Raw genomic sequence first — 114620 nt, forward strand, 5'->3', positions numbered from 1 at the left:
CCAGGCTCAGGGTCACCCCCGTGGGGTACTGGTGGGACGGCGTGACATAGGCCAGGCGACAGTCGCTCAGACTCGCCAGGGCTGCGCAGTCGAAGCCCTCGTTATCCACCGCTACCCCGTGCAGGCGCGCGCCGGCAATCGCGAAGGCATGCCCCGCCGCCCGATAGCCGGGGTTTTCCACAGCCACGCCGTCGCCAGGGTTCACCAGCAACTGTGCACAAAGGCTTATGCCCTGTTGTGCACCACTGGTGATCACAATTTGTTCAGCGCTGCACTGCATGCCGCGCGAACTGCGCAGGTAGGCCGCGATCAATCCGCGCAGACGCTCTTCGCCGGCCGAATCGCCATAACACAGCTGACCCAGATCCGGCTTGCGCCAGAAAGCCGCATTCAGCTTGGCCCAGACCTCGAACGGGAACAGGTCGAAGGCCGGAATCCCCACCCGGAAAGCCCGTGGCGGACCGCTTTGCGGAGTCGACAGATGATGCTGCTCGACCCGCTCCAACGCCTCGCTGTGGATAACTTTACTGGATGTAATCCCAGGTAAATTCGCGCTTTTTGTGGATAACCCTGTGGGTAAGCCTGGTGATAACCCTGTGGATATTTTTGTGGATAAATTTTTTACCGCCTTTTTGATCGGCAATCGGCTCTCGGGCAATTGCGCCACATAGGTGCCATCGCCGACCCGACCTTCGATAAAACCTTCGGCGTACAGCTGGTCGTAGGCGCGCACCACGCTGTTGCGGGAAATCTCCAGGGCCGCCGCCAGGTCGCGGCTGGCCGGCAGGCGCGTACCGCTGGCCAGTCGGCCGTCCAGCACCCGCTGGCGCAACGCCTGGTACAGCTGGCGGCTAAGGCCCTGGCTGCGGTCCAGCTCGATACCGGCGGGGTTGAAGGAAAGCGGCAATGTCAGGCTGTTCATGGGCTTGCCCCTCTGAGCGACGGGATAGGGCGATCAAATGGATCTATGAAAATGACCAAAGATGGCTCTTACAACAGACCAATAGCCTGCCTAGGATGCAGCCATTCGCCAAGGATATTTTTCCATGTACCTACCCCGCGCTTTCGCCGAAGAAGACCTGCCCACCCTGCACCAGCTGATCGGGGAAACTCGCCTGGCCACCCTGGTGAGCTACGGGGAACGCGGCCTGCAGGCCAATCACCTGCCGCTATTGTTCGCCCCGGACCAAGGCCCGTACGGCACCCTCTACGGCCACCTGGCCAGGGCCAACCCGCAATGGCAGGAACTGGCCAGCGGCGCCGAGGCGCTGCTGATCTTCCAGGGCGCCGAGGCCTACGTCAGCCCGTCGCTGTACCCGAGCAAGGCCGAACACGGCAAGGTGGTGCCGACCTGGAACTACGTGACCGTGCATGCCTATGGCGTGGCCGAGGTGTTCCATGAGCCGCAGCGCATCCGCGAAGTGGTCAGCGCCCTGACCAATCAGCATGAAGCCGACCGCGCCAGCCCCTGGAAATTCGAGGACGCCCCCGCCGAGTTCATGGACAGCATGCTGCGCGCCATCGTCGGCTTCGCCCTGCCGATCCAGCGCCTGGAGGGCAAACGCAAACTCAGCCAGAACCGCACCGCCGCCGACATCGACGGCGTGCGCGACGGATTGGCCGCCAGCGCCGATCCCCATGACCAGAGCATTTCCCAACTGATGCGCCAGGAGCAGCCATGAGCCAGATCCAGATTCGTCCCGTCACCGCCGCTGACCACGCAGCCTGGCTGCCGCTGTGGCAGGCCTACCTGCGTTTCTACGACACCGAGCTGGCCGAGGCGGTCACCCGCAGCACCTGGCAACGCTTCCTCGATCCCGCCGAGCCGACCCACGCCGCCCTGGCCTGGGACGGCGAGCAGGCGGTGGGCATGGTGCATTTCATCTACCACCGCTCCAACTGGAGCATCGAGAACTCCTGCTACCTGCAGGACCTGCTGGTCATCCCGGAACAACGCGGCACCGGCGTCGGTCGCCATCTGATCGAGTTCGTCTACGCCACCGCCAAGGTCGACGGCTGCTGCAAGGTCCACTGGCTGACCCACGAAACCAACGCCACCGCCATCCAGCTCTACGAGCGGATCGCCGAGCGCCCCGGTTTCATTCAATTTCGCAAAGCCCTTTAAGCGCTCAAGGAGACTCCCATGCCGACCTCACTCGCCGACTGGCAAGGCGTGCCGCCGCCGTCCACCACCCTGCTCGAAGGGCGCTTCATCCGCCTGGAAAAACTCGACCCGGCGCGCCACGCCGGCGACCTGTGGCAAGCCTTCCAGGGCCCGGGCGCCGACCCCAAGCTGTGGGACTACCTGCCCTACGGTCCCTTTACCGAACGCAGCGCCTTCAATGACTGGCTGAACAACCACGCGGCCAGCAGCGACCCGTATTTCTTCAGCGTGATCGACCGGGCCAGCGGCCAGGTGCAGGGCATCCTCAGCCTGATGTCGATCGTCCCGGCCCACGGCCGCATCGAGATCGGCCACGTCACCTTCGGCGCGCCCATGCAGCGTTCGCCGAAGAGCACCGAAGCGGTGTACCTGCTGGCCAAGGAAGCCTTCGCCCTGGGCTATCGCCGCCTGGAATGGAAGTGCAACAACGCCAACGCCCGCTCGCGTTATGCGGCCGAACGCCTGGGCTTCAGCTTCGAGGGGGTGTTCCGCCAGCACATGGTGGTCAAGGGCCAGAACCGCGATACCGCCTGGTATTCGATCCTCGATTCCGAGTGGCCGAAGGTCGACGCGGGGTTCGAGCGCTGGTTGAGCGAGGAGAACCAGAGTGGCTCGGGGCAGTTGAAAGGGTTGGTGGATTGCCGGGGGTAACGCTCTTGGGCAGGGTTTGGCCTAAAGTCATCGCGGGCAAGCCTCGCTCCTACAGGTTCGCGTTAAACGACACGCATCTGTAGGAGCGGCCAGTCGGCGTTCGATTGCCCGCGCTGCTTTTTCAGGCCAGCTTCTGCGCCAGCACGGCGATGTGCTCCGGCCCGATACCGCAGCAACCGCCCAGGTGGCTGGCGCCGCGTTGCCGCCAGTCGGCCGCCCACTGCAGGTAGCCCGGCGGGTCGAGGTCTTCGCGCAACGGGTCGAGGCCATCGTTGGCCGTGGCTTCTTTCGGTTGCGGCGGGAAGGCGTTGGCGTAGGCGCCGATATGGATCTTCACCCCCAACCGCTCGAAGGTTGCCCGCGCCGCGTCGATCGCCGCGCCTATCACTTCCGGCTGGCTGCAATTGAACAGCAGGGTTTCCACACCCAGTTCGGCGGCCACCGCCGCCGCGTCCGCCACCGGCTCGCCGGAGCGCAGGCGCGGCACCTCGTCAGGGTTCTCATCGTGCAAGGTGAACGATAGCCAGAAGGCCTTGCCGTCCTTGGGCAGGCCGGCGTGGATCGCCCGTGCCTCGACCGTGGAACTCTGGGTTTCCGCCAGCCACAGGTCGACATGCGGGCCCAGGCCGTTGACCAGCGGTGCCAGCAGCTCCGCGGCGCGGTCGGCCTCGAACAGATCCGGGCGATAGGAGCCGAATAGCGGTGGCAGCGAACCGGTGACCCGCACCGGCTTGCCGGAAGCCTGTACCGCACGCCGCGCCAGCTCGCCGGCCAAGGCCGCCAGTGCCTGCCCCTCTGCGGCAAACCGCGCTTCGCCGATGTGGAACGGCACCACCGCGTAGCTGTTGCTGGTGATGACGTCGGCACCGCTTTCGATATAAGCCGCATGCACCGCTTCCACCGCCTGCGGTGCTTCGCTCAGGGCCAGCGCCGACCACTCGGGCTGCCTGAACGGCGCCCCGCGGCGTTGCAGTTCACGACCCATGCCGCCATCCAGAATTACCCTGCTGTCTGCGCCCATATGCTCTTTACTCATATGCTTATGAAAATAACTCACTATCTGAGTCGTACTTATAACTATTTAATACGCACCATTCAGTTAATAACAACCTTTTTCCTGCTCGGGACTTCCATGAATTTCAAACCGCTGCTGGCCCTCGGCCTGACGATTCTCGCTGCCTCCAGCCAGGCTTTTGCCGGCGCTACCCTGGACCGTATCGAACAGAAAAAAGAGCTGGTGGGCGTGCTGATGGAGAGTTATCCGCCCTTCTCCTTCCTCAACGACCAGAACCAGCTCGATGGCTTCGACGTCGACGTGGCCAAGGCCGTGGCTGACAAACTGGGGGTGAAGCTGCGCCTGGAAACACCGTCCTGGGACGTGATTGCCGCCGGCCGCTGGAGCGGTCGCTACGACATCTGCATCTGCTCCATGACCCCGAGCAAGGCCCGCGCCGAAGTCTTCGACTTCCCGGTGCAGTACTACGCCTCGCCGGCGGTGATCGTGGTCAACGCCAAGGACGAGCGCATCCACGGCGCCAAGGACCTGAGCGACAAGAAGGTCGGCCTGACCAGCGCTTCCAGCTACGAGAGCTACCTGAACAAGAACCTGGTGATCGAAGGCGCCGAAGACACCCGGTTGCAATACCCGTTCGAGAACGTACAGATCGCCCCCTACGACACCGACAACGTGGCCTTCCAGGACCTCGGCCTGGGCGCTGGCGTGCGCCTGGACGCGATCCTCACCAACCTGGTGACCGCCCAGCCGCGCCTGGCCCAGGACCCGCGTTTCAAGCTCGCCGGCGAGCCGCTGTACGCCGAGCCCAACTCGGTGGCCATCGAGAAAGGCGACGCCCAGTGGCATGCCAAGGTCCGTGAAGTGTTCGCCCAGCTGAAGCAGGACGGCACCCTGAGCAAGCTTTCGCAGAAATGGATCGGCGCCGACATCAGCCAATGACTTCTCTTTCGCAACCGCCTCGGCCACCGCAAGTGCTGGCCGAGCCGCTGGTCAAACGCCTCTTCGGTTTCCGCACCCGCCTGTACCTGACCTGGGCGGTGCTGTTCGGCCTGTTCGCCAGTTTCTTCCTGAGCTTCGACCTGAAGTTCTCGATCATCCTCGACAAGTTGCCCAACCTGCTCGGGGTGACCCTGGCCCCTAACGGCTTTCTGCAAGGCGCGGCGCTGACCCTGTTCCTCTGCCTCTGCTCGATCGTGCTGTCGTCGCTGCTGGGCTTCGTCACCGCCCTCGCCCGGCTGTCGAAGAGCGCCGTGGCCTTTGGCATCGCCAGCTTCTACGCCTCGTTCTTTCGCGGCACGCCGCTGCTGATCCAGATCCTGCTGATCTACCTCGGCCTGCCGCAGCTGGGTATAGTGCCGGGCGCCATCGCCGCGGGGATCATCGCCCTGTCGCTGAACTACGGCGCCTACCTCAGCGAGATCTTCCGCGCCGGCATCCTCGGCGTGCCCCACGGCCAGCGCGAAGCCTCCCTGGCGCTGGGCATGCGCGACAGCGTGATCTTCTGGCGCGTGACCCTGCCGCAAGCCATGCGCACCATCATCCCGCCGGCCACCAACCAGTTCATCTCGATGCTCAAGGACTCGTCGCTGATCTCGGTGATGGGGGTCTGGGAGGTGATGTTCCTGGCCCAGTCCTACGGCCGCTCCAGCTACCGCTATATCGAAATGCTCAGCACCGCGGCGATCATCTACTGGCTGCTGTCGATCGGCCTGGAACTGATCCAGGCACGGATGGAAAGGCATTACGGCAAGGCTTACGCCCAGCGCGGTTGAAGCTCAGGGTGCCAAGGGCCCGGGCGTACCCGGGCTCTTTTCCAGGCGCTCGAGATCACTGAGCAGCGAGCGGGCACGACTGGTTTTCTGCACGCTCACCACCCCCATCTGCAAACCGAAGGGTTTGAACACCGCGTTCAGCGACTTGAGGGTCGGATTGCCGTCACCGTGTTCGATGTGGATCAGGGTGCGCAGGGAAATCCGGCACATCCTGGCAAACTGGCTCTGATGCAGCCCTGTGACTTCGGTGCGCAGGCGCCTGACCGCATCGCCCAGCGGCAAACGGCCGGCAGCCAGCTCCTGCTGGATGTTGTCGATCAGCGCGCCGCGCTCTTCCAGGGTTGTAGTCATCGCAGTCCCCACTCCTGCAGGCGTCGGTCCAAGTGGCGCAAGTGAATGCGCGGGTGATTCAGGGTGGCGTCGGGCAAGCCACTGGCGCTCAACAGGTCCGGCAGGGCCCGCAACCGTTCGGCGTCCTCCCGCAGGCGCGCCAGGGCGGCTTCAGGGTCGATCAGCGGCTTCAGGCTCGCGCACACCAGGCGCCAGTCCACGTCGCCCGCCACTTCCATGCGTCCGGGCCATTTAATGGTCCGGGTAATGCCCTCGTCGTCCATGACCATGGGTGCCAGATCGTAGATTGGCGCCAGTTGCACCGCAGCTTCGGTGCGGATGATCGAGATGTTGTGCCCGTGGTTGGACGAGTTGCCGAGGATCTTGTTGAGCAGGTCCCGGCGCAGGTAGTCCGCCACCAGCTCGGGGATCGCCGACTCCTGGCCCGTGGACCGCCACAGTTCGGCGAGAATCCCTAACACTTCGGTGTGCCGCATTCCCTGGCCATGGCCCACCAGCCCCGCCAGGGAATAGATCGACTCCACCGCCAGGCGCTCGACACCCGTCTGCGTCACCCGGCGGTCAAAGCGCTGCATCCAGAGGCTGGGCCTGGGCCCCTCTTCCAGGGCCAGGCCCTCGGCCGGCAGCGTATCGATGCCCAGTTGTTGCAGCGCCCGGTAATAGTGGAACTCGCTCCTGAGGATGTCGCCGGCATTCTGCATGGCCGGGTTGCGGGGGAACTTCACCCACCAGTGGCGCGCCGCCGAGGCATCGTCGAGCAGCGCGTCGGGGTACAGCAGGCCCTCAGGGTTCTGTGTCAGCAACAGCCTGGGGGCCTGGTCACCGATGCTCGCGGTACCGCCGAAAGCCACGCCCTGCTCGTGGGCGTACTCGAGAAAGCGGTTATCGAGGGCGATCACCTGGTCCCGGGAAAACCCCAGCGCCGGACGCCGGCGCAACCCCGTCAGCGACTCCTTGATCCGCAGGTTGCCGAGGGGCGCCGCCGTGGAGCGGGCCAACAGGAACAATTCGACGCCCATGCCGTCCGGCCGCTCATGGCCAATCTGGCGCAGCAGGAAGCGCCCGGTCGCGGCTGTCGGGGCAAGGTCATAGAGAAAGGCCGGGGCCCGGTCTTCGCGCCAAGGCTCCCAACCCAGGGGAATCTGCGCACTGACCGACCTGGCCAGCGGACTGCCAACAGCCTCCAGGTTATCCACCAGGTACTGCTGCACATAACCAAAACTGCAGGGGCTGGCGAAGCCCTGTTCGGGCCTGTCGAAGGTCAGGGTCATGGCGTCGCTCCACGCCCCCGCGCGGTAGAGCTGCAACGTCAGCCGAAGCACTGTATCACCTGCAATTCGATGCACTTTCAATGAGCTGTATGGCAATTAGTTACATTCTAATGCAGATAGATTAATTTTAGGATGAAATAAGTGTATTAAATTGCACTTAACCAGCATCCTCCCAAAGGCTGAAAATGCCCCTTCAGGCGGCTTGCGGCGGCACGCCGGACTGTTCCGCCAGCGCCTGGCAACAGGCAAAAAAAGGGAGGCCGTAGCCCCCCCGAGGTAAAACGTTGCAGATGAAGGCCTGAACTCAGCCTTCGATCTCGATCAGGATTTCGCCCGGGTTGACCCGGTCGCCCTTGGCCACGTGGATGGCGGTGACCTTGCCGGCGATGGCCGCCTGGACTTCGGTTTCCATCTTCATGGCTTCGGTGATCAGCACGGCCTGGCCGGCCTTGACGGTATCGCCTTCCTTGACCAGCACATCGACGATGTTGCCCGGCATGGTGGTGCTGACATGGCCCGGCGCGCTGGCCTGCTTGCGCTTGCTGCTGCCGCTGCCGACGAACTCGTTGAGCGGCTCGAACACCACCTCTTCCGGCATGCCATCGATGGACAGGTAGAAGTGGCGCTTGCCTTCGGCCTTCACGCCGACACCGGTAATGTCGACGCGGTAGGTCTCGCCGTGCACGTCGATGACGAACTCGGTCGGTACGCCTTCGCCGCCGGCCGAGCTCACGCCGCCCGCTTCCGGAATCGGCAGCAGCACTTCCGGTGTCAGGGTGCCGGCTTCACGCTCCTCAAGGAACTTGCGCCCGATGTCCGGGAACATGGCGTAGGTCAGCACGTCTTCTTCGGACTTGGCCAGGGCGCCGATGTCATTGCGCAGCTTGGTCATTTCCGGCTTGAGCAGGTCGGCCGGGCGCACGTCGATCACTTCTTCGCTGCCGATGGCCTGGCGCCGCAGCTTCTCGTCCACCGCGCCCGGCGCCTTGCCGTAGCCGCCTTGCAGGTACAGCTTCACCTCGTTGGTGATGGTCTTGTAGCGCTCGCCGGCCAGCACGTTGAAGAACGCCTGGGTGCCGACGATCTGCGAAGTCGGGGTCACCAGCGGCGGGTAGCCGAGGTCGTGACGTACCCGCGGGATCTCCGCCAGCACTTCGTTCATGCGGTTCAGGGCGCCCTGCTCCTTGAGCTGGTTGGCCAGGTTGGAAATCATCCCGCCCGGCACCTGGTTGACCTGCACCCGGGTATCGACCGCGGTGAATTCGCTTTCGAACTGGTGGTACTTCTTGCGCACGGCGTAGAAGTACAGGCCGATTTCCTGCAACAGCTCCAGGTCCAGGCCGGTGTCGAATTCGCTGCCTTTAAGGGCGGCGACCATCGACTCGGTGCCCGGGTGGCTGGTGCCCCAGGCGAAGCTGGAGATCGCGGTGTCGATGTGGTCGGCGCCATTTTCGATGGCCTTGAGCTGGCACATCGCGGCCAGGCCGGCCGTGTCATGGGAGTGGACGAACACTGGCAGCGACTGCTCGGCCTTCAGCGCCTTGACCAGCTCGCCGGTGGCGTAAGGGGTCAGCAGGCCGGCCATGTCCTTGATCGCCACCGAGTCGCAACCCATGGACTCCATCTGCTTGGCCTGGGCCACGAACGCCTCGATGGTGTGCACCGGGCTGGTGGTGTAGGCGATGGTGCCCTGGGCGTGCTTGCCGGCGGCTTTCACCGCTTCGATGGCCACCCGCAGGTTACGCACGTCGTTCATCGCGTCGAAGATGCGGAACACGTCGATGCCGTTGACCGCCGCCTTGGCGACGAAGGCCTTGACCACGTCGTCGCTGTAATGGCGGTAGCCCAGCAGGTTCTGCCCGCGCAGGAGCATTTGCAGGCGGGTGTTGGGCAGCGCGGCGCGCAGTTTGCGCAGGCGCTCCCACGGATCCTCCTTGAGGAAGCGCACGCAGGCGTCGAAGGTCGCGCCGCCCCAGACCTCCAGCGACCAGTAGCCGACTTTGTCGAGCTTGTCGCAGATCGGCAGCATGTCTTCGGTGCGCATGCGGGTCGCCAGCAGCGATTGGTGGGCGTCGCGCAGGATGGTGTCGGTAACAAAAATCTTCTTGCTCATTGTTCTTTTCCTCACAGGCCTGCGTGGGCGGCGATGGCGGCGGCGATGGCCAGGGCCAGCTCTTCGGGTTTGCGCTTGATCGAGTAGTTGGTCAGTTCAGGGTGGCTTTCGACGAAGCTGGTGTTGAACTGGCCGCTACGGAATTCCGGGTTACGCAGGATTTCCTGGTAATACGCGGCGGTGGTCTTGACCCCTTGCAGACGCATGTCGTCCAGGGCGCGCAAGCCACGGTCCATCGCTTCTTCCCAGGTCAGGGCCCAGACCACCAGCTTCAGGCACATGGAGTCGTAGAACGGCGGAATGGTGTAACCGGTGTAGATCGCCGTGTCGGTACGCACGCCAGGGCCGCCGGGCGCGTAGTAACGGGTGATCTTGCCGAAACTCGGCAGGAAGTTGTTTTTCGGATCTTCGGCGTTGATCCGGAACTGCAGGGCGAAGCCACGGTGATGGATATCTTCCTGCTTCACCGAAAGCGGCAGGCCGGACGCGATGCGGATCTGTTCGCGAACGATGTCGATGCCGGTGATTTCCTCGGTGATGGTATGTTCCACCTGCACCCGGGTGTTCATCTCCATGAAGTACACCTCGCCATCGGCGAGCAGGAACTCCACGGTACCGGCGTTCTCGTAGCCCACGGCCTTGGCCGCGCGCACCGACAGGTCGCCGATGTAGGCGCGCTGTTCCGGGGTCAGTTGCGGGCTCGGGGCGATCTCGATCAGCTTCTGGTTGCGGCGCTGGATCGAGCAGTCGCGCTCGAACAGGTGCACCACGTTGCCGAGGCTGTCGCCGAGGATCTGAGCCTCGATGTGCTTGGGATTGACGATGCACTTTTCCAGGAACACTTCGGCGGAGCCAAACGCCTTGGTCGCCTCGGAAATCACCCGTGGGAAGGCCTGTTCCAGTTCGTCCCGGCTGTTGCAGCGACGAATGCCGCGGCCGCCACCGCCGGACGTGGCCTTGAGCATCACCGGGTAACCGATGCGGTCGCCTTCGCTCAGGGCTTCATGGATATCGGCGACGTTGCCTTCGGTGCCCGGGGTGACCGGCACGCCAGCCTTGATCATGCTGCGGCGAGCTTCGGTCTTGTCGCCCATGCGGCGAATCACTTCAGCCGATGGACCGATGAATTTGATCCCACGTTCGGCGCAGATGTCCGCCAGTTCGGCGTTTTCCGAAAGGAAGCCGTAGCCGGGGTGCAGTGCGTCGCAGCCGGTTTCCACTGCCAGGTTCACCAGCTTGCGCGGGTTCAGGTAGCCGGCCAGGGGTTCGGCACCGATGCTGTGGGCTTCATCCGCGCGCTTCACATGCAGGGCATGGCGATCGGCGTCGGAGAAGATCGCGACCGAGCGAATGCCCATCTCGGCGCAGGCACGCACGATTCGCACGGCAATCTCACCACGGTTGGCGATCAGGATCTTTTTTATCACTTGGAGGTACCCTTGAGCCGTTGGAACAGACGACCCGCTAGACCGGGTCGGCGCGTGACCAAATGTTTCAAGCCAGTCGCAGGCCCACACTATTCCTGTCGATGGATTAACAAAAATCAATAATTATTGGGTCGCTCATAAGCAAAGACTTATAGTTGATCCGACAGCCCTCGGCGCGAGACCTTAGATAATGCGTAAGTCCTTGATGCGTATGACATTACGCCAGTTGCAGATTTTCAATGAGGTCTGCGATCTGCGCTCCTACAGCCGGGCGGCCGACGAAATGTCTCTGACCCAGCCCGCCGTCAGCCTGCAGATTCGCCAGCTGGAAGAGCTGATCGGCCAACCGTTATTCGATTACGTCGGCAAGAAGCTCTACATGACCGAGGCCGCCGAGGCGCTGCAACGGGCCAGCCGCGACATCTTCGGACGTCTGGAGAACCTCGACATGCAGCTGTCGGACATGCAGGGTTCCTTGCAGGGCCAGCTGAAGCTGGCGGTGGAATCCAGCGCCAAGTACTTCGTGCCGCACCTGTTCGCCGCCTTCAAGCGCCAGCACCCGGAGGTCAACCTGCAACTGACGGTGGTCAACCGGGGCCAGGTGATCCGCCGCCTCTCGGACAACCGTGACGACCTGGTGATCATGTCCATGGTCCCGCAGGACATGGGCCTGGAATTCCTGCCGTTCCTCAACAACCCGATCGTCGCCGTGGCCCCGCCCGACCATCCGTTGTGCCACCTCGGGCCGCTGCGCCTGCAGGACCTGGAGCCCTACAACCTGCTGGTGCGCGAACAGGGTTCGGGCACGCGCCTGGCCTGCGAGGAGTATTTCAAGGAAAAGCGCGTGCACTTCACCCAGACCCTGGAAGTGTCGTCGGCCGAGGCGCAGCGCGAGTGTGTGCTGGCGGGTCTGGGCGTGGCGCTGTTGACGCGCCACGCCCTGAACCTTGAGTTGGCGACCGGGGGACTCGTCGAGTTGCCGGTCGAAGAGCTGCCGTTGTATCGCAGCTGGTGCCTGGTGCAGGCCAAGGCTAAACGCCTGTCACCGGTAGCGCATGCGTTCCTGGGGTTTATCCGCAGCGAACGGGTGCAGATCAGCGGGCTTGTTGAACGTTTTGACGGGAAGCCGCCGAGGCTGCCTGCCAGTAATTGACGGCGTCCAGCTCGGGGTAGTCGTTGATTTCCTGCTGCAGACGGCGCAGCTCACAGCGATGTTCGATCGCGCGGCGAAATTCCATGCGGCGCTGGTCTTCCTGTTGACGACGGGTTTTGACTGCGCTGCTGCTCTCTTCGTAAGGCCGGGCCATTTCGAGTCTCCCAATGCGAGTACGGGAGCTTCAAGATGAAGCCTGCCAATGACGATTTGGCTGCGGGTCGGTTACAGGATGATGAAAATTGCCGGCGATGAAGGCGCCGCGATCAGTCGTCGAGCGCCTTCACCGACTTGGGCGACAGGCGCAGGCTGCGAAGGCTGCGCTTGACGCTCTTGAGGTGGTTGACCAGGCTCGGGCCGCGGGCCATGGCCACGCCCATCGCCAGGACGTCGATCACCACCAGGTGGGCGATGCGCGAGGTCAGCGGGGTGTAGATCTCGGTGTCTTCGTGCACATCGATCGCCAGGTTGACGGTCGACAGTTCGGCCAGCGGTGTCTGGCTCGGGCACAGGGTGATCAGCGAGGCGCCGCTTTCACGCACCAGGTTGGCGGTGATCAGCAGGTCCTTGGAACGCCCGGACTGGGAAATGCAGATCGCCACGTCGGTGGGCTTGAGAGTCACCGCCGACATTGCCTGCATATGCGGGTCCGAATAGGCCGCCGCGGTCAGCAGCAAACGGAAGAACTTGTGCTGGGCATCCGCCGCCACCGCGCCGGAAGCGCCAAAGCCGTAGAACTCCACGCGCTGGGCCTGGGACATGAGGGTCACAGCCCTTTGCAACTCCACCGGATCGAGCTTCTCGCGAACCTCCATCAGGGTGTGCAGGGTGGTGTCGAAGATCTTCAGGCTGTAGTCGGCGACCGAGTCGTCTTCGTGGATCGCGAACTGGCCGAAGCTCGCCCCGGCGGCCAGGCTCTGGGCCAGCTTGAGCTTCAGGTCCTGGAACCCCGAGCAACCGATGGCCCGGCAGAAACGCACGATGGTCGGCTCGCTGATACCCACGCTGTGGGCCAGGTCGGCCATGGAACTGTGCATCACAGCCGCAGGGTCGAGCAGCACATGATCGGCGACCTTGAGCTCCGACTTGCGCAAGAGATGGCGTGATTGGGCAATGTGCTGCAACAGATTCAAAGGGCTGGACTCATTGTTATGGGGCAGACGCCCAAGGATGTAGCAATTTTGTAGTTATACTACATGAATTCGCTTTTTGCCTGCTCAATGCGTAACTGAATCCCCTCTGCGCCCCACTGTTTTGGCCTCGCGTGCTCTTTGTAGCTACTGGCGCAGCCTGCGCTCGCACCGGACTGCATCGCCGCCACAGCTTCGGTGAAAGCCGAATCTCGGATATTCCTGAAAATCTCTGCCCCCTTGCGATTACTACAAGGTCTCGGCCCTCAATAGCGCCGCCAGGCCCTCGGCTTCCACCGGCCGGCTGATCAGGTAGCCCTGCACCTCATCGCATTTCTGCTCCTTGAGAAACGCCAGCTGCCCCGGATGCTCCACCCCTTCGGCCACCACTTTCAGCGACAGCCCGTGGGCCATGGCGATGATCGCCCGGGTGATTGCCGCATCGGCGCCGCCGTCGCTCAGGCCGCGGATGAATGCCTGATCGATCTTCACGTAGTCCACCGGAATCCGCTTGAGGTAACTCAGCGAGGAATAACCGGTGCCGAAGTCGTCGATGGCCAGTTTCACCCCCAGGTCACGCAGTTGCTGGAAGGTCGAAACGATGTGCTCGACGCTGTCGAGCAGATGGCTTTCAGTCAGCTCCAGCTCGAGGAAATGCGGCGCCAGCCCGGTCTCTTCCAGCACGCTGCGCACCAGGCTGACCAGCTTGCCCTGGCGCAGCTGATGCACCGACAGGTTCACCGATACCCGAATCGCCGGCAGCCCCTGGCGCTGCCACTCGCAGGCTTGCCAGCAGGCCTGGCGCAACACGAATTCGCCGATCGGGCCGATCAGCCCGATCTCCTCCGCGAGGCCGATAAAGTCCCCCGGCGGCACCCGCCCCAGGTCGGGATGGTCCCAGCGCACCAGGGCTTCGGCGGCATTCAGGCGGCCAGTGGCGAGGCACAGTTTCGGCTGGTAGAACACCTTCAACTGGCGTTCCTCGACCGCCTTGCGCAGCAGGTTCTCCAGTTGCAGGCGCTCCAGGGTGCTGGCTTGCAGGCTGGCGGTGTAGAACTGGAAGTTGTTGCCGCCCAGGTGCTTGGCGTGTTGCATGGCGATGTTCGCCTGGCTGATCAACGCCGGAATTTCCCGCGCGCTGTCGGGCAGCATGCTGATGCCCATAGAGGCGCTGACCACCAGCTCGTGGCCTTCCACGGTGATCGGCAAGCGCAGCTTCGCCGACAGGCGGGTCGCCACCCGGGTCAGGCTCGACAGGCTGCCATAGGCGTCGAACAGCACCGCGAACTCATCGCCGGACAACCGGGCAATGGTGTCGGCTTCCGGCAGCGCATTGACCAGCCGCCGAGCCATTTTCTGCAACAGTTGGTCGGCGACGTCGTGGCCCAGGCTGTCGTTGAGCAGCTTGAAACGGTCCAGGTTGATATGCACCAGGGCCAGACTGCGGCCACCCTGGCGCATCCGTTGATGGGCCTCGCGCAAGCGTTCACGAAACAGCGAACGGTTGGCCAGGCCGGTGAGTTCGTCGTAATGGGTCAGGTAGCGCATGCGCTCTTCGGATTCGCGCCGCGCCGACAGATCGGCGAAGAAGCCCACAATATGGCTGATATTTCCCCGCGTATCGCGCACCACATTCAATTGCAGCCACTGCGGGTACAGCTCGCCGTTCTTGCGCGCCTCCACCAGCTCGCCCTGCCAGCTGCCGTGCTGTTCGAGGGCTTGATGAATCACCGGGTAGTGCCGGCGTGCGTCACGACTGCACGGCAGGTCAACCACATTGCGCCCGAGCATGTCCTCGATCTGGTAACCGGTGACCCGGCTGAACGCCTGGTTGACCGCCAGCAGCACGTAACCGGGGTCGAGGATCACGATGCCTTCGCTCGCCGCCTCGAACACCATCGCCGACAGGCGTCGCTGCTCTTCCTGCTGCTTGCTGGCGCTGATATCGCGCCGGGTGCCGACCATGCGCAGCACCCGCCCACCGGGGCCGCGCTCCACGGCGCGCCCACGGTCCTCGATCCAGACCCAGTGGCCATCGCCGTGGCGCACGCGGTATTCCACCAGGTAATCCTCGGTGCGCCCCTTCAGGTGCTCGACCAGTGCGCGCTTGAGCAGCGGCAGGTCTTCGGGGTGCAGCAGCGGCTTGAGGTGGCTGAGCATCGCCCTTACGAACTCCGGCTCCAGGCCGAACAGTTCCTTGATATGGCTGTGATGGACCTCGTCGGTCTGCAGGTTCCAGTCCCACAGCCCCAACTGGCTGGCCTTCAGGGCCAGGGCAAGGCGTGCCTCGCTCTTGCTCAGGGCCTGGTTGGCCGCATCCAGCTCGAGGCTGCGCTGGGCCACCCGGCTTTCCAGGCCGACCTGGGCTTCGCGCAGCTCTTCTTCGGCGCGGCGGCGCTGCTCGACTTCCCGCAGCAGCTCGCTGTTGAGCTGTTCGCTGCAGCTCTGCGCCTGTTGCAGATGTTCGATCAGGGCCTGGTTCTGGAAACGCCGCAGCAAGCCCATCTGGATCAGGCGGTTGACCTGCCAGGCCACCACGCTCAGCGACACCAGCAGGATCAAGCCCAGCCAGCCCCAGCCACGCTGCTGCTCGTCGCCGCCCCAGAACAGGTAGCCGATCGCCGGTAGCAAACAGGGCAAGGTAAAGGACAGGAAGGCCGGCAGGCTGACCGCGTAGGCCACGCTGGCCGAGAGGATCGCCGCGCCGATCAGACCGAAGACCCAGGCCTGTTGCAGGAAATTGTCGGTGGGCATCAGCGCGATGCCGGCGCAAGCCAGGGTCAGGCCGCTGACGGCGGAGCCGAGCAGGAACATGCGGCGCCAGACCGGTTGCGCCTGGCGGCTGGGAATCGCCGAGTCGAATGCCGCCACCTGGATCACCCGCAGGGCGACCAGGGCCAGCAGCCAGACCATCCACACGCTGACCAGCCAATAACGCTCGGGGCTCCATAGCAGCCAGGCGCAGACCAGGCCGTTGAGCAGCATGAACAGGGTGGGCAACAGGGAGCCCTGATAAAGCAGGCGCGTGCGCTCTACCGCCATCTCCATGGCGTATTGCTTGCGAACAACCCGAGGCTCCACGAAGGGTCCGGACGGGCCAGTGCTGAGTGTCATAGGCAGTGTTCTTATAATGATTGAGCCCGAAACGTCGCCGGAGCATACACAAGCAACCGCCCGGACCAAACTGCCTGGAATCATAAAATCGGCAAATCGGCTCGAGCGCCGATCCCGCTGAAATTCCTCCAGCCAAGCCCGGCCAACGGCTGCAGCCCGTGACCGACCGGTCGTCCCCAGCGTTCTTTTATCGGCTAAACCAAAGCTTGGTTTGCCCGGTGTGCGCCAGCCCCCTAGAATGCCCCGATGCGCGACGATCTCTCCCTTCTGCTGAACTCCCTCAACGATGCCCAACGCCAGGCCGTAGCTGCCTCCTTGGGTCGTCAGTTGGTCCTGGCCGGTGCTGGCTCCGGTAAAACCCGAGTGCTGGTGCACCGTATCGCCTGGTTGATCCAGGTCGAGAACGCCTCGCCCCACTCCATCCTGTCGGTGACCTTCACCAACAAGGCCGCTGCCGAGATGCGCCAGCGCATCGAGCAATTGATGGGTATCAACCCGGCCGGCATGTGGGTCGGCACCTTCCACGGCCTGGCGCACCGCCTGCTGCGGGCGCACTGGCAAGAAGCCGGCCTGAGCCAGACCTTCCAGATCCTCGACAGCGACGACCAGCAACGCCTGGTCAAGCGGGTGATCCGCGACCTCGGCCTGGACGAGCAGCGCTGGCCGGCCCGGCAGGCCCAGTGGTTCATCAACGGGCAGAAGGACGAAGGCCTGCGTCCGCAACACATTCAAGCCAGCGGCGACCTGTTCCTGGCCACCATGCGCGGCATCTACGAAGCCTACGAGGCCGCCTGCCAGCGCGCCGGGGTCATCGACTTCTCCGAGCTTCTGCTGCGCGCCCTGGACCTGTGGCGCGACCACCCGGGCCTGCTGGCGCACTACCAGAAGCGTTTCCGCCATGTGCTGGTGGACGAGTTCCAGGACACCAACGCCGTGCAGTACGCCTGGTTGCGCCTGCTGGCCAAGGGCGGCGACAGCCTGATGGTGGTGGGCGACGACGACCAGTCGATCTACGGCTGGCGCGGCGCGAAGATCGAGAACATCCACCAGTACTCCGAAGACTTCCCGGACACCGAAGTGATCCGCCTGGAGCAGAACTACCGCTCCACCGCCGGCATCCTCAAGGCCGCCAACGCCCTGATCGCCAATAACACCGGGCGCCTGGGCAAGGAGCTGTGGACCGACGGCGGCGAAGGCGAAGCGATCAACCTGTACGCCGCCTTCAACGAACACGATGAAGCGCGCTACGTGGTGGAAACCATCGAAAGCGCCCTGAAGACCGGCCTGGCCCGCAGCGATATCGCCATCCTGTATCGCTCCAACGCTCAGTCGCGGGTGCTGGAAGAAGCGCTGCTGCGCGAGCGCATTCCGTACCGTATCTACGGCGGCCAGCGCTTCTTCGAACGCGCCGAGATCAAGAACGCCATGGCCTACCTGCGCCTGCTCGAAGGTCGCGGCAACGACGCGGCCCTGGAGCGGGTGATCAACGTGCCGACCCGCGGCATTGGCGAAAAGACTGTCGAAGCGATTCGCGAGCACGCGCGCCACAGCCATGTGTCGATGTGGGAAGCGATGCGCCAGCTGGTGGTCAATAAAGGCGTGACCGGACGCGCCGCCGGCGCCCTGGGCGCCTTCATGGAACTGATCGAGCACCTGGCGACCGTGACCGCCGAGATGCCGTTGCACCTGATGACCCAGACCGTCATCGAGCAATCCGGCCTGATCGCCTACCACGAAGCGGAAAAAGGCGAGAAAGGCCAGGCCCGGGTAGAAAACCTCGAGGAACTGGTCAGCGCCGCGCGCAACTTCGAACATACCGAAGAAGACCAGGAGCTGACGCCGCTGGCGGCCTTCCTCGGCCACGCTTCGCTGGAAGCCGGCGACACCCAGGCCGACGAGCACGAAGACAGCATCCAGCTCATGACCCTGCACAGCGCCAAGGGCCTGGAATTCCCTTACGTGTTCCTGGTGGGCATGGAAGAAGGCCTGTTCCCGCACAAGATGAGCCTGGAAGAACCCGGCCGCCTTGAAGAAGAACGCCGCCTGGCCTACGTCGGCATCACCCGGGCGATGCAGAACCTGGTGATGACCTACGCCGAAACCCGACGCCTGTACGGCAGCGAGACCTACAACAAGGTGTCGCGTTTCGTACGGGAAGTTCCGAAGGGGCTGATCCAGGAAGTGCGCCTGTCCAACAGCGTCAGCCGTCCGTTCGGCGGCGGCCAGTCGCAGAGCACCAGCAGCCTGTTCGGTGGCAGCGAGATCCCGGACACCGGCCTCAGCCTCGGCCAGGCCGTACGCCACTCGGTATTCGGCGACGGCGTGATCCTCAACTTCGAAGGCGCCGGCGCCCAGGCCCGGGTCCAGGTGAACTTCAGCGAAGGCAGCAAGTGGCTGATGCTCGGCTACGCCAAGCTCGAAGCCATCTGAAGCCTCGACTCCGACTTCGCCATGCAAGGGCGATGCTTCTGAACGAGAAGCGACCCGCGACATGGGGCGGAATCGGCCCGATCGGCGCCGGCAGTGAGACTGCTGGCGCCGGGATGTTTTGCCACTGAACCATCGCATCCGCCCAACGGACAAACCTGTACAGGGCCCACTTGCCTCGACCGAAGCTGAACCGCGGCTGTCAGGCAAAAGCCCGAAACACTCTGCCGCTAGCCAGTGACACTTCACCTGTGCAACATGGCGCGCGTGCCATCCACAAATGGGAATTCCCTTTATGAAACGTTTTCTTAGCATCGCCATGGCGTTGTGCATCGGCCTGACGATGAGCCTCGACGCCAACGCCAAGCGCTTTGGTGGCGGCAAAAGCGCCGGCGCTGCACCGACCCACCAGACCAGCCAAATGGCTCCGTCCTCTTCCGGCATGGGTCCTGCCGCCGCGACCGCAGGGGCTGCCGGTGCCGCGGGCGCTGCCACCAAGGCCAGCGGTGCTTCGCGCTGGCTCGGCCCATTGGCCGGTATCGCCGCAGGCGGCCTGCTCGCCTCCATGTTCATGGGCGACGGCTTCCAGGGCATGCAGATCTTCGACATCCTGATCATGGCGGTCATCGCCTTCCTGGTCTTCCGCTTTATCGCCGCCCGTCGTCGCAAGCAGCAGGAGCAGTACGCTCCAGCCGGCCACGCGCCGATGCAGCGTGAAGCCTTCGAGCCAAAACCGGCCTCCGGTTCGATCTTCGGCGGTTCGGCTGCACCTGCCGCCGCGGCCCGTCCGGTGATCAACGCCCCGGCCTGGTTCAACGAAGAGCGTTTCGTCGAAGCCGCGCGCAACCACTTCCAGTCCCTGCAGCAACACTGGGACGCCAACGAAATGGACAAGATCGCCGAGTTCGTGACCCCGCAGATGCTGCAGTTCCTGAAGCAGGAACGTGCCGATCTGGGCGACGGCTTCCAGTCGACCTACATCGACAACCTCAATGTGCAGCTTGAAGGCGTCGACGACCGTGCCGACAAGACCATCGCGACCCTGACCTTCACCGGCGTGTCGAAGAGCTCGCGTTTCGACCAGGGCGAAGCGTTCAGCGAAAGCTGGAACATGGAGCGCGCCCAGGGCGAAAACCAGCCTTGGCTGGTTGCAGGTATCCGCCAGAACGGCTGATCCTCTCCAGTGTCACATCGCTAATCGCAAAACCCCGGCTCAGGTCGGGGTTTTGCATTTCACGATTGCACTTATAGCGAGCTACTGTATAAACCGCCGTCTATTAAACCGCGCCATAGAGCTAAGAGGACCCAGGCCGTGGAAGAAGTCATCGAGCAACTCCGTGAAGCAAACGAACCGGTACCCGTTCCCCTGGAACTGCCGGATGAAGACCTGCTGGTGGAAATCGAAGAACAGCTGTTCATCAATATCCCCTTCGTCTTCAAAGAGTTCCTGTTGACCGTGAGCGATGTCGTCTACGGCAGCCTGGAGCCGGTCACCGTGACCGACCCGCAATCCCACACCTACCTGCCGGAAGTGGCCGCCACCGCCTGGGACATGGGTGTACCGCGCGAGCTGATCCCGATCTGCCAGGACGGTGACGACTACTACTGCGTCGAGGAAGACGGCACCGTGGTGCTCTGGTCCGGCGAAGAAGAGCTGATCACCGAAGAGTCCTGGGAATCGGTGTGGCACTGGGCGCGGGACGTCTGGCTGGAAAGCTGATCGGCCTTGCACGGTTTCGCCCCGCGGGCGCAGGCGCATGGATCGACTGCCGCCCGTTGCATGACGCTCGCAAGCGGTCGCCCCACCCGGTTGATCGCCGCATTGACGCTACTCGCCAGCAGCCTGCTGGCGGGTTGTCAGTCGCCGATGGCTCAGTTGCAAAGCCTGAGCACGCAATACGCCCATCAAGTCGAAGTCCTGCCCACCTCACCCTTCCCGCTTGCCAGCAGCCTGCCCCTGCGCTTACCCAAACAACCCCGCCTGCGCGTCTATCTTGAAGGCGACGGCCATGCCTGGGCGACAGCCCGCCAACCCAGCCTCGACCCCAGCCCGCAGCACCTGCTGATGGCGCAGTTGGCATTGAGCGATCCCCGCCCCAGCGTCTATCTGGCCCGCCCCTGCCAATTCGTCAGCGCGGCCGACTGTACGGCAGCCATCTGGACCGACCAGCGCTTTTGCGCAGCGGTATTGCGCAGCCTCGACCAGGCCCTCGACCGCCTCAAGCAGCGTTATGACAATCAGGATTTCGAGTTGATCGGCTATTCCGGTGGCGCGGCACTGGCCCTGTTGTTGGCCGCGCGGCGAGACGACATTGCCCAGGTGCAAACCCTGGCCGGAAACCTGAGCCCTCGGCTATGGGCCAATGCGCTGGGGCTGAGCCCGTTGCACGGCTCCCTCGAGCCGCTGGACCAGGCACCCAAGCTGGCCCTGGTAGCGCAACGGCATTTGCTCGGCCAGGCCGACCGCAACGTGCCTGCCAGCCTCTACCCCGCCTATCGGCAGGCGCTGGGCACGAAAGCCTTGTGCGTGCAATCCGTCAGCCTGCCCGGGGTCACCCACGACCAGGGCTGGCTCGAAGCCTGGCGACACTGGCGCGACCAGCCCTTGAGTTGTGCATCACCCGGCAATTAGTGCCCGTTGTCTTGCTTGTGGTTATCCAGGGTCTCCAGCAGCGCCACCTGCATCCGGGTGTGCACGCGGATGAACCAGCGCCACAGCAGCGCAGCCACCGCCGCCGTCACCACCGCGATCAGCACCAGCAGCTCGGTGGTCGGCAGGATGCTCGAAGACAGCGCCGCCAGCAGCAGGAAGATCACCAGCAACGACAGCACCGGAATCACCTCGGCGATCACCCGGCGCACGCGTTGGGTATGACGCCCGGCCATTTCCGGCTTCACGCCCATCTCCGCCAGCAGCATCGACAGGGCCTTGAGCTTGCGATAGGCGGCGATCAGGAACGGCAGCGACAACAGCAGCGCCCCACCCCAGATCAGCGCCTTCTGCCAGCTTGGATCGCCGATCCAGTCCTGCAGGTATTCGCCGATGCGCGCGGCGAAATAACCGCCGGAGAAGAAGATCGCCACCACCAGCGCCAGGTTGACCCCGACCTGCAACAGGATCCGCCGGATCATCGACGCCAGCAGCGCACCCTCGCCGTGCGGCTGGATGCTGCGCAGCCATTCGCCGTACAGGCCCAGCACCCGGCTCAGGCGGGTCGGCATCACGGCGGCGAGCTTCAGCGACAGCGGGTCGGCGCCGCGGATCAGGTAAGGCGTGAGCAAGGTGGTAATGGCCGACACGGCGACCGCCACCGGGTAGAGAAAATCGCTGGTGACCTGCAGGGTCATGCCCAGCGCCGCGATGATGAAGGAGAACTCGCCGATCTGCGACAGGCCCATGCCGACCCGCAGCGACGTGCGGCCATCGTTGCCGGCGATAAAGGCGCCCAGTCCGCAGGACAACATCTTGCCCAGCACCACCGCGACGGTGATCACCGCGATCGGCCAGGCGTATTGCAGGAGGATCTGCGGGTCGATCATCAAGCCGATGGCGACGAAGAAGATCGCGCTGAACATGTCGCGAACCGGCTCGATCAGGCGCTCGATCTTCAGCAATTGCCGCGACTCGGCCATGATCGCGCCGATCAGGAAGGCGCCGAGCACCATGCTGTACTCCAGCTTGACCACCAGCAGGCAGAAGCCGAAACACAGCCCCAGCACAGTGATCAGCAGCATCTCGTTGCTTTCGAACTTGGCGACGTAGGCCAACAGCCGTGGCACCAGCAGAATGCCGATGACCAGGGCGACGATCATGAACAACGAGAGCTTGCCGACGGTGGAGAACACTTCCCCGGAGCTGACGGTGCCGCTGACCGCGATGCTCGAGAGCAAGGCGATGATGCCGATGCCGAGGATGTCCTCGACTATCAGTACGCCGAAGATCAGCTGGGCGAAGCGCTGGTTCTTCATCTTCAGGTCGTTGAGCGCCTTGACGATGATGGTGGTCGAGGAAATCGCCAGGATCGCGCCGAGGAACAGCGAATCCATGGTGTTCCAGTCGAACCAGCGGCCGATCTCGTAGCCGATCCAGATCATCAGCACGATTTCCATGAACGCCGCGATAAAGGCCGTGGCGCCGACCTTGAACAGCTTGCGCAGGCTGAACTCCAGGCCCAGGCAGAACATCAGGAAAATCACCCCCAGCTCGGCCAGGGTCTTGATCGTGTCTTCGTCGTGGATCAGGCCGAACGGCGGGGTGTGCGGGCCGATGATGAAGCCAGCGACGATATAGCCGAGGACCACCGGCTGCTTGAGCCGGTGGAAGAGAATGGTCACCACGCCTGCGACCAGCATGATCACTGCCAGGTCCTGAATAAAGCTGATGGCATGCATGGCGTGGGGCTCCTTGGGGTCGTTTTGTTGCGTGCGACGCGGCTTGTTACGCAACCTGCCGGCCAGCGGGAAAAGCCCTTGGGACGGGCTTTTGAAGGTTAACATCGCGATTTGTGCCAGAAAGGCGGTGCAATATATGGAAACAGATAGATCGCCGCGTGACGGCGACCGCGGGCGCAGCGTCCCGTTATCGATGGTTTGAAACGCTGACCTAAGCACCCGCAGAGGTGCGCCCCGCAACCCCTGCCTTAACCCGTGAGTGTGCTATGGAACCCGGAAACGCCCAGCTGTCGATGACGGTATTGATGACCCCTGACATGGCCAACTTCTCAGGCAATGTCCACGGCGGCACCCTGCTCAAGTACCTCGATGAAGTCGCCTACGCCTGCGCCAGCCGTTATGCCGGCCGTTATGTGGTGACCCTGTCGGTGGACCAGGTGATCTTCCGCGAGCCGATCCACGTCGGCGAACTGGTGACCTTCCTGGCCTCGGTCAACTACACCGGCAACACTTCGATGGAAGTCGGTATCAAGGTGGTCACCGAGAACATCCGCGAGCGCTCGGTGCGCCACACCAACAGTTGCTTCTTCACCATGGTGGCCGTGGACGACCAGCGCAAACCTGCCGCCGTACCGCCCCTGCAACCACAAACCAGCGAAGACAAGCGCCGCTTCATGCAGGCCCAGCAACGCCGGCAGATCCGCCAGGAGCTGGAAAAGCGCTATCAGGAAATCAAGGCCGACGCCTGATGGTCCAAGACAGGCTCGCGCCTACCGCGCTAGCCTGTTCGCGATAAACCCCGCGCAATCCGTTACAGCTCGATCGGCACCGCCTCGAACCGCACCCGTGGATGGGTGATCCGGTCCTGGGCCCGTACCAGCTGCAGCTCGTAACTGGCGCAGGCCTGGGTTTCCAGCAGCACTTCATGCACCGCCGCGGCAGTGAACTCGAACGCCGCCACCAGGCTGTCGCCCAGCAGCACCCGGGCCAGGAACAGACCAGAAGTCAGGTCGCCCACGCCCACCGGCTGGCGCGGAAATGCCAGCAGCGGACGACGCAGGTGCCAGCTGCCTTCGGCGGTCACCAGCAGCATCTCGAAGCCGTCCGGCAGCTTGCCCGGGTAATCCAGATGCTTGACCAGCACTGCTTTCGGCCCACGGGCCAGCAGCGCCCGGGCCATGGCCAGGCAGTCGAACAGCGACTGCGGCTTGCGTCCGGCGAAGCTGTCCAGCTCCAGCTGGTTGGGGCAGAGGAAATCCGCCACGGCCGCTGCTTCTTCCAACAGGAAGTCGCTGACCTCCTGCGGCACGCTGCAGCCCTTCTCCGGATGGCCCATCACCGGGTCGCACAGGTACAGGGCCTTGGGGTTGGTCGCCTTGATCCGCTCCACGCCACCGAGGATCGCCCGCCCCTGCGCCGCGCTGCCCAGGTAGCCGGACAGCACCGCATCGCAGTTGCCCAGCTCGCCGATGGCGGCAATGCCTTCCACCAGCTCCGGAATCTGATGCGGCGACAGCACTTCGCCGGCCCACTGGCCGTATTGCGTGTGGTTGGAGAACTGCACGGTATTGAGCGGCCAGACATTCACCCCGACCCGCTGCATGGGAAACACCGCGGCGCTGTTGCCGGCATGGCCGAAGACCACATGGGACTGGATCGCGAGCAGATGAGGCGTACGTTTCATTCGGGTCATTCCGTAAAACGATTGAAATTCGAGCCGCGCAGTATGCGACTAAACCCAACCTGTACGACAGACCGAAGACGCAGTTAAGCTGGTGCAACTTCGTTGGAGCGCACCTCATGCTGACCCTTGGAAACATTTTCGTGCTGATGCTGCTGGCGACCGGCGCCGCCTGGCTATGGCACAACCACGGCCTGCGCGAGCGGGCGCTGGAAAGGGTCAAGCAGCACTGCGCACGGCTCGATATCGAGCTGCTGGACGGCAACGTGGCATTGAAACGCATCGGTTTCGTCAGGGACGCCAGGGGTCGTCGGCGCCTGGCCCGGATCTACAACTTCGAATTCACCGTCACCGGCGAAACCCGCCATGCGGGGACCATCACCCAGTTCGGCGCCCACAGCGCGCAGATCGAGCTGGCGCCCTACCCGATTGCAACGCCAGCACCCCCACCCGTGCCGACACGCAGCGCCGAGGTGATCGAGCTGAGCCAGTGGCGTGAAGAGCGCAGCAAGTAAGCTCAGCGCGCCATTGCTTCTGTAGGAGCGGTCGGTCGACGCTCGATTGCTCGCGATAGCCGCGAAGCGGCGGTCTATCCGCTACTCCGCGTCATCGTTGACATTCTTCGCGGGTAAGCCTCGCTCCTACAGATGCATCAGATTGGATTACCGGCAGCACTCGGCCAGGGATTTTTGCAGGGCGGCCACGTCTTGCGCCTCGCTGAAGATCAGCTCGATACGTGAATCGCGGCGCCATTCGCTGGCTTGCCAGTGTGGCGCGGCGTTATCCAGGGCGTTGCCCGAGACCCAGCCATCGGCACCGTGGACCACCAGCTTGGCCCGACGCCAGTCGAGGCTCGCCAACCATTGCTCTACATGCCGAACATCGAACACCCGGCTCGGGTGCCAACGCCACCCGATGCTCCAGCCGCCCTCCTGGGCCTGGCTCAGGCAGATGGGTTGGGCCGGATCGGTCCAGATCGCCGGCAGCTGCGCCAATCCCTTGGGGACTTCGAAAGCCTCTACAGCCGCCCCCGCCTGAACGTCCGCGCCCGGCAAACGATCCAGCGGCAAGGTCCCGCGAGTGGTCCAGAACACCGGACAAGCCGGCAACTGCTCGAGAATGCCCTGACGCTGCCCCCCATCGAGCCCCTCCTCCTTGTTCAGCAGCAATAGACCAGCGCTGGACAGCGCCTCCTGTTGGGCCCGCGGCAGCGGCTTGCCGGCCGCCAATGCCTGGGCATCGAGTACCAGTACACAAGGTTGCACGGCCAGGACCTTTTGCCAGGGCGCCTCGCGCAATTGCTGGAGCAGCTGCGCGGGGTGCCCCAGGCCGGAAGGTTCGATAAACAGGCGGTCGGGCCGGGCCTTGCGCAACAGGCGCCCCAGGCCCACCTGGAACGGCGCGCCGTTGACACAGCACAGGCAGCCGCCGGCCACCTCGCCCAGGGCGATACCGTCCTCGTCCCGGGTCAGCAGCGCCGCGTCCAGGCCGATCTGGCCGAACTCGTTGATCAGCACCGCCCAGCGCTCATTGGCCGGGCGCTGTGCCAACAGGTGCTGGATCAGGCTGGTCTTGCCCGCGCCGAGGGGGCCGGCGATGACGTGGGTGGGGATGTTGTGCAGCATGGGTGGAGCGCTCGGAAAGAAGGTGATTGATCCTACGCGCTAACCCGCGGCAACGAAATTCCCGTAGCCGCAGACTGCAATCGGCAGCGAAGCGAAGGTGCCCTTGAGGACGTCGAAAGGCGTTGCGCGCCTTATCGCAGCCTGCGGCAGCGGCTACAGGATCAGCCGAGCCAGTCCAGGGTGAGGATCAGCCGGCGTTCGCCGGGAGCCGGTTGCGGTGAGCGGTGGATCAGGCCAAAGCCCTCGTTGCCCAACCATTTCTCACCTTTGAACAGGGCCACCTCGCCGCTGGCGATCTGCTGGATCAGCGCGGCATCCGTGGGTTCGGCCTCGGCCTGGCCCAGTTGCCGGCGGTCCATCGCGCCCTCGCACAGCCATTGGCTGCCAACACCGGCATAAGTGGTGATCAGCCGTACCGGCACATGGTCGACATGAAAACGCGGGCACATGGCCTTATCCAGCACCCGCAGGCGCAGGCCGACGCGCTTGGCGCCCAGCAGGCAGGCAAAGGCGCTGACCAGCCAGGCGACATCGGCGATAAAGCCGTCGTATCCCTGCAGATCGCTGAAGCCGGAGGCCAGGCCGCGCAGGTTCGGCTCGGCATCCTCACTGTCGAGTTCCAGCGACAGCGACTCGGCCAGCGGTTCGTTCAGCGACAGCAGCAAGGCGCCGAAATCGGCGATATGCGCCGGCAACTGGCGCCGCCACAGGGCCAGGTTGACCTCATCGTCCAGCACCTCGGCGAGGACGATGGGGGCCGGGCCGGAGACCTGGCGGCGTGTCGGCTTTTGCAGGGTTGGCCGCAAGACTTCTGCCCCCGCAATCGAGCGTCGACCGGTTACTTTCACAGGGCTCAGGGATAGGTAAGACATCAAGCCGCAGCCTCTTCATGCCAGGGGCCGAACGGGTCGCGCATCAGGCGCCAGCCCTCCACGCCCAGGGCCATTTCGTCGTCAGTCAGCAGGCAGTCGTCGAGTTCGGCGGTGAGCCGGGCGAAGTCGATGTTCTGGCCGATGAACACCAGTTCCTGGCGGCAGTCGCCGGTGGCAGCGGTCCAGTTCTGCATGATCGCCGCGGTGCTTTCCGCGTCCTGCGGCCAGTGCTGCTTCGGCACGAAACGCCACCAGCGCCCGGCGAAACCATGACGCATCAGACCGCCAGCCTGAGACCAGCTGCCCGCCTCCTGATGCTTGCTGGCGAGCCAGAAAAAGCCCTTGGAACGCAACAGCTTGCCGTTGATCCAGGGGCGGTTGATGAAGTCGAAAAAGCGCTGCGGATGGAACGGCCGCCGCGCCCGGTAGGCGCTGGAGGCGATGCCGTACTCCTCGGTTTCCGGCATGTGCTCGCCGCGCAGTTCCTGCAACCAGCCCGGCGCCTGGGCGGCCCGCTCGAAGTCGAAACGGCCGGTGTTGAGGATCTTCGCCAACGGCACTTCGCCCATCACCATGGGGATGATTTCCGCCTGGGAATTGAGGCGTTCGAGGATGGCGATCAGCTCCTGGCGCTCGTCGCTGCCGATCAGGTCGATCTTGCTGATCAGGATCACGTCGGCGAACTCGATCTGCTCGATCAAAAGGTCGGTGATCGAACGCTCGTCCTCCTCACCCAGGGTTTCGCCACGGGACGCCAGGCTTTCCGCGGCCTGGTAATCGAGCAGGAAGTTCATGCCGTCGACCACCGTGACCATGGTGTCCAGCCGCGCGATGTCGGCCAGGCTCTGCCCCGCCTCGTCGCGAAAGGTAAAGGTCTCGGCCACCGGCAGCGGCTCGGAAATGCCGGTGGATTCGATCAACAGGTAATCGAAACGCCCGTCCCTGGCCAGCTTGCCGACCTCTTCCAGCAGGTCTTCACGCAGGGTGCAGCAGATGCAGCCGTTGCTCATTTCGACCAGTTTTTCTTCGGCGCGGTTGAGGCTGACATCGCGCTGTACTTCGCTGCCGTCGATGTTGATTTCGCTCATGTCGTTGACGATTACCGCCACCCGCAGGTTGTCGCGGTTGCGCAGGACGTAGTTGAGCAGCGTGCTTTTGCCGGCGCCGAGAAAGCCGGACAGCACGGTAACGGGGAGACGGTCGGTCATCGGGGGTCCTCATCGGGGGCTGGGTGGCTGGGTCAGATCGCCCGTTGGTGGCGTTCGCGCAGCTCTTGGCGTTCTTTGGCTTCGATACACAGGGTGGCGGTGGGCCGCAGCAGCAGGCGCCTGAGGCCAATGGGCTCGCCGGTTTCGCGACACCAGCCGTACTCGCCGCGGGCCAGGCGCTCCAGGGCTTCGTCGATCTTGTCCAGCAGCTTCTTTTCCCGCTCCAGCAGGCGCAATTGCCACTGACGTTGTTCCTCGGCGCTGCCGATATCGGCGGGGTCACTATGGGGTTCCTGCTCGCGCAGTACCTCGAATTCACCGTCGATGCGCTCTTGCAGCTCGACGCGCTGGGCCAGCAGCAGATCACGGAAATAGTCCTGCTGGACGTCGTTCATGTAGTGCGCCTCGGGTTGGGCGAGAAGTTGCGCTTCGGTCATCGGGCGTTCAGTCATGGTGGGTCACGGATCAGGTTTTATTTAATGTTATAGTATAACAATACAAATAAGCCAACCCTCTCTTGCCGCCCGCGACGAAGGGCGGGATGCTTGAGCACCCCTTGCCGAGAACGCCGATGCGCAATGCCCTGAAATACACGCTGCTGGGCCTCTCCTTGCTGGTCGTGGGCACTGCCAACGCGCAAGTACCCAGCGCCCTGGCCACCTGCACCCGCAGCGCCAACCTGCTGGCCTGCGTGGATGCCGAAGGCAACGCCTACAGCGTCGCGACCGCGGGTAGCACCACCTATCTGCGGGGGTACGAGGTCGCCGGCAAACGTTATTGGGCGCAGACCAACAGCCGCTACGGTCAACTGACTTTCTTTACCGGACTGGCCTCCGACGGCGAAGCCTGGGTCGGCTACAGCCAACGCGTCGGCTGGACCACCCGCAACCGTTTTTCCAGTTCCGGTGGCAGCAGCGGCAAGTTCACTTGCAGCCGGATCACTGGCTGTTGAGCAGAGCATTTTGTAGGAGCGAGGCTTACCCGCGATGAACGCTTGCGCGGTATAGCTGATGCACCGCAGCGTCTTCATCGCATGCAAGCTGTGCTCCTACAGAAGCCTGGGCGGCGTCAGACCTGGGCTTTTTTCTGCTCCTGCAACCAGGCCATGTAGCTGTTCACCGGCGGGTTCTTCTGGAAGTAGCTCTGCAAGCCCGCGAACAACCCGTCGGCAATCGCCTGCTGGTGCCGCGCGGTCACCAGGCGCTGGCTGTCGCGGCGGTTGGAAATGAAGCCGGTCTCCACCAGGATCGAAGGCACGTCGGGGGACTTGAGCACCGCGAAACCGGCCTGTTCCACGCGCTTCTGATGCAGGGTGGTGATGTCCGCCAGGCTGCCCAACACGGTGCTGCCCAACTGCAGGCTGGCGGCGATGGTCGCGTTCATCGACATGTCGAGAATCACCCCGGCGAGCATCGGGTCCTTGTCTTTCAGATTGAGCAGGCTGGTGGCGCCCAGCAGGTCGGCGCCGTTCTCCCGCTGCGCCATGAAGCGCGCCGTGGCCGAGGTGGCGCCACCTTCCGACAACGCATACACCGAGGCCCCGGACGCCGTCAGGCGCGGCGCCGCATCGGCGTGCACCGAGATAAACATGTCGGCCTTGTGCTTGCGGGCGATCTCCACCCGCTTGCGCAGCGGCACGAAGAAATCGTCGTTGCGCACCAGCTTCACATCGAAGCCCTTCTCACGCTTCAGCCGCTTGGCCAGCAGCTGGGCGATCGACAGCACCACATCCTTCTCCCGCTCGCCCCGGGCGCCGACCGCCCCCGGGTCCTTGCCGCCGTGGCCCGGGTCGACCACGACGATGATGTCGCGCTTGGGATGCGCCCGGTCCGCCGGTGTTTCACGCGGCAAAGCCGGGGCGGTGACCGCTGCGATCTGCTGTGGAACACGGCTGGCGTTGCTCAGGTCAAGCACCAACCGGTGGCCCTGGCCGTCCTGGGGCGGCAGCAAAAAGCTGTCGAGCCGCTGCGGTTCGGACAGGTCGAGGACTATCCGCGTATCGCCCTGGCCAAAGTGCCCGGAACGGATCGAGCGAATCGGCGTGTTGGCCAGGGCCAACTGGCTGAAATCGCCACTGAGCTGCGCGCCGCTGAGGTCGATGATCAGCCGTTCGGGCGCGCTGAGAGTGAAGGTCTTGTATTGCACCGGCCCACTCAGATCGAGCACCAGGCGCAGCTTGTCGGCTGAGTTCCATAACCGCAGGTTGCGAATCTGGGTGGCGGATACCCCCAAAGGCAGAACCAAGGCCGCGCTGGCCAACAGCAGGTTGAGCAACTGACGTCTGTGCATGACTTACACCGCAGATTGAGGAGCATCCGTGCTCGATAAGGCTTGGTGAAAAAACGTTCAGGAAAAGGTTTCATCGACCGCACTGTTATAATATAACATGGCGAATTGTTTCCAACGATGGACCTGCTCATGAATGCGCTGACTCTGCCGGATATCGCCGCGCAGGCCGCACGCCAGGCCCTGCCCCTTGAGTGGGTGGGCATGTGTGGCATTGCCTTACCTGTGTTGTTTGATGGCCAGCGGATTGGCGCAAAAGCGGATGCCGGCGTCAGCCTCGACGATGGCGAAGCACGCGGCATTCATATGTCGCGCCTGTATCTGGCACTGGAAATGCTCGAACAGGAAAACCTCACCCCGCGCCTGATGCGCCAGGTACTGCAACGTTTTCTCGACAGCCACGACGGTCTGTCCAGCAACGCCTACCTGCGAATTCATACCGATCTGCTGCTGAAACGCCCGGCCTTGATCAGCCCATTGGCCGGCTGGAAAACCTATCCGGTGAGCATCGAAGCACGTCTGAAAAACGCAATGTTCCACGTGGAACTAAAAATCGAGGTGCCTTATTCCTCTACCTGCCCCTGTTCCGCCGCGCTTTCCAGGCAGCTGATTCAGCAGCAATTCATCGATGACTTCGCCAACCGGCAGCTACAGCACGAAGACATCCTGGCCTGGCTCGGCTCATCGAAAGGCATAGTCGCCACCCCTCACAGCCAGCGCAGCAGCGCGCAATTGCAGTTGCGCCTGGACGATTTTCTCGATGAGTTACCGCTGATGGCAGCGATCAACGACGCCGAGGCCGCCCTCGGTACCGCCGTGCAAACCGCGGTGAAACGCGCCGACGAACAAGCCTTTGCCCTGGCCAATGGGCAAAACCTGATGTTCTGCGAAGACGCCGCGCGCCGCCTGAACCTCGCCTTGCAACGCTCGCCCGGCATCCGCGCCTTCCAGGTGCGCGTGGTTCACGCCGAAAGCCTGCACGCCCACGACGCGGTAGCGGAAAGCCGCTGGAACTGGGAGGCCGCATGATCGTCCTGCAATCGCTGCATTGGGGCGCGCCCGGCCAACCGCTGACGCCAGCGCTCGACCTCGAGCTGAAGCCCGGCAGCCTGACCGCCATCATCGGTGCCAACGGCTCGGGCAAAAGCAGCCTGCTGAAGGTCATCGCCGGCCTGCAAAAACCCTTGGCCGGGAAAGTCAGGTTGCAGGTTCCCCGCCGTGGCGGCCTGTCCTTTCTGCCGCAGCAGCAATACCTCGACCGGCAGTTCCCCATCACGCTGCAAGAGCTGGTAGCCGCCGGCTTCTGGGGCGATCGGCAAAGCTCGCAACAACGTGCCGAACGCCTGCAGCGGGTGCTCGAAGACTGGTGCCTGAGCGGCCTGGAACAACGCCCGTTGATGGCCCTGTCCGGTGGCGAATTGCAACGCGCCCTGCTCGCCCGCCTGAGCCTCGCCGATGCCCCGCTGTTGCTGCTGGACGAACCCCACGCCGCCCTGGACGAACTGGGCCAGGCCCTGTTGTGGAAACACATCCACAGCTGGCAGCAGCAAGGCCGCACGCAAATCGTGGTCTGCCATGACCTCGCCGCCGTGCGCCAACACACCCCCCAGACCCTGGTGATCAAAGCCAGCGGATGCCTGTTCGGCAGCAGCGAGGAACTGATCGTCCAGCCCCTGCGGATGCAGGTGGCCTGATGCTCGCCGCCGCCCAGCTCTGGCAACCCTTCCACGAATTCGTGTTCATGCGCCGGGCGTTGCTCGGCGGCCTGGTGCTGGCGTGCAGCACCGCGCCGCTGGGGGTGTTTCTGATCCTGCGGCGCATGAGCCTGATCGGCGACGCCGTGGCCCATGGCATTCTTCCCGGCGCGGCGCTGGGCTTCTGGTTCGCCGGGTTGAGCCTGCCGGCGCTGACCTTCGGCGGCCTCGGTGCCGGCCTGGGCATGGCCGGGCTGGCCGCCTGGATTACCCGGCGCACCGGTTTGCGCGAAGACGCCAGCCTGGCCGCGATCTACCCGATTTCCCTGGCCAGCGGCGTGCTGATTCTCGGCCTCGCCGGCAAGCGCCTGGACCTGCTGCACCTGCTGTTCGGCTCGGCCCTGGCGGTGGATGGGCCGACCCTCGACGGCATGCTCTGGGTCTCCGGGTTCAGCCTGGTGGCCATGGCGCTGATCTACAAAGCGTTGCTGCTGGACACCCTCGACCCGCTGTTCCTCAACAGCGTCAGCCGCCTCGGCCCCCTCGCCCATGGCCTGTTCCTGACCCTGGTGGTGCTGAACCTGGTGATCGGTTTCCAGGCCATCGGCGCCTTGATGGTGGTCGGCCTGATGATGCTGCCGGCCGCCGCCTCACGCTTCTGGAGTCGCCGCCTGCCGGTGCTGATCGGCATTGCCGCGCTGCTCGGCTGCCTCTCGGTATGGCTCGGCCTGTTGCTGTCGTTCCACTACTCGCTACCCAGCGGCCCGGCCATCGTCCTGGTGGCTGGCGGCCTGTATCTGCTGTCCGTGGTGTTCGGTCCGGTGCACGGTCTGCTGCGCCGCCCGCCTTTGCTCACATCCCCATGAGGTGTTCCCCGATGCGCGCCCTACTCGTGCTCTTCAGTCTGTTGCTGCCGTTGTCGCTGTCGCCCGCCCAGGCGGCGGACAAACTCGCAGTGGTCACCAGCTTCAGCATTCTCGCCGACATCACTCGACAGGTCGGCGGCGAGCACATCCGGATCACCGACATGGTCGGCCCGGACGCCGACGCCCACACCTACGAACCGACGCCGGACGATGCCAAGGCACTGCTCAAGGCCCGGCTGATCATCAAGAACGGCCTGGGTTTCGAGCCCTGGCTGGATCGCCTGGTGGCCAGTACCGCCACCCAGGCTCCGGTGATCACTGCCAGTCGCGGGGTGATCCCACGTTCGCTGGATGAGGACGGCGAGACCATTCCCGACCCTCACGCCTGGCACAACCTGGCGAACGCCGAGCTCTATGTGAGCAACATCACCAGGGCGCTGGTGGCCGCCGACCCGGCGAACAAGGCCGACTACGAACGCAACAGCCAGGCCTACCTGAAACGGATCTACGCGCTGTTGGCCGAGGCCAAGGCCAAGTTCGGCGCGCTGCCGCCGGGCAACCGCAAGATCGTCACCTCCCACGACGCCTTCGGTTACCTGGGGCAGGCCTACGGCATCGACTTCATGGCCCCACAGGGTCTGTCCACCGAGCGCGAACCCTCGGCTGCCGAAGTCGCCGCTCTGATCACCCAGATCCGCAACGCCAAGGTCAAGGCGGTGTTCATGGAGAACATCAAGGACGCACGCCTGCTCAAGCAGATTGCCGACGAAAGCGGCGCCCACATCGGCGGCACCCTGTACTCCGACGCCCTCGCCGCCAAGGGGCCGGCCAGCACGTTCACCGGGTTGTTCGAATACAACCTGAACACCCTGTACGACGCCCTGAGCCAGCCATGAACAAGCGCCCTCCACTGTCGATGCTCGACCTGGAAAGCGCGCCCCTGGGCAGCCGTTGGCCGCTCACCGGCGTGCTCGATGCCCTGCCATGGAATGCCGACGGCCTGATCGCCGCCATCGCCCAGCAGCACGACAGCGGCGACGTGCTGATGCTGGCCTGGATGAATCGCAGGGCGCTGGCCGAGACCCTGGCCAGCGGGCAGGTCTGCTACTGGTCGCGCTCGCGCCTGCAGCTGTGGCGCAAGGGCGAAAGCTCGGGGCATCGCCAGCGTCTGCTCGAAGCACGCCTGGACTGCGACGGCGACGCCGTCCTGCTGCTGGTGGATCAGCAAGGCCCGGCCTGCCACACCGGGCGCCCCAACTGTTTTTACAACGCCATTCGCGACGGCGCGGTGCAGGTCATCAGCGCACCGCTACAGGAAACCCCAGCATGATTCGCAAGAACCCTTCCGGCGATCTGCCGGTCATCGCCGAGTCGGCCTACGTCGACAAGACCGCCATCATCTGCGGCAAGGTGGTGATCGGCGAGAACGTCTTCGTCGGCCCCTACGCGGTGATCCGCGCCGACGAAGTCAACGAACACGGCGCCATGGACCCGATCGTCATCGGCGCCAATTCGAACATCCAGGACGGCGTGGTGATCCACTCCAAATCCGGCGCGGCGGTGACCATCGGCGAGTTCACCTCCATCGCCCACCGCTCCATCGTCCATGGCCCGTGCACGGTCGGCGACCGGGTATTCATCGGCTTCAACAGCGTGCTGTTCAACTGCGCGGTCGGCAACGGCAGCGTGGTGCGGCACAACTCGGTGGTCGATGGCCGCGACCTGCCGCAAGGCTTCTACGTGCCCTCCACCACCCGCATCGGGCCCAATACCGACCTCTCGCAGTTCCCGCCGGTCAGCGTCAGCGCCTCGGAGTTTTCCGAAGACGTGGCGCGCACCAATGTCGATCTGGTGCGCGGTTACAAAGCCCTGCAGAACGAGTTCTGAACATGAGCAGCGTGCTGATTCGCAACGCCCGGCTGGTCAATGAAGGACACGAGTTCGACGCCGACCTGCTGGTGGACCATGGGCGCATCGTGAAGATCGCCAGCAGCATCGAAGGCGGGAATGCCCGCACCGAGATCGATGCCCAGGGCCAGTGGCTGGTGCCGGGCATGATCGACGACCAGGTGCATTTCCGCGATCCCGGCGCGCCGGAGAAAGGCAGCTTCTACAGCGAGTCGCGCGCGGCCGTGGCGGGTGGCATCACCAGTTTCATGGACATGCCCAACACCCAGCCTGCGACCCTGACCCTGGCCGCGCTGGAGGACAAGAAACGCCGCGCGGCCATCCACTCGGTGGCCAACTACGGCTTTCACTTCGGCGTCAGCCGCGACAACCTCGACACCGTCGCCGCCCTCGACCCGTGCCTGGTGGCCGGGGTCAAAGTGTTCATGGGCGCCTCCACCGGCAACATGCTGGTGGACGATCCGCAGATCCTGGAGCGGCTGTTCGCCGAGGTGCCGACCATTCTCCTGGCGCACTGCGAACACACGCCCAGCATCCAGGCCAACGAGCAGCGCATGCGGGAACGTTTCGGCGAAGCGATTCCCGCCGTGGCCCACCCCCTGATCCGCGATGCCGAAGCCTGCTACCGCTCCTCGTCGCTGGCCGTGGATCTGGCCAGGCGTCACGGCACTCGCCTGCATGTCTTGCACCTGACCACCGCCCGCGAACTTGCACTGTTCGAAGACAAGCCGCTGGCGCAAAAGCGCATCACCGCCGAAGTCTGCCTGCACCATTTGCTGTTCGACGACCGTGACTACGCGCGCCTCGGGCACCTGATCAAGTGCAACCCGGCGATCAAGACCCGCGCCGACCGCGACGCCCTGCGCCAGGCCCTGCTCGGTAACCGCCTGGATGTGATCGGCAGCGATCACGCGCCACATACCTGGGCGCAAAAGCAACTGCCCTACCGACAGGCGCCCGCCGGGCTGCCGCTGGTGCAACACGCCCTGCCCGCCCTGCTGGAGCTGGTGGCCGACGGCGTGCTGCCCATCACCACCCTGGTGGAGAAAACCAGCCACCGGGTCGCCGACCTGTTCGCCATTCCCGACCGTGGCTACCTGCGCGAGGGGTACTGGGCCGACCTGGTGCTGATCAGGCCCGAGCCCGAAGGCATCGCCGTGGCCCGGCAGCCGATCCTCGCCCAGTGCGGCTGGACGCCCTTCGCCGAACGGCATTTCCGGCACAGCGTTGCTACCTCCCTGGTGTCGGGACAACTGGCCTGGCACGCCGGGCACCTGTACGACAACTGCCAGGGTTTGCCGCTGCGTTTTACCCGCTGAGCCCTTTCCCCGAATCCCCCTGAAACACCAAGGAACACCCGATGATTCACATCACCCTGCCCGACGGCTCGCAACGCGAGTACGACCAGCCGCTTTCCGTATACGAGGTGGCCGCGAGCATCGGCCTCGGCCTGGCCAGGGCGGCCGTCGCCGGCCGGGTGAACGATCAACTGTTGGATTGCTCCTTTGTGCTCGAAGGCGATGCCCGGGTCAGCATCGTCACCGCTCGCGAGCCCGAGGGCCTGGAGATCCTGCGCCACTCCTGCGCGCATCTGCTGGCCATGGCGGTGAAGGAGTTGTACCCCTCGGCCCAGGTCACCATCGGCCCGGTGATCGAGGACGGCTTCTTTTACGACTTTGCCTACGAACGGCCCTTCACCCCCGACGACCTGGAGCGCATCGAAGCGCGCATGATCCGGCTGGCCGCGACCAACCATGCGGTGCGCCGACGCGAGCTGTCCCGTGACGACGCCCTTGAATACTTCGGCAACCTCGGCGAGCACTACAAGGCCGAACTGATCCGCGACATCCCGCAAGACCAGGTACTGTCGCTGTACCGCCAGGGCGATTTCGAAGACCTGTGCCGGGGCCCACACGTGCCGTTCACTGGAATCTTGCAGGCGTTCAAGCTGACCAAGGTCGCCGGCGCCTACTGGCGCGGCGATGCCAAGAACGCGCCGCTGCAACGGATCTACGGCACTTGCTGGGCTACGCCGAAAGACCTCAAGGATTACCTGACCCGCCTGGAAGAAGCCGGCAAGCGCGACCATCGCAAGCTTGGGCAGCAACTGGACCTGTTCCATTTCGACGACTGCGCGCCGGGCTCGGTGTTCTGGCACGCCAAGGGCTGGACCCTGTTCCAGCAACTGATCGGCTACATGCGCCAGCGCCAGGATCAGGCCGGTTATCAGGAAGTGAATACCCCGGACGTGATGGACCGCAACCTCTGGGAAACCTCCGGGCACTGGCAGAACTATCGCGACCACATGTTCAGCACCACCACCGAGGACCAGCGGATGTTCGCCCTCAAGCCGATGAACTGCCCCGGCGCGGTGTCGATCTTCAGCCGTGGCCTGAAAAGCTACCGCGACCTGCCGCTGCGCATCGCCGAGTTCGGCAAGGTGCATCGCTACGAACCCTCCGGTGCGTTGCACGGGTTGCTGCGAGTGCGCCACTTCACCCAGGACGACGCGCACATCTTCTGCACCCCGGCGCAAATGCAGGCGGAATGCGAGAGCACCATCGCCCTGGTGTTCGACATCTATCGCGACTTCGGCTTCCACGAGGTCGCGGTCAAGCTCTCCACCCGGCCAGCCCATCGCATCGGCAGCGACGCAGTGTGGGACCAGCTGGAAGGCGCCTTGTCCGGCGCCCTGGAAACCATGGCGATCGACTACCGGATCAACCCCGGCGAAGGCGCGTTCTACGGCCCGAAACTGGAGTTCGTGCTACGCGATGCCATCGGCCGCGACTGGCAATGCGGCACCCTGCAGGTCGACCTCAACCTGCCGGAACGTTTCGATATCAGCTACATCGACGAGCACGGCGAACGTCAACGCCCGGTGATGCTGCATCGTGCGCTGTTCGGTTCCCTGGAACGTTTTATCGGCATTCTCATCGAGCATTACAGCGGCGCCCTGCCGTGCTGGCTGGCGCCACGGCAGGCGGTGGTGATCACCATCAGCGAAGGCCAGGCGGACTACGCCCGCTCGGTGGCCGACACCCTGCAGCGCCAGGGTTTGCGGATCGGCGCCGACCTGCGCAACGAGAAGATCAGCTACAAGATCCGCGAACACAGCCTACAAAAGGTGCCGTACCTGCTGGTGGTGGGCGAGAAGGAAAAGGACGGGGGATTCGTCAGTTTGCGCAGCCGCCATGGCGAGGATCTGGGGCGGTGGCCAGTGAGCGAGGTGGCCGAGCAGATGCGCTCGGCGTTGTAGCGACAGCGCCTGGGCGGACGCAGGCAAGTCGGATAGCCGCCCGTTCGCTCCTACACATCCGTGCATCGTTCATACCTTTCATGAACGGCCCACAGCCCGGTAGGAGCGAGGCTTGCCCGCGATGCTTTTAAGCCCTTGGTTTAACAGTCCCGCAATCCTGCCCCAGCCATACCGCTCGGGTGTCCATGCTGCCCTTCTGCTGGAAGCCGGTGGCATTGAAGGTGCCGATGACGTTGGTGGTGAACTCGCGATCGCTGAGGAATTTCGCCACGCCCGAGCCCTGGGCTTTCGGGCAGCTGAAGCGGAATTTCCACTGGTTGGAAGTACGGTCGGTGACCTCCTGGCGGCAGCCCGATTGCGGGTCCTGCAGCGGAATGGTGTCGGACTTCACCTGCTCCGGCGTCAGGCACACGCGGATGCCCTTACCGCCCATGGTCACGCCCTGCTTCTCCAGCTGTGCCCGTTGCTCGGGGGTCAGCTGTTGTTGCAACTGACCGAGAATCAACGACAGATCCGGCAGGCTCTGGTCATCGACTTTCATGTTGCTGGTGGTCAGTTCCCACAGGCCCGGTTGCAGCATCTGGGCCTGCGCGGCCAACGGAAGCGAGACAACGGCAGCCATGGCCAAACCCAGTAGACGAAGCTTCATCGAATGACTCCTAGACAGTAGTGGCCCGTTAGACGCCAAAAATGCAGCGGCGTTGCATGGCGAATTAATTAGCGACAATCGTTGTGGAACATGGTCTGTTAAGGTCTGCATGAAAAGCGGGCGAGCGAAGGTCGTAACGCATCTGGCCTGCGTAGCGCCGAAGGCACCCAACGCGCAGCCACTTTTCGTACAGCCCCCAGGCATTGAATCTTCAGGAGCAAGGCTGCCCCATGGATTATTTTGGCCCACATATTTTTGGCTATCTGATTGCCACCCTGCATGTTCTCGGTCTGATCGCCGCCATCCACGCCGTGTTGACCGTCAGGACCGCCCAAGGCTCCATCGCCTGGGCCCTGTCGCTGTTGTTCATGCCGTACCTGACCCTGATCCCGTATCTGGTGTTCGGCCGCAGCACCTTCGATGCCTATATCAAGGCCCGGCGCCAGGCCAACCTGGAGATGCGCAAGGCCATCAACGAGCTGAACTGGCGCCCCTGGGTCGAAGAGGCCCTGAGCGCCCGCGCCTCAATCGCCTACACCTCGCTGCGGGCCATGCCCAAGCTGGGACGCATGCCCTGCCTGGCCAGCAACCATGTACAGCTGCTGGTCAACGGCGAGGCCACCTTCGCCGCGATTTTCCAGGCCATCGAGCGCGCCCGCACGGCAGTGCTGATCCAGTTCTTCATCATCCACGACGACGACCTTGGCCGACGCCTGCAAAACCTGCTGTTGAAAAAGGCTAGCGAAGGCGTGGCAATCCACCTGCTCTACGACCGCATCGGCAGCCATTCCCTGCCCCATTCCTATGTGCAGCCACTGCGCGATGCCGGCATCCAGGTACATGCCTTCGCCACCCGCAGCGGCTGGCTCAATCGCTTCCAGATCAACTTCCGCAACCACCGCAAGATAGTGGTGGTAGATGGCCTGCTGGGGTTTGTCGGTGGGCATAACGTCGGCGATGAATACCTGGGGAAAAAACCACCGTTGGCGCCCTGGCGCGACACTCATGTTTCGGTCAGCGGCCCGGTGGTGGCCTGTCTGCAGGAATCCTTCGCCGAAGACTGGTTCTGGGCCTCGCGGCAACTGCCGCCGCTGATCCTGCCGGACACTTACCCCGACGACGGCGTGCTGTGCCAGGTACTGGCCAGCGGCCCGGCGGACCCATACGAAACCTGCTCGCTGTTCTTCGTCGAAGCCATCCACGCGGCGACCGAACGGATATGGATCACCAGCCCCTATTTCGTCCCCGACGAAGCGGTGTTCGCCGCCTTGCGCCTGGCCGCCCTGCGCGGGGTGGATGTGCGGATCCTGCTGCCGTCGCGCGCGGACCACCGGATCGTCTACGCGGCGTCCAGCCTGTACGCCTTCGAAGCGGTACGCGCCGGGGTGCGGGTGTTCCGTTACCAGCCGGGTTTCCTGCACCAGAAAGTGGTGCTGATCGACAGCGAAATCAGCGCGATCGGCAGCGCCAACCTGGACAACCGCTCGTTCCGCCTGAATTTCGAGGTGATGTTGCTGACCGTGGACGGAGCCTTCGCCAGGGAGGTGGAACAGATGCTCAACCTCGACTTCGAGCGCTCGCGCGAGATCGCCAAAGAAGAAAGCCGGGAAACCCACCGCCTGCAACAGCTTGGCATGCGGGTGGCCCGGCTTATTTCACCGATTCTCTAGAGCCGGTGTTTCACGAGTAATACAAGTCGTCGCGAGTCCAGGGCAGTTCATGACTGCCATCGGCGTGAGTCTTGACCGCGAGAATCTGGTGCAGGTTGATCCAGCCGCGGGCGAAGGCATAGGCGCAGCCGGCCAGGTACAGGCGCCAGATGCGCAGGACCTGCTCCGGCACCAGCCGGGAGGCGGCTTCCAGATTGTCTTCCAGGCGCTCGCTCCAGTGGTCCAGGGTGCGGGCGTAATGCAGGCGCAGGCTTTCCACGTCGACGATCTCCAGCCCCGCTTCGCTGATCTCGGCCGAGATCATCGCCAGGTGCGGCAGCTCGCCGTTGGGGAACACATACTTCTCGATGAAGTCACCGGCCCCACGGCCCACTGGACGTCCATCAGTGTGCTTGGCGGTAATCCCATGGTTCATCACCAGGCCGCCTTCGCGCACCGCGCCGAACAGCGTCTTGCAGTACTGCGCCAGGTTGGCGTGGCCCACATGCTCGAACATGCCGACACTCACCACCTTGTCGAAGCGGCCGTCCTGGGGCAGGTCGCGATAGTCCAGCAGTTGCAGTTCCACCTGGTCCTGCAAGCCTTCGGCGATCACCCGCTCCCTGGCCAGCGCCAGTTGTTCCTTGCTCAGGGTGATACCGAATACCTTGGCCCCGAACTCCCGCGCCGCGTAGCGCGCCAGCCCGCCCCAACCACAACCGACGTCCAGCAGGTATTCGCCGGGCTGCAAGCGCAACTTGCGGCACAGGTGGCGGAATTTGGCTTGCTGGGCCTGTTCCAGGCTTTCACTGCCGGTCTCGAAATAGGCACAGGAATAGGCCATGTCGCTGTCGAGCCACAGCTGGTAGAAATCGTTGGAAAGGTCGTAGTGGTAGGAGATGGCAGCCGCGTCGGTGGCCTTGTCGTGCAGGGTGCGTACCGGCAGCGCTTGTTCCTCGCCGTCCAGCAGTGCCTGGCTCAGTTCGTCGCAGACCCGGATGACTTCGCTGATCGAGCCTTCCAGCTCAAGCTTGCCCTCGACGAACGCCGCCCCCAGCGAGTCGAGAGTGGGATGGGTGAGCTGGGTGACCAGTTGCGGGTCCTTGACCACAATGGTGACGCTGGGCGCCGGCCCCAGGTTGAATTCATGGCCGTCCCAGAGTCGCAGGCGTAGCGGTAGTTGCAGATTCTGTAAGGCCGGTGGAAGTTGCGCGAGCATGGATTATCCCCCTTGTTTCAGACGTCTGAGTGAGGTTAGACCATACTGAAAAAATAGCAGGCTATCGATCTGATAGCTGAAATTCATCAGTGCCGGCATTGCAACAATCCCTGGTGAACAGCCAGCCGACCGTCCCGGGAGCTGGGCCCTCTTCACAGATGACCGCCAGGCGGGTCCACAGTTCGACCTGGTTTAATTCTAGCTGCAAGCGCTCAAACCCGCGCTTCCCGCCCCCGGCTCTCCTGCGCCTCTATATATAGAAGCAACCGGTCGTGACTCGAAGGCTGGCAACAGCCACAAGCGGCGCTCCCTCAGCGCCGCCGTCTTCCGCTCCTACAACTTGAGCAACGGCTCCTGGAAACGCAGCAAACGCCCGGCATTGCCCAGCACCAGCAAGGTGCTGAGGTTATGCAGCACCGCCGCGATCATCGCCCCCGCCGCGCCGAGCCAGCCAAACGCGGCGAAGGCGACTATGGCCAGGGTCCAGCCCAAGCCGATGATCACATTCACTTGCAGGGTCTGGCGGCATTGGTGGCTCAGGCGCACACAGGTGCCGAGGCGCCGCAGGTCGCTGCCGATCAGCACGATATCGGCCGATGCCAGGGCAATGTCCGCCCCGCCCGCCCCCATGGCCACACCGACCACGCCCGCCTTGAGCGCCAGGGAATCATTGATCCCGTCGCCCACCACCATCGGCCGGAAACCGCTGTCGATTTCCCCCAGCACACGCTTGAGTTTGTCTTCCGGCAGCGCCTGGGCTTCGACATCGCCGATGCCGACATCCCGCGCCAGGCTGTCGGCCACACTCTGGCGGTCGCCGGTCAGCAACAGCTGGCGACCCAGCCCCAGGTCACGCAGTTCGTCGAGGGCAAAACGCGCCTCCGGCTTGACGCTGTCGGCCAGCAACAGCCAGGCGAGAAAGTCACCGTTCAATGCCAGCCCGGCAATCGGTCCGTCATGTTCGGGCACCGCCGTGGTGGCGATGCCGAGCTGGCCGAACAACTCGGGCCGCCCCAGGGCCGCTTCGCCCTGCTCGGTCTGCGCTACTACTCCGAGGCCCTGGCGCTCGCGAATATCCGACAACACCAGGAAATGCTCCTGGGCCACCAACCCGGCCAGCGCCCGGCTGACCGGATGGCTGCTGGCCGAACCGAGGCTGGCCGCCAGGTTCAACAAGGCCTGGCGGTCTTCCTGCGGGCTGTCGATGGATTGCAGGCGCAAGGTGCCGAACGTCAGGGTGCCGGTCTTGTCCACCACCAGCGAGGTCAGGTCCGCCAGTTCCTCGAGGAACGCCGAGCTGCGAATCAGGATGCCGTGACGCGCCGCCACGGCGATTCCGGCAATCGCCGTGGCCGGCGCGGACAGCACCAGGGCGCAGGGACAGGCCGCCACCAGCACCGCGAGCATCGCCTGGGCATCGTTGGTGATGAACCAGGTCACCGCCGCCAGCAGCAACACCAGCACCATGTAGCTGCCGGCATAACGTTCGAGCAAACGGGTAATCGGCGGCTTGGAACGCTCGGCGCTTTGCATCAGCGCGATGACCTTGCCCAGGGTCGATTCGTGGCCGGTGCGGGTCACTTCCAGGCGCAACAGGCCGTCGAGGTTGATCGCCCCGCCGAACACCTGCATGCCGACATCGGCCTCCAGCGGCACCGACTCGCCAGTGATCGGCGCAGTGTCGAGGCTGGCCTGCCCGGACAGCACCAGGCCGTCGGCGGGCACCCGGTCGCCGGCGCGCACCTCGACGATATCGCCGGCCTTGAGCGTGGCGTTGTCCACCTCGCCAATGCTGCCGTCGGCCTGCACCAGGCGCGCATGGCTGCGGGTCAAACGGCCCAGAGCATGAATGGCTTCCTGGGAACCGATGACACTGCGCTCTTCCAGCACGTGGCCGAAGATCATGATGATCGGCAACAGCGCCGCGGTCAGCAGGTCGCCGGTGGCCCAGGCACCGAGCATGGCCAGGGCGATCAACTGGTCGGTGATGCCGTGCAGGCTCGGGTAACGCAGGCTGTACCAGGCCGAACGCATCACCGGCAGCGCCACCAGCAACGAAGCAAAACCCAGCAGCAACTGGCTGACACCGGTCTGCTCCGGGGCCAGCCAGCGCCAGACCAGGCCCAGGCCGAGCAGCCCCAGGGCCAGCATGGCCAGGGTCAGCTGGCGCGCGGCGCTGCGTTGTTCAGCGGAAGTCAGCATGCTCGCCGGCGCGGCGGCATGGGTGTGGGCAGTCATGGTTGGGCTCCCTGAATGATCAGGCGGGAATCGTCTTGGGGATTGACCGTGGTCACCGAGCCGGCCTGGCCGAGAATCTTCGGCAGCCGTTCACGGTAGATGCGCAGGAGCATTTCCGGGTCGGTGCCGTTGTGTTGCGCCTGGGCCAGGCTCTGGATGGTCGCGGTATCCGCCTGGGCCTTGGCCAGGCGTTCACCGGCCTGGGCGTGCGCCACCTGCAAGGTGCGGTCGGCCTGTTCGTTGGCGGTTTGCGTGAGTTTTTCGGCTTCGGTGCGCGCGTTGGCCACCGCCTTGTCGGCTTGCTGGCTGGCGGTCAGCACCGCGTTGAAAGCGCTGACCGCCGGCCCCGGCAGACTGGACTGGACGTCGACCCGAGTCACCTCGATGCCGATCCCCTGCCCGGTCGCCGCCAGATCCGCCAGCCGTTGGTTGATGCCTTGCACCAGATCGCCGCGCAGCCGTTCGCGACGCTCGGCGGCCTGATTGTCGGCCCCGATCAGTTCCGGACGCGCCACCAGGATGGTGTCGAGATCGCGGGCGGCGGTCAGGGCCAGGGCACTGCGGGTCACCAACCGATCCAGTGCCGGCAACACATGTTCGCCCTGCAGCACGAAGGCATAAGGCTCGGTGACCTTGTAGAACACCCGCACATCCAGCTGCACCACCCCGGCGTCGCCGGTCAGCAGGTAACCGGAACCGGCCAGGGCATCGCTCAGGGGCACGGCGAAACTTGCCACCTTGTCACCCTTTAACGCCGCATCGGAACGCAGCAGGCTTTCCACCCGCCGCTCGATCACCCGGTCCGCGGCGGGCAACAGCACCACCTGTTCGAACGGCTGCGGCCAGGCCAGCAACAAGCCGGCGTTCTGGATGCGGTCCAGCGCACCGAAATGCAGGACCACCGCACGGTTCTGTGGATCGATCTGTCGCACATTGGAAAACGCCCAGGCCAGGGCTGCCAGTACGGTCACCGCGTACAGAGCGAGAAACGCCAGGCGACCGGCCTGAATCCACGGGCTGCCAAGTTCATGTGTTCCACGTGGAACCAAACTCATGGTTGCGACCCGGCGGCTTTATTACCGAGGGTCGGCGGCCCGTCCACCAGCACCCGGAATGGCGCCGCATCGGTGCGCAGAATCAGCTTGGTGCCCGGGGTCACCACAGTGCCCAAGGTGTCCAGCGAGCGCAGCAGGTTGTACAGCTGCGGCGAACCGGCGTAGGCGCGGCCGTAGATCTCCGCCGCCTGCACCCGGGATTGGGCTTCGATATCCGCCGCTTTCACCGTGGCGTCGGCCTGGACGATGCGCGCATCGCGCTCGGCGGCGGAACGGATTTGCGCCGCTTCGCGCTTGCCGATGGCCGTGCGTTCGGTGGCGATGGTTTCACGCTCGGCGCGCATGCGGTCGACGGTGGCGGTCAGGGTCACCGAGGGCAGGGTCAGGCGTTCCACGCCGACTTGCAGCACGCGCACGCCATAGGTGCTCAGCAACTGCTGTTCGATCTGTTTGCGCAACTGGGCTTCGAAGTCGGCGATGCGCACCTTGCTCGCGTCGGTGTTCACCAGATTGGCCAGGTCGAAACTGCTGGCGGTGGTTTCCAGGGCCGAGCCGACAAAGGTGCGGATCTGCCGCGCCGCTTCGTCCGGCTGGTTCTGCACCGCGCGCATAAAGCGCTTCACGTTGTCCGGATCGCCCTGCACCTGCCACGCCACATAGGCCTGGACGATGATGCGCAGACCGTCGCGGGTGCCGACATCCTGCAAACCGCTGGACGTGGTGCGCAGGCGCAGGTCCACCGGGATCGCCGCCTCGAACGGTGCCGGCCAGCGCCAGCCGAGGCCCGGCTCCAACAGCACGCGCGCCGGGTTGCCGAAACGGGTGATCACCGTGGCCTCGCCGGAACGCACTTGCACCAGGCTCGCCGCGGCAATGGCGAACAGCACCAACAACAGCGCCCAGGCCATGCGCCGCCAGGGAAAGGGCCCCGCCTCTTCCGACGCGCCGTGGTGGTGATGATGGTGCCCGTGATGGTGATAGCCACCGTGGCCGTGATCGTGGCCGGTGTGATCCTGATGATCGTGGGAATGGGACTGGCTCAATGGACGGCTCCTGGCTGAGCGGTGTTACCCGGCACCGAAGGCTCGGTCGGCAAAGTGAATGTACGCAGGTCGAGGGTCGGTGCGTTGGCGCCGCCCAGGCGATGATCGAGCACCAGCAACTTGGCGTTGCGCAGGCCCTGGCTCAGCTGGCTCAAATACTGCTCCAGCACGAACGCCTGGCCGGCGCTGGCGTAGGCCTTCTGTTCGGCGCTGAAACGCAGGCCGGCCGCTTGCGCCGTGGCCTGTACTTCATGGGCCGTGGCCTGGGCCTGGTCGCGGGCGATGCTGGCCTGCAACTGCGCCTGGTTGGTCTGCTCGCTGGCCGCGCCGTGCTCGCGGGAAATCAGCGCCTGGGCGCCGATCTGCGCGGCCTGGACACCGTGATAGGCATTGGCGGCGCCCGCCGGCGGGTGAATGGCCTCGACCACGGTGGCGAGAATCTCCACCCCGCTGTCGAGTTTCTCCAGGTCGGCCTGCACCGCGCGGCCGATATCCTCGGCCAGGCTGCCACGGTCTTCGCCCAACAGGCCATCGAGGGTGCGCGAGGCAAAGTCGTGGACCAGGATGCGGCTGGCGGTGCTGCGGATCAGCATCGGAATGTCGGCGCTGTTGTAGGTCGCCGCCAGCGCCGCCTTATCGCTCAGGCCGATGCGATAGACGAAGCGCACGTCCATGTTGACGATCTGGAAGCTCTGTTTGTCGGCACTGCCGCTGGCGATCACCTGGGACTTGTCATTCACATGGCTGGCGTCCCACAAGCGGTTGGCCACCAGTGGCGGCGGCCCTTCGGCCGGCGCCGGTTCGATCACGCTGGGCGCCTCGCCGACGCTGGTGGCCAGTTCATGCACCACGCCGTTCTCGACACTCAGCACCCGGCCCAGCGGCCATGGCAGACCCGCGTGCAAACCCGGGCCAAAGACCGCTACCGGCTTGCCGAAACGCTCGTAGATGCCCCGCCCCTGCAACGGCACTTCATGCAGGCCGGTGAGCAGCCAGCCCACCCCAAGCACCACCAGCAGCACCGGCAGGAACGCCCGGCGCATATAAGTGAAGGCCCAGATCTGCCGAAGGTCGATGCCGAAGCGGTTGTGCAGTTCGTGCTGCAAGGCCAGCAAGGGCTGCGGCGGCCAGCGCAACAGGTCGGCGATCACGCTGTGGGCCAGCATGCGCGGCTCCAGTTGCGTACGGCGCGGGCTGAACAACGACAGCACCGCACGCAGCAGGAACTCCAAGGCCACCAACGCCGGCAATACGCCGATCAGCACGCCCAGGCGCACCGGCCAGAGCGCCGTATCGCTACTGAACAACAGGCACAGCGCCGCCAGTACCAGGCTGATGATCGCCACTCGCGCCAACTGCGCCAGCGCCGCGGCTTCCGGCCATTCGCCGGGGTGTTCCTGGCTCAACTGGCGCTCGAACACCAGCAAGCCGAAGGCCAGCAACAGCACCAGCACCGCACCGACATTGCCCGCCAGGCCCAGGGCCGCGGCGGGCAGGTCGAGGTTCCACGCCTGCTCGATCACCAGCAGCGCCAGCAAGGCCCAGCCGCTCAGCCACAAGGTCGGCGCGCCGATCTGCGCCAGCCATCCGGACCACCGCTGGCTGATGCCGTCCAGCAAGCGTTCGTACCAACCGTCATCGGGCAAGGGTTCGTCCACAACCGGCTCCGGGCCCGGCGCCATATCTGACGCGCGCAACGCACCCGTGCGCCAGGCACTGACCCAGCCCGCCGCCTGCAGGCCGCCGACCAGCACCAGCAAAGCCGCCGCCAGATTGACCAGCAACGCCGGCCACAAGGATTGCGGGGCAAACAGGCCGACGAAAAACGCCAGCACCAGCCCTACCCCGGCCAGCCCCGCCAGCCCGATGCCCCAACGCTTCAGACGGCGCTCGTGAAAGGCCGCCCGCTGAAACCTCGGCAAGGCTTCGACCCCCGCCCCTTCAGTCTCAAGATCGACTTGCATACCACCCCAACGCTGGTCGTTAACCCGTTCCGGCCTGTGGATAACTCTCCGACAGGCCACTGTATTTGTCACAAATCGTTACGATATAACGATAGTAGTGAAATTTTCGTCGCTTACCTATGCCTTTATTTGCCATGGATGCGTCACAAAGCCAGGGAAAACCGCTGCTGCGCTGATGCCAGCCCGCGAGATCTGTGGCCATAATCCGTGGCCCACTTTGTGACAAGGAAACGTCCAGCCATGCTCTCCATCTACCAACTCAAACCGCGCTTCCAGAACCTGCTGCGGCCATGGGTCCAGCGCCTGTACGACAACGGCACCACGGCCAACCAGATCACCGTGCTGGCGGGGGTGATTTCGGTGCTGGTGGGCGCCCTGATCGGCAGTTTCGCCAACCACCTCTGGCTGTTCATCCTGATCCCGCTGTGGATGATCCTGCGCATGGCGCTGAACGCCATCGACGGTATGCTGGCGCGGGAATTCGGCCAGCAATCGCGCCTGGGGGCCTACCTCAACGAATTGTGCGACGTGATCGCCGACAGCGCGCTGATCCTGCCTTTCGCGCTGATTGCCGGCGTCAGCCTGCCGCTGGTCGTGCTGGTGACCCTGCTGGGGCTGTTCAGCGAATACGCTGGCGTGCTCGGGCCGATGATCGGCGCCTCGCGCCGCTATGACGGCCCCATGGGCAAGAGCGACCGGGCGTTCGTGCTCGGCGTGCTGGCCACCGGCATCGCCCTGGGCTGGCTCAGCGCCGCCTGGATCAATGGCCTGCTGGCGGTGGTTGCCGCGTTGTTGGTCTACACCTTGATCAACCGGGTTCGCCAGGGCCTGCTCGAAGCACGACAGCAAGACGTGCCACAACAAGAAGCACCACAACAAGTGCAGCAAAACGCCCCCTCGGAATAAGGAAGTTGCCATGCGCGAAGCTCTCCACCAGACCTTCACCACCCACGACGGCGTCGAGCTGTTCTACCGCCACTGGCCGGCCATCGCCGCCCCCGCGGACGGCCCGCGCCAGGCCGTGCTGCTGTTCCACCGTGGCCACGAACACTCCGCGCGCATTGCCCATTTGGTGGACGAACTGGACCTGCCGGCCTTCGATTTCTTTGCCTGGGACGCCCGCGGCCACGGCCAGTCGCCCGGCGCCCGGGGCGACAGCCCGAGCTTCGCCACCAGCGTGCGCGACGTGCAGACCTTCTGCGATCACCTGCGGGCCAGCCACGGCATCGACGAAGAACACATGGCCGTGGTGGCCCAGAGCGTCGGCGCGGTGATCGCCGCCACCTGGGTCCACGACTACGCACCGCGCATCCGCGCCCAGGTGCTGGCGTCGCCGGCGTTCAAGGTCAAGCTCTACGTGCCTTTCGCCCGCCCGGGCCTGGCGCTGATGCGGCGGTTTCGCGGCAACTTTTTCGTCAACAGCTACGTCAAGGCGCGCTTCCTCAGCCATGACCCGGCACGCGTGGCCTCCTATGACAGCGATCCGCTGATCACCAAGGCGATCTCGGTGAACGTGCTGCTCGGCCTGTACGAAGCCGCCGAGCGGGTGGTGGCTGACGCCCAGGCGATCCAGGTGCCGACCCAGCTGCTGATCTCCGGCGCCGACTTCGTCGTCCATCGCCGCCCCCAGGAACAGTTCTTCGAGCGCCTGGGCAGCCTGCACAAAGAAAAGCACATCCTGCCGGGCTTCTTCCACGACACCCTCGGCGAGAAGGCCCGGGCCCCGACCGTCGCCAGCGCCCGGCGATTCATCCTGCAGAACTTCGCGCGGCCGCTGAACCGCCCTTCCCTGCTCGACGCCGACCGCCTGGGCCTGACCTGCGCCGAATCCGAGGCGCTGGCGGCGCCCTTGCCGCATAACTCCCCGCGCGACCTCTACTGGCGCCTGACCCGCGCCAGCATGCGCCTGGGCAGCCGGCTCTCGGCCGGGGTCAAGCTGGGTTTCGACACCGGTTTCGACTCCGGCAGCACCCTGGACTACGTGTACCGCAACCAAGCGACCGGCACCTCGGCCCTGGGCCGGATGATCGACCGCAACTACCTGGACTCCATCGGCTGGCGCGGCATTCGCCAACGCAAGCTGCATGTGGAAGAACTGCTGCGCCTGGCCATGGAGAAACTGCGCTCGGAGCAGCGCGAAGTGCGCATCGTCGACATCGCCGCCGGCCACGGGCGCTACATTCTCGAAGCCTTGCAGGGCGTCAGCCCGCTGCCGGAGTCGATCCTGCTGCGCGACTACAGCGACATCAACGTGCGCGACGGCAGCGCGCTGATCGCCGAGAAGGGCCTGGGCCAGATTGCCCGCTTCGTCAAGGCCGATGCCTTCGACCGCGATGACCTCTCGGCCCTGGAGCCCAAGCCGACGTTGGCGGTGGTGTCCGGCCTGTACGAACTGTTCGCCGACAACCAGATGGTCAGCGCCTCCCTGGCGGGCCTGGCCGCCGCCGTGGAGCCCGGTGGTTACCTGGTCTACACCGGGCAGCCGTGGCACCCGCAGCTGGAACTGATCGCCCGCGCCCTGACCAGCCACCGCGCGGGGCAGGCCTGGGTGATGCGTCGGCGGACCCAGGCCGAGATGGACCAGCTGGTGGAAGCGGCGGGGTTCCGCCGGATCACCCTGCGCGTCGATCAGTGGGGCATTTTCAGCGTGTCGCTGGCGCAGCGGGTGCAATGATGACGGTCGCCGCGACCTACACCCGCGAGCCCGGCCTGCTGAAACCCGCGGTGCTCTGGCTGTTGCTGCTGGCGCCGCTGTTTTTCGGCACCTACGGCTTCGCCACCTGGGTCACTTCGCAACGGACCGAGGTCGGCAGCCTGGTGTTCGACTGGGAGCGGCAGATGCCGTTCTGGGCCTGGAGCATCGTGCCCTACTGGTCGATCGACCTGCTGTACGGCTTTTCCCTGCTGCTGCCCACCAGCCGCGAAGAACTCAAGCGCCACGCCTTGCGCCTGTTGACCGCGCAAGTCATCGCCGTCAGTTGCTTCCTGCTCTGGCCGTTGCGCTTCACCTTCCAGCGCCCGGAACTGGATGGCCTGTTCGGCTGGCTGTTCGACGTGCTGGCCGGCTTCGACAAGCCGTTCAACCAGGCGCCGTCGCTGCACATCGCGCTGCTGGTGGTGCTGTGGGTCTGCTACGCGCGACATGTCCAGGGCGCCTGGCGCTGGCTGGTGCACGGCTGGTTCGCGCTGATTGGCGTGTCGGTGCTGACCACTTATCAACACCACTTTATCGACGTGCCCACAGGCGCCCTGGCCGGCTGGCTGTGCGTCTGGCTGTGGCCGCTGGACCGTCCCGGCATGCTGCAGAACCTGCGCCTGGCTCGCGATCGCCAGCGCTGGCGCCTGGCGTTGCGTTATGCCCTGGGGGCGCTGCTGTTTGCCGTGCCGGCCCTGGCCTTCGCCGGAACCTGGCTGTGGCTGCTGTGGCCCGCCATGGCCCTGCTGCTGGTGGCGCTGGACTATGGGCTGTTCGACGCCAAGGGTTTCCAGAAAGGCGCGGACGGCCGCCTGGGCAACGCCACGCGCTGGCTGCTGGCGCCATACCTGGCGGTGGCCTGGATCAATTCCCGGCTGTGGACACGCAAGCATCCACAGCCCGACGAGGTTGTGGATAACGTCTGGCTGGGGCGCATTCCAACCCCGGGCGAGCTGCAGGACAGCCCGTTCAGCGCGGTGGTCGACCTGTGTGCCGAGCTGTCCGTTGACGGCCGCCACCTGGCCTATCGCAGCGTGCCGGTGCTCGACCTGACCGCGCCCACCACCGCGCAATGCCGCGAGGCCGCACAAGCCATCGAAAGTCTGCGCGAGCACGCGCCGCTGCTGGTCTGCTGCGCCCTGGGTTATTCGCGCAGCGCCACCGCGGTGGCCGCCTGGCTGTTGTACACAGGCCGCGCCGACAGCGTCGATGCGGCCATCGTGCAGGTCCGCCGCGCTCGCCCGCAGATCGTCCTGCAACCCGCGCACCGCCGGGCCCTGGAGCCTTTATCCACAGCCCAGGGGAAGGTGCATGGCCACTGATATGGAACTGCATACGGTGGCGAGCCTGTTGCGCCGCGGGCATTCGCTGGACCTGTTATCCACAGGCCTGACACTGCTCGGCACCCTGCTCGGCCTCGGTCAATGGTTGCTCGGCGCGTCCGCCCCCTGGGCCATAGCCCTGAGCGTCGCCCTGCTGGTCCTGGGAGTGCTGCAAAAGTACTGGGCGCTGCGGGTAGCCTTCGACGCCGAGCTGTTCCAACGGGTGGCGGACAGCCCGCTGCCGCTGGCCGAGCGCAGCGAAGCGCTGGACCAGGCGCTGAGCACCCTCGGCCTGCAACCGGCGACCGCCGGGGGCCGCCCGTGGCAACAACGCAGCCGCGGCGCCCTCAACCTGTTGCGTCGCCAGGCCTGGCTGCTGGCGGCGCAAGTACTGCTGACACTGGGCTTCATCCTGGCCAGCCCCTGGCTGGCCATCGCCGGATAAGGAATTCTCATGCTCGAACCCCTGGTCGCCACCCTCATCACCTCCGCCGCCCGCACCATCACCGGAGCGCGCAGCCTGTGGCTCGGCTGCGGGCCGCAGGCGGTGCAACGCATCTACTTCGCCAACCACAGCAGCCACGGCGACTTCGTGCTGCTCTGGGCCTCGCTGCCGCCCGCGCTGCGCAAGGTGACGCGGCCAGTGGCCGGCGCCGATTACTGGCAGGCCCACCCACTGCGCCGCTACATCATCAACCGGGTGTTCAACGGCGTGCTGATCGACCGCGAGCGCAAGGAGCCTGTGGATAACCCATTGCAGCCGATGCTCGACGCCCTGGCCAACGGCGATTCGCTGATCATCTTCCCCGAAGGCACGCGCAACCTGGAGGAGGAAGGCCTGCTGCCGTTCAAGAGCGGCCTCTACCACCTGGCGAAAAGTTATCCACAGGCCCAGGTGATCCCGGTGTGGATCGCCAACCTCAACCGCGTGATGCCCAAGGGCCGTGTCCTGCCCCTACCGCTGTTGTGCACCACCAGCTTCGGCGCGCCGCTGTCCCTCGAGGACGGCGAAAGCAAAGAGCAATTCCTCGAACGCAGCCGCGCAGCGCTGCTGGCCATGGCCCCGGAGCATTCTTGAGATGGATAGGCAAACCCTGATGTTGTTCGGCGGGATCGGCGCGGTACTGGTGCTGGCCTCGCTGATCGGTTTTCTGCTCAAGCTGCGGACCCGCGGCGCGCCGAGCTCGGTGATCGACAACCTCAACGCACGCATCAACGCCTGGTGGGTGATGGTGCTGGTGATCGGCGTCGCTTTCTGGCTCGGCACCAGCGCGGTGATCCTGCTGTTCTACGCCGTGTCCTTCTACGCCCTGCGCGAGTTCCTGACCCTGATGCCGACCCGGCGCAGCGACTACCCGGCGCTGGTGGCGGCGTTCTACCTGGCCCTGCCCGTGCAATACCTGCTGATCTACTTCGACTGGTACGGGCTGTTCTCGATCTTCATCCCGGTCTATGTGTTCCTGCTGCTGCCGATCCTCGCGTCCCTGGGCGGCGACAGCACGCACTTCCTGGAACGCGCCTCCAAGGTCCAGTGGGGGCTGATGATCGCGGTGTTCTGCGTGTCGTTCGTCCCGGCGCTACTGACCCTGGACATCGCCGGCTACGAAGGGCGCAACCTGCTGCTGATCGCCTACCTGGTGATCGTGGTGCAGATGTCGGACGTGTTGCAGTACGTCTGTGGAAAACTCTTCGGCAAACGCAAGATCGCCCCGCGGCTGTCGCCGTCCAAGACCGTGGAAGGTTTTGTCGGCGGCATCCTGCTGGCCTCGCTGATCGGCGGCGCGCTGTGGTGGATCACCCCGTTCACTATCTGGCAGTCGTTCCTGATCGCCCTGCTGATCAACCTGCTGGGTTTTGCCGGCGGCATCGTCATGTCGGCGATCAAGCGCGACCGCGGGGTGAAGGACTGGGGCCACATGATCGAAGGCCACGGCGGCATGCTCGACCGCCTGGACTCGGTGTGTTTCGCCGCGCCGATCTTCTTCCACCTCGTGCGCTACTGGTGGACCTGAACACTCCGCCCCCTCTTCTTCTGTAGGAGCGAAGCTTGCTCGCGATGGTATCGACGCAGTCTTGCCGTTGAACCGCGTTGGCCGTATCGCGAGCAAGCTTCGCTCCTACAGGAAATGTGAATAGCTCTCCTTGACCGTCCGCCCTTCGCACGCTCATATTACGGTCATAATTTTTTGCTCGACTACCTTTAAATCCCTTCTTTGCGATTGCAGGAGAACAGCCATGAGCAGCTACGACGTCGTCATCCTCGGTGGGGGTCCCGGTGGCTACAACGCCGCCATTCGCGCCGGCCAGCTGGGGCTCAAGGCCGCCTGCGTCGAAGGCCGCGCCACCCTCGGCGGCACCTGCCTGAACGTCGGCTGCATGCCGTCCAAGGCCTTGCTGCATGCCTCGGAGCTGTACGACGCGGCCATGGGCAAGGAATTCGCCGAACTGGGCATCGAGGTCAAGCCCAGCCTCAACCTGGCCCAGATGATGAAGCAGAAGGACGACAGCGTGGCGAGCCTGACCAAGGGCATCGAGTTCCTGTTTCGCAAGAATAAGGTCGACTGGATCAAGGGCTGGGGCCATATCGACGGCCCGGGCCAGGTCACGGTGACCGACAGCGCCGGGGGCAAGACCCGGCTGCAGGCCAAGGACATCCTGATCGCCACCGGCTCCGAACCGACGCCGCTGCCCGGGGTTGAGATCGACAACCGGCGCATCCTCGACTCCACCGGCGCGCTGTCCCTCAGCGAGGTGCCCCGGCACCTGGTGGTGATCGGCGCCGGGGTGATCGGCCTGGAGCTGGGTTCGGTCTGGCGGCGCCTGGGGGCCCAGGTGACGGTGGTCGAGTACCTGGACCGCATCTGCCCCGGCGTCGATGGCGAAGCCGGCAAGGCCCTGCAACGGGCCCTGGGCAAACAGGGGATCGCCTTCAAGCTCGGCACCAAGGTCACTAGCGCCAGCACCTCGGCCAACGGCGTGCAGTTGAGTATCGAACCGGCAGCGGGCGGCACGGCGCAGCTGCTGGAAGCCGACTACGTGCTGGTGGCCATCGGGCGCCGGCCTTATACCCAGGGCCTGGGGCTGGAGAACGTCGGCCTGAGCACCGACTCGCGCGGCATGCTCGCCAACCGCCAGCACCGCACCGAAGCCCCCGGCGTGTGGGTGATCGGCGACGTCACGTCCGGGCCGATGCTTGCCCACAAGGCCGAGGACGAGGCCATGGCCTGTATCGAACAGATCGTCGGCAAGGCCGGTGAAGTGAATTACAACCTGATCCCCAGTGTGATCTACACCAAGCCCGAGCTGGCCAGCGTCGGCAAGACCGAAGAGCAGCTCAAGGCCGAGGGCCGGGCCTACAAGGCCGGCAAGTTCCCTTTCACAGCCAACAGCCGGGCCAAGATCAACCACGAGACCGAAGGTTTCGCCAAGGTCCTGGCGGACGCGCAGACCGATGAAATCCTCGGCGTGCATTTAGTAGGACCGAGCGTCAGCGAAATGATCGGCGAATACTGCGTGGCCATGGAGTTTTCCGCCTCGGCCGAAGATATCGCCCTGACCTGCCACCCACACCCGACCCGCTCCGAGGCGTTGCGCCAGGCGGCGATGGATGTCGAGGGGATGGCGACGCAGATGTAACCCCCGGTCCCGCCCCTGTAGCCGCTGCCGCAGGCTCGGGCCGCGTTCGGACGATAAGGCCGAAGGCCTTCAGCGATCTTCAGACCCTGCGCGCCCTTGGGTCGCGATCGCAGCCTTCGGCAGCGACTACAGATGATCGCGTCAGGTCGGCAAATGCCCCAGCGGCAGCGCCCCGGGGGTTTTCACCGTGTGGATCGCGAAGTTGCTGCGGATATCGCTGACGCCCGGCAGTTTCAGCAGGCTGCCAGTGAGGAAGCGGTCGTAGGCCCGCAGGTCCGGCACCACCACCTGCAGCAGAAAGTCCGACTCGCCGGACACCAGGAACGCCGAAAGCACCTCCGACAGCGCCGTCACCGCCTTGTGGAAGGCCTCGGAATGCTCGTCGGTGTGCCGTTCGACCTTGACCCCGACGAACACCGTCAGCCCCAGGCCCACTTCATCGCGATCGAGGTTGGCCTGGTAGCCGCGAATCACCCCGGCTTCTTCCAGCATCCGTACCCGGCGCAGGCAGGGTGAGGGCGACAGGCCGATCTCCTCAGCCAGTTGCACGTTGCTCAGGCGGCCGTCGCGCTGCAGGGCGGCGAGAATCTTGCGGTCGTAGGCGTCCAGTTTCATCTTTGGCATTTTCCGATAGTCACTCCATGTCCAGGAGGAAGATTATGCCAATTTCCGCCCTCTTGCTGGCTGACTACGCAAGCACCTGCCCTGCCCTTCGGCCCTAGACTCTGGCTACCGAATCGACAACGAAAGGGGTGGCAAGGTGGCACAACTCTGGATGTTTTTCCTGGCGCTGGCGGTGGTCTATCTGCTGCCCGGCCCCGACATGATCCTGCTGCTGCAAACCGGCGCCCGCCAGGGCAAGGGCCTGGCGCTGGCCACCGCGGCAGGCCTGGCGATTGCCCGGGGCTGCCATGTGGCGCTGGCGGCATTGGGCCTGGCCACGCTGTTCAAGGCCGCGCCCTGGACCTTCGAGGTGGTGCGCCTGGGCGGGGCCGCCTACCTGTTGTGGCTCGGCGTGCAGTGCCTGCGGGCCAACCTGCTGCCCAGCCTGCAAAACGGCGAGGCCGCGAGCGCCCTGCGCTGGCGCGAAGCGATCCGCCGCAGCCTGCTGACGAACCTGCTCAACCCCAAGGCGCTGCTGTTCTGCTCGGTGTTGCTGCCACAGTTCATCGACCCGCAGGCCGGCCCCGTGGCCGCGCAGTTCGCCAGCCTCGGCCTGCTGCTGGTGCTGGTGGGGTTGCTGTTCGACAGCGCCTACGCCCTGGCCGGCGCCTGGATCGGTCGCTGGCTGGCGCACAACCGCACCGCCCAGCGGGTCCAGCAATGGCTGTTCGGCAGCCTGCTGATCGGCTTCGCCCTGCGCCTGACTTTCGTGCAACAGGCCTGAACTCTGTAGCCGCTGCCGCAGGCTCGGGTCGCGTTCGGACGATCGCGACCGCAGGGCGCGCAAGGCCGCAAGATCGCTGAAGGCCTGCGGCCTTATCGCAGCCTGCGGCAGCGGCTACAAAAGCTTGCGTCCTGCCTCATTCAGGCGGGCAAAAACCCGCGCCGGTTCAGGCCGGCTTGCGGGCAATGATGACCTGGCTCTTGGCGACCACGGCGTCCAGCGCGTGCTTGATCTGCACCCCGCGCGGCGAATTGAGGATGGCCTGCCAGGTACTGGCCCACTGGTCGAGCAACGGATGGTCCGGATTATCGAGGTCGACCTTGGCTTCCCAGAACAGCAGCATCCACATCGACCAATAGAAACCGTGCTGGCTATGGCTGAGCACCTCCAGCCCGGCGTCGCTGACCATCTGCTTGAACTGTTCTTCGCTGATGATGCGGATGTGGTTGGGCTTCTGGAAATACTGAGGCGCGGCGATGTCCTTTTGCAGGTCCTCGGAGCTCGGGTGCGGCACGCTCAACAGGTACAGCGCGCCTGGCTGGCCGACCCGCACCAGCTCGGAGAGAAACTGCGCCGGGTCGTCCACATGCTCGATGACTTCGGTGGACACCACGCGGCTGGCAGTACCGTCGGCGATCGGCAGCGGGTTGCAGTCGGTGACATGGCATTCGACGCCACGGGCCGGGGTATCGCTCAGGCGCTGGCGCGTCGCCTCGATCTTGGCGGCATCGATGTCGGCAACAATGATCTTCGCCCCACGCATCGCGCAGTAATGCACGTTGCCGCCGTCACCACAGCCGACATCCAGCAGGGTGTCCTCGGCCGTCACCGGAAAGCCGGTGAACAACTCGCCGTTTTCCTGGTTGAACCAGCCGCTGAGCATGGCGTCCTGCAGGCCCAGCATAAACGGATCGACCTTGGCCAGCGGCGGGGTCTCGGGCGTCACGGCCGCAGGAGCGCTCGCCGTGAGTTTTTTCAGAAGGCTCAGCATGAAGTGACTCCAGTGGAAGGAACGGGAGAGCGGGCTGCCCCCAGGCGCTGCACCAGCTCGGCGCCCCGATTGCGCAGGGGCAACTCGATGACACGGTAGTTGAGTTCGCTCAGCAACAGCAGTAGGCCCAGGGCGCAGGCCAGCGCCAGCAACGGCTGCTCGTTCGGCCCGGTCGTACCCAGGGGCGCCAGGCGAAACCAGGCTTCGCGGATCAGCAGAAACGCCGGGACATGGATCAGGTAGATCCCATAGGAACGGCTGCCGACCCAGGCCAGCAGGCTTTTCAGCGGACCGCGGGGCAACAGGTAGTCGCGGTTGTAGGAAGCGATCCACACCAGCAGCGCGCAGAGCACCGCCAGGGCGCCAACCCGGTAACGGGTGACATTAAAACCATCGGTGGCCAACCAGCCCAGGCCCAGGCAGGACAGGATCAACAGCAGCGGACCGAGCCCCGCATACCGTCCCAGCCACTTTGGCTCCCAGTGCCGGTAGCTGCCGCAGGCCGTCCACAGCGCCAGCAACACGCCGAGGGCCATGGCGTCGGTCCGGATGACCATCAGCAGCGCCGAACGCAGGGTCAGGACTTGCACGAGCACCAGCGCCAGCAACACCCAGGCCAGGTACTTGCGGCACACCAGCACCAGCAGCGGCAGCAACAGGTAGAACTGCTCCTCCAGCGACAGGCTCCAGTAGACAAAACTGGCGCCGTACTCATAGTGGAAAAAGCTGTCGGCGAAGCGAAAATTGGCGAACTGCAACAGGCCGGCAACCGTGGCCCACAGGTTGGCGTGCAGGCTGCCGAAGGCCCCCGAACGATTGAGAAACAGGCTCGCCAGCAACATCAGCAGCAGCCACAACCAGGCCGAGGGCAACAGGCGGAAGGCGCGGCGAATCCAGAAATCGCGGGTCCGTTGCCAGAACTGCGAGGCGCTAGTGCAGGCACGCAGCTGCGGGACCAGGCTGCGGGCGATGACAAAGCCGGAGATGGCGAAGAACAGGTCCACGCCCCACCAGAACTGGCCGTAGGCCGCAACGCTGCCCAGCCAGGCGACCCCATCGCGAAACAGACTGCCTTGCAGATGATGGAACACCACGCCCAGCACCGCGATGCCCCGCAGCAGCTCGATGTCCATGATCCGCTTGTCGTTCAAGACGGCTCAGCCACTGCGCCGGACAGCGGCTTGCGGGCGATGATGACCTGGCTTTTCGGCATGAAGCCATCCAGCACCTGCTTGATCGCCAGCCCGTCGGGTTGCGCCAGCAGTTCATCCCAGGTCCGTGCCCAGCCTTCCATCAGCGCCGGGTATGGCGCCTGGATGCGGTCGCGCACGGCGCCCGGTGGCTCGCGGCCGGCGGCCCGTTCGCTGGCCCAGAAGAAGATCATGCCCATGACCCAGAAAAAGCCCGTGGCCTGCCGGTGTTCTATGACCAGCCCGGCGTCCTCGATCATCTGGCCAAAGCCCTCGCGGGAAAAAATCTGCACATGGTTCGGCGCGCGGTAATAACCGGGCGGCGCGATGCCCTTCTGCAGATGCTCGCCCACCGGGTCCGGAACGCTGATCAGGTACTGCGCGCCGGGGCGGCCCATGCGCACCAGCTCGGCGAGAAACGGCTCCGGCTGTTCGATATGCTCCAGCACCTCCATGCACACCACTTTGCTGGCGCAGCCCTGGGCCAGCGGCAACGGCAGGCTGTTGCTGACCAGCCCCAGGGCCGCTACGTCCGATTGCTCGGCGACTTGCCGGGCCAGCTCGCGCACCTTGTCGAACTCGCTGTCGGTGAAAATCACCGAGGCGCCCTGGCGCATGGCGAACAGCGTCGCCACGCCTTCGCCACAGCCGACATCAAGCAAGGTGTCTTCAGCGCTGATGGCAAAGCCCTTGAGCAGCTCGCCGGTTTCAGAGCGGAACCAGCCGTCGAGCAGGGCGTCGCGCAAGCCGCAATCGCGGGGGGAAACCGCCACCTTGGGCGCTTCGGCCAGCAGCGGCGCAGGCAACGGCGCGCCCCTGCGCAAACGCCGCAGAAACGCCCGCATCACGCGGGAAGCCCGGGGGTGGCAGGCGTCTTGCGCCGCTCCAGCACCTGCTGGAAGAACTCGCCCAGGCGCTGTTCGGCCGTGGCCTGGCTGCAGAAACGCCGCAGGCTGTCGATCGCATGGGTCGACATCCGTGCATAACGCTCCGGGTCCTGCAAGGCGATGTCGTAGCTGGCGCGATAGGCCGAGCACAGCGAATCCCAGTTGGTGATGTAACGCAGGGTCCGATAGGCGGCCCGGGGATCGTGGGGCCAGGCCGTCAGTTCATCGGTGGAGTCGACGATGAAGGTGTTGTCGTGGTCGATGTAGTCGGCCATCGCGGTGTTGCACGGCGCCACCGCCGGCTTGCCGCAGGACATGAACTCCATCAGCGGCAGGCACTGCCCTTCGCCGAACGAAGAATTCACCACATAGCTGGTGGCCTCCACCAGCCGCTCGTAGTCCGGATCGGACAAAAACCCGTGGATCAGCACGATGCGGCACTGGTAGGACTGGTTCTTGTACAGGTGGTGCAGCATGTCGGCCAGCGCCTCGCCGATATCGTGGTGGGTCAGTTTCAGCACCAGGGTGGCGTCGGCACAGCCGCGAAAGGTGGTGCAGAACGCGCTGATCATGTCCTGCCAGTTCTTGCGCCCGTCGTAGGGGTTGAACACCGAGGTGTAGACCACCCCGTCGAGCAGCAGCTGGCAATCGCGGGCCTGGGTATCGAGCGCCAGCGGCGTGCCTGCGCACAACGTGCTCGGGCCGTAGGCGCTCAGGTCCAGGGTGCGGCTGTCGAGCAACAGGCCACGCAGGCTGAGGGTCACCCGGGACGCCCGTGGCTGCTTGCCCAGTTGCTCGCCACGGCGGGCGAAGCGATCCCAGACCGGAGCCGGAATCGCACAAATCGGGTAGTCCTCGCCCATCACATCGCGCACCGCTCGCACGGTAAAGCTGGAGTGGGTGATCGCCGCGCCCGCGGTGCCCAGGACCAGCCGCCAGTCATGGCGCGGCTCGCCGTGCCAGCTTTCGGTGGGAATGGTGCTGAACTCCCAGGCGAACACCGGGATGGTCGGGCAGGCGTAATGGTTGGGCGTGCGATGGGGCGGCGAGAACGACAGGAAAATGCATGCCTCGCCGCGGCTCTGGCAGTCGAAATACAGGCGGTCCACCAGCTCGTCGGGGTTGCTGACCTCCAGCACCTGGCCCAGCCGCTCCAGCACCGGCCGAAACTCCTTGAGCACGAAGTAGTAGCTGTATTCGGGGCGGCCGAGGTTCTGCTGGATGTTGCTCTTGTTGGTTTCCGAATGGATGAGGATCAGCATCAGGCATTACCCGCCACAGCCAGGGAGGACGCACCGTCGGCCTCGGTCAACGGGGTCAGGGCGAAGAAGTCCCGCAGGCGCCCCTGCACGCTGGCGAAGCTGCTGTACTCCTGCATGCGCCGGGCCGCGGCCTGGGACATCGACTGGTAGCCCGCGGGGTTTTCCTTGGCCATGCGGTAGCTGTCCTGATAGGCGGTTTTCAACGAGCCCCAGTCCGGGCGGTGGCGCACGGTGCGAAACAGGATGCGCGTGTCCTGCGGCCAGATCGCCGGCTCCTGGCTGGACTTGACGACGAAGGCCACGTCCTCGTCGATGTAATCCAGCATGGCCGTATGCAGCGGCGCGATCACCGGTTTGCCACAGGCCATGAACTCCATCAGCGGCAGGCACAGGCCTTCGCACCGCGAGGCGTTGACGTAGAAACTGGCCGCGCCGTACAGCCGGGCGAATTGCTCGTCGTCCAGATACCCGTGCATGGCCACGACCCGGCAGCTGAAGGGTGACAGCTGCGACAGCAGGGTCAGCATTTCGACGTAATAGGTCGACAGGTCGTTCTGGGTCATCTTCAACACCAGGGTGGCGTCTTCGGTATCACGCATCGCCCAGCAGAACGCGGTGATCAACTGATGCCAGTTCTTGCGGCCGTCGTCGGGGTTGAACACGCTGACATAGACCACGCCGTCGACCTGGAACTCCACCTGCTGGTCGGTGGCCGGAAGGACGGCCTGGGGATGTTCTGGCTCAGGCGCAGGTTGCGCTGGCACAACGTGCTCCGGGCCTGGCTTGGCCATCAGCGCCCTCAGGCGCTCGGGAACCCGGTCACGCAACCCCTCGCGGTAGCATTCGCGAATGTAGTGCTTGCTGATGAACAGCGGCCGGCGCCATTCGCCGCCGACCAGCGCCCGATACCATTCGCGCAGATAGTGCTTGGCGATGAACAACCGGCGCCTGGCGGTCAGCGGCGGGGCTTCGACGATTTCGGCCTCGACTTCGACCGGAGCAGGAGGCGGCGGTGCCTCATCCAACACCGGCGCGATCAGACCGTCAGCGGAAAGCCCCAGCGTCCGGCTGTCGATGATGCAGCCCTTGATTTGCAAGGTAGTGCCGGCGTTGACCGGCACATTGGGGTATTGCCCGCGGACGCCGTCGAAGCGCTCCCACAACGGGGTAGGCAGCACCAGCACCGGGAAATGCTCACCCAGCACCCGACGCACCGCCCGGGCCGTATGGCTGGACAGGGTGATCACCCGGCCGTGGCGGCCAAGGGTGCGGCTCCAGTCCTGGTGCGGGTCGTTATCCCAGTATTCGTGGGGGATCGAATCGAACTCCCAGGCCACCACGCACAGGGTCGGGCAGTCCAGGTCGACCGGGGTTTTCTGGGGTGGGGTGAACGAAAGAAACAGGCTGTCTTCGCCCTTGAGCCGCAGCTCGTGATACAGCCGATCGACCTCGGCGGGCGCCTGCACCACGTGAACGCGCCCAAGGCTTTCCAGCACCGGGCGATAGGCCTTGAGCACGAAGTAGTAGCTGTATTCCGGACGCCCGAGGCTCTGGCTGATGGAGCCGTCGTTCACATCCGAATAAAGAATGAAATTCATGGCATCTCACGATGAAGCCGCCATCCTGGCACCTTCACACAATGACGGTAGAGCCATGGCACCACGCCTGTGTTGTGGGCGTGCATCCATCGTTCTCATGCCCGTCTACGTTCTTGTTCTATTGGTCAGTTTTGCATGGCTCCGAGACAGCCATCCTGATCGTTTTGGGGTCGAGACGAGGGGCATTCTAAACACATCCGTTTAAGATTCGGGAACCTCCCAACAAGATTTTTCCTATGCTGGAAAACGAGAACTTACCGGTCACGGTAGGACTTATTGAAATTGCCGCGCAATTGGCACAGATTGACCGCCAAACAACTACAACAAGCTTCGTCAATAGAAAGGCCCTGGGAAATAGCAGAGTTTTCGTATTTCTCACATGAATTATGTGTCAAAATATTGCCGAAGCCTCCATCTTAAAGAGGCTGCTGCTTGAAAAAGCGTCTGTTTGTAACGGGCCTGAATGGATTCGTGGGACGTCATCTACGCTCCCGCCTGGGCGCTGCCGATTCAGGCTGGGAACTGTTGCCCGCGCCACCCTTTGACCTGACCCAACCGCAAAGCCTGCAAGACCTGTGGCCCGAGTTACCGGATGCGGTGATTCACCTGGCTGGCCAGACCTTCGTCCCCGAAGCCTTCCGCGATCCTGCCCGAACCTTGCAGATCAACCTGCTGGGCACACTCAACCTGTTGCAAGCGCTGAAAGCCCGTGGCTTCAGCGGCACCTTCCTGTACGTCAGCTCCGGTGACGTCTACGGCCAGGTCAGCGAAAACGACTTGCCCATCGACGAGCGCCAGCCGCCCTCCCCACGCAATCCTTATGCGGTGAGCAAGGCCTCGGCCGAACTCCTGTGCCTGCAGTGGGGCATGAGCGAAGGCTGGCCTGTGATGGTGGCCAGACCGTTCAACCATATCGGTACCGGGCAGTTGGACAGCTTCGCCGTCGCCAGTGCCGCGCGCCAGATCGCCCGGATCAAGCACGGCCTGCAGGCACCGCGGCTGGAAGTCGGCGATATCGACGTCACCCGCGACTTCCTCGATGTCGCTGACGTGGTGAACGCTTACCTGGCCCTGTTGCGCAGTGGCGTGCCGGGCCAGGTCTACAACATCTGCTCCGGCCAGGAGCACAGCATCCGCAGCCTGATCCAGCAGCTGGCGGACATCGCTCAGGTCGAAATGGAACTGGTTCAAGACCCCGCCCGTCTGCGACGGGCAGAACAGCGTCGTGTCTGTGGCAGTCACGCCAGGCTGCAAGCCGTCACCGGATGGACGCCCGAAACCACAATAAAACAATCCCTGCGGGCGATCCTGTCCGACTGGGAGTCACGGGTATGACAAGAATGACAAAAAGTGCACTGATCACAGGGATCACGGGGCAGGACGGCGCCTATCTGGCCAAGTTGCTGCTGGACAAGGGCTATCAGGTTCACGGACTGGTGGCGCGACGCAGCAGCGACTCGCGCTGGCGCTTGCGTGAGATGGGCATCGAGGGCGAGATCCGCTACCTGGATGGCGACATGGCCGACGCCTGCTCCGTGCAACGGGCGGTGATCAAGGCGGCGCCCGACGAACTCTACAACCTTGCGGCGCAAAGCTTTGTCGCCGCCTCCTGGGACCAGCCGGTGACCACCGGCATCGTCGACGGGCTGGGCGTGACCCACCTGCTCGAGGCGATCCGCCAGTTCAGCCCGCACACCCGCTTCTACCAGGCCTCCACCAGCGAAATGTTCGGCCTGATCCAGGCCGAGCAGCAGGACGAAAATACCCCGTTCTACCCGCGCAGCCCCTACGGCGTGGCCAAGCTCTACGGGCACTGGATCACCGTGAACTACCGCGAGAGCTTCGGCCTGCACGCCAGCAGCGGCATCCTGTTCAACCACGAATCGCCTCTGCGCGGCATCGAATTCGTGACCCGCAAGGTCACTGACGCCGCCGCCCGGATCAAGCAGGGCAAGCAGCAGGAACTGCGCCTGGGCAACATCGACGCCAAGCGCGACTGGGGATTCGCCGGCGACTATGTCGAAGCCATGTGGCTGATGCTGCAACAGGGCAAGGCCGATGATTACGTGGTGGCCACCGGCGTCACCACCACCGTGCGCGAGATGTGCCAGATCGCCTTCGAACACGTTGGCCTGAATTACCGTGACTACGTGAAAATCGACCCGGCGTTTTTCCGCCCCGCGGAAGTCGACGTGCTGTTGGGCAACCCGGCCAAGGCCCAACGGGTGCTCGGCTGGAAACCCAAGACCCACCTGGAAACCCTGATCCGCATGATGATGGATGCGGACATGAAACGCGTCGCCAAGGAGTAAGGCATGCTGATTCCAGTGATTCTTTCCGGCGGTGCCGGGACCCGCTTGTGGCCGGTTTCGCGCGAAGGTCATCCCAAGCCCTTCATGATCCTGCCCGACGGCCAGAGCCTGCTGGGCAAGACCTATCGCCGCGCCGCCGGGTTGCTGGCCGGCAGCGGCGACATCGTCACCGTGACCAACCGCGACCATTTCTTTCAAAGCAAGGATCACTTCCAGGCCGCCCGGCTGGATCGGCACCTCGGGCATTTCATCCTCGAACCTTCGGGCCGCAACACCGCCCCGGCCATCGCCATCGCGGCCCTGGCCGTGCAGGCCCGGCATGGTGACCAGGCGACCCTGGTGGTGATGCCCGCCGACCATCTGATCCGCAACGAAGAAGCCTTCAAAAGCGCGGTCGCCCATGCCGCGCAACTGGCCGAAACCGGGCATCTGGTTACCTTCGGCGTCACCCCGAACACGCCGGAAACCGGCTTTGGCTATATCGAGTCCGGCGACGCTCTCGACGACCAGGGCGCCGCCAGGGTGCAGCGCTTCGTGGAAAAGCCCGACCTGAAGACCGCCCTGGGCTACCTGGAAAGCGGCCGGTTCCTGTGGAATTCCGGCCTGTTCTGTTTCACTGTCGCCACGCTGCTGGAGCAGCTGCAACAGCACGCCCCCGAGCTGCTGGAACTGGGCCGCGCCTGCCTGGCCGCGAGCACGCCGGTGGAAACCGGGCGCATCCTCCAGCATGAATTGTCGGCGGAACATTTCGCCGAGATGCCGGACATTTCCATCGACTACGCGCTGATGGAGGTTTCGGACCAGGTCGCGGTGGTGCCCGCCCGGTTCGACTGGAGCGACATCGGTTCCTGGGGCGCGATCAGCGCCCTGGTCGACGCCGATGCCCAGGACAACCGCGCCACCGGCGAAGCCCTGTTCATCGACAGCCACGGCAACTTCGTGCAGAGCGAGGGCCGGATGATCGCCACGGTCGGCGTCAACAACCTGATCGTGGTCGAAACCGCCGACGCCATCCTGGTGGCCCACGCCGACCGCGCCCAGGACGTGCGCCAGGTGGCCCGGCAGCTCAAGGACCGCAACCACGAGTCCTATCGCCTGCATCGCACGGTCAGTCGGCCCTGGGGCAGCTACACCGTGCTGGAGGAAGGCCCGGGCTTCAAGATCAAGAAAATCGTGGTCAAGCCGGGCGCGGCGCTGTCGCTGCAGATGCACCACCATCGCAACGAACACTGGGTGGTGGTCAAGGGCACGGCCATGGTCACCAACAACGGCGACGGCTCGCACCTGGTCAACAGCAACGAATCCACCTTCATCGCCGCCGGGCACAAGCATCGACTGGCGAACCCGGGGGTGATCGACCTGGTCATCATCGAAGTGCAGAGCGGCGAGTACCTGGGCGAGGACGACATCGTCCGCTTCGAAGACCAATACGGCAGGACGGCCTGATGCTGCTCAATCTGTACCGCTCGCTGCGCAGCTACCGGGGCTTCATCCTCGGCAGCGTGCAGCGCGAGTTCCAGGCGCGTTATCGCAACTCGCTGTTCGGCGCCTTGTGGACCGTGCTCAACCCGCTGTCGATGATCGTCGTCTACACGGTGATCTTTTCCCAGGTGATGCGCGCCCGCCTGCCGGGGGTGGAGGACGGCCTGGCCTACAGCGTCTACCTCTGTGCCGGGCTGCTGACCTGGGGCCTGTTTTCCGAGCTGACCCTGCGCAGCCAGAGCATGTTCCTGGAAAACGCCAACCTGCTGAAGAAGATCAGCTTCCCGCGCATCTGCCTGCCGGTGATCGTGCTGCTCAACGCCGGCATCAACTTCGCGATCATCCTCGGCCTGTTCCTCGGCTTCCTGCTGATCACCGGGCGCCTGCCGGGCCTGGCGCTGCTGGCGCTGATCCCGCTGCTGCTGTTGCAGGTGCTGTTCTGCACCGGCCTGGGGATGATCCTCGGGGTGCTGAACGTGTTCTTTCGCGATGTAGCGCAGTTCTTCGGCATCTTCCTGCAGTTCTGGTTCTGGCTGACGCCCATCGTCTACCCCATCAGCATCCTGCCCGAGTCGATCCAGCGCCTGCTGGCGCTCAACCCGCTGACCGCGCTGATGCACAGCTACCAGAACCTGTTCCTGTACGACCAGTGGCCGCAATGGAGTTCGCTGACCCCGATGCTGGTGATCAGCCTGCTGTTCTGTGGCATGGGGCTGCGGCTTTTCCGCCAGCGCGTCGGTGAAATGGTGGATGAGCTCTGATGGGACATATACGCGTCAGCGGCCTGGGCAAGGCCTATAAGCAGTACCCGAACCGCTGGAGCCGGCTGTTCGAGTGGATGATTCCGTTTTCCAGGCCGCGCCATCACCTGCACTGGGTACTGCAGGGCGTCGACTTCGAGATCGAGCCGGGCCAGGCCGTGGGCATAGTCGGGGTCAACGGCGCCGGCAAAAGCACCTTGCTGAAAATGATCACCGGCACCACCCAGCCGACCTGCGGCGAGATCCACCTGCGGGGCCGGGTGGCGGCGTTGCTGGAGCTGGGCATGGGTTTTCACCCGGACTTCACCGGGCGCCAGAACGCGGTCATGGCCGGCCAGCTGCTGGGCATGCAGGTCGAGGAAATCGAGGCCCTGATGGCGGAAATCGAAGCCTTCGCCGAAATTGGCGAGGCCATCGATCACCCGGTACGCACCTATTCGAGCGGCATGCAGATGCGCCTGGCGTTCAGCGTGGCCACGGCCCGGCGCCCGGACATCCTGATCGTCGACGAGGCGCTGTCGGTGGGCGACGCCTACTTCCAACACAAGAGTTTCGAGCGCATTCGCAGCTTTCGTCGCGCCGGCACCACCCTGCTGATCGTTTCCCACGACCGCTCGGCGATCCAGTCGATCTGCGACACCGCGATCCTGCTCGAGCAGGGCCGCGTGGCCATGCATGGCAAGCCAGAAGAGGTGATGGACTACTACAACGCCATGCTCGCCGAACGCGAAGGCCAGACAGTGCGCCAGGAAATGCTCGCCAACGGCCAGGTGCGGACCATTTCCGGCACCGGCGAAGCCGGGATCCTCAGTGTGCACCTGCGTGACGAGCGCGAGCGCTCGATCGAAATGGCCGAAGTCGGTCAGCCGGTGGTGCTGGAAGTACAGGTCGAGGTACGCCAGGACATCGAACGGCTGGTGCTGGGCTTCATGATCAAGGACCGTCTCGGCCAGCCCATGTATGGCATCAACACCCATCGCCTGGACCAGGCCCTGACCGACTTGAGCGCCGGCGAGAAGATCACCTTCCGTTTCGCCTTCACCATGGGCCTGGGCAAGGGCAACTACTCGGTGGCCCTGAGCCTGTCGCGGCTGGATTCGCATCTGGATCGCAACTTCGAATGGCGCGACTACGGCCTGGTCTTCCACGTCATCAACAACCGCCAGGAAGACTTTGTCGGCTGTTCCTGGCTGCAGGCGCGGACCAGCATTGTCCGCTCACCGTCGAAGTCCACTCAGTCAATGCCTCAGCGAGCCGCTCCATGACCCGACTGTTGATTGAATGCACCTATGTGTTCGAACACCCCGAGACCAACTCGGGCATCCAGCGTGTGGTGCGCAACGTTATCCGTGAACTGCCCGCGGCCGATGCCTCGGTCGAATGCATTCCGGTGGTCATGCTCAAGGGCCAGCTCTTGCGGGTATTGAGCCTGAAGCCGTTGAAACCCGAGCGCTGGAACCTGATGGGGCTGCGGGTGCGCCTGGAACAGATGGCCAACGTCTTCTGGCTGCGTCACCGCACCCTGGAGCGACGCAAACCCTTCGATTCCTACCTTGCGCGCCGCTTGCTCTATGTGGCGTGCCGCTTGACCGCGCTGGTCTGCTTCAGCATTCCGTTGCGGCTGTGCAACCGGTTCCTCAACACCCGGGAAATCCCCCAGCGCTGCGTACCGCTGCAACATCAACCGGGCGATCAACTGGTGTTGCTGGACTCGTCGTGGCACGCCGACTTTTTCCCCTTGGCCGAACAGCTCAAGCGCGATGGCGTGGGCATCGTCTCGGTGATCTATGACCTGATCCCCCTGACTCATCCGCAATTCTGCGACGCCGGGCTGGTCCGGGTGTTCAACCACTGGTTCGACTGGATAGCGCGCACCGCCGACGGCTACGTGGCAATCTCCGCGACCATCCGTGACCAGGTGCACGCGGAAATGCTCCGCCGGGTTGGCCGCGAACAGGTCGCACAGCGCTGGTTCGACTATTTCCACCTGGGTTCGGAACTGGACCAGTGCAGCGAAAACGCTCGGATCAACCCGGACCTGACGCAGCTGTTCAAGAATCGGGCGCCGGTGTTCCTGATGGTCAGCACCATCGAGCCACGCAAAAACCACGGGTTCCTGACCGACGCCTTCGAGCGTGTCTGGGCCAGCGGGTCCCAGGCCCGCCTGTGCATCGCCGGGCGCATCGGCTGGAAGTGCGAAGCGCTGATCGAGCGGATTCGCCGGCACCCGGAGTTGAACCGGCGCCTGTTCATGTTCAACTCCCTGGACGACAACAGCCTGGAGTACGCCTATTCCAAGGCGACGGCGCTGGTGTTCCCCTCCTATGTCGAAGGGTTCGGCCTGCCCCTGGTGGAGGCCATGCAGCGCGGCTTGCCCGCCATGGGCAGCGATATCCCGGTATTTCGCGAGATCGGCGGCGAGTTCATGGCCTATTTCGACCTGAACAATCCGCAGAGCCTGGCCGACCTGGTCATCCAGCAGGAAACCAGCGGCGTGTTTCCCGCGGCCCGCCATGTCGATGACTGGCGCTGGCTGGGTTGGCGAGAAGCCAGTACCCAACTGGTCGAACGCATTGTGTTCCACAGGAACCACGCCCCCTCGGTCATGGAGACGCACGATGCGGATAGCCCTTAACGCGCGCATTCTCCAGTCGCCCCGCACCGGTATCGGCCATTACGTAGCGGAACTGGCCTCGGCCCTGGTCACCGAACAGGGGCTCGAGCTGTCGCTGTTCCATGGCTGGGGCTGGAGCCCCGAACTGCCGGTGGCGGCCATGCCGGGTTACTCCCGATTGGCCCCCTGGCTGCGACAGGTCCCCGGGGCCTACCAGGCCCGGCGCTGGCTGGAACAGCGACGTTTCGACCAGGGGCCGCACGAAGCGATCGACCTCTACCATGAACCCAGCCTGTGGCCACTAGAGTTCGAAGGCCCGACCGTGATGACCCTGCATGACCTGACTCACCTGCATTACCCCTCGACCCAGCCGCCGGCCCGCTTGAAGGAAATCGAGCGGCGCCTTGGCGCAGGCGTGGAACAGGCGCGGCTGATCCTGACAGACTCGCAGTTCATCGCCGATGAAGCCCAGGATTATTTCGGCCTGCCGCGCGATCGTTTTGTCGTGGCGCCACTGGGCGTCGCCCCGCGCTTCCACCCACGTGAGCACGCCGAGCTGGAACACAACCTCGCAATCCATGGCCTGCAGCCTCAAGGCTACTTCCTGTGCGTCGGCACGCTGGAACCACGCAAGAACCTGTCCCAGGCCTTGCAGGCCCACGAACGGCTGCCGCCAGCGCTGCGCCAACGTTATCCGTTGCTGATCGTCGGCATGGCGGGTTGGGAGCAAGGCCAATTCAGCGACACCCTGCAAAAGGCCCTGGCCAGCGGCCATGTGCGCCTGCTGGGCTACCTGCCGGACGAACAGGTAGCGCACCTGGTGGCCGGAGCCAGGGCGCTGATCTTTCCATCGCTGTACGAAGGCTTCGGTCTTCCGGTCCTGGAAGCCATGGCCAGTGGCACGCCGGTGGTAGTGACGCGGCGTTCGGCCATGCCGGAAGTCGCGGGGTTGGCCGGCAATTATGTCGAGCCTGGCGATGTGCATGGTTTGAACAGCACTATGCTTCGCTTGATCGACGACGAGCCCCATTGGCAGGCATGCCGCGAAGCGGGTTTGCAACAAGCCGGGCGGTTTTCCTGGAGGCACTGCGCGCAGATCACCGCGCGCACCTACCGTCAGGCTATAGGAGGCTGAATGCGTGTCTTACATTTCTTCAAAACCTATTTGCCTGACTCGGTCGGCGGTATCGAACAGGTCATCTTCCAACTCTGCGAAAGCGGCGCCCGACAGGGTATCGAAGGCCAGGTCCTGACCCTCAGCGCCGACCCGCACCCCGCGATACTCAAGCTCGGTCAGCATGAGGTGCACCGGGCCAGGCTCGACATACAGTTCGCCTCCACCGGTTTCTCCTACAGCGTGTTCAAGCAGTTCCGCGAAATGGCCGCCGAAGCCGACGTGGTCAACTACCACTTCCCCTGGCCGTTCATGGACCTGGTGCATTTCATGAGTGGTATGAACAAGCCCTGCGTGGCTACCTACCACTCCGACATCATCCGCCAGCGCCACTTGCTCAAGCTGTACCGGCCGTTGATGAATCGCTTCCTGGGCAGTGTCGACCGGATCGTCGCCGCGTCGCCGAACTACCTGCACACCAGCGATGTGCTGCAGCAATTCCCGGACAAGGCCCGGGTCATCCCCTACGGCCTGGACAAGGCCGGTTATCCACAGCCCGATAGCGAACGCATGGCCCAGTGGCGCCAGCGCCTGGGCGAGCGTTTTTTCCTGTTCGTCGGGGTGATGCGTTACTACAAGGGCCTGCACATCCTGCTCGATGCCCTCAAGGACGTGGACTACCCGGTGGTGATCGTCGGCGCCGGCCCGCTCGAGGCCGAACTGCATGCCCAGGCCGCGGCCCTGGGCCTGCGCAACCTGCATTTCCTCGGCCGGCTGGGGGATGAAGACAAGGTGGCCTTGCTGCAACTGAGCTACGCCATCGTCTTCCCCTCGCACCTGCGCTCCGAGGCGTTCGGCATCTCGTTGCTCGAAGGCGCGATGTACGGCAAACCGATGATCTCCAGCGAGATCGGGACCGGCACCAGCTACATCAATATCCATGGCGAAACCGGCCTGGTGGTGCCGCCCAGCGATCCCCTGGCCTTCCGCGCCGCCATGCGCCAGCTCTGGGACAACCCGGAACAGGCCGCGCAAATGGGCCTCAAGGCCGAAGCCCGTTACCGGCAGCTGTTCACCGCCGACGAGATGGGCCGCAGATGGAGCGAGCTGTACCAGGAGCTGCTGGAGGAAAAAGCCCTGTCCTACGCCTGATCCGCCAGACGCCAATCTGTAGAGCGAAGCTTGCTCGCGATGCAGACGCCGCACTGGGTCAGGTACGGCCCTTTCGCGGGCAAGCCTCGCTCCTACGTCTGATCCGTCCAGCGCAAAGCCAATGCCGCGGGCCGGCGTACCAGTTGTTCGACCTCGAAGCGCCACAGACGCTCGGCGCCCGGGAAGGTTGCGATCTGCGGGTCGTCGAGCACGACTTCAGTGCGCCCGCAGAGCTGCAACAGGTCGCCACGGCTGAAGTCGATGAACATCAGGCCGGCGCGGGGGTTGAGCAGCAGGTTGCCCAGGGTGTTGAAGTGCAGGTTGCCGGCGAAATCCGGAATGCTCAGGCGGTTGCCCTCGACCCGCACGAAACCGGCCGGGCCGCCGCGGTGGGAAACATCGACCCAGAGCCGTCCCTCGACCTCCACGTAACTGGCGACAAAAAACGTATCGGCGCCCCGGATCATCGCCCTTGCCGCTTCATCCAGCGCGTTCCGGCGCTGCACCGGCCGGTGCGCGGCCAGCGGCACCGACTCGAACTGACGCAGCTGGATGTAGCGCGGGCAGTTGCCGAAGGACTGCTCGACGCCCAGGGCAAAACCGCTGTCGTCCAGCTCGACGATCCGCCCGTTGAGGCGGTTGCGCCGCCGGGTGTGCAGCTCGATGCCCAGCAGGCCGATGGCCGCGCCCGGCGTCAGCTGGGCGGGGTCTTCGGCGGCTGGCAGGCTATCGAGCCTTAGCCGCCCGGGGGTCGGCGAGTGGGCGAAACCGACAGCCCCTTCGAGCACGCTGGCCCAGGGGTTGCCCTGGTTATCCACAGCCCCGAGCAGCATGAACGGCAGCTGTTGATAAAACTGCCGGTGCTGGTCGGGCATCTCGCTGCGGATGACCTTGCGCCCGACGACTTCCATGCGCTCGGCCACGCCGGCCTGGGCTTGCAGGCGGGTTTCGCCTGCGTGCCAGGGGGATTCGGTATTCATCATGAGTCTCCCCTGCGTCGACGACGCAGCAGTCAGCGGGCCCGGGCTTACCGGGCCGCCAGGTTCAGGCGCTTTGCAGGCCCACCGCGGTGCGCGGCATGCCGACGAAGCCGGGCAAGGCTTCGATGCGCGCCAGCCAGGCGCGGACCTGTGGATAATCCGCCAGCGACACATTGCCCTCGGGGGCGTGGGCGATGTAGCTGTAGCCGGCGATATCGGCGATGGTCGGTTCGCTGCCCGCCAGGTAAGGGCTGGCCGTCAGTTCCTGCTCGACCACCTCGAGCAACGCATGGGAGCGGGTGATGGCCTCCTCGGCGTTGCGCTGCGCGCCGAATACGGTGATCAGCCGTGCCACCGCCGGGCCGAAGGCAATCGGTCCCGCCGCCACCGACAACCAGCGCTGGACCCGTGCCGCGCCAACCGGATCGCTGGGCAGCCAACGGCCCTGGCCGTACTTCTGTGCCAGGTACACCAGGATCGCGTTGGAGTCGGCCAGCACCACGCCCTGGTCGTCGATCACCGGCACCTGGCCAAAAGAGTTCAGCGCCAGGAAGGCCGCCTGCTTGTGCTCGCCTTTCGCCAGATCGACGAAGACCAGCTCAAAAGGCAGCCCCAGCAGCGACAACATCAGTTCGACGCGATGGGCATGACCGGAACGGGGGAAGTTGTAGAGCTTGATGGCGTGCATGGCAGACTCCGCTGGGCAGGGGTGCGGCTCACAAGAGCGGCACTGACGGACGCCATCTTCTCTCTCGGCTCAAAACAAAGGAATCACCAGAAAACACAATCCATCATTTCAGCCAGCGCAATGATCCGCGCTACGACTGCAACGCCGGATGTTCGCGCAGCGCCTGCACCGCGAAGTCGACGAAGCTGCGCACCCGCGCCGGGGCCTTGCGTCCGCCCTGATACACCACATGGATCGGCAGCGGCGCCAGTTCGAACTCCGCCAGGACAATCTCCAGCTCGCCGGCCGCCACCTTGCCCGCGACCTGGTACGACAGCACCCGGGTCAGGCCCAGCCCCAGGCACGCGGCACTGATCGCCGCCTGGTTGGCGGTGACCACCAGCCGCGGTTCCGGACGAACGCTCAAGGGCGTTCCGCCCTCGTCGAACAGCCAGCTCCTGGACTGGCCGATGGAGGACGGCGCAATCAGCGGCGCCTGGCGCAACTCCTGCGGATGGCGCGGGCGCCCATGCCGGGCCAGGAAAGCCGGGGACGCGCAGATGACCCGCCGCACCTCGCCGACGCGCATGGCGTGCTGGCCGCTGTCGGGCAACTCGCCGATACGCACCGCGACGTCCATGCCCTCCTCGACCATGCTCACCACCCGGTCGACCAGCAGGGCATTGATGCTGACCTCGGGAAAGCGTTCCAGGTAATCCACCATCAGCGGGGTCACGAACAACTCGCCGAACAGCACCGGCGCGGTGATCGTCAGTTGGCCGCGCGGGAGGGCATGGATGCCGGCGGCCGAGGCTTCGGCGTCCTGCAACTCGGCGAGGATGCGCCGGCTGTCTTCCAGGTAACGCTGGCCGGCTTCCGTCAGCAGCACATTGCGCGTGGTGCGGGTCAGCAACTGGGTGCCGATACGCTGCTCCAGCGCCGCCACCGCCCGGGTCACGCTGGGCGCGGACAGCCCCAGGCGCCGAGCCGCGGCAGCGAAGCCCTGCTCCTGGGCGACGCTGATGAACACCTGCATTTCCTGGAATCGGTCCATGGCGGTCCTCGCACTACAGCGCCCTGCCCCGGCACCGTCCCGCATGGACCGCCCGGGCTCAGGCAGGGACCTGGAGTCGCTGCCACAAGGCCTCATCGTTGAAGTCCCGGATGATACTCCGCGCACCCGCCTCGCGAAGCTGAGTTTCCTCGAGCCCCGACAGCATGCCGAAGGTGTGGATGCCCGCCGCCGCCGCGGAACGCACACCGGCCAGCGAGTCCTCGAAGGCCAGCGCCTCGTCAGCGCTCACCTCCAGCAGTTGCAGGGCCGTCAGGTAAGGCAGCGGGTCGGGCTTGCCGCGCGCCAGCTCACCGCCGATCACCAGCGCATCGAAACGCTCGGCAATCCCCAGGCCCTGGAGCATGGCTTCGGCGTTTTCCCGAGGCGCGTTGGTCACCACCGCCATGGGGATGCCGGCCGCCTGGGCATAATCCAGGGTGCGCAATACGCCAGGCACCGGCGTGGTCTCGCGCAGCTGAGCGCGGAACATCGCCTCCTTCTGCGCCGCCAGCTCCGGGTACTGCGCCGCCGGGGCATTGGGAAACAGGCCGGAGAAAATCATGTCGTCGGGAAAGCCCATCACATGGGCCTTGTAGTAATCCAGGCTCATGGACTTGCCCCAGCGCGCCAGCAACTGGTTGTAGGCGTTGAGGTGCAGGTCATCGGTGTCGATGAGGGTGCCGTCGAGATCGAACAGCAGGGCAGAAAGCTTCAAGGGCGTGCTCCAGGAAAATGCAGACCGCGCGCGATCGGCAGCATGAGAAAGGGATAAACGATCAACAGGCTGAATGCCGCTTCGACCCCGATCCGCGCGGACAGCAAGCCGAGCAGGAACGGCGCCAGCAACAGCGCCACGCCCACCGCCTGCGAGGCCTGGGCGCTGATGGCCGAGCTGGCCTGGGGCGCGACGCGCATCGCCGAACCGAGGATCAACGGGAAGAAATTGCCCAGGCAGGCGCCCAGGACAAAGATCAACAAAGCCGTCAGTAGTTGGGCCTGGCTGAAGTACAGCAGCACCAGGGTGGCGATGGCCCCGAGCATCACGCCGACCAGCAGCGGCAACGGGCTGATGCGGATCAACGCATAACGGCTGGCCAGGCGCCCGCACACCGTGCCGGCAAAATACAGGCTCATCAGCGTGGCCGCGGCCGAGGCGCTGACCTGGACGTGCACGGCCAGGTATTCAGCGCCCCAGAAGCCGACGCCCCATTCCGCGGAAATCCCCAGCAACACCAAGGCCCACAGGCTCAGCTGCACCCGCCGGGTCATGAGGCTCTGCCCGCTCTCGCTGGCTTGATGGGTGGCGGTGACTGTCGCCGGGGCGCTCCAGGCACTCAGCGAGAGCAAGGTCACCAGCAGCGCGATGGCGGCGATGCTGCCCGGCACCAGGCGCCAGGACAGCCCCAGGCCGGTCATGCTCCCCACCAGCAAGGCGCCGCCGAGCACGCACAGCCCGGCGACTATATGTGCCTCCACCAGCCTCGGCGCGGCCTGCTCGCGATAACGCTCGCCCAGGGCCGCCTGCCCCACCGCCAGCACAAACCCGCCGGACAGGCCCATCGCCCCAGCGGCGAGCAAGGTCAGCGACCAGTGTCCGGCAAGGGCGAACAGGCTGCTGGCGATCACCACCGAGAGGCAGGCGACGGTGCTCATGCTCGTCGACCGCACCCGTCGCTCCAGCCAGCGATAGGGCCAGCCGACCAGCGCCAGGCCGGCGGCATAGGCGGCGAAATGCAGGCCGGCCCAACCGAGGTCGAGCGCCAGGGTTTCACGCAGGAACGGCATGATCGGCCCGAGCAACCCTTGCTGGGCGCCGAACAACCCGAACAGCAGGTAAAGGAACCACGGGCGTGCCTCGCGGACCTGTTCCTGGCCGCTGAGCGCTTGACTGGAATCCCGCGCGGCTTCAGCCATGGGCCGTCTCCCGGCTGAACAGCGCCTGCCATTGCCGGCAGCGCGCGGCCTTGTCCCGGCTGGCCTGCACGGCCGGCAGCGGTTGCAGCGTTCCGGTCGGATGGGCCTGGCCCGGCACCACCTTGCCATAACGCTGGCTGATCGCCGCCGCGGCAGGCGTGAGCATCCACTGCAACGCCTGCTGCGCATAGGCGGCGTTGGGCGAACCGGCCCGGCAGGCGAACACCTCGTCCTCATAACAGCGCGCATCTTCCGGCACGCACCAGCGCAGGTGCGGGTGCTGTTCGGCAGCGCGGGTGGCCGCGGTCGACACTGTCACCCCCAGCCAGGCCTGCCCCTGCACGACGGCCTCGATCGGCGCCGTGGAGGAGCCGCTGATCGAAGGCTCTTGCCTGGCCACCTGGGCCAGCAGCGGCCAGGCCTGTTCAGCGTAATGTTCGAGCAGTGCGCCAAGGTGCAGGTAGCCGGCACCGGAACGCCCGGGGTCGGGCAAGGCCAGCCGCCCGGACCACTCAGGAGCGGTCAGGTCCTGCCAGCGGGTCGGCACCGCCAGGCCCTCGCGGGCGAGGACCTTGGGGTCATAACAGAAGGCCGGGACGAAACCCGATGCGGCGAACCAGCGGCGATCCGTGGCCACCGCCGCCTCCGGCAGGCCGGCGAATTCGATGTCCGTCAGGGGCATCAATTGCCAGGCCAGGGCGGGGTCGAGCAAGGCGGTGGCCGCCGTGCCCAGCAACAGGTCCCAGGCCCCGGCGCTGCCGCTGTGCAGGCGCTCGATCAGCTCCGAGGTGGAACAACGGGTCAGGCGCACCGGCATGCCGATGTGCTGGCTGATGCCGGCGATGAATTCGGCCAGCTCGGCATGCTCCATCGAGCTGATGGCGTTGAGCTCAGTCATCGGCGGCCTCCAGCAAACGGTGCAGCTTGGCGTACTGCAGCAGCATGATGGTCTTGCCGTCGCAGATCTCGCCGCTGTCGATCATGGCCAGGGCCCGATCGATCGGCAGCTCCAGCACTTCGATCTCTTCGCCCTCGTGTTCCAGGCCGCCGCCCTCGCCCTGCTTGTCTTCATCGAAATATTCGCCGACGAAAAAGTGCAGGCGCTCGGTGACCGACCCCGGGCTCATGAAGGCTTCGAACACCTTGCGCACCTCACGAATGCGATAGCCGGTTTCCTCCTCCGTCTCCTTGTGGATGCAGGTACGCGCATCGTCCTTGTCCAGCAGCCCGGCGCAGGTTTCGATCAGCATGCCGTCGTGTTCGTTGACGAAGGCCGGGAAGCGAAACTGCCGGGTCAGCACCACCGTCTGCTTGGCCCGGCTGTACAGCAGGATGGTGGCGCCATTGCCGCGGTCGTAGGTTTCCCGGTCCAGGGTGCGCCAGACGCCGTCGCGGCCCTGGAAGTCGTAGGTGGTCTTGCGCAACACGTACCAGTTGTCCGAGAGCACTTCGACCTGATGGATCCGCACACGGTCCTTGGTGGGGATGGCCTGGTTCATCGATTCATTCCTTGTTCGCGGACAGGTGCGTGGCATTGGGCGCGACGCTCAACAGGCGCTCGACCATGCGCGGGTCGCGGTGCTCGGGAGCGGTCATCACCGCGGTGTCCAGGGCACGGTCGCAACCGCAGGGGCAGGCCCCGGCATGCCGGCCCAAACGGGTCACGGCTTCGGTCACCAGGCGCCGGGTCAGGTTGAAGGTGTCCGCCATGCGTTGCGCCACCAGCGTGGCGTTCACCGGTTCGTGGGATTCGTGCCAGCAGTCGAAATCGGTCGGAATGGCGATCATCGCGTAGCAAAGCTCCGCTTCGCGGGCCAGCTTGGCTTCGGGCATCGCGGTCATGCCGATCACCGTACCGCCCCACTGGCGGTACAGGTGGGACTCGGCGCGGGTCGAGAACTGCGGGCCCTCCATGACCACGTAGGTGCCGCCGTTGCGCGCCTGGATATCACTGGCCTCGGCACTCTCGGCGAGCACGCCGCGCATGCGCGCGCAGACCGGCTCGCCAAAGGGCACATGGCCGACCAGCCCGGGGCCGAAAAAGGTTTTTTCACGCTGGATGGTGCGGTCGATGTACTGGTCGATCAGCACAAAGCTGCCTGGAGGCGCGTCGTGGGTCAGGCTGCCCACCGCGCTGACCGACAGCAGTTGCGTGCAACCGACGCTGCGCAGCGCGGCGATGTTGGCGCGGGCATTGATCGAGGCCGGCGGAATTACGTGGCCCACGCCATGCCGTTGGACAAAGGCCACGGGCACGCCATTGAGCGTGCCCAGGGTCAGCGGCGACGACGGCGTGCCGAAGGCGGTCGTGCACTCCACCTGCTGAATGTCCTGCAGGCCTGGCAGCTGTTGCAGGCCGCTGCCGCCGATGATGCCGATACGTTGAACGTGCTGGGTTGGAGTGGAATGGGTCACAGGCTACCTCTCGACTTCAGGGGGGACGGTTCGTGTTCGCTGCACACCAGGCGTTCATAGAGTTCGGACAGGGCCGTGGGCGCATTGCCGCGCGGCAGCAGCAACCCTTCGCTGGCGTTGGTGCTGTAGCGCGGTTCGTGGATTTTCAGGTGCCGGTCGATCGCCGGCAGGTAGTTCCAGCGTACGCCGGGGTACAGGGAATGCGCCAGGTGATAGGCGTCGGACGTCGGGGCGATGAACACCCGCACCAGCCAGCCGGAAATCCCGAAGTAATCGGTGGGCCGGCCCGCCAGGTATTCCAGCTCGCGGCGGTTGCGCGCGCTGCCTTCGATGAACCAGCGGTGCTCGGTCAGCAGCGAAATCCAGGCAAACACCGGATAGGACGTCAGCAACGGCAGCAACCAGCCGAACAACACGCCTTTCCAGCCGCCGAAGGCGTACAGCAACGCCGCCACCGCCGCCACGCTCAGGCAGCGCGCCAGGGTGGTCAGGCGCGAATGGTTGAGCAGGCTGCTGCGCACCAGGGTGGTGAGATTCACCCAGGCCCCGCGAGGGGTCAGCGGGTATAGCAACAGGCCATAGAAACCGCTGGGCGACAGGCCGGCAACGTAGCCGCCGGCCTGCACCCGGGCACGGTTGGGATCAAGTTCGGGATGGTTGGGGTGGCGATGGTGCTCCAGGGTATGGGTCTGGTGCCGGCTGCGCATGTCGCGCTTGAACATCGGGAACTGGTAGAACACATTGCTCAGCCACCACTGCCAGCCGTGGTGGCGACACAGGGCGAAGTGCACCGCGTTGTGCCCGAACTCCTGCAACGCGCGCATGCGCCCGCCGCTCCACAGCAGCACGGCCAGCCAGGCCAGCGGCGACGAGTAGATCGACGCCGCCTGCACCGCGGCGACTATGTCCAGCCACGTCCAGACAAAGGGCAGCGGCGCGAACCAGGTATCCAGCGGGCGGTAGTACTGCTCCCGCCGCCCCTCCAGGCGCGGTATCAGCTTGAGCAGGCGCAGCACCCGCTGTGCATCCCGGTAATAGAACGCCACCAGCGCGCGCAACAGCAGCGAAACGGCGATCAGGCCAAGCAGGACAATATGCGCAGAGTCCATGATCAGGCCCCCTCGCGAACGACGGCGCGCCGCTCGTTGCTGGCGTAATGGCCCAGCAATTCGCCCAGCCCGCCGAAGACCGGGGCGTCGGCCTGCCGCAGGCGGTCGATGTCCTGATGGCCGGTGCTGACCAACAGCGGCTTCCAGCCGACGGCCCGCGCTACGTCGTAGTCGTGCAGGGTGTCACCGATGAACAGGGTGCGCCCGGCCGGTGTGCCGAGCTTCTCCTGGAGCATCAGGGCCTCGGCGGTCTTGCTGGTGGCCTGGTTGTGGCTCAGCCCCACGACATGCTCGAAATGCCCGCGCAGGCCCTTGGCCTCCAGGGTCTGGAGCAGCACGTCGCAATGCGAGGCGGACACGATGGAGACGCCGATGCCGGCATTGCGCGCCGCCTCCAATACCTCGAACACCCCATCGTGCAGCGGACACTGCGCGACATTCGTGTCGAAGTGCTCCAGGTAGTGCTCGACGATTTGCGCGAAGGGCGTGCGCTGCAGATCGAACCCCAGGGAGGCGTAGAAATCGGCAATCGGAAAGTCGAACAGCGCCCGGTAGCGAACGGCATCGATGGGCGGCACCGCATAGCGCTCGCCACAGCGATTGACCGCGCTGACCGCCAGGGCGATGTCGTCGATCAGGGTGCCGTTCCAGTCGAATACCAGGTGTTCGATCCCCGAGAAGTGCAGTCGATCATCGATCATGGTCGGGTTTTCTCCGCAAGAAGGGCGTTGAGGGCGATGCGCGAGGCGATCGCCGGTGTGTATAGCTTGCTGGGCTCCATCACCAGGTTGGTCACGCCAATCTGGGTTTCCAGGGCCCGCCGATTGTTCGCCGAGACTTGGCCCAGGCCGGCGCCGTACCAATGATGGAAACGGGTGCGCCAACTGCGCTGGCCCACGGTTTCGGGAAAGCGGAAGTCTTCGGTGGTGGCCATGCTCCAGGCGCCATCGACCACCCCGCACAGGCGGCCCTGCAACTGGCGAAAGCCCTGGCCGCCCTGCAGCAATACCTCGTCGATGTGGCGGTCGATGCAATCGGCCTCCAGCGCGCCGATGGTCATGCCCTGGCTGTACAGCGGGTTCATGCTGCTCAGGGCGTCGCCGACCACCAGCAGCCCGGCGGGCCAGTGCTCGACCCGGTCGAAGTGGGTGCGGCGGCTGCCGGGCATCTTGAAGGTGTGGACCGGCGACAGCGGTTCGGCGTCGCGGATCACCTCATGGATGTCCGGCACCGCAAGCGCCGCCAGCGCCTGCAGGAACTCCTGCGGATCGTTGCCGGGAAAATGGCCGAACCAGCCGCCGGTGGTGACCATCCAGCGGTCGCCTTCGATCGGGCTGATCACCCCCATGGAACGCTGCAACGGCGCCTTGGGCAGCACCAGCAGCACTTGCCACTGCTCGGCATAGGCCGGCAGGCGCCGGTAGATGCGCGACGCATAACCCAGCTCGGTCTTGACCACGCTGGTCTCGACCTCGCCGAAGCCAGCCTCTTTCAACCACGTCGGCAAGCGCGTGCCACGCCCGCTGGCGTCCACCAGCAAGTCGCAGCGCAGCGTCCGCTCGCCGTGGCCATCGTCGACGGTCACCGCCTCGACCCGCCGGGAAGGATCGGCCCCGGTGAACTCGATTCGCGTGACCCGGGTGCTGGACAGCACCTCGACGTTCAGCACGCCGAGCAAGGCCCGGCGCAGCTGGTTGTCGATCAGCCGCCGGCTGCAGTAATGGGCATAGATGCCACTGCGGTAGCGGTTTTTCCAACGCCCGCCCTGGTACCACTTCACGTCGTGGCCCAGGTCGGCCACTTGCGCGCCTCCCTGCTCCAGGGCGCTCAGGGTGCCGGGGAAGATGCCTTCGATGATCTGCTTGCCGCGCAGCAACAACAGGTGGACGTGATGCTCCTGGGGCAGGCTCTGGCGCGGCCCGGTCTCGTCGAAGAAATCGCTCTTCTCGATCACCGTGACCCGCTGGAAACGTCGGGCCAGGACCGCGGCCGTCAGGCAGCCCGTCACGCTGCCGCCGATGACCACGGCATGGCGACCGCCCACGGCGGTATCAGGCTGGGGAGTAGTCATTGAGCACCTTTGCAATGTAGGCCAGGTCGTCGTCCGCCAGGCCCGGGTGCAGCGGCACCGTGGTCAGCGAACGCAGCAACCGGGCGGCGTTGGGGCAATCGCGGCGGTACTGCGCCAGCAGCGGCAACTGGTACAGCGGCTGGTTGTCGTACTTGCCGATGTCCGAAGGGATGCCATGACGCTGCTGGTAATGCACCAGTTCACGCCCGTCGTGCCCCACCGCCTGCAACAGCAAGGCATAGGCGTTGGCCTCTCCACCGGGGGTCAGCGGCAGTTCGCGCAGCGCCGGGTTGTCCAGTTGCTCCAGCAGCCGCCGGCGGTTGTCCTGACGCTGGTGCAGCCGGCTTTCCAGCTGCCGCGAACGCGCCAGCCCGAGGGCCGCCTGCAAGCCACCGAGCTTGAGGTTGATGCCCAGGGTTTCGCCGGTGAGGTTGCCGAAGCGGGTGTAGGCCCGGATACGGCTGGCGCGCTCGTCGTCATCGGTCATGACAAAGCCGCCCTCACCGGTGGACATGAACTTGCAGTCGTGGGTGCTGAAGCAGCTGATGTCGCCATGCTGCGCCAGCCAACTGCCGTTCAGGCGGGTCAGGTGCGCGTGGGCCAGGTCCTGGATCAGCAGGATGCCGGCCTGGCGCGCGGTGGCCCAGGTGGTGTGCGAGGCAATCGGATACCCCCACATCGGCACCTCGATCACCGCGCAGGTCCGCGGGCCGATGCAGCGTTGCAGGTCATCCGGGTCGAGGCCGAAGCTGTCCGGCGCCACATCGCAGAACACCGGGACCAGGCCCAGGGACAGGATCGGCAGGACGGTGCAGATCGGGCACGTGGGCGCGACTATCACTTCGTCCCCCGGCTGGAAGCGCACGCCGGCCAGTGCCGCGGTGACCGAAGCGGCCCCCGACGACACGGCGATCACGTGGCGCACGCCGTACAGCACGGCGAGCGCAGTCTCGTAGTCCTCGACGATCGGCGAGGTGCCGGTCAGCCCTGTCGCCAGGGCGCGTTGCAGCTCGGGCACATCGTCGGCGGTATCGTGGCCGCACTTGTCCGCGATGACCCGGATGGGTCGGGAGATGGCCTGGTTCATGGCGCCACCTTCCTGCCGACCATGTCCCACACCTCGGCATCGGCGAATACCCGGTCCACCATGCGCCGGAAGTTGGGGAACATCTTCAGCTCGGCAGTTTCCTGCCGGCTGAAGAAGCGCGCGTTTTCCACCTCGCGCTCCGGCGGGCAAGCCCGCAGGTCGGTGGCGGTGAGGTAGATCAGGTCCAGGTGGTAATGCGGCCCGCGCTTGTCATCGATGAACTCGCAGAGGATCCGGTAAGGCTGGTGCAACACCGTGACATCGGTCTCGGCATCGGCCAGTTCCAGGTCACGCTCGCCCAACAGGGCGGCGTGAATCCCGGTTTCCTCGTAGATCTCGCGCAGCACCGCCACATCAGGGGTTTCCCCCTGCTCTATATGGCCGCCCGGGTACAGCCAGACCCCCAGCTTGCGATGGTGCAGCAGGAGCATCTTGCGGTCCGGGTTCAACACGAACGCCGAGGCCGTGAAATGCCGGTCCAGGGTCGAACGATCGAGGACATCCGTCATCATGGCGCACCGTACTGGTTGATCCGTTCGGCCATGTAGTCCAGTTCGGCGCGGGTGATGTCCGGATGGACCGGGATGGTAGTCATGCTGGCCAGCAGCGCCTCGGCGTTCGGGCAGTCGTTGCGGTACTGGGCCAGCGCCGGGAACTCGTAGAGTGCCTTGCAGCCGTAGCGCTTGATGTCCGACGGGATGCCCGCCTCGTCCAGGTAATCGATGAAGGCCCGGTTGTCGGCGAAATGCAGTTCCAGGTTGAGGAAGTAGTAGTTGGTCCGTCCGCCCTCGATGATGACCTTTTCCCGCACCTTGCTGTGGTCGAGCTGCTGCAGGAAGTAGCTGGCATTGGCGCGTCGTTGCTCGATCTGCGCGGCCAGCGAATCCAGGCGGTTGGCACCCAGGGCGGCAGGCAGCGCGGCCAGCTTGTAGTTGAGGCCGAAGTCCTTGCCATTGAGGTTGCCGAAGCGGCTGTAATCGCGGCAGCGCTGGGCCAGTTGGTCGTCATCGGTGAGGATGAAACCGCCCTCGCCGGTGGCCAGCGGCTTGCGTTCGTGGGTGCTGAAGCACGACAGGTCGCCATAGGCCGACAGTGGCCGGCCGTTGAGGGTGCTGCCATGGGAATGCGCCAGGTCGAGGATCAGCTTGATCCCCAGCTCGCGGGTCAGGCCTTGCAACTCATCGACTTCGGTGGGGTAGCCCCACATCGGAATATCGATGATCGCCCGGGTGCGCGGGGTGATGCGGGCCTTGATCGATTCCGGGTCGGCGCCGAAACCGTGACGGCGGGTGTCGACGAAGATCGGGTTGGCGCCCGCGGCCATGATCGGATAGATGGTGCACAGCGGGCAGCTCGGCGTCAGCAGGACGTCGTCGCCGGGACCGACGCCGGCGGCGTAGATCGCCACGCTCAGGGCCGCGCCACCCGAGGAGACCGCGATCGCATGCCGCGCCTCGAACCAGGCCGCCAGCTTGGCCTCGTATTCGCCCACCACATCGCTGGTGCCGGATAGCGGCCGTTCCAGGGTGTTCTGCAGGGTCAGCAGATCGTCGGCGTACACCGGACGGTACTTGTCGGAAACGGAGATGCGGGCGGCGCTGGAGAGATTAGAGGACATTGGTCTGGGCTCCGAGAAAGGCTGGGGACTTGGCGGCATGGGTGGAATGGAGGGCGAGCACGGGGGCGACATCGGCGCGAGCGCTGTCGGCATGACAGATCTGCTCGATCACCCGGAAGGTCGGCAGCAGGCTCTCGAAGCTGGCCTCGTAAGGCGAACGGTTGCGCACCGCGTCGAAGAACTTCTCCAGTTCGCCGAAATAACCGCTGCGCTCATAACCGGAATCCAAAGGCCCTGGCTGCCACGCGCCGCGCCAGCGCTTGGCGGTGCCGGTTGCCCCGGTGCCATGCACCGGCTCGTGCAGGGTGATGTTCCACAGGTTGTTGAGCTCGACCATCATCGAATTGGAGCTGACGATCTTCATGTCGAATTCGAAGTACGGGAACATCGTCCCGCTCAGCAGGCTGACCGTCGCGCCGGAGCTGAAGCCGAGTTCCAGGCTCACCAGCAACGAGTCCTCGTGGCGCTGCACCCGGGATTCGATATCGCGCAATTCGCCGCCGCCGAAGGTCACGCCAAGGTCGATGGTGTGAATCGCCTGGGCCAGCAGGAACGAACGCAGGGTGGAATCCAGCCCCCACAGCGGCGCGGTGGGTTTGCTCGCATAGTGGTTGAGCTGGATGTGCACGACCTTGCCGAACTGCTCGGTGCGCGTCATATCGCGTAGCTGGCGCATCGGCTTGGCATATTTGAAGTTCATCCCCACGCCGGTGACCACCTGGGCCTGGCGAGCCGCGCCGATCAGGTATTCGAGCTCGGCGAGGGTGAAGCACGGCGGCTTCTCGACAAAAACATGCACGCCCTTGGCCATTGCCTTGATCGCCAGGTCGCGGTGCGCCTGGGGCGGACAAGCCATGACCACCGCATCCAGCGCAGCGGTATCGAGCATCTCGTCGAAGTCGTCGGTGATCGCGACCTCGGAGATGAAACGGTGAATCTGTCCGGCGCGGTTCAAGTCGCTGTCGCACACGGCGACGATGCGAATATCCGGCATTTGCAGAAGCGTGGGCAGCAGGTTTTCTTGCATCTGCGCGCCGAGGCCGACGATGCCAACTCTGAGTACAGTCATAACCATCTCCATCCTGGAAAAGTGGGTACTGCGTCATGAAAAGGTTGGACGAACGACTACACGGGATCCGCCTCGGGTCACCTGCGGGGTGAGCCGATCCGGTCCGACATTCGCTTCAATCGAGGCAGGATTGCCTCAGAACAACGGATCACCTTTACAGAGTCCGTTCGGGCTGTTGCCCAGGGTCACCCGGGTGGAACACTCGGATGTTTCACGCCACACGCCGACACCCGGTTGAGACCGAGGAGCCATAGAGGCGCGATGGGCAAAAGGGATAGCGCCGCGAAGGCGACAGGTAGGAGGGGAATCAGGTCGAATCGAACGCTGGTGGTAATGAGCTACCTGGCCGAAAACCTGAAGCGAAGAATCGTGGCTTCGTTTAAAAATGGAACAACGACCGAAATGCCGATACGCATGCATGGCTGAATCATCCTTGAAGCGCTGTTTTATCCTTGTTATGCAGGGGCTCCGGTTCCGTGAGCCCTTGCTTGCCACACACCTCATCAATGTGTGGCTTGGAGGTATAGATCAGCCTTTTTAGGAGCGCAAATCAGTTGCTATATCGTTTCATCATATTGTTTTGAATAATCCGGACATAAGGCAACGGGCCATATAGGCCCGTTGTCAAAAGCGCCGACCGGGCCGAAAAAATCTGGGTTCTAACAACATAGTTTGACACAACCACCCTCAGAAATTCTGGGTCGCACAGGAATGGCCTCAAGCCACAATTGCATTATAGATTGACACAGCTTGGCCGCTGCCTTGAATAAGCACTCTGCCAGTAACAATAAAGTGTGACACAAGGCACTCGCTCCATATCCCCCTCTCTCCGAGGCAGGCGTCGAGGACTCGGGTAAGAGTTACGGTTAGGGTGGGGAGCTTTTGGGTCAGGAGCGGCGTCGCCGCTGGAGCCCAGAGCAAAAACTGGCCATGGTTCGCGAGAGCCTGCAACCGGGGCAAAGCGTCTCGGTGAAGGCTCGGCAGAATGGCGTTAATGCCAACCAGCTGTTTCAGTGGCACAAGCTCTATCAGAGCGGCAGTCTCTCGGCCGTCAGTGCCGGGGAGAGCGTGGTGCCTGCTCCCGAGCTGGCCGATGCGCTCAAGCAGATCCGCGAGCTACAGCGCATGCTCGGCAAGAAAACCATGCAGGTCGAGATCCTTCAGGAAGTCGTTGAGATCGCATGCTCGCGAAAATGGATTGCGCACTCACCCTTGTTGCCGGGGGACGACCAGTGAAGCTGATCAGTGAAAGTCTCGGTGTAGCGCGCTCGCAATTGACGGTTCGACTTAACCCAGGCGCTCAGATCGAACGGCATCGTCGAGTACTGGACGATACCGCATTAGTCGATGAGATTCGCACTGAGGTCAGTGAATTGCCCAGCTATGGTTACCGCCGTGTGTGGGGTTTATTGCGCCGTCGTCGTGAAACACACAGCCTGGCGCCGATCAATGTAAAGCGGCGGGTCTATCGCGTCATTCGCGATCATCAGTTGCTGCTGGAACGACGGATCAAACAACCCGGCGTGGCACGCCGCCACGAAGGCCGCATTGCCGTCGCCACCAGTAATACCCGTTGGTGCTCGGACGGTTTGAGTTTCGTTGTGAGGACGGCGCCAAGCTAAGTGTAATGACCTGCAAACGAAAACGCCCCGACCTGCAATCAGCGCGGTTTTCGACCAGGATTAATTGCGACTGACCGGCCCGGTCAACCAGCATTAACTGCGAATGAGCCTGCATTGATCCGGGTCGACCTGCATTCTATCGGTACCGACCAGCATTAACTGCAAATGACCAGGCCGTCAGATTGGCAATCCCGCTGCCAGCATTTTGTCGCGCAACTCGACAGCCCGTGTCAGGTCGAGTGTATTGCTGAACAATGCCTTGATTTCGGTGGACCTAGCGTCGAACTGCTCCACCAGGTCTTTGAGGCGATAGCCGTGGCGCGTCAGGGTCGGCTCCAGATCATCCAACTGACGCGACAGCACTGAGTGCACGAGTTCCGCTGACACTGGCTTCTCTCCGGTCAAGTAGCCCGCCTCCAGGGCCAAGCTGAGGTGGAGTTGGATTTGGTGGCTAGTAGATCAACCGCTTCCTCGGTCAGAATCGATTCAGCCTTGACCTTGCCTTCTGTGCAGGCATCCAGCAGCCAGAGGATATACTCATGCTGGCTGCCAGCGATGCCGTCGAGCGAGAAGATGTCGGTGCGGTAGCCAATTTCCTCCATTGTCGGGCGGCGCAGGTCGTTACGCAGTTTTGGATGCCCAGCCAACACCACCGATAATCGGCCGTCGCCGCCTTCGACCAGCTCCATCAAGCGCTTGAGCCCTGTCAGGGTATGACCGTTGAGGTCATGGGCCTCATCGACGAACAGGGCCACTGGGCGCTTGTTCTTCCTCACCAGCTCGCACAAGTCACGCTCACGCTTTTCGCCCGTCGGGATGCGCACCTGCTTTTCGGTGGATAAATCGTAGTAGAGCGCAGCGATGAAGGTGGCCAGCTTGATGCTGTGCTTCTCGATGGCGAGGGACTTGGAGACGGTGATTTTCTTCTCCGCCTCCATCACCTGCTGAAGTCGTCGCAGCATCACGGTTTTACCACTGCCGATGACGCCGCACAGGGCGATCAAGCGCCCCTCGAATATTGCCCCCTTGACGTCCTTGATCAACTGCTGGTGGTGGCCGGTTTCAAAGTAACCGGCCTGGTTCAGTGGCAAGACCAGCCCGTAGTGCTGCATCACTTCAGCCCGCATGTTCTTCTCCTGTTTTTTTGTGGCGGAAGTAGCCCTTGATGCGTTCCAAAACAACCTGCCGATTCAAGGTCTCGCTCAGCACCTGGTGAATAAACGCTTGCTCCTCGTCCGAAAGCTTGGCCAACGGTTTTGCCAGTTCGTTGGCAATGTTCAGCTTGCCGGCGATAACGTTGGGAAAGTGGTACTCGTGGGCTTCGGCATTGAAGGGTTGACGTGGCAACGCCACAGGAGCGGTGGGTGGTATTAGTCGCACATCGTCGCCGGCTAGGGCTGCGATGGGCAGCCCCAACTGGTCGGCCAGTGAACGGATGCGGTCGGATCGTTCATCGACTTTGCCACGTTTGAACGCGCGGTACCGATGCAGCGGAATAGGTCCGGACACCGGATAGTACGGCCCGAATCGCTCCCCGTTGAACTCGGCATACAGTTCGTTATCGAACAGCCCCCACAGCAACATCACAAACTCTCCAGCCATGTCTGGCTCAACTTCAAAAGCGGTACCATCAACTGTGACCCGTGCGTCGACGCCCACCTTGCGGCGTTCGGGCTCGCGGGCAAAGCGGCAGAATTGCTCCCAGGTACACATCTCACGAATACCTTCATCGGTCAGGTTGGACTGCCAGTCCTCAATTCGTGAGTGCGGCTCGCTGCGATGAGGTTGCACGTTGTAGGTGCGCACCAGGTAACGCATCAGCCATTCGTTAGCCTGCGCTTCGGTTTCAGGCTTGTGAAAGTGATACAGCGTTTCGTGGGCTTCTTTTACTGTGCGAAACGGCCGTTCAACTTTGCCCTTTGAGTGAGCGGTTGTGCGTGCTCCATCCTTGCCGGCGGGGATGTGTGTTTGCCATTCAATCCCCAGCGCCTGCATGACGTTCTGGAAGACTCGGCGCTTGGCTACCGGGCCGTTGTCCAGGTAGATCATCTTCGGGCGACCTTGAAAGGGAAAGGTGGGATCAGCCTTTGGCGCCATGGCGCTGAACAGGAAACGCAGTGCTGACTCCGCGTCCTCACCGTACACACAGTGGTATTCCTGATATTGAAAATTGGAAACTGTTGCTGGATACCGATAATGCGGCGTCTGGAGTGGACGACCTCATTTCAACCAACCGTCCAACAAACCTACGTTTGATAGACATCTCTTGCTGAGCTACAACGTAGCTCATAAATCTGGAGGATCAACCTATGTCCGCAAATGCTGTAGTCCGTGCCCGTATCGACGAGCACATAAAGGAAGAGGCAACCGTCGTACTCGCAACGATGGGGCTAACCGTGTCCGACGCCTTCCGCATCATGTTGACCCGAGTCGCTCGCGAGAAAGCCTTGCCCTTCGAGCCATTGGTACCGAACGCCACCACCATTGAGGCGATGAAGGAAGCCCGCCGTGGCGGCTTGAAGTCGTTCGTTACCGTCGAGGACCTGATGGCGGACGATTGAACAGACCGGTCGGTTCAAACGCGACTACAAGCGCGAAGCCAAGGGCCTGCATCGTCAGACACTGGCGAGTGATTTTGTTTGCCGTCATCACAGCCCTGGCGAATGACCAAGCGCTGGCCGAGAAGCACCGCGACCATGCACTCACCGGCGACTGGAAAGATCACCGTGACTGCCACATCAAGCCCGACCTGGTACTGATTTACCGCAAGCCGGATGACGCCGTGTTGCAACTCGTGCGCCTCGGATCGCATAGCGAGCTTGGCTTGTAAACGCCGGACTCTGCCCTGGACAAGGACAGTGCATGACAATCAGTATCACCGACGAATGGGACGAACTCGCTCCCGAGAGTTTCGATACCACCGCACAGTTGCGTGCAGTCGATGCCGTAGACGTGCTGCGCGAGGACTTGAATGACCGCGAGGACGGCGGCCCGCCGCAACTGCGCACCGACCTGTTGAAGCTGCATCAACTGTCGATGGCCGTGTTCAACGAAGGATCGCGCAGCCAAGTAGTCGATATGTTCGAGTTCGCCGTCGATCTGGAAGACCAGATACACGGCCTGATGACCTCGCTGGAGCAGGTACAGGAAACACTTTCCAAGTTGACGGCGCTGTACCCGGAAAGCCTGTCCTATGAAGATGGGGCGTGAGCGAGTCCTGGTCATGGCCGGGCTGATAGAAGGTTGGGCCTACCTCAACTGGGATGACGGAAATTTCTGGGGTTCCGGCTACACCCCCAATATGGTCAGCCACATCATCAAGGGTCGGCAGCCGTATGGGTAGTTCCGCCGTCAGCATACAAAACGAGAGCGTTTCATCGTGATATCAGTATTTTTTGACAGTAAATTTTTGTATGACTACAGTTAAGTATGATTTTAAGGACGCATACGACTTAACCACCAGTTTAATGGAGTAGACCTATGAAGATCTCGCATCGAATAGCCGTTGCAGCTGCTCTCGTTCTGAGCAGCAATGGTGTTCTAGCATTGGACGCCAATGAAGAAATCACCCCTAGCAATATCGGCTACGAATATTGGGTCTACTCCGTTACGTGGCAACCGAGCTTGGGGTAGTGCCGAGATAAAGCTAAAATTCCACCGTGAAAGCCATAGCTAATTAATTTTATGTGATTTTATTATATTCATGACCGACTTTTCTCTTGTGGTCTATTCTCCTGTGCGTGTCGACCCAGGGAATTCACGCACTCTACTCGCGTGGATGTCTAATCATCTGAAGACGGAAAATATATGTCCACAATCATTACAAAACCTCTGTTCCCGATCCTGCTCGCCTGCGCTGCATTGTTGAGCGTACATCAGCAAGCTGCAGCACAGACACCCACTACAGAAGCGACGACTGGCCCAACCACTCCTCCTGCTGATGCAAAAGTGCAGGAATTCGGATGCAATTTGGGACATAATAATGAATCCGTGACCGCGAGGGTCAGCCAATGGTGGGACAGTACCGGCGCACTTCATACTCAAGTCACAGAGGTTCACTTTACGAGGTATCATTCCGCAGCGTCAGCATCTTTGAGCTTAACTCCCCCCGGTACGACTCAATCAGGGATCCCTATGGACGGACAATGGCATGCCTCAAACCTTTATGCACGTGGCAATCCTAAAATCGAAGGCGTAATGGAGAGGCCCGTAGTTATCGGATGTGTGTTGGTCCCATTGTAAAAATGTAACGGTCGCCGATCTGCCTGTCCTCAAGGAAGACAGAGGAAAACTTTCGGTTCGGCGACCGCGAGGTAATCCCCATTGATAGCTGGGTCTCAAGGTCTGCTCCTTCCCCTTTGACGGACGCTGGCTCCGTTTAAATTTCCGATACAGAAAAGCCCGCAAAGCGGGCTTTTTTGTGTGTTTTTTGGAATACATCAATCTTCGGGGCGCTCCGCGTGCTGATGGAGGATTCGATATATCATTATGAGTTCCATGGTGGAATTTTAGCTTTATCTCGGCACTACCCCGATAGGCCATAGCGTAATGTTTGACGATCTAAAAACAGCCTTCCCCACCAATACTTCGTTTCGCTGTTTCGTTCAAGGTGGCAAGCAGTACTTGCACGAAGTGTTCTATCGGATCAATCCCGATGGCACAGCATATGACGGGGATGCGACCCTTCAGATAGGAACCCCCTGCAAGTCGCAAGAAACCTTCATTCCTGGAGGAGCCTGATTGGCTGATATTTCCGGGACAGCCCTGTTTTCTGCGCTCATCCCTGGTTGCAGTTAATGTGAGCCTGTGCAATGGAATGCAAGCAGGTGCCGCTGTAAGCCGCTACAGCTATGGCCCTGCACCACCACGGCCGACCGCTGATGCGGTGTATATCTTGGCATTCCGACACCAGAAAGAGGCGGAAAACTGATGAGCATGAACGAATTCCGCCGACTGGCCGCGAGGATGGATCAGCAGATGCAGCAGCTCGCCAGTGAAGACGTCAGCGAGGCGAATGCCGTCATCAATCGCATGATGGGACACGTGCCCGACCTGCATCGAATTTGGGTCAGCACGTCCGACCAGTAGCTCATGGCGCTGTCCCGCGAGCTCCCAGGGTTCTACCGCTACGCCCATATCATGGAAGACGCGTCCGAAGCTGAACGCAACAAGCCATCACGGCCCTATGAAGCATAAGCAAATGGGGGCGCAACTGCTGACAACGGCGGCCACGCTTGAGCGCGGCTATCAGGCACTTCATGCGAGCGGGAACCTGCAAGTTCTCCAACCACACCTCAAGGAGCTGGGAAGGAAGCATCGGCAATGGCTATTCGACGTGGACGACTTCAAGACCTCCCTACGTGCGCAGGGAGCAGAACCCAAGGTGCTGGACTACGCGAACGAGGCATGAGGATGGACAACCGTATTACTGGCTAAAGAGCTACGTTGACGGTTCACAGACAGGCCGAACCAGATTTTGATGCTTGGCTACAGAAGGTCGCAGCAAATTCCCGAGCTTTGTAGGGATTTCGATATCTGACAGTTACCAACTAGAACGGAGCCTCACCATAAGCCATTCCGGCCTCTCGCGGCATTTTTGGGGCTGCCAGTCTGACAGACTGGTCATTTGCAGTTAATTCTGGCCGGTACTGATGGAATGCAGGTCAGCACGGATCAATGCAGGTTCATTCGCAGTAAATGCTGGTTGACCGGATTGGTCAGTCGCAATTAATGCTGGTCGAAAACCGCGCTGATTGCAGGTCGGGGCGTTTTCGTTTGCAGGTCGTTACAGCTAAGCGTGACTTTCGCCCTGGATTGCTGCGACCGAGAAGCCATCGGCTGGGTGGCCAGCCCGACAGGCTACAGTTGCGATGACATCCGCGACCTGATGCTGGAGGCGGTCGAAAAACGCTTCGGTGAGCAACCACCTGCCCCCCAGTGCAATGGCTGAGCGATAACGGCTCGGCCTACATCGCCGAACAGACACGACTACTTGCCCGACAGATCGGTTTGCAACCGGTGACCACACCAGTGCGCAGCCCGCAGAGCAACGGCATGGCCGAGAGCTTCGTCAAAACGATCAAACGCGACTACGTTGCGCACAGGCGCTGGATCGTACTCAGCTGATGTTGCCGCTGCGCCCTGGTCAGATCGAACGTCGCACGCACGACTACAAACGCCATGGAACAGCGAGCTTGTACGCAGCTTTCGACATCAGACCGACCAGGTGATTGGACGGATTACCCAGCGTCATCGTGCCAAAGAATTCCTGGCCTTTCTGCAACAGATCGATCGCAACACGCCAGCCGGACTGGATTTGCATGTGATTCTGGACAACAGCTCAACCCACAAAACTGCCGCGATCAAGCAGTAGCTGGAAAAGCATCCACGCTTCAAGTTGCACTTCACCCCGACCAGTGCGTCATAGCTGAACGCAGTGGAGGGCTGGCTCGCGCAACTGGAAAGACGAGCGCTGTACCGGGGCGCCTTCACCAGCGCTGCCGACCTGAAGGCAGCGATCCGTCAATTTATCGAGGCTCAAAATAAGCATTCAGCAAAGCCGTTCACGTGGAATAATACGGCTGAGCCCATCATTAGCTCGGTGTATAAGGTAAAGCCGAGCGTGATGAAAAATAAATTAATGGATTAACCGCTCAGGCCACTAGGTGCTAGCGGGATGCTTATCTCTGAACACAATTATAACGCTGGGGCACTGATGTAATAATCCTTTGAACCTTAAGAGTTTTTTGTTATCTGGAGGGGAAGCCAGGTCAAAAACAAAAGATTCTTCGTATCCTAGGTGGTTGAACAAACCAAACTTCACCTCGTAACCATATTTCCCCCCCTCAAACGATGCACTATAACAGCTTGAAATTGAAGCATTTGCTTCTGTGTATTGACGCGCATCAAATGAGAATTGTCCAATGATCTTCGGGAACTCCTCATCTGGGGTGAAGTGATAAAAGGGAATAATGATGCCGTCACATGATGCCGGTTGCGCGATCTTGACGTTGAAGCTACCTCCTGAAACGAGCTCACCCCATGTTGATCCATGATCTACGCTAAAGGAAAGAACTAGTTTCTCATTGGCTTCATGGACTATTGAGGCCGTAATATCATGCAGCTCTTCCGAGGCCATATCTTGATATTCCTTGTTTTCCAAACTGTCGGATCCATCTGTTTTCGTACGGGTTCTCATTTCTCACCTCGATGATATCTAACCTATAGCTTTCTGGATTTACTTGGCACTGTCAACTTGAGACTCGTGAAATATTGGCCTATGAAAGCGAGGGAAACACTTCGAAAACCACTTATAACTTGCTAAAAAAACCGCTGAAGTCGTCAACTTTTCACGAAAAACGACTCGTAGGTGGGATTTCTGTTAGGGTCTTTTTCTCAAGTTGACAGTGCCAAAGTCTTTGCGGGTCCGTGATCCCACCTACTTGAATTGAAACCGGTTTTGCTACTAGTGCTCCTGTTGCGCTGTGATTGAGATCGGTCATTGCTTCCCCCTTGATTAACTTCACATAAAATTACACGTTATTGAAATATGCTACAGAAAACTCCCTTTATTCAAAAAAACTTTTAGGGCAACAATAAAAAGCTTGAAACCTTTATAGTAGGCGATCACCTGCTTGTCAAAAGCGGACTGAATTCATCTGGAGGTGGGTGCCTTCGAGCATTACAACGAGCAGCATCCGCACAGCGCCTTGAAGTATCGCTCACCGAGGGAGTTTAGGTGCTTGGCAGCAGCATCAATTTAACAAGGAGTTGGTGTCCGGTTTTGTAGGGGAAAATCCAGGGCCCGCTGCGTATGCACTGGGCATAGCAGGAAAGGCCAAAAGCCATAATCCTGCTGTCCACGTCGCTGAAAAGTCGGATTCGCCCGTAGTACCTGAGAAGCCATCGAACAAAAGACTTCACCCGGCGGAGATAGTGGAGTAGAGGGACGTAGTCAAGGCCCCCCATGCCCCGGACTGATCGCCGCCCCTGTTATCATACCCAGATTCAAATCACACCTCCCCGGAAAGATGCTTGTTCAGAATATCGAACGCGTCCTTGGTCAAAGAAAGAACTTCCATACCCCGCTGCGCGAATGTCTCTACATCATTCGGATTAACATCCCCAATGATACTGTTCAACTCCGTTTTCACCGCAGCACGCGAGGCAATATCTTCGCTCATGAGATATTCCGGATGTGCTTGCATGAAACTGTCGACATCGACACCTTGCTTGTGCATGACCAGATCGCTCACATCCTTGAGTAATCTATCGAACGCATCTGTCGTCTCACGCTTGGTGCGTATGGAGGTAATAGCATCGCGGGATTGCTTGTACAGACCCAACCACTTATCCCAGAAGTCATGATTTCTCATGCTCTGTTTAGCCACGCTTTCCAACGCTTCGGCATTATTTGCGACTTGGGGGCGCGGTTTAAATGTCGTCGGTTTAGGGCGCCACCACTCAGGATTGGCTTCGATTCTCCTACTGTATTTAAGAGGGTAAGCCTTAACTTCTTTGTTCAGGATATCCGCCAGTACTTGCCCCGTAGACGGACGGCCCATAGCACCAAAACAAGAGTTCAACTCGATGCCTCGGATGCCTCTTAGATTAATTCCATCCCCACGGACCTTTGTCAGCCCACGGATGGCATGTGACAGCTCGGGCGCGTCCATATAATTGACGATCGATGGCGCGCCATGCGTTGTGATGCTCAATACATTATTGGCACCCAGAACGAAAGACGAATCTTTGCCCAGCAGCGACCGGACTCGCATGGCTTCTACGTTTACCGGCCCAGTCTTTAAGGAAAATCCGCCAAGCTTGCCGTCGACCAATTTCGCACCCAGCTCCTCGGCGGTCACAATTCCCTTCACCCCAGACAAGCGCGCATCGAGCGTATTCAGTTGCGCGCTAGCGAACTTACCGTCGCCCAGGCTGAGCATCAGGTGCTTGGCAGAAAACTCGCCACTGGAGATGGCGACGACATGTCCTTTGGGAACCGCCTGGAGCTCCGTTGCATTCGCCAGTGGCCGTGGGTCGACGAGCAATTCCGTCAGGGCTTTCGTCGGGCTGTTCCTTGACGGATCGCATAGCACAGTCGCCAGCTCCTTGAAGGCATCGGCCTGCTCGCGCGCCAGTTCTCCGGAGCGCTCCAGGGTATCGGCCACGAACTCCCAGCTCTTGCCCACCCCGGCTCCCTCCCGAGCCAGGCTCTCGGCGGCTTCCCGGATCGATTTCGCCGTGGACACTTTCGCCCCCATCGGGTAACCCACCTTGATCTCTAAGGCAGGGGTATTCACGCCACCGCCAGTCCGGAAGAACCCATTATCGTGGAAGGTCCCCAATTCCTCTGCGGTGAGAATGCTCTTGCCGGCCCCCAGTTGACTATCCAGCAGATCGTTCTTCATCCCCGCGAAACGGCCGTTGCCAAGGCTGGTCATAGCGTGCACCGGACGCGCGCCTTTAACTGGCAGGTTCGGGTCGACCTCCATGAACACTACCAGCTCACCTTGCTTGACCCGCAACAATTCGTCGCTGTTGCTGACTGAGCGTAGATCGGCGATCAGGTTATCGATTCGCCCGCTCTCACCCATGCCGTGGTAATTCGAAGCCTTCTTCAAACCATCGGTCAGGTTTTTCGCCTGGGCCGGGGTCAGCATGTCGGCTTCGCGCAACACATCGCTCGCATAATCCCAACACCCCCCTTGCCCACCGCCCGAGAGCATGTTGGCCCTGGCCGCGTCGCGCATCGGGCTGCTGCGTCCCAGCCCGGCATATACCACGTCCTCTGCGGCGCGCGCGACGCCGGTCGGGTTCCACTGGGTCAAGGTCTTGTACCACTGCGGTGCGGTGAGCAAGGTGCCGCCATCGATCACATCCTTCGGCGAGTGCCCTGGGTAGGAATGAAACTCGGTAGCGGCGCTGCGAGGATTGCTGAAATCCTTGTACTTGATCAGCTTTCGGCTGGAGGCATTTGCATACTTTTGCGCCCAGTCGGCTTCAGTAAGAATCAAGGGCCCATCCAGGTCGGGCATGCCTTTATCCGCGAATTGACGCGCCGATAGATCAAACACGTATTTCTGACCACCTCTCTCACCGACCACCACGAAGTGATGCGTCGGCATCTGTTCTGATGCGCTGCTCCACAATTGCGTGGCACGGTACTGGATATTCGTCATGCCTATATCCGGCTGCTGTATGCGCGTCGCCACGGGCGTCAATAGGGCTTCACATTTGCCTGCCGGCACGTCGATGGCGTTCTGGATGGTGGGGTCTTTCTTGAGCAGGTCGAGATACTCGTTCGTCCCCGGCGCCAGATTGCCGACCTTCCCTGTAGGTACCTGCCGCAATGGCTCCAGGCGCACCGTTGGCAGAGGGGGCTCGGTGTTCTTGAGCCCCTTGAAGAGGTCGTCGCCGACCCCGCGCAGCTTCTGCGCAATACCCTTGGCAATCTGTTTCGCCGGCACCTTAGACAAAGTGGTCAACACAATCGTCGGGCCCACTTCGAAAGCCGCCGTAATGGCAGCCTGCACCGCGATTTCCTTGAACTCTTCTTTCGTGTCGGCCACCGCCAACTCGGCGAACGGCAAGGCGGCGAGCCCCGCGGAAACCAGAAAAGCCGCGGGGCCGCTGATGGGCATCGTCGCCAAGCCGATCAACGGTGAAACATCGGCGAGAAACTGGAACACCCGATGTGTATTGAGTTCAGCATTGGATTTCAAATGGGTGTCGGCATCGGATGCCATCTGGTCCAGTAAATCGTCAAAGGCTTTCTGGGCAACATGCCCAGCGTCCTGGCGGGTCCCCAACGACAACGTGTTACCGCCACTGTTGTCCTCCCGCTCATAGGCATCGCGATGCTCGTCAAGCCAGGCGTAGAGTGTCGCGGTCGTTGTGCCGTCGGTCTTGTTCAGCGCTTCGACGGCTTTATCCAGGTTGTCGAATGTCCAGCTTTTCTTGCTGAACAGCGAGTGCAGTTCGATGCCGTCGGTCTTGTTCAGCATATACACGCCCGGCAGCCGGTCGCCATTCAGGGTCAGCGACGCAGCTATGTCCACGCCCGCCGCGACCATCTTGTCGGCAATCAGTGAACCGAAGACCAGTTTCCAGTCTTCGCCCACCTGCTTGTTCTGGCGCAGCTCCTCCACCGTGCTCTCTATCTTGCGCTGCCAGTCGATGTCTCGGAGCCCTTGGATGACCTCGGCGGGGAATTTCTTGCCGGTATCGACTTCCAGCTTACGGTAGTGGGTCATCTTGATGTACTCCCGTTCGGGAGCCTTGGCCATCACCTGCATCAGCGAAAAGCGTTTGTCCACGACTGGAATCTGCTTTTTCAGAATGGAGTGTTCGGGGTTGTGAATCACCATCGGCGTGAAGCGGACATTGACCGTGTCGTTTAACTTCGGGGAGACGTGCTTTTGGCCTGCGGGCGCCTCTTCTCGAACGACCCGCTCCAAGCCGTTCTGTAGCTGCTGCATGACCGTTGGCACGTTCAGCCTATCTTTCGCTTCCTTGACCGCCAGCCCACGTGCCTGCATGGATCGGTACACCGTGCAGCCGTCGATCAGTTCCTGTAGAAGCGGGTCGGCGGTAGACAACCCGCTGGGCCACTCCACATCGACTCGCACGCCATGTGTGGCGATCCGCTCATGCTCGCCGCCAAGGACCCGCGCCAGGGGCATCGAAAAGAGCGTGACCTCGCTGCCTTGCAGCCGCTTCAGGGTCAAGGGCGAATCCGCCGTCAGGTTTTTCAATTGCGGGTGCTGGGCTATCCGTTGCGCCTTTTCCCTCAAGGATGCGCCGACGAATTCCTGCACCTTGGTATCGATCAAGGCATCCCTGGCGGAGCTTTGCGCAACGAGGCGGAGACTGCTGCTCTCCTTTTGATGAAGCACTTTCAGAACACCGAAGAGCTTGCCGATCTCGGTCTGATAGTCCTGGCGCCAGTCGTCGCCGGAGGTGAGCTTATCGCGCTCCCCTTCATTATGGACAATCTGCCGCTCTACGAAGCCGATGGCTTTGGCCAGAACGTCCCTCTCCGTGAAACCGATGGGCGTGCCATCGTTCTTGAAAACCAGATCCTGCCAACTGTACTGAGTGATGATGTCGGCAATATTCAGATAATCATCATTAGAATATTTCTCGAATTTCGTATCGAACGCTTCCAACCGCTCCTTCCGGACGTCATCCAGTCGTTGCTTGATATCGGCGACGGCATTGTCGCCGCCCAGGTACTTCTCGCGGAATGAACTGCTTTTTAGGTTGTTTATCAGCTTTTGCGGATAGCGATCCGGCCAATTTATTTCTATGAGCTCAAAAGCACCATTATCGGTGTCCCAGGGCGGGTTATTGCTCTGAATGAATGAATCAAGACTATATTCTTCCTGCCAGTCACCTCCAATCTTCTGACCCATCATATTCAACGGAGAGCCTTGAACCGTCACGGGGTCCGTAAATTCCGGAGGGGAAAGCTCGCCATTCGGTTGCGCTTGCTTAGCGGCATCCCGCAAAGCCATCTCTTTCGTCCACCTTCCAGGGAGGTAACCGGCGGTACCTTTCTGCAGTATGACGGCGACTTCGGAGTTCTCGCGCATGGGAAAGTCAAACCCGCCATCGATTCCCTGCTGCTTGAGCCGCTCCGCGACACGCCCGTTTAGAAAGTCGATCAGCGGCGCTTGGGCGATGATCGGCTGCCCTACCGCATCGGTATAGCGGTAGGAGGTCGAGGCGGCGGGATCGAACTGATGCCAGGTTGTTGCTTCGCGGTCGCCGAAATACGCCTTCATTTCCGCGAGCTGGTAGTAGGCATAGACCTCCTGATTCATCAGGAACTCTCCCGTCCCATCGGGACTGAGTTCCGCAAGGTCCTCGCGTAACTGGACCAACTCGTTCTTGACCTGGCCTAGGCGCCCGTACAAAGAACCTAGCGCCTCCTCAGTTTGCCCCTCTGATTTTTTACTCAATATCGACAGGACCAACTCATGAGCCTCTTTCATAAGCGGTAGCAACTGGTCGATCGACAGCGCCGTCGTACTGCGCCGCACCCGCTCCGCCGGCCCGTCGCCCTGGGGCAGCTCCGCCAGCAGGGCCTGCGCATCAGGACTTCGGCGCACACGCGGCTTGTGCTCCACCGATGCGTCTTGTTGGGGGGGAGGTTGCGTGGAGGTTTCCTGCGCCGATTCCGTGCTCGTGAAGGTCGACACCCCGGGCAGATCGACCTCTAGACGGTCGAGGAAACGATCAATATCGTCCCGCAGTCTCTGCGCATCGCCGGCGTAGAAATCCTCGCGGGTTTCGGCTTCGAGCCTATCGAGCGTGGTATCCGCCACTTCGGAGGCAGGTTGCGCCCTGACCTGTCTAGACATCAGTTCATAGACACCGTTAGCCATGAAACCGGTGGAGATCACCGCGCCGAGCAGCGACATCGCCGCGGCCACCTGAGCCTTCCGTTGCGGCGCGACCGGCGTCTTGGTGGTACTGTTCTGCTCCGTGCTTTGTCTGAGTGGTTCCGCAGCTTCTTCGCTCGCTTCTGGGATTTGGTTGGTCTTGAAGGTCTTCATTTCCTGATCCGCTACGGGGGCATAGGTGCTGGCGGACCGTCCGTTCCAATGTTGCCAGGCCCAAACACCTCCAGCCACCGAGGCGGCAAGCCCCGCCGCGCCGCCCAAGGCTTGCGTCCAGGCCAGGGCATTCGAATGTCTGCCCTGCGGCACGGCGTTACGTCCGGCCAAGCTGGCCGACGGGTACAGCGGCGCGGCGTCGGCGCTCACCCCAATTTTCAGCGGGTCCGATACCGAGGCCATGATCCGGTCCAACCCCTCCGTCAGCCCACCCACGGCATAGGCTTCGATGGCGTCGTAGACACGGGCGAGCGCCGCGCTGTCGCTTTGCGCCAGGTGCGCGGCCATCTGTTTGGTCTGCTCGCCCAGCGCCATACCCTCGGGCAACGCCGAGTAGTGGTCGCGCGCGCGCAGAAGGGCCGGCAACGCCGGTAACGCGTCGAGCAAGGGCTTCATGCCCTCGGGCAATGGCAGGTCACGCTTGAGCAGGTTGGCCAGTTCGCCGAGTTCCTGCTCCATGTGCGCCGAAGCTGGTTCCGACCACGCCTGGTACAACTCCCAGACCTGTTGTACGTACTCCTGCACCTTGAGCATCGGAGTGCCGTAATCTGCCGCTAGGCCCACCACGCCGCCGAACTCCCTGGCCAACTCACGGAACAGCTCTTTGCCGCCATGCTTAAGCATGTCGGTCCGGCTCAGTCCTGCCGGTATCTCCAGGTAGAGGCGTAGCGCGGTCAATGCCATGCCCACAGTGGTTTTGTTGCCCCCCGTGACCCGGCTCGCCACCTTCAGCAATACCTCCGGGTGCTGCTTCAGCTCATCTACCAGCGGCTGCATGAGTAACGTGGCCACGCCCTGCAACTTGCCCGGTAGCGAGGCGTCGCTGGTTAGGGTCCGCCGTAGCGCATCGACGCCTTGCAGCAACGACCCCAGGTTGTCCAACTGAGCGAACACCTGGTCATAGCCCGCCGGCGCAAAAGCCTGTAGGACCTGTTGGCCTTGCGGACTGCCCAATAGGCCGGTGGTCCATTGCAACTGCGCCAGGGGCGAGGCGTGGGTGGGGAAATCCTGGGCCAGGCGGACCAATTCGAACGGTTGCACCAGAGGCCGAGCGAGGGATTCCGGCAGGAGCTTTTGCAGCAGTGCTGGCGCCTCGTCGCTGGTCAGCAGCGCCGCGGCCCAGCCCAGCTTCTCCTGCCAACCGCCGCTCCGTGGATAGTCCGCAAGCTGTGGGGCCAGACGCTGCGCTTGTTCCAATGGCGCGCTCCAGGCGGTGATTTCCTGTTGCACGCTGGCCGGCAGCAGCCGCTCGAGCAATGCCGGAGCCTGCGTATCCTGCGCCAACGCGTTGGCCCAGCGAAACACCGCGAACACGTCGTGCGCCTCGGGAAAGCGCGCGACATGCTGTTGCACGCTAGTCGCCTGCTTGCCCAAAGCGTTAAGCGTATCGAAGCGGTGCTGGCCGATCACTTGGGCAACCAGCTTCTCGACACCGGCAGGCAGCGGCTGATCGAGCGCCTTGGCCAGCCATTTTGCTTGCTCGCCAAGCGGGGCACGCATTGGAGGAGCGCCTATGGCCTTGCAGACCTCTTGTACGTTACCGAGCGTCCATATCCCCTCTTGCAAGGGGGCAGCCAACACCTCAGGCAGCCATTGCCCAAGGTTCGCCTGGCCCGCTTGCTCGCCCAGCCATTGCAACTGCTGCAACGGCGATTGCCCAACGGGGAAGTGCCGCAAGGCATCGAGGGTTTGCCTGAGACCATGCAGGGCATCGAACAACGGCGCGAAAGCGCTGCTCAAATGCGTCGTCAGCAACGGCCCCAGTTGGCCGCTGTCCACCTGTTCGAGCAACCCGGTCGCACGCGCCAAGGGTGAAGCACCGAGCCCATCTGTCCGGGCCTCGTTCAGCGCAGTGAACAACGCGCCAAGCTCGTCGAAGAGTTGCACGGTGCCCTGGTACTGCACCGCGAGCGTGTCCTTGAACAGCGTGCTGTCCTTCACCCAACCCAGCACACTCTCGAACGACAGGTCCCGGCTGCTTAGCGCGGCCAGCTCGCTGAGCCCTTGGTCCAGTTGCGGCAGCGTCTCGCGCAGGCTTTCGACCGCACTCCAGCCCGCCAGCAATGGATTGTCGAGTACTTTGAGCAAGTCCCGTTGCAGGCGTCGGGCATTGTCCAGATTCAAGCCTTCATCGGCGACCTCGCGCAGCAAGAAGGTGGAGTCGCCGCACAACTGCACACAGGCCTTCAGCTTGCCGCCCTGTGCTAACAAGGCGTCGTCCGGCAAGCGTTGTAGCGCTGCGGACAGACGCTGCAAACGCTCCGGCAATGGTTGTTCGGTGGTACAGAAGGTTTGCAGCGCGTCTTTCAACTGCACGCCATGCTCAAGCTTGAGCCCTTGCAATTGAGTGCCTTGCAGCAAGGTACCTTGCAGCATATCGTCCAGCGCCCGGGCGAAGGTACGTTGATAGACCTGTTTACCCACGCAAAGCAGTGTGTCGCGTAGCACTTTTTCGCCCAGCTTGGCGGCTTCCGCCAGTGCCTCAGGTGAACGTTCAGGCTCGATGGTCGCGTTGGCGTCGACCGACTTGCCGGTGCTGTGTTCGATAGCCGGCGCCTCATCGGCGAAACTCATGTCGATGACGGTATCGGCGGCGGTCGGCTCCATGTCGATAACCGTATCCGCGATGACGGCTTCCATGTCGATTACGGTCATCTCGGCGCGCGCAGGGCTTTCGGGCGTTGCGCCCTCATCGTTCAGCCTCAGCTCGGCAAGCTCCGCCTCTATCTGCATCACGCTATCGACTTCGGCCCTCGTGAAGGTTTCGAGCTGTACCCAGAGGCGTTCAAGCTGATGCGTGTCCACCTCCATCGGACTCTGCTCATCGCCCGCCCGGCAGGCCAGCAGGGCGGCTTTCCAGAAGTCCGTGCCGGTCCAGGTCGGCGTGTCGCCGAGCATCACGCCGAACTCGCCAGCGTCATTGAGCAGAACCTGAACCCCAGCGTCATCCATCTCTTCCAGAGACATACTGATCCGAGGCGGATGCTCAGGATCAACCTCGAAACGCTTTTCCCCGCTCGCATCGCACAGGGCGATCTGCCGCCCGGCTAACTCGCTCGGCCCCTCTCGCTCGGGCCAGGCATCCAGACCGGCGAGCAGGTACAAGCCCAAGGCGCAGTCGCTCGCGCCAAGCGGGGCGTCGCGCAAGCGACCCAAAAGTGCTTGCGCGCGCTCGTCCGTTGGCAAGCGCGGGGCGGTTTGCGGTTGATGGATCGGGCTGGGGTTATCGTTGTGGGCGATTCGCATGATGGTACTCACAGGCACGTAGAGGCGACGCACCATGGGTTGGCGACGCCAAACAAGGCAGGCCCAGTTGTGGGCCAGGGTTGGATTAAGGAATGAAAAAGAAGGGGTTTGAAGGTGCGGGACCCGGCTGAGAAAACAATGGACATCCGCGGTTTTTGCCGCGGATGTCCCAAGCTCCAGAAATGAGCGACTCAGCGCCCGCCGGCGCGTCCGGCACGCAGCGGATAAACCAGCCAGGCATCGCCGTCGATCGTTTCCCAGTGTGCGCCCTGCCGCTCCAGCACCCGCGATAGGCGTTCGCGAATCTGGTTGAGCTGCGGCTGGGCTTCGGAACGCACGAACATCCCTCGGACTCGACGCAATGCCGGCATTTCACGCTCGATCCGATGGATCAGGCGAATGAAACCGGATACCGCGCCGGCATCATCCTGGCCTTCACGGGTACTGAAGTCCGCGATCACCACCTCGTCGCCGTCCTGCCGGTAGACAATTTCGAACTCGCTCTGGCGCAAGCGCCGACCGATCACGAACTCGCTCTCGCCGAAATACTCGACCTGGGTGCTTTCGCCCTGCCCGTGCAGAAAGGCAGTCACTGCGTCATGTTCAAGAGTGCTCATGGCTTTCTCCTTACAAGCGTACTGCGGACATGATGCGGCTTTGCAGGTCGCCCAACTCTTTCAGCCATTCACGCATCTGCCGCGATGCTTCACTGGCCTTCTCCACGGCGGACTCGAGTGTCTTGCGGAATTCATCAGCATTGCCCTGCTGGAACTCAGCGATCGCCTGGTTGATTTGCGCCTCGCGGGTCTGAGAGGCGGAAATCATCGTGCCGAAGCCCTCGGAGGCCTTTCCAAAGCCCGTGGTGCCCGTGGTAACGAGCTGGTTGCCGGTGATTGCGCCGCCAACATTGACGATGCCGGAGAGGATTTGGCTGAAGCCTTGTGTCATCGCCGCATTGTAGTTTTGCTCGATCGACTCCATGCGCGTCTCGTATGCGGTGATGCGCATCGTGTGTGCGGTCTGCTGCTGATTGGCGGCAAACTCGCGCCACATGTCGCGGGTCTTGGACTGCATCTCGCGCAACATGATCATCAGCTTTTCCAGCGTCGCCAACGCGCCGCCCTCGAACATCGGAGCGACTCGATCGTTCGAAGCCAACTCCTTGAGCTGATCCAACTGGTCCTCAAGGATTTGCCCATTGGCGTTGGCCGATACGGGTGGCTGACCGCCAACCCGCTCATTAGCCGTTTTGGACCGATCCGCTTCCCCGGTATTGGCCCACTGGCCGTGCAGACGCGCGGCGCTATCTAGATTGATGGACATCATTTATTCCTCTTTCTCGATTCAAAATCAGGCCGCGTGCACGGCGACCCCTGCCATCGACGTTGCCGCACGCACGCGGGTCTGCGCCGCATCGCGCAGGGCATCGCTGGCTCCCGCCAGCGCCTCGGTCTGCCCTTCTGTGAGCCGCTTCATCTCCTCGACCTGCTGCTCTTTGTCGCGCTCGAACATATCCACCAGCATCATCAGCCACTGCTGGTCCAGGATCAGTTGGTCGATTTCCTTTTGCAGTTGCGCGCGCTCCATCGCCAAGGCGCCAGCGGTGATCTTCTGCGCCCCCCCCACGACCTCGCGGGCAGCGTTGATGCCGATGTAGGTCGAAGCCTTCATCGTGGCGAGTGCGACCTGCTCAACAAGCTCCTTATGAATCGCCTTGGTCAACTGCTTGGCGCTCATCTCAATGCCTTTGTCGATGGCATTGTCAGCCACCTTCTTCACGGCATTGGAGACCATGCTCTCGATCGCATCACGGCTGAACTTCTCCAGCATCTGGTTCACGCCGAGTTGCTGCACGACCTTGGCTGCGGCGTCTTTACCCGCCGTTTTCGACGCTTCCAGGGCGGTCTTGCCGAGGCTGCGCATCAGGTTGTCGGAAACCTGATCGGCGACCTGCTTGCCGACCTGCTCGGCGATTTCCGCGGCGGCGCTCTTGCTGCCGTTCTTGATCGCCTGGCTGAGCGCCTGGTCGGCGCCTTCCTTGAGGACGGCCTTGGTCGCCTGAGGAATCACCTTGGTGGTAATCAGGTTGCGCGCCGCACTGAGGAAGTCGATGGCCGCACCGGCGATTTCGAAGGTGAGCTGTATCTTGGCCGCCACATCGGCGATCTTGCGGTACTTATCCGCATTCGCCGAATCGATCAGCGCCATCGTATTCATCGCGGCCTTGACCACCCCGGCGAAGCCCGCCATCAGATCCATCGCCCCGCCAGCGGCAGTCATTACATTGCCGGTCAGCGCGCCGCCAACCATCTTGGCGACCCCTGTCACGACCTGTACAGCGGCCACGACCCAGTCGAAGATCACGCCGAAAATGCCAGCCTTCTTGGCTTTTTTCTGCTCTTCCAGCGCCTTGTCGATCTGCTCGCGGAACTCTTTGAGTTCCTCCGTGCGCAATTTGTCCTGCTGGTCGCCAAGAATCTTGATCGCCTTGGCCTTGGCGTCGGTGATGTGGCCGATCAATTCGCCCGCCGCCAGCGTGGCGGCGACCATCATCAGCTCCACCGACATTTTTTCGAACTCATGAGCCGGTGGCATCACCGCGGGCCGAATCTTGTCGTTCGCCGCCTCGGCCTCTGTATTCGTCGCGCGGAACAAACGACCGAACGCTTCGTTCGCGTCCTGGCGCGATACCTTTTCTGCCTGGCTCAAGCGCAGCCAGCTCGGGCGCGACGACTCGGTCTGCGCCAGCAGATCCTGGCTAAGCACCTGGCGCTTGGTCGCGGCAAGCTTTTCCTTTTCCCCATCCTGCATTACCGACAGGATCGCCGGTATCCCATCCTGCCAAGGACGGAAGCCTGTAATAGCTGTCATGCTCATTTCTCCTGCTCGCACTGTGCAAGCAACTGCTCCACGCTCTGGCGAAGCCCTTGATACTGCGGACGCGCGGCACACCACCTGACTGCCGCGTTGAAAGCTTTGCACGCGTATTCCCGATTACCCGTGAGGTGGTAACTGATGCCCGCGAAATACGAAGAGCGAGGATCTTCCACCTCGATCATCCCTGCACGACAAAAACAGAAAATCGCCTCCTGGTGCGACGCAAGGCGCTGCTGGCACATCCCCAATCCGAGCCAATAATCGAAATGCCAATGGTCGACTTGAACGAGCAGGTAAAAGTAATTGCGTGCGGCCTCCAACTCGCCAGCGTCGAACAACTGGCAGGCGTAGTTGTGCAGCGTTTTCAGATCATCCGGCGCAACGCCGGAGAGCATGCGGATCGAACCGCCCCGCGAGAAAAAATCGCGCAATACCTCGTCGTCGCGTACATCCTCGGCGGGCATTTCTTGCGTTGACATACACACCCCCTGGCGCGTTGCCGATACGATGCCGTCTCCCGACGCCGTATCGACAGGCGCTCGAACTTAACGGATCGACGAAGCGATGGACTTGACCGATTCGGCCAGCATGCTTTGCAGGCTGTTGGTCATCTGCACCGCGGTGTTGTAGTTCTGCATCAGTTGCTGCAGCTTGAGCTGGGTCTGCTGAACGAAGTCAGAAGCTCGGCCGGAGGCGCTTTCCAGTGCCATTTCAACGGCTTTCAGATCGCCCTGACTCAGCTTGCTCACATCCTTACCGCTCAAAAACTCATCGATGGTCTTGCCTTCGACCGTGATGTTGTTCTCGCGCAGGTACTGGATCACTTCCTGTGGCAGCGCTGCGGTATCTTCTGGCTTGGTCAGCTTGGCCAGGATCGCCTTGACCCGGTTAGCCATGTCCTGCGCTTCACGGGAGATCTCGGTCTTGGTGGTCATCGCCTCGAAGGTCGCGTTAGCCTGCTCTTGCAGCAGCAACATGACTGCGGCCATGGTGACGATGCCGGTGTTCAGCACGCCCAGGTTCTTCAGGCCCTGCAGGTAGCTGTCGGCGCCGCTGCCGCTGGGCGGGGTGTTGTTGAGGATATCGTTACCCAAGCCCAGGGCTTCGTCGGTGAGGGCGTTGATGTCATTGCCCTGATCCGCACCACGGCCCTGGGCAGACTGGATCGAAGCCAGCAGCTGCTCGCCGCGCGCGATGCGCGGGTCGACCTTGCCCTCGGACTCGCGCCCGCCCTTGGCATCCTTTTCAACGCCCATGTCGGCGGCGATGTCAGCCGAGTAGTTCGGGGTTACGTTTTTGAAATCAACAGTGATGGACATTTGATTTTCTTCCTATGGAGTCAAGCGAATACGCGATGCTTCTTCATCGCGGTGTTTTTCACGGCGACCTGTCCGCTCGAAGCGGACACCTCAACCGGGAATCGTTTCGAGAAATCACCCTCAAGCTTGGAGAAAGCGTTCTCCGCCTTGAGAATCTGCCGCATGGTCCGTTCGCGCTCCGCGCCAGAACGGCGAATATCCTGTTCGACGTTCGCCACCTTGCGCCGCGCTTCTGGGTCCGAGTGGGCCTTGCCCATCAGCAGGTCGATCTCGCGATGCAACGCGTGGAATTGCTGCATGGTGGCTTTGAATGAAGCACGCTGTCGGTTGAAGACAGCCGCCGCGTATCTGGGGTCGATGGTTTCGTTCATGGGCACTCCTCCTTTTACGTTCTCCACTTTAGGGGGCGGGAACAGGCCAGGCTTTCGCAAAGCCACCGGCACCATCGAAAATCACCCAACCGTTTTTCAGGCATCCGATGGAGCCGGCAGTCACAGCGCTACGGCTTAGCGGATCGACGAGGCAATGGACTTGACCGATTCAGCCAGCATGCTTTGCAGGCTGTTGGTCATCTGCACCGCGGTGTTGTAGTTCTGCATCAGCTGCTGCAGCTTGAGCTGGGTCTGTTGAACGAAATCGGAGGCACGGCCAGAGGCGCTTTCCAGGGCCATCTCGACGGCCTTCAGGCTGCCCTGGTCGAGCTCTGGCTTCATCGCGCCAGCAAGGGTGTCACGGAGTTCTTTCATATGTTCCAGAGACACCTTCTGGCCGGGCTTCATGCCAACCTCCGGCAGCCCCCAGATCCAATCCGAGGCTTTCTGGCCATTGCCTATGCGAATGCCGTTGTCATCCATGAACTTCACGACACTCTGCCAGTGACGGCTTTCCATACCCGTCGGTCCGGCCTGGGCGATCATGCTGTCCAGCAGCGCCAGTTGCGCCTCGGCACCGGAGAGCCCGCCCCCCCCGGCACCTGCGAGGAACTCATCGATGGTCTTGCCTTCGACCAGGATGTTGTTCTCACGCATGTACTGGATGACTTCCGGCGGCAGCTCGGCCTTGTCTTCCGGCTTGGTCAACTTGGCCAGAAGCGCCTTGACGCGGTTGGCCATGTCCTGCGCTTCGCGGGAGATCTCGGTCTTGGTGGTCATCGCCTCGAAGGTGGCGTTGGCGTGCTCCTGCAGCAGGAGCATGACTGCGGCCATGGTGACGATGCCGGTGTTCAGCACGCCCAGGTTCTTCAGGCCCTGCAGGTAGCTGTCGGCGCCGCTGCCGCTGGGTGGAGTGTTGTTGAGGATATCGTTACCCAAGCCCAGGGCTTCGTCGGTGAGGGCGTTGATGTCATTGCCCTGATCCGCACCACGGCCCTGGGCAGACTGGATCGAAGCCAGCAATTGCTCGCCGCGCGCGATGCGCGGGTCGACCTTGCCCTCGGACTCGCGCCCGCCCTTGGCGTCCTTTTCAACGCCCATGTCGGCGGCGATGTCAATCGAGTAATCCGTAGTTCCACTCTTGAATTCAACTGCGCTAATCATGTCTGTGTTTCTCCCTATGGGTTGATGTGAGCAAACTGCTGTCACGCTTGAAGTGAGCCGTCATCATCTCCAGCAGCCGACCCAGGCGCTTTGCTCTTTTCCTGTGCAGTTTCGATTTCTTCACATCTCCCAAATCGGAACGTCCACCTCCTTCATCCGCGATTGCCGGAACAAGGCCGTCATAGCAGCCTGCCGTAAGCCGTTTTCAAAGCAGCTGCAAGCAGCCCGGATGCAATCCGGGTACGGTTCTGAGCCAAAGGGCTACGAATTGACGGAAACGGTGGAAGCGCCGTGGGCGCCATCGAAAGAGGTAGGAGAGTCGGGCCTTTTGGCCCCGAACGGGTGCTCCGTTACCCGGTTTCGCCCACGCCTGAATCGGTAGCGGGCGCTCGCTAGGTCTTGTACGAAAAGTCGCTGAGCGAAGGTCAGGCAAGGCAAAAACGGGCTAAGAAGCGGAGTTTACGTGCTGTAAATGAGCATTCTGAGCCTGTTTTTAGCGCAGCATTACCGAGCGCAGGCAATCTCGTACAGAGCCTAGCTCGAACAGCGCCTCGAGATTAACAACCCGCTCTTGCGGTCGAAACGTTGGCGTGCGGCAAAGACGCAACATGCCGTTGCGTCCCCTTGTTGCCGCACTCCTCCAAGACAGACTGGTGCAGCACTAACCCCAGTCGCTACCGAGGTCAGTACGGGTCGTCTGAATGCCGACAGTGCCCATATCCCTCAACTCGGGATGAGCACTGCACAGCGTTTCATGAGTTCGCTCGTACGTATCGCGGATCGCCTGCACGTCGTCGAACGGTGCGTTTGTGTATGCAATCGCCATATTGGTCACGCGGCTGTACAAATTTTCGTGCTGAATATCGGTGGGGAGTGGCTCGAATATCGGTCGGTTGTTCGAGACCGGCGCCATTCCCGACGACGGATTGAACTCGTCTTCGCCATTGGCCATCGACATTCCGACCGGCACCGTTTCTGCGAATGTGTGATAGCCGCCATAGTTCATGAACGCTGCGACGCCGAGCGTCGCCGACTCCACGATGTCCATCTGTCCATAGAGCGGCGCGTCGCTGAGGGTGTTGAGCGCAAGCAGCACGTCGCACGTACCGCCCGACTGCGAGCCGGCAGACGGAAGTCCGCGCAGGTTCGATTCGACCGCAAATGTCCCGTTCGGCTGCCAGCGGTTCACCCCGACGCCATGCGGATACGCATGCGCGTCGAGCGCCTCGAGAAATGTCCTGTCGGAGCCGTCGCCTGCACGCATCAGCACGTTCTGGTAAAGCTCCATCGCCGGGTGATCGACGGAAATATCTGCCGCGGACATCATGAACGGTCGCTCCGGCAAGCCGCTCGGCCCCGCCTCGATCGGCGCGCCCTGACGGGCAATTCCGTTGATATTCCCGTAGCTCGCATCCGCGTGCAGTTCGGCGCGCAAGCGGGCTTCGACGGCGGGATCCTCAGCGGTAACCATCACATTGCCAAAGCCGAGCCCGTGCTGTGCCGCAGAGGTATAGATTCCGCTCACCGGCTCGTTATCGATGAGTGGCACGCGCTCGCTGCGCATACGGCTCACCGCATCGTCGAAGTTCGTAGTGCGCGTTCGCTGCGTGAATTCCCTGTAGCGATTGGCAAATTGCTCCGCAGCATCGCTAGCGAGCGGTGTCAGCATTTTGCCAATGGCTTCGGCGTTTTCCGGCGCCCCGTTAACCTGCATCAGCTGCCAGACCGTCGTACCGAACGAACTGAGCATCTTGATCCGCGACAGTAGATCCTTTGCGTCCCGCCCTGGCATGTAGTGACCCTCGTCGTTGACGATCGGGGCGCGCAGTTCCGACATGATCCAGTTGCAGGTGTCGACTGCTTCCTTACCCTGTGGTTGCCGGCCAATCTGATCGGACGTCGGCTTGAGTGGATTCACCAACGTTCGCTGGAACACATCGCTCAATGGCCGTTGCTGCCCCTGAAACGTCACTGATGTGTTGGCTAGGTCTCCCTGCGGCACGAGCACGGAATCGAGCGCGGTTGCAAGCTTATTCGAGTAGTCCTGGAAAACACGGCCGACGCTCCCGGGATAATCCAGGATAGCCATGCTAAGCCCCGCCTCGAACAGCTTCCCATTCACCAGTGCGATCTGTTGCGCCTCATTAAGGCGGATGCCTGCAGCGGTCGATATCAATCGGCTGCCGTCGACCTCACCAGCCCCCTGGGTGTTGACCTCCGATATCTGTTTCAGATTGCCTTGCAGGGCATCCGCACTCAGTTCGATTGGGACTTTGAGCGCATTGATATGTGGCATGACTTTTTCTCTTTGAAGAAAGCGAATGCGCCAATCATGCTCGCACGCGATCGGTAGGGTTTTCGTTTTTCGACAACGTGTTTCGAAAGACAACTTGGTAAGTCTTGTTTCTCTGCCAAATATCTGGATGTAGTGGTCAATCCGTTACACCTTCAGGTCATTACCTGATCCCCAAGGCGCGTTGGGATTGCGAGGATGCTCGCCAGCTCGAACAACCCCATAGAGTTGAGGGAACGATGCGAACGATAAGAATCCTGCTCGGCAAGCAAGGCGGCACACTCAAGGTCAACGGTGAAATGCACCCATTTCCCGATTGTTCCTTGCTCATAGCCTCGGACAGTGTGTGCCCACAGAAGGGCGGCCTTCCATACTTCGACTTCTATGAGTCGGACTTTCAAGATCTCTATACGGAGCTGATCGACTTGATCGGTGACAACCCCGCGCGCACCTTCGTTCCGCAAGAGCTTCGCATCATCAATGCTGACGAAGACGTGATGCGGGTAATGGAGCTGCTGGCGCGCGGATCGCGCTCGATGTTGCTGCGTTTCGCCTACGTGTATTGTCTGGGCTCCGATCACGCCTATTTCTCGGCCTTCCTGCGCTTCCTTATGTGCAGCGACCGCTCATTCATCGAATTCATCGAGACCAACAAACTGATGCCTTGGTCGGTCGCGCGTTTCGCCGATGAGTTCGGCTTGCCTCTGCGCAAGTTCAACATGCTGTTTCAGGAGAAATTCGGTATTTCAGCCAAACGCTGGCTGATGGAACGGCGGCTGCAGCACGCCCGCTCACTGCTGCTCTCGTCCCAGATGCGCATTCTGGATATCGCCTTGGAATGCGGTTTCGCCAACCACGCGCACTTCACCGATAGCTTCCGTAAACGATTTCTCATCAACCCAACCGCGGCCCGTCTGCACGCGACGGAATCGCACGCCGTTCTCTAACGTCCGAGGCTCAGTATGGAAATCCTCAGCATCGTCAATCAGTTGTCTCAGATGATCGACAAGGTCGGTCAGGACGTGCAGTCGAAAATGTCCTCCGAAGACCTCAACGACCCCGCGAAGATGCTTCAAGTGCAGTTTGCGGTGCAGCAGTACACGAATTTCGTCAACTTCGAGAGCGCCATTATGAAGTCAGTAAAAGACATGATGGCCGGGATCATCCAGAAGATATGAAAACCACGGTATCTCTTGATACGCAGGCGCGCCGCCTGGTCGTTGCCGCCGGACTCGCCGCATCCAACCACGGTATGCGCATGGAAATGTCCGTCATCCGGTCGGCGCTCGGCAACCTGATCGACGACACTCAGGCACGACGCATCGTCGAAGCGACCATGCTGATCGGCATTGGTCAGACGAGCGCTGCGCGGAGACTGTTGCAAGATGACCATTCAGCACAAGCGCAACTGCTGCTTGACCTGCTCGACAGCGAAAGACCGTCTGCACGCTGAACACCCATCTCACCCGTCCACATCACATCTACATTCCTGGAGTACGGCCATGACCATCGATGCACTTTCG

At 63.0% G+C, this 114620-nt stretch carries 101 protein-coding genes and 6 pseudogenes (2 of these 107 running past the window's edge); 51 read left to right on the plus strand and 56 right to left on the minus strand.

All coding sequences use genetic code 11. The features are described from left to right. A protein-coding gene (gene pdxR / locus H0I86_RS31120) for a MocR-like pyridoxine biosynthesis transcription factor PdxR (RefSeq protein ID WP_180923304.1) crosses the window boundary here: on the minus strand, positions 1–922 show its 5' portion. It extends 641 nt beyond the left edge of the window; 922 of the gene's 1563 nt are visible here — the first part of the coding sequence; its start codon is at positions 920–922; its stop codon lies beyond the left edge, outside the window. Positions 923–1046: 124 nt separating this feature from the next. Between pdxR and H0I86_RS31125 the strand changes: the two genes are divergently transcribed. From H0I86_RS31125 to H0I86_RS31135, 3 genes are read left to right on the plus strand one after another with little or no spacing between them, the layout of a single operon-like run. Continuing rightward, positions 1047–1682, plus strand: coding sequence for an FMN-binding negative transcriptional regulator (locus H0I86_RS31125; RefSeq protein ID WP_180923305.1), 636 nt, complete (start codon positions 1047–1049; stop codon positions 1680–1682). Further along, complete coding sequence (locus H0I86_RS31130; RefSeq protein WP_180923306.1) at positions 1679–2125, plus strand: GNAT family N-acetyltransferase; 447 nt, start codon at positions 1679–1681, stop codon at positions 2123–2125. Before H0I86_RS31125 ends, H0I86_RS31130 begins: the two co-directional genes overlap by 4 nt. A gap of 18 nt (positions 2126–2143) precedes the next feature. Beyond that, positions 2144–2815 carry a GNAT family N-acetyltransferase gene (locus tag H0I86_RS31135; RefSeq protein WP_180923307.1) on the plus strand — a complete coding sequence of 224 codons (672 nt, stop codon included), beginning with the start codon at positions 2144–2146 and terminating at the stop codon, positions 2813–2815. Positions 2816–2936: 121 nt separating this feature from the next. Here the strand turns inward: H0I86_RS31135 and H0I86_RS31140 are convergent, their stop codons facing one another. Further along, complete coding sequence (locus H0I86_RS31140; protein WP_180923308.1) at positions 2937–3836, minus strand: homocysteine S-methyltransferase family protein; 900 nt, start codon at positions 3834–3836, stop codon at positions 2937–2939. 111 nt (positions 3837–3947) lie between these two features. Between H0I86_RS31140 and H0I86_RS31145 the strand changes: the two genes are divergently transcribed. Continuing rightward, positions 3948–4769, plus strand: coding sequence for an ABC transporter substrate-binding protein (locus tag H0I86_RS31145; protein ID WP_180923309.1), 822 nt, complete (start codon positions 3948–3950; stop codon positions 4767–4769). After that, on the plus strand, positions 4766–5602 hold the full coding sequence (locus H0I86_RS31150) for an amino acid ABC transporter permease (protein ID WP_180923310.1): 837 nt from the start codon (positions 4766–4768) through the stop codon (positions 5600–5602). Before H0I86_RS31145 ends, H0I86_RS31150 begins: the two co-directional genes overlap by 4 nt. A gap of 87 nt (positions 5603–5689) precedes the next feature. On the opposite strand, the pseudogene H0I86_RS31155 reads toward H0I86_RS31150, so the two are convergent. From H0I86_RS31155 to H0I86_RS31170, 4 genes and pseudogenes are all read right to left on the minus strand, one after another. Next, a pseudogene (locus H0I86_RS31155) lies at positions 5690–5953 on the minus strand (helix-turn-helix domain-containing protein); the annotation flags it as partial. Continuing rightward, positions 5950–7224, minus strand: coding sequence for a type II toxin-antitoxin system HipA family toxin (locus tag H0I86_RS31160; RefSeq protein ID WP_180925938.1), 1275 nt, complete (start codon positions 7222–7224; stop codon positions 5950–5952). The pseudogene H0I86_RS31155 and the gene H0I86_RS31160, both read right to left, overlap by 4 nt. A gap of 304 nt (positions 7225–7528) precedes the next feature. After that, positions 7529–9337, minus strand: coding sequence for a sodium-extruding oxaloacetate decarboxylase subunit alpha (oadA, locus tag H0I86_RS31165; RefSeq protein ID WP_081359360.1), 1809 nt, complete (start codon positions 9335–9337; stop codon positions 7529–7531). Positions 9338–9348: 11 nt separating this feature from the next. Beyond that, positions 9349–10764 (minus strand): acetyl-CoA carboxylase biotin carboxylase subunit, encoded by a 1416-nt coding sequence (locus H0I86_RS31170; RefSeq protein ID WP_180923312.1) that lies wholly within the window; start codon positions 10762–10764, stop codon positions 9349–9351. 190 nt (positions 10765–10954) lie between these two features. On the opposite strand from H0I86_RS31170, the gene H0I86_RS31175 reads away from it, so the two are divergent. Then, a complete protein-coding gene (locus H0I86_RS31175) occupies positions 10955–11917 on the plus strand; it encodes a LysR family transcriptional regulator (protein WP_023967761.1) in 963 nt (320 codons plus the stop codon). Here H0I86_RS31175 and H0I86_RS31180 read toward each other — a convergent pair. The 3 genes from H0I86_RS31180 to H0I86_RS31190 all read right to left on the minus strand — a co-directional run bounded on the left by H0I86_RS31180 (position 11859) and on the right by H0I86_RS31190 (position 16161). Continuing rightward, positions 11859–12071, minus strand: coding sequence for a PA3496 family putative envelope integrity protein (locus tag H0I86_RS31180; protein WP_007927592.1), 213 nt, complete (start codon positions 12069–12071; stop codon positions 11859–11861). The genes H0I86_RS31175 and H0I86_RS31180 overlap by 59 nt on opposite strands. Positions 12072–12183: 112 nt before the next feature. Further along, positions 12184–13050, minus strand: coding sequence for a transcriptional regulator HexR (gene hexR, locus H0I86_RS31185; protein WP_007927594.1), 867 nt, complete (start codon positions 13048–13050; stop codon positions 12184–12186). Positions 13051–13296: 246 nt separating this feature from the next. Continuing rightward, on the minus strand, positions 13297–16161 hold the full coding sequence (locus H0I86_RS31190; protein ID WP_180923313.1) for a putative bifunctional diguanylate cyclase/phosphodiesterase: 2865 nt from the start codon (positions 16159–16161) through the stop codon (positions 13297–13299). A gap of 246 nt (positions 16162–16407) precedes the next feature. Here H0I86_RS31190 and uvrD point away from each other — a divergent pair, with 246 nt between their 5' ends. From uvrD to H0I86_RS31210, 4 genes are all read left to right on the plus strand, one after another. Further along, complete coding sequence (uvrD, locus tag H0I86_RS31195; RefSeq protein WP_180923314.1) at positions 16408–18591, plus strand: DNA helicase II; 2184 nt, start codon at positions 16408–16410, stop codon at positions 18589–18591. 292 nt (positions 18592–18883) lie between these two features. Continuing rightward, entirely contained in the window at positions 18884–19762 is an 879-nt protein-coding gene (locus H0I86_RS31200; RefSeq protein WP_180923315.1) for a Tim44 domain-containing protein, read from the plus strand. Between the two features lie 138 nt (positions 19763–19900). Continuing rightward, positions 19901–20308 carry an SMI1/KNR4 family protein gene (locus H0I86_RS31205; RefSeq protein ID WP_007927598.1) on the plus strand — a complete coding sequence of 136 codons (408 nt, stop codon included), beginning with the start codon at positions 19901–19903 and terminating at the stop codon, positions 20306–20308. Between the two features lie 60 nt (positions 20309–20368). Continuing rightward, entirely contained in the window at positions 20369–21220 is an 852-nt protein-coding gene (locus tag H0I86_RS31210; RefSeq protein ID WP_180923316.1) for an alpha/beta hydrolase, read from the plus strand. Here H0I86_RS31210 and H0I86_RS31215 read toward each other — a convergent pair. Continuing rightward, on the minus strand, positions 21217–22980 hold the full coding sequence (locus tag H0I86_RS31215; protein ID WP_180923317.1) for a cation:proton antiporter: 1764 nt from the start codon (positions 22978–22980) through the stop codon (positions 21217–21219). The genes H0I86_RS31210 and H0I86_RS31215 overlap by 4 nt on opposite strands. A 266-nt stretch (positions 22981–23246) precedes the next feature. Here H0I86_RS31215 and H0I86_RS31220 point away from each other — a divergent pair, with 266 nt between their 5' ends. Then, a complete protein-coding gene (locus H0I86_RS31220; protein WP_007927601.1) occupies positions 23247–23729 on the plus strand; it encodes an acyl-CoA thioesterase in 483 nt (160 codons plus the stop codon). Between the two features lie 62 nt (positions 23730–23791). Here H0I86_RS31220 and pdxY read toward each other — a convergent pair whose 3' ends face one another. Then, positions 23792–24664, minus strand: a complete 873-nt coding sequence (gene pdxY / locus H0I86_RS31225) for a pyridoxal kinase PdxY (RefSeq protein ID WP_180923318.1) — start codon at positions 24662–24664, stop codon at positions 23792–23794. 116 nt (positions 24665–24780) lie between these two features. Here pdxY and H0I86_RS31230 point away from each other — a divergent pair, with 116 nt between their 5' ends. Further along, complete coding sequence (locus H0I86_RS31230; protein ID WP_180923319.1) at positions 24781–25176, plus strand: DUF3301 domain-containing protein; 396 nt, start codon at positions 24781–24783, stop codon at positions 25174–25176. A 147-nt stretch (positions 25177–25323) separates the two neighbouring features. Here H0I86_RS31230 and H0I86_RS31235 read toward each other — a convergent pair whose 3' ends face one another. From H0I86_RS31235 to dksA, 4 genes are all read right to left on the minus strand, one after another. Then, positions 25324–26286, minus strand: a complete 963-nt coding sequence (locus tag H0I86_RS31235) for a CobW family GTP-binding protein (RefSeq protein WP_180923320.1) — start codon at positions 26284–26286, stop codon at positions 25324–25326. 161 nt (positions 26287–26447) lie between these two features. After that, positions 26448–27158 (minus strand): DUF1826 domain-containing protein, encoded by a 711-nt coding sequence (locus tag H0I86_RS31240; protein ID WP_258019376.1) that lies wholly within the window; start codon positions 27156–27158, stop codon positions 26448–26450. Further along, positions 27158–28366, minus strand: coding sequence for a zinc metallochaperone GTPase ZigA (gene zigA, locus H0I86_RS31245; RefSeq protein WP_180923321.1), 1209 nt, complete (start codon positions 28364–28366; stop codon positions 27158–27160). Before zigA ends, H0I86_RS31240 begins: the two co-directional genes overlap by 1 nt. A gap of 32 nt (positions 28367–28398) precedes the next feature. After that, complete coding sequence (dksA, locus tag H0I86_RS31250) at positions 28399–28803, minus strand: RNA polymerase-binding protein DksA (protein WP_180925940.1); 405 nt, start codon at positions 28801–28803, stop codon at positions 28399–28401. A 134-nt stretch (positions 28804–28937) separates the two neighbouring features. On the opposite strand from dksA, the gene H0I86_RS31255 reads away from it, so the two are divergent. After that, complete coding sequence (locus H0I86_RS31255) at positions 28938–29318, plus strand: glutamine synthetase (protein ID WP_180925941.1); 381 nt, start codon at positions 28938–28940, stop codon at positions 29316–29318. A 116-nt stretch (positions 29319–29434) separates the two neighbouring features. Here H0I86_RS31255 and H0I86_RS31260 read toward each other — a convergent pair whose 3' ends face one another. Further along, the gene (locus H0I86_RS31260) at positions 29435–30655 is read right to left on the minus strand and encodes an N-acetylmuramoyl-L-alanine amidase (protein ID WP_180923322.1); all 1221 of its coding nucleotides are present in this window, start codon (positions 30653–30655) and stop codon (positions 29435–29437) included. Between the two features lie 129 nt (positions 30656–30784). On the opposite strand from H0I86_RS31260, the gene folE2 reads away from it, so the two are divergent. Genes folE2 through thrS form a run of 8 tightly spaced genes read left to right on the plus strand, consistent with a single transcriptional unit; the run spans position 30785 to position 38379 of the window. Next, a complete protein-coding gene (gene folE2, locus H0I86_RS31265; protein ID WP_180923323.1) occupies positions 30785–31681 on the plus strand; it encodes a GTP cyclohydrolase FolE2 in 897 nt (298 codons plus the stop codon). Beyond that, complete coding sequence (locus H0I86_RS31270) at positions 31678–32346, plus strand: metal ABC transporter ATP-binding protein (protein WP_180923324.1); 669 nt, start codon at positions 31678–31680, stop codon at positions 32344–32346. The genes folE2 and H0I86_RS31270 overlap by 4 nt, the downstream gene beginning before the upstream one ends. Next, positions 32346–33212 (plus strand): metal ABC transporter permease, encoded by an 867-nt coding sequence (locus H0I86_RS31275; protein ID WP_009051646.1) that lies wholly within the window; start codon positions 32346–32348, stop codon positions 33210–33212. The genes H0I86_RS31270 and H0I86_RS31275 overlap by 1 nt, the downstream gene beginning before the upstream one ends. An 11-nt stretch (positions 33213–33223) precedes the next feature. Then, positions 33224–34108: a metal ABC transporter substrate-binding protein gene (locus tag H0I86_RS31280; RefSeq protein WP_180923325.1), complete on the plus strand. Its 885-nt coding sequence runs from the start codon at positions 33224–33226 to the stop codon at positions 34106–34108. Beyond that, a complete protein-coding gene (gene hisI, locus H0I86_RS31285) occupies positions 34105–34542 on the plus strand; it encodes a phosphoribosyl-AMP cyclohydrolase (RefSeq protein WP_180923326.1) in 438 nt (145 codons plus the stop codon). The genes H0I86_RS31280 and hisI overlap by 4 nt, the downstream gene beginning before the upstream one ends. Then, complete coding sequence (locus H0I86_RS31290; protein WP_124335745.1) at positions 34539–35099, plus strand: gamma carbonic anhydrase family protein; 561 nt, start codon at positions 34539–34541, stop codon at positions 35097–35099. The genes hisI and H0I86_RS31290 overlap by 4 nt, the downstream gene beginning before the upstream one ends. 2 nt (positions 35100–35101) lie before the next feature. Further along, the gene (locus tag H0I86_RS31295; RefSeq protein WP_180923327.1) at positions 35102–36439 is read left to right on the plus strand and encodes a dihydroorotase; all 1338 of its coding nucleotides are present in this window, start codon (positions 35102–35104) and stop codon (positions 36437–36439) included. Positions 36440–36480: 41 nt separating this feature from the next. Next, positions 36481–38379 (plus strand): threonine--tRNA ligase, encoded by a 1899-nt coding sequence (thrS, locus tag H0I86_RS31300; protein ID WP_180923328.1) that lies wholly within the window; start codon positions 36481–36483, stop codon positions 38377–38379. A gap of 127 nt (positions 38380–38506) precedes the next feature. Here thrS and H0I86_RS31305 read toward each other — a convergent pair whose 3' ends face one another. Next, complete coding sequence (locus tag H0I86_RS31305; RefSeq protein WP_007927620.1) at positions 38507–39028, minus strand: DUF3617 domain-containing protein; 522 nt, start codon at positions 39026–39028, stop codon at positions 38507–38509. A gap of 230 nt (positions 39029–39258) precedes the next feature. On the opposite strand from H0I86_RS31305, the gene cls reads away from it, so the two are divergent. Continuing rightward, positions 39259–40698 carry a cardiolipin synthase gene (cls, locus tag H0I86_RS31310; protein ID WP_180923329.1) on the plus strand — a complete coding sequence of 480 codons (1440 nt, stop codon included), beginning with the start codon at positions 39259–39261 and terminating at the stop codon, positions 40696–40698. 10 nt (positions 40699–40708) lie between these two features. Here the strand turns inward: cls and cfaB are convergent, their stop codons facing one another. The 5 genes from cfaB to hflK (H0I86_RS31335) all read right to left on the minus strand — a co-directional run bounded on the left by cfaB (position 40709) and on the right by hflK (H0I86_RS31335) (position 48196). Next, positions 40709–41896 carry a C17 cyclopropane fatty acid synthase CfaB gene (gene cfaB / locus H0I86_RS31315; protein WP_180923330.1) on the minus strand — a complete coding sequence of 396 codons (1188 nt, stop codon included), beginning with the start codon at positions 41894–41896 and terminating at the stop codon, positions 40709–40711. Positions 41897–42229: 333 nt separating this feature from the next. After that, positions 42230–44134, minus strand: a complete 1905-nt coding sequence (locus H0I86_RS31320) for a cation-translocating P-type ATPase (protein WP_180923331.1) — start codon at positions 44132–44134, stop codon at positions 42230–42232. Then, positions 44131–45189 carry a protease modulator HflK gene (gene hflK / locus H0I86_RS31325; RefSeq protein ID WP_180923332.1) on the minus strand — a complete coding sequence of 353 codons (1059 nt, stop codon included), beginning with the start codon at positions 45187–45189 and terminating at the stop codon, positions 44131–44133. The genes H0I86_RS31320 and hflK (H0I86_RS31325) overlap by 4 nt, the downstream gene beginning before the upstream one ends. Then, positions 45186–46232 (minus strand): protease modulator HflC, encoded by a 1047-nt coding sequence (hflC, locus tag H0I86_RS31330; protein WP_180923333.1) that lies wholly within the window; start codon positions 46230–46232, stop codon positions 45186–45188. Before hflC ends, hflK (H0I86_RS31325) begins: the two co-directional genes overlap by 4 nt. After that, complete coding sequence (hflK, locus tag H0I86_RS31335; RefSeq protein WP_180923334.1) at positions 46229–48196, minus strand: protease modulator HflK; 1968 nt, start codon at positions 48194–48196, stop codon at positions 46229–46231. Before hflK (H0I86_RS31335) ends, hflC begins: the two co-directional genes overlap by 4 nt. A gap of 240 nt (positions 48197–48436) precedes the next feature. Between hflK (H0I86_RS31335) and H0I86_RS31340 the strand changes: the two genes are divergently transcribed. The 7 genes from H0I86_RS31340 (at position 48437) to lpdA (ending at position 55849) form a co-directional block, all read left to right on the plus strand. Continuing rightward, the gene (locus tag H0I86_RS31340; RefSeq protein ID WP_180923335.1) at positions 48437–49102 is read left to right on the plus strand and encodes a CDP-alcohol phosphatidyltransferase family protein; all 666 of its coding nucleotides are present in this window, start codon (positions 48437–48439) and stop codon (positions 49100–49102) included. A gap of 10 nt (positions 49103–49112) precedes the next feature. After that, positions 49113–50870 carry a bifunctional alpha/beta hydrolase/class I SAM-dependent methyltransferase gene (locus H0I86_RS31345; RefSeq protein ID WP_180923336.1) on the plus strand — a complete coding sequence of 586 codons (1758 nt, stop codon included), beginning with the start codon at positions 49113–49115 and terminating at the stop codon, positions 50868–50870. Beyond that, positions 50870–52213 (plus strand): phosphatase PAP2/dual specificity phosphatase family protein, encoded by a 1344-nt coding sequence (locus H0I86_RS31350; RefSeq protein WP_180923337.1) that lies wholly within the window; start codon positions 50870–50872, stop codon positions 52211–52213. Before H0I86_RS31345 ends, H0I86_RS31350 begins: the two co-directional genes overlap by 1 nt. Continuing rightward, complete coding sequence (locus tag H0I86_RS31355; protein WP_180923338.1) at positions 52203–52658, plus strand: hypothetical protein; 456 nt, start codon at positions 52203–52205, stop codon at positions 52656–52658. The genes H0I86_RS31350 and H0I86_RS31355 overlap by 11 nt, the downstream gene beginning before the upstream one ends. 9 nt (positions 52659–52667) lie before the next feature. Further along, positions 52668–53291 (plus strand): lysophospholipid acyltransferase family protein, encoded by a 624-nt coding sequence (locus H0I86_RS31360; protein WP_180923339.1) that lies wholly within the window; start codon positions 52668–52670, stop codon positions 53289–53291. A 1-nt stretch (position 53292) separates the two neighbouring features. Continuing rightward, positions 53293–54225 (plus strand): phosphatidate cytidylyltransferase, encoded by a 933-nt coding sequence (locus tag H0I86_RS31365; protein ID WP_009051663.1) that lies wholly within the window; start codon positions 53293–53295, stop codon positions 54223–54225. A 223-nt stretch (positions 54226–54448) separates the two neighbouring features. Then, entirely contained in the window at positions 54449–55849 is a 1401-nt protein-coding gene (gene lpdA / locus H0I86_RS31370) for a dihydrolipoyl dehydrogenase (protein WP_180923340.1), read from the plus strand. A gap of 141 nt (positions 55850–55990) precedes the next feature. Here the strand turns inward: lpdA and H0I86_RS31375 are convergent, their stop codons facing one another. Beyond that, a complete protein-coding gene (locus H0I86_RS31375; RefSeq protein ID WP_180925942.1) occupies positions 55991–56464 on the minus strand; it encodes an Lrp/AsnC family transcriptional regulator in 474 nt (157 codons plus the stop codon). A 145-nt stretch (positions 56465–56609) separates the two neighbouring features. Between H0I86_RS31375 and H0I86_RS31380 the strand changes: the two genes are divergently transcribed. Further along, positions 56610–57236: a LysE family translocator gene (locus H0I86_RS31380; protein ID WP_180923341.1), complete on the plus strand. Its 627-nt coding sequence runs from the start codon at positions 56610–56612 to the stop codon at positions 57234–57236. A gap of 166 nt (positions 57237–57402) precedes the next feature. Here the strand turns inward: H0I86_RS31380 and H0I86_RS31385 are convergent, their stop codons facing one another. Genes H0I86_RS31385 through H0I86_RS31405 form a run of 5 tightly spaced genes read right to left on the minus strand, consistent with a single transcriptional unit; the run spans position 57403 to position 63164 of the window. Further along, positions 57403–58227 (minus strand): class I SAM-dependent methyltransferase, encoded by an 825-nt coding sequence (locus H0I86_RS31385; protein WP_180923342.1) that lies wholly within the window; start codon positions 58225–58227, stop codon positions 57403–57405. Continuing rightward, complete coding sequence (locus tag H0I86_RS31390; protein WP_180923343.1) at positions 58221–59378, minus strand: acyltransferase family protein; 1158 nt, start codon at positions 59376–59378, stop codon at positions 58221–58223. Before H0I86_RS31390 ends, H0I86_RS31385 begins: the two co-directional genes overlap by 7 nt. Further along, positions 59375–60262 carry a class I SAM-dependent methyltransferase gene (locus H0I86_RS31395; protein ID WP_180923344.1) on the minus strand — a complete coding sequence of 296 codons (888 nt, stop codon included), beginning with the start codon at positions 60260–60262 and terminating at the stop codon, positions 59375–59377. Before H0I86_RS31395 ends, H0I86_RS31390 begins: the two co-directional genes overlap by 4 nt. Continuing rightward, positions 60262–61566 (minus strand): glycosyltransferase, encoded by a 1305-nt coding sequence (locus tag H0I86_RS31400; protein ID WP_180923345.1) that lies wholly within the window; start codon positions 61564–61566, stop codon positions 60262–60264. Before H0I86_RS31400 ends, H0I86_RS31395 begins: the two co-directional genes overlap by 1 nt. After that, a complete protein-coding gene (locus H0I86_RS31405) occupies positions 61566–63164 on the minus strand; it encodes a glycosyltransferase (protein WP_180923346.1) in 1599 nt (532 codons plus the stop codon). The genes H0I86_RS31400 and H0I86_RS31405 overlap by 1 nt, the downstream gene beginning before the upstream one ends. A gap of 432 nt (positions 63165–63596) precedes the next feature. Here H0I86_RS31405 and H0I86_RS31410 point away from each other — a divergent pair, with 432 nt between their 5' ends. The 8 genes from H0I86_RS31410 to H0I86_RS31445 are packed head-to-tail and all read left to right on the plus strand — an operon-like array spanning position 63597 to position 72599. Continuing rightward, positions 63597–64499, plus strand: coding sequence for a GDP-mannose 4,6-dehydratase (locus H0I86_RS31410; protein WP_180923347.1), 903 nt, complete (start codon positions 63597–63599; stop codon positions 64497–64499). 5 nt (positions 64500–64504) lie between these two features. After that, complete coding sequence (gene gmd, locus H0I86_RS31415) at positions 64505–65476, plus strand: GDP-mannose 4,6-dehydratase (RefSeq protein ID WP_007924592.1); 972 nt, start codon at positions 64505–64507, stop codon at positions 65474–65476. Between the two features lie 3 nt (positions 65477–65479). Next, positions 65480–66922, plus strand: a complete 1443-nt coding sequence (locus tag H0I86_RS31420) for a mannose-1-phosphate guanylyltransferase/mannose-6-phosphate isomerase (protein ID WP_180923348.1) — start codon at positions 65480–65482, stop codon at positions 66920–66922. Then, positions 66922–67719 carry an ABC transporter permease gene (locus tag H0I86_RS31425; protein WP_007924587.1) on the plus strand — a complete coding sequence of 266 codons (798 nt, stop codon included), beginning with the start codon at positions 66922–66924 and terminating at the stop codon, positions 67717–67719. The genes H0I86_RS31420 and H0I86_RS31425 overlap by 1 nt, the downstream gene beginning before the upstream one ends. After that, positions 67719–68984 (plus strand): ABC transporter ATP-binding protein, encoded by a 1266-nt coding sequence (locus H0I86_RS31430; RefSeq protein ID WP_101284052.1) that lies wholly within the window; start codon positions 67719–67721, stop codon positions 68982–68984. The genes H0I86_RS31425 and H0I86_RS31430 overlap by 1 nt, the downstream gene beginning before the upstream one ends. Continuing rightward, positions 68981–70354 carry a glycosyltransferase family 4 protein gene (locus H0I86_RS31435; protein WP_180923349.1) on the plus strand — a complete coding sequence of 458 codons (1374 nt, stop codon included), beginning with the start codon at positions 68981–68983 and terminating at the stop codon, positions 70352–70354. Before H0I86_RS31430 ends, H0I86_RS31435 begins: the two co-directional genes overlap by 4 nt. Next, positions 70338–71468, plus strand: coding sequence for a glycosyltransferase family 4 protein (locus H0I86_RS31440; RefSeq protein ID WP_180923350.1), 1131 nt, complete (start codon positions 70338–70340; stop codon positions 71466–71468). Before H0I86_RS31435 ends, H0I86_RS31440 begins: the two co-directional genes overlap by 17 nt. Continuing rightward, positions 71469–72599, plus strand: a complete 1131-nt coding sequence (locus H0I86_RS31445) for a glycosyltransferase family 4 protein (RefSeq protein WP_180923351.1) — start codon at positions 71469–71471, stop codon at positions 72597–72599. Between the two features lie 92 nt (positions 72600–72691). On the opposite strand, the gene H0I86_RS31450 is transcribed toward H0I86_RS31445, so the two are convergent. The 15 genes from H0I86_RS31450 to H0I86_RS31520 form a co-directional block, all read right to left on the minus strand. Then, positions 72692–73579, minus strand: coding sequence for a pyridoxamine 5'-phosphate oxidase family protein (locus H0I86_RS31450; RefSeq protein ID WP_180923352.1), 888 nt, complete (start codon positions 73577–73579; stop codon positions 72692–72694). Between the two features lie 64 nt (positions 73580–73643). After that, positions 73644–74267: a glutathione S-transferase family protein gene (locus H0I86_RS31455; protein ID WP_180923353.1), complete on the minus strand. Its 624-nt coding sequence runs from the start codon at positions 74265–74267 to the stop codon at positions 73644–73646. 130 nt (positions 74268–74397) lie between these two features. Next, complete coding sequence (locus tag H0I86_RS31460; RefSeq protein WP_081359293.1) at positions 74398–75300, minus strand: LysR family transcriptional regulator; 903 nt, start codon at positions 75298–75300, stop codon at positions 74398–74400. 58 nt (positions 75301–75358) lie between these two features. After that, positions 75359–76015, minus strand: coding sequence for an HAD family hydrolase (locus H0I86_RS31465; RefSeq protein ID WP_180923354.1), 657 nt, complete (start codon positions 76013–76015; stop codon positions 75359–75361). Beyond that, the gene (locus H0I86_RS31470; RefSeq protein WP_180923355.1) at positions 76012–77214 is read right to left on the minus strand and encodes an MFS transporter; all 1203 of its coding nucleotides are present in this window, start codon (positions 77212–77214) and stop codon (positions 76012–76014) included. Before H0I86_RS31470 ends, H0I86_RS31465 begins: the two co-directional genes overlap by 4 nt. Then, positions 77207–78112: an ABC transporter substrate-binding protein gene (locus H0I86_RS31475; RefSeq protein ID WP_180923356.1), complete on the minus strand. Its 906-nt coding sequence runs from the start codon at positions 78110–78112 to the stop codon at positions 77207–77209. The genes H0I86_RS31470 and H0I86_RS31475 overlap by 8 nt, the downstream gene beginning before the upstream one ends. Further along, complete coding sequence (nudK, locus tag H0I86_RS31480) at positions 78105–78713, minus strand: GDP-mannose pyrophosphatase NudK (RefSeq protein ID WP_081363141.1); 609 nt, start codon at positions 78711–78713, stop codon at positions 78105–78107. Before nudK ends, H0I86_RS31475 begins: the two co-directional genes overlap by 8 nt. A 4-nt stretch (positions 78714–78717) precedes the next feature. Further along, entirely contained in the window at positions 78718–79629 is a 912-nt protein-coding gene (gene mtnP, locus H0I86_RS31485) for an S-methyl-5'-thioadenosine phosphorylase (RefSeq protein ID WP_124300824.1), read from the minus strand. Then, positions 79626–80738 (minus strand): fatty acid desaturase family protein, encoded by a 1113-nt coding sequence (locus H0I86_RS31490; protein ID WP_124300825.1) that lies wholly within the window; start codon positions 80736–80738, stop codon positions 79626–79628. The genes mtnP and H0I86_RS31490 overlap by 4 nt, the downstream gene beginning before the upstream one ends. Positions 80739–80740: 2 nt before the next feature. After that, positions 80741–81439 (minus strand): HAD family hydrolase, encoded by a 699-nt coding sequence (locus tag H0I86_RS31495; protein WP_180923357.1) that lies wholly within the window; start codon positions 81437–81439, stop codon positions 80741–80743. Continuing rightward, on the minus strand, positions 81436–82809 hold the full coding sequence (locus H0I86_RS31500; RefSeq protein WP_124335768.1) for an NAD(P)/FAD-dependent oxidoreductase: 1374 nt from the start codon (positions 82807–82809) through the stop codon (positions 81436–81438). The genes H0I86_RS31495 and H0I86_RS31500 overlap by 4 nt, the downstream gene beginning before the upstream one ends. Then, entirely contained in the window at positions 82790–83896 is a 1107-nt protein-coding gene (locus H0I86_RS31505; RefSeq protein WP_180923358.1) for a DegT/DnrJ/EryC1/StrS family aminotransferase, read from the minus strand. Before H0I86_RS31505 ends, H0I86_RS31500 begins: the two co-directional genes overlap by 20 nt. Then, positions 83893–84408 (minus strand): NUDIX hydrolase, encoded by a 516-nt coding sequence (locus H0I86_RS31510; protein ID WP_009051691.1) that lies wholly within the window; start codon positions 84406–84408, stop codon positions 83893–83895. The genes H0I86_RS31505 and H0I86_RS31510 overlap by 4 nt, the downstream gene beginning before the upstream one ends. Beyond that, complete coding sequence (locus tag H0I86_RS31515) at positions 84405–85514, minus strand: DegT/DnrJ/EryC1/StrS family aminotransferase (protein WP_009051692.1); 1110 nt, start codon at positions 85512–85514, stop codon at positions 84405–84407. The genes H0I86_RS31510 and H0I86_RS31515 overlap by 4 nt, the downstream gene beginning before the upstream one ends. Then, positions 85504–86583 (minus strand): Gfo/Idh/MocA family protein, encoded by a 1080-nt coding sequence (locus H0I86_RS31520; protein WP_009051693.1) that lies wholly within the window; start codon positions 86581–86583, stop codon positions 85504–85506. Before H0I86_RS31520 ends, H0I86_RS31515 begins: the two co-directional genes overlap by 11 nt. A gap of 930 nt (positions 86584–87513) precedes the next feature. On the opposite strand from H0I86_RS31520, the pseudogene H0I86_RS32315 reads away from it, so the two are divergent. Next, positions 87514–88210, plus strand: a pseudogene (locus H0I86_RS32315) (transposase); the annotation flags it as partial. Between the two features lie 172 nt (positions 88211–88382). On the opposite strand, the gene H0I86_RS32680 reads toward H0I86_RS32315, so the two are convergent. The 3 genes and pseudogenes from H0I86_RS32680 to H0I86_RS31540 form a co-directional block, all read right to left on the minus strand. Next, a complete protein-coding gene (locus H0I86_RS32680; RefSeq protein ID WP_258019377.1) occupies positions 88383–88592 on the minus strand; it encodes a phosphoribulokinase in 210 nt (69 codons plus the stop codon). Between the two features lie 14 nt (positions 88593–88606). Continuing rightward, positions 88607–89332 carry an AAA family ATPase gene (locus H0I86_RS31535; RefSeq protein WP_258019378.1) on the minus strand — a complete coding sequence of 242 codons (726 nt, stop codon included), beginning with the start codon at positions 89330–89332 and terminating at the stop codon, positions 88607–88609. Next, positions 89322–90380: pseudogene (locus H0I86_RS31540) on the minus strand (transposase family protein); the annotation flags it as partial. The pseudogene H0I86_RS31540 and the gene H0I86_RS31535, both read right to left, overlap by 11 nt. Positions 90381–90514: 134 nt before the next feature. Here H0I86_RS31540 and H0I86_RS31545 point away from each other — a divergent pair. From H0I86_RS31545 to H0I86_RS31575, 7 genes and pseudogenes are all read left to right on the plus strand, one after another. Further along, positions 90515–90766: a type II toxin-antitoxin system RelB/DinJ family antitoxin gene (locus H0I86_RS31545; RefSeq protein ID WP_180923361.1), complete on the plus strand. Its 252-nt coding sequence runs from the start codon at positions 90515–90517 to the stop codon at positions 90764–90766. A gap of 74 nt (positions 90767–90840) precedes the next feature. Then, the gene (locus H0I86_RS31550; protein ID WP_444547651.1) at positions 90841–91035 is read left to right on the plus strand and encodes a type II toxin-antitoxin system YafQ family toxin; all 195 of its coding nucleotides are present in this window, start codon (positions 90841–90843) and stop codon (positions 91033–91035) included. 32 nt (positions 91036–91067) lie between these two features. Then, positions 91068–91415 (plus strand): transposase, encoded by a 348-nt coding sequence (locus H0I86_RS31555; RefSeq protein WP_180923362.1) that lies wholly within the window; start codon positions 91068–91070, stop codon positions 91413–91415. A gap of 1719 nt (positions 91416–93134) precedes the next feature. Next, positions 93135–93293: a hypothetical protein gene (locus tag H0I86_RS32685; protein WP_258019379.1), complete on the plus strand. Its 159-nt coding sequence runs from the start codon at positions 93135–93137 to the stop codon at positions 93291–93293. Between the two features lie 97 nt (positions 93294–93390). Beyond that, positions 93391–93615: a hypothetical protein gene (locus H0I86_RS32690; RefSeq protein ID WP_258019380.1), complete on the plus strand. Its 225-nt coding sequence runs from the start codon at positions 93391–93393 to the stop codon at positions 93613–93615. 381 nt (positions 93616–93996) lie between these two features. Continuing rightward, a pseudogene (locus H0I86_RS32335) lies at positions 93997–94304 on the plus strand (DDE-type integrase/transposase/recombinase); the annotation flags it as partial. Between the two features lie 2 nt (positions 94305–94306). Then, positions 94307–94854: pseudogene (locus H0I86_RS31575) on the plus strand (IS630 family transposase); the annotation flags it as partial. Positions 94855–94866: 12 nt separating this feature from the next. On the opposite strand, the gene H0I86_RS31580 reads toward H0I86_RS31575, so the two are convergent. Beyond that, on the minus strand, positions 94867–95403 hold the full coding sequence (locus H0I86_RS31580; protein WP_180923365.1) for a hypothetical protein: 537 nt from the start codon (positions 95401–95403) through the stop codon (positions 94867–94869). A gap of 472 nt (positions 95404–95875) precedes the next feature. Between H0I86_RS31580 and H0I86_RS32635 the strand changes: the two are divergent. After that, positions 95876–95968 (plus strand): annotated as a pseudogene (locus H0I86_RS32635) (integrase core domain-containing protein); the annotation flags it as partial. 249 nt (positions 95969–96217) lie between these two features. On the opposite strand, the gene H0I86_RS31585 reads toward H0I86_RS32635, so the two are convergent. The 9 genes from H0I86_RS31585 to H0I86_RS31625 all read right to left on the minus strand — a co-directional run bounded on the left by H0I86_RS31585 (position 96218) and on the right by H0I86_RS31625 (position 113100). Continuing rightward, positions 96218–105073, minus strand: a complete 8856-nt coding sequence (locus tag H0I86_RS31585) for a hypothetical protein (RefSeq protein ID WP_180923366.1) — start codon at positions 105071–105073, stop codon at positions 96218–96220. A gap of 191 nt (positions 105074–105264) precedes the next feature. Beyond that, positions 105265–105690, minus strand: coding sequence for a type III secretion system effector protein SseE (gene sseE / locus H0I86_RS31590; protein WP_180923367.1), 426 nt, complete (start codon positions 105688–105690; stop codon positions 105265–105267). A gap of 10 nt (positions 105691–105700) precedes the next feature. Further along, positions 105701–106396, minus strand: coding sequence for a type III secretion system translocon protein SseD (gene sseD, locus H0I86_RS31595; protein ID WP_180923368.1), 696 nt, complete (start codon positions 106394–106396; stop codon positions 105701–105703). A gap of 27 nt (positions 106397–106423) precedes the next feature. Further along, a complete protein-coding gene (gene sctE, locus H0I86_RS31600) occupies positions 106424–107944 on the minus strand; it encodes a type III secretion system translocon subunit SseC family protein (RefSeq protein ID WP_219637304.1) in 1521 nt (506 codons plus the stop codon). A gap of 2 nt (positions 107945–107946) precedes the next feature. After that, positions 107947–108429, minus strand: coding sequence for a SycD/LcrH family type III secretion system chaperone (locus H0I86_RS31605; protein ID WP_219637305.1), 483 nt, complete (start codon positions 108427–108429; stop codon positions 107947–107949). 66 nt (positions 108430–108495) lie between these two features. Then, positions 108496–109269: a type III secretion system translocon protein SseB gene (sseB, locus tag H0I86_RS31610; RefSeq protein WP_219637306.1), complete on the minus strand. Its 774-nt coding sequence runs from the start codon at positions 109267–109269 to the stop codon at positions 108496–108498. 20 nt (positions 109270–109289) lie between these two features. Then, a complete protein-coding gene (locus H0I86_RS31615) occupies positions 109290–109640 on the minus strand; it encodes a hypothetical protein (protein ID WP_180923369.1) in 351 nt (116 codons plus the stop codon). A gap of 135 nt (positions 109641–109775) precedes the next feature. Continuing rightward, complete coding sequence (locus H0I86_RS31620; RefSeq protein ID WP_180923370.1) at positions 109776–110804, minus strand: secretion protein EspA; 1029 nt, start codon at positions 110802–110804, stop codon at positions 109776–109778. A 661-nt stretch (positions 110805–111465) separates the two neighbouring features. Further along, positions 111466–113100, minus strand: a complete 1635-nt coding sequence (locus H0I86_RS31625) for a hypothetical protein (RefSeq protein WP_219637307.1) — start codon at positions 113098–113100, stop codon at positions 111466–111468. Between the two features lie 236 nt (positions 113101–113336). On the opposite strand from H0I86_RS31625, the gene H0I86_RS31630 reads away from it, so the two are divergent. The 4 genes in view from H0I86_RS31630 to sctI are tightly spaced (at most 49 nt apart) and all read left to right on the plus strand, a layout consistent with a single transcriptional unit that may run on beyond the window. Further along, positions 113337–114044, plus strand: a complete 708-nt coding sequence (locus tag H0I86_RS31630) for a helix-turn-helix domain-containing protein (RefSeq protein ID WP_180923371.1) — start codon at positions 113337–113339, stop codon at positions 114042–114044. A 15-nt stretch (positions 114045–114059) separates the two neighbouring features. Further along, entirely contained in the window at positions 114060–114275 is a 216-nt protein-coding gene (gene sctF, locus H0I86_RS31635) for a type III secretion system needle filament subunit SctF (protein ID WP_180923372.1), read from the plus strand. Beyond that, positions 114272–114550 carry an EscG/YscG/SsaH family type III secretion system needle protein co-chaperone gene (locus H0I86_RS31640; RefSeq protein ID WP_180923373.1) on the plus strand — a complete coding sequence of 93 codons (279 nt, stop codon included), beginning with the start codon at positions 114272–114274 and terminating at the stop codon, positions 114548–114550. Before sctF ends, H0I86_RS31640 begins: the two co-directional genes overlap by 4 nt. Positions 114551–114599: 49 nt before the next feature. Then, a protein-coding gene (gene sctI / locus H0I86_RS31645) for a type III secretion system inner rod subunit SctI (RefSeq protein ID WP_180923374.1) crosses the window boundary here: on the plus strand, positions 114600–114620 show its 5' end (the start). 321 nt of this gene lie beyond the right edge of the window; only the first 21 of its 342 coding nucleotides appear in the window; its start codon is at positions 114600–114602; the stop codon falls past the right edge of the window.

It is taken from the genome of Pseudomonas chlororaphis subsp. aurantiaca (assembly GCF_013466605.1).
Classification (GTDB): Bacteria; Pseudomonadota; Gammaproteobacteria; order Pseudomonadales; family Pseudomonadaceae; genus Aquipseudomonas; species Aquipseudomonas chlororaphis_I.

Coding starts and splice junctions, on each gene's coding strand:
- H0I86_RS31125 (WP_180923305.1), top strand. CDS start 1,047: ATGTACCTACCCCGCGCTTTCGCCGAAGAAGACCTGCCCACCCTGCAC.
- H0I86_RS31130 (WP_180923306.1), top strand. CDS start 1,679: ATGAGCCAGATCCAGATTCGTCCCGTCACCGCCGCTGACCACGCAGCC.
- H0I86_RS31135 (WP_180923307.1), top strand. CDS start 2,144: ATGCCGACCTCACTCGCCGACTGGCAAGGCGTGCCGCCGCCGTCCACC.
- H0I86_RS31140 (WP_180923308.1), bottom strand. CDS start 3,836: ATGGGCGCAGACAGCAGGGTAATTCTGGATGGCGGCATGGGTCGTGAA.
- H0I86_RS31145 (WP_180923309.1), top strand. CDS start 3,948: ATGAATTTCAAACCGCTGCTGGCCCTCGGCCTGACGATTCTCGCTGCC.
- H0I86_RS31150 (WP_180923310.1), top strand. CDS start 4,766: ATGACTTCTCTTTCGCAACCGCCTCGGCCACCGCAAGTGCTGGCCGAG.
- H0I86_RS31160 (WP_180925938.1), bottom strand. CDS start 7,224: ATGACCCTGACCTTCGACAGGCCCGAACAGGGCTTCGCCAGCCCCTGC.
- oadA (WP_081359360.1), bottom strand. CDS start 9,337: ATGAGCAAGAAGATTTTTGTTACCGACACCATCCTGCGCGACGCCCAC.
- H0I86_RS31175 (WP_023967761.1), top strand. CDS start 10,955: ATGCGTAAGTCCTTGATGCGTATGACATTACGCCAGTTGCAGATTTTC.
- H0I86_RS31180 (WP_007927592.1), bottom strand. CDS start 12,071: ATGGCCCGGCCTTACGAAGAGAGCAGCAGCGCAGTCAAAACCCGTCGT.
- H0I86_RS31190 (WP_180923313.1), bottom strand. CDS start 16,161: ATGACACTCAGCACTGGCCCGTCCGGACCCTTCGTGGAGCCTCGGGTT.
- uvrD (WP_180923314.1), top strand. CDS start 16,408: ATGCGCGACGATCTCTCCCTTCTGCTGAACTCCCTCAACGATGCCCAA.
- H0I86_RS31200 (WP_180923315.1), top strand. CDS start 18,884: ATGAAACGTTTTCTTAGCATCGCCATGGCGTTGTGCATCGGCCTGACG.
- H0I86_RS31210 (WP_180923316.1), top strand. CDS start 20,369: ATGACGCTCGCAAGCGGTCGCCCCACCCGGTTGATCGCCGCATTGACG.
- H0I86_RS31215 (WP_180923317.1), bottom strand. CDS start 22,980: ATGCATGCCATCAGCTTTATTCAGGACCTGGCAGTGATCATGCTGGTC.
- H0I86_RS31220 (WP_007927601.1), top strand. CDS start 23,247: ATGGAACCCGGAAACGCCCAGCTGTCGATGACGGTATTGATGACCCCT.
- pdxY (WP_180923318.1), bottom strand. CDS start 24,664: ATGAAACGTACGCCTCATCTGCTCGCGATCCAGTCCCATGTGGTCTTC.
- H0I86_RS31230 (WP_180923319.1), top strand. CDS start 24,781: ATGCTGACCCTTGGAAACATTTTCGTGCTGATGCTGCTGGCGACCGGC.
- H0I86_RS31235 (WP_180923320.1), bottom strand. CDS start 26,286: ATGCTGCACAACATCCCCACCCACGTCATCGCCGGCCCCCTCGGCGCG.
- H0I86_RS31240 (WP_258019376.1), bottom strand. CDS start 27,158: ATGTCTTACCTATCCCTGAGCCCTGTGAAAGTAACCGGTCGACGCTCG.
- zigA (WP_180923321.1), bottom strand. CDS start 28,366: ATGACCGACCGTCTCCCCGTTACCGTGCTGTCCGGCTTTCTCGGCGCC.
- dksA (WP_180925940.1), bottom strand. CDS start 28,803: ATGACCGAAGCGCAACTTCTCGCCCAACCCGAGGCGCACTACATGAAC.
- H0I86_RS31255 (WP_180925941.1), top strand. CDS start 28,938: ATGCGCAATGCCCTGAAATACACGCTGCTGGGCCTCTCCTTGCTGGTC.
- H0I86_RS31260 (WP_180923322.1), bottom strand. CDS start 30,655: ATGCACAGACGTCAGTTGCTCAACCTGCTGTTGGCCAGCGCGGCCTTG.
- folE2 (WP_180923323.1), top strand. CDS start 30,785: ATGAATGCGCTGACTCTGCCGGATATCGCCGCGCAGGCCGCACGCCAG.
- H0I86_RS31270 (WP_180923324.1), top strand. CDS start 31,678: ATGATCGTCCTGCAATCGCTGCATTGGGGCGCGCCCGGCCAACCGCTG.
- H0I86_RS31275 (WP_009051646.1), top strand. CDS start 32,346: ATGCTCGCCGCCGCCCAGCTCTGGCAACCCTTCCACGAATTCGTGTTC.
- H0I86_RS31280 (WP_180923325.1), top strand. CDS start 33,224: ATGCGCGCCCTACTCGTGCTCTTCAGTCTGTTGCTGCCGTTGTCGCTG.
- hisI (WP_180923326.1), top strand. CDS start 34,105: ATGAACAAGCGCCCTCCACTGTCGATGCTCGACCTGGAAAGCGCGCCC.
- H0I86_RS31290 (WP_124335745.1), top strand. CDS start 34,539: ATGATTCGCAAGAACCCTTCCGGCGATCTGCCGGTCATCGCCGAGTCG.
- H0I86_RS31295 (WP_180923327.1), top strand. CDS start 35,102: ATGAGCAGCGTGCTGATTCGCAACGCCCGGCTGGTCAATGAAGGACAC.
- thrS (WP_180923328.1), top strand. CDS start 36,481: ATGATTCACATCACCCTGCCCGACGGCTCGCAACGCGAGTACGACCAG.
- H0I86_RS31305 (WP_007927620.1), bottom strand. CDS start 39,028: ATGAAGCTTCGTCTACTGGGTTTGGCCATGGCTGCCGTTGTCTCGCTT.
- cls (WP_180923329.1), top strand. CDS start 39,259: ATGGATTATTTTGGCCCACATATTTTTGGCTATCTGATTGCCACCCTG.
- cfaB (WP_180923330.1), bottom strand. CDS start 41,896: ATGCTCGCGCAACTTCCACCGGCCTTACAGAATCTGCAACTACCGCTA.
- H0I86_RS31320 (WP_180923331.1), bottom strand. CDS start 44,134: ATGACTGCCCACACCCATGCCGCCGCGCCGGCGAGCATGCTGACTTCC.
- hflK (WP_180923332.1), bottom strand. CDS start 45,189: ATGAGTTTGGTTCCACGTGGAACACATGAACTTGGCAGCCCGTGGATT.
- hflK (WP_180923334.1), bottom strand. CDS start 48,196: ATGCAAGTCGATCTTGAGACTGAAGGGGCGGGGGTCGAAGCCTTGCCG.
- H0I86_RS31340 (WP_180923335.1), top strand. CDS start 48,437: ATGCTCTCCATCTACCAACTCAAACCGCGCTTCCAGAACCTGCTGCGG.
- H0I86_RS31345 (WP_180923336.1), top strand. CDS start 49,113: ATGCGCGAAGCTCTCCACCAGACCTTCACCACCCACGACGGCGTCGAG.
- H0I86_RS31350 (WP_180923337.1), top strand. CDS start 50,870: ATGACGGTCGCCGCGACCTACACCCGCGAGCCCGGCCTGCTGAAACCC.
- H0I86_RS31355 (WP_180923338.1), top strand. CDS start 52,203: ATGGCCACTGATATGGAACTGCATACGGTGGCGAGCCTGTTGCGCCGC.
- H0I86_RS31360 (WP_180923339.1), top strand. CDS start 52,668: ATGCTCGAACCCCTGGTCGCCACCCTCATCACCTCCGCCGCCCGCACC.
- H0I86_RS31365 (WP_009051663.1), top strand. CDS start 53,293: ATGGATAGGCAAACCCTGATGTTGTTCGGCGGGATCGGCGCGGTACTG.
- lpdA (WP_180923340.1), top strand. CDS start 54,449: ATGAGCAGCTACGACGTCGTCATCCTCGGTGGGGGTCCCGGTGGCTAC.
- H0I86_RS31375 (WP_180925942.1), bottom strand. CDS start 56,464: ATGAAACTGGACGCCTACGACCGCAAGATTCTCGCCGCCCTGCAGCGC.
- H0I86_RS31385 (WP_180923342.1), bottom strand. CDS start 58,227: ATGCTGAGCCTTCTGAAAAAACTCACGGCGAGCGCTCCTGCGGCCGTG.
- H0I86_RS31395 (WP_180923344.1), bottom strand. CDS start 60,262: ATGCGGGCGTTTCTGCGGCGTTTGCGCAGGGGCGCGCCGTTGCCTGCG.
- H0I86_RS31400 (WP_180923345.1), bottom strand. CDS start 61,566: ATGCTGATCCTCATCCATTCGGAAACCAACAAGAGCAACATCCAGCAG.
- H0I86_RS31405 (WP_180923346.1), bottom strand. CDS start 63,164: ATGAATTTCATTCTTTATTCGGATGTGAACGACGGCTCCATCAGCCAG.
- gmd (WP_007924592.1), top strand. CDS start 64,505: ATGACAAAAAGTGCACTGATCACAGGGATCACGGGGCAGGACGGCGCC.
- H0I86_RS31420 (WP_180923348.1), top strand. CDS start 65,480: ATGCTGATTCCAGTGATTCTTTCCGGCGGTGCCGGGACCCGCTTGTGG.
- H0I86_RS31425 (WP_007924587.1), top strand. CDS start 66,922: ATGCTGCTCAATCTGTACCGCTCGCTGCGCAGCTACCGGGGCTTCATC.
- H0I86_RS31430 (WP_101284052.1), top strand. CDS start 67,719: ATGGGACATATACGCGTCAGCGGCCTGGGCAAGGCCTATAAGCAGTAC.
- H0I86_RS31435 (WP_180923349.1), top strand. CDS start 68,981: ATGACCCGACTGTTGATTGAATGCACCTATGTGTTCGAACACCCCGAG.
- H0I86_RS31440 (WP_180923350.1), top strand. CDS start 70,338: ATGCGGATAGCCCTTAACGCGCGCATTCTCCAGTCGCCCCGCACCGGT.
- H0I86_RS31445 (WP_180923351.1), top strand. CDS start 71,469: ATGCGTGTCTTACATTTCTTCAAAACCTATTTGCCTGACTCGGTCGGC.
- H0I86_RS31450 (WP_180923352.1), bottom strand. CDS start 73,579: ATGAATACCGAATCCCCCTGGCACGCAGGCGAAACCCGCCTGCAAGCC.
- H0I86_RS31455 (WP_180923353.1), bottom strand. CDS start 74,267: ATGCACGCCATCAAGCTCTACAACTTCCCCCGTTCCGGTCATGCCCAT.
- H0I86_RS31460 (WP_081359293.1), bottom strand. CDS start 75,300: ATGGACCGATTCCAGGAAATGCAGGTGTTCATCAGCGTCGCCCAGGAG.
- H0I86_RS31470 (WP_180923355.1), bottom strand. CDS start 77,214: ATGGCTGAAGCCGCGCGGGATTCCAGTCAAGCGCTCAGCGGCCAGGAA.
- H0I86_RS31475 (WP_180923356.1), bottom strand. CDS start 78,112: ATGACTGAGCTCAACGCCATCAGCTCGATGGAGCATGCCGAGCTGGCC.
- nudK (WP_081363141.1), bottom strand. CDS start 78,713: ATGAACCAGGCCATCCCCACCAAGGACCGTGTGCGGATCCATCAGGTC.
- H0I86_RS31490 (WP_124300825.1), bottom strand. CDS start 80,738: ATGGACTCTGCGCATATTGTCCTGCTTGGCCTGATCGCCGTTTCGCTG.
- H0I86_RS31495 (WP_180923357.1), bottom strand. CDS start 81,439: ATGATCGATGATCGACTGCACTTCTCGGGGATCGAACACCTGGTATTC.
- H0I86_RS31500 (WP_124335768.1), bottom strand. CDS start 82,809: ATGACTACTCCCCAGCCTGATACCGCCGTGGGCGGTCGCCATGCCGTG.
- H0I86_RS31505 (WP_180923358.1), bottom strand. CDS start 83,896: ATGAACCAGGCCATCTCCCGACCCATCCGGGTCATCGCGGACAAGTGC.
- H0I86_RS31510 (WP_009051691.1), bottom strand. CDS start 84,408: ATGATGACGGATGTCCTCGATCGTTCGACCCTGGACCGGCATTTCACG.
- H0I86_RS31515 (WP_009051692.1), bottom strand. CDS start 85,514: ATGTCCTCTAATCTCTCCAGCGCCGCCCGCATCTCCGTTTCCGACAAG.
- H0I86_RS31520 (WP_009051693.1), bottom strand. CDS start 86,583: ATGACTGTACTCAGAGTTGGCATCGTCGGCCTCGGCGCGCAGATGCAA.
- H0I86_RS31535 (WP_258019378.1), bottom strand. CDS start 89,332: ATGCGGGCTGAAGTGATGCAGCACTACGGGCTGGTCTTGCCACTGAAC.
- H0I86_RS31545 (WP_180923361.1), top strand. CDS start 90,515: ATGTCCGCAAATGCTGTAGTCCGTGCCCGTATCGACGAGCACATAAAG.
- H0I86_RS31555 (WP_180923362.1), top strand. CDS start 91,068: ATGACAATCAGTATCACCGACGAATGGGACGAACTCGCTCCCGAGAGT.
- H0I86_RS32685 (WP_258019379.1), top strand. CDS start 93,135: ATGAGCATGAACGAATTCCGCCGACTGGCCGCGAGGATGGATCAGCAG.
- H0I86_RS32690 (WP_258019380.1), top strand. CDS start 93,391: ATGAAGCATAAGCAAATGGGGGCGCAACTGCTGACAACGGCGGCCACG.
- H0I86_RS31580 (WP_180923365.1), bottom strand. CDS start 95,403: ATGAGAACCCGTACGAAAACAGATGGATCCGACAGTTTGGAAAACAAG.
- H0I86_RS31585 (WP_180923366.1), bottom strand. CDS start 105,073: ATGCGAATCGCCCACAACGATAACCCCAGCCCGATCCATCAACCGCAA.
- sseE (WP_180923367.1), bottom strand. CDS start 105,690: ATGAGCACTCTTGAACATGACGCAGTGACTGCCTTTCTGCACGGGCAG.
- sseD (WP_180923368.1), bottom strand. CDS start 106,396: ATGTCCATCAATCTAGATAGCGCCGCGCGTCTGCACGGCCAGTGGGCC.
- sctE (WP_219637304.1), bottom strand. CDS start 107,944: ATGACAGCTATTACAGGCTTCCGTCCTTGGCAGGATGGGATACCGGCG.
- H0I86_RS31605 (WP_219637305.1), bottom strand. CDS start 108,429: ATGTCAACGCAAGAAATGCCCGCCGAGGATGTACGCGACGACGAGGTA.
- sseB (WP_219637306.1), bottom strand. CDS start 109,269: ATGTCCATCACTGTTGATTTCAAAAACGTAACCCCGAACTACTCGGCT.
- H0I86_RS31615 (WP_180923369.1), bottom strand. CDS start 109,640: ATGAACGAAACCATCGACCCCAGATACGCGGCGGCTGTCTTCAACCGA.
- H0I86_RS31620 (WP_180923370.1), bottom strand. CDS start 110,804: ATGATTAGCGCAGTTGAATTCAAGAGTGGAACTACGGATTACTCGATT.
- H0I86_RS31625 (WP_219637307.1), bottom strand. CDS start 113,100: ATGCCACATATCAATGCGCTCAAAGTCCCAATCGAACTGAGTGCGGAT.
- H0I86_RS31630 (WP_180923371.1), top strand. CDS start 113,337: ATGCGAACGATAAGAATCCTGCTCGGCAAGCAAGGCGGCACACTCAAG.
- sctF (WP_180923372.1), top strand. CDS start 114,060: ATGGAAATCCTCAGCATCGTCAATCAGTTGTCTCAGATGATCGACAAG.
- H0I86_RS31640 (WP_180923373.1), top strand. CDS start 114,272: ATGAAAACCACGGTATCTCTTGATACGCAGGCGCGCCGCCTGGTCGTT.